Source organism: Pseudomonas sp. R45(2017) (assembly GCF_002112305.1).
GTDB lineage: Bacteria > Pseudomonadota > Gammaproteobacteria > Pseudomonadales > Pseudomonadaceae > Aquipseudomonas > Aquipseudomonas paraglycinae.
The window spans coordinates 456,608-564,268 of the sequence record NZ_NEHH01000004.1; the positions used below are offsets into that span (position 1 = coordinate 456,608).

General features: G+C 62.0%; 88 protein-coding genes (1 of these 88 running past the window's edge). 34 read left to right on the forward strand and 54 right to left on the reverse strand.

Translation table 11 applies throughout. From position 1 onward, the window contains the following. The 3 genes from CAF74_RS12120 to CAF74_RS12130 all read left to right on the forward strand — a co-directional run. Nucleotides 1-2,100, forward strand: partial view of a DUF2126 domain-containing protein gene (locus CAF74_RS12120; RefSeq protein WP_085746513.1) — the 3' portion only. 1,176 nt of this gene lie to the left of the window's left edge; only the last 2,100 of its 3,276 coding nucleotides appear in the window; the start codon falls outside the window, past its left edge; its stop codon occupies nt 2,098-2,100. A 103-nt stretch (nt 2,101-2,203) separates the two neighbouring features. Continuing rightward, a complete protein-coding gene (locus CAF74_RS12125) occupies nt 2,204-4,690 on the forward strand; it encodes a circularly permuted type 2 ATP-grasp protein (RefSeq protein WP_085746514.1) in 2,487 nt (828 codons plus the stop codon). Continuing rightward, nucleotides 4,690-5,580, forward strand: a complete 891-nt coding sequence (locus CAF74_RS12130) for a transglutaminase family protein (RefSeq protein WP_085746515.1) — start codon at nt 4,690-4,692, stop codon at nt 5,578-5,580. Before CAF74_RS12125 ends, CAF74_RS12130 begins: the two co-directional genes overlap by 1 nt. Nucleotides 5,581-5,644: 64 nt before the next feature. Here the strand turns inward: CAF74_RS12130 and CAF74_RS12135 are convergent, their stop codons facing one another. Both CAF74_RS12135 and CAF74_RS12140 read right to left on the reverse strand, forming a co-directional pair. Next, entirely contained in the window at nt 5,645-5,824 is a 180-nt protein-coding gene (locus CAF74_RS12135; protein WP_007950694.1) for a hypothetical protein, read from the reverse strand. A gap of 68 nt (nt 5,825-5,892) precedes the next feature. Continuing rightward, nucleotides 5,893-6,480, reverse strand: a complete 588-nt coding sequence (locus tag CAF74_RS12140; RefSeq protein WP_085746516.1) for a TIGR00730 family Rossman fold protein — start codon at nt 6,478-6,480, stop codon at nt 5,893-5,895. A 341-nt stretch (nt 6,481-6,821) separates the two neighbouring features. Between CAF74_RS12140 and azu the strand changes: the two genes are divergently transcribed. Next, the gene (azu, locus tag CAF74_RS12145; protein WP_007950684.1) at nt 6,822-7,268 is read left to right on the forward strand and encodes an azurin; all 447 of its coding nucleotides are present in this window, start codon (nt 6,822-6,824) and stop codon (nt 7,266-7,268) included. A gap of 56 nt (nt 7,269-7,324) precedes the next feature. On the opposite strand, the gene nadE is transcribed toward azu, so the two are convergent. The 3 genes from nadE to CAF74_RS12160 all read right to left on the reverse strand — a co-directional run bounded on the left by nadE (nt 7,325) and on the right by CAF74_RS12160 (nt 10,393). Beyond that, a complete protein-coding gene (gene nadE / locus CAF74_RS12150; RefSeq protein WP_007950678.1) occupies nt 7,325-8,152 on the reverse strand; it encodes an ammonia-dependent NAD(+) synthetase in 828 nt (275 codons plus the stop codon). A gap of 4 nt (nt 8,153-8,156) precedes the next feature. Next, nucleotides 8,157-9,380, reverse strand: coding sequence for a nicotinate phosphoribosyltransferase (gene pncB, locus CAF74_RS12155; protein ID WP_085685119.1), 1,224 nt, complete (start codon nt 9,378-9,380; stop codon nt 8,157-8,159). Nucleotides 9,381-9,487: 107 nt separating this feature from the next. Further along, on the reverse strand, nt 9,488-10,393 hold the full coding sequence (locus CAF74_RS12160; protein WP_085746517.1) for a LysR family transcriptional regulator: 906 nt from the start codon (nt 10,391-10,393) through the stop codon (nt 9,488-9,490). 161 nt (nt 10,394-10,554) lie between these two features. Between CAF74_RS12160 and CAF74_RS12165 the strand changes: the two genes are divergently transcribed. From CAF74_RS12165 to CAF74_RS12210, 10 genes are all read left to right on the forward strand, one after another. Then, nucleotides 10,555-12,045, forward strand: a complete 1,491-nt coding sequence (locus CAF74_RS12165; RefSeq protein ID WP_007950668.1) for an aldehyde dehydrogenase family protein — start codon at nt 10,555-10,557, stop codon at nt 12,043-12,045. Nucleotides 12,046-12,211: 166 nt separating this feature from the next. Beyond that, entirely contained in the window at nt 12,212-13,495 is a 1,284-nt protein-coding gene (locus tag CAF74_RS12170) for an FAD-binding oxidoreductase (protein ID WP_085746518.1), read from the forward strand. Nucleotides 13,496-13,859: 364 nt separating this feature from the next. Further along, a complete protein-coding gene (locus tag CAF74_RS12175) occupies nt 13,860-14,993 on the forward strand; it encodes an ABC transporter substrate-binding protein (RefSeq protein ID WP_011332206.1) in 1,134 nt (377 codons plus the stop codon). Between the two features lie 229 nt (nt 14,994-15,222). Continuing rightward, nucleotides 15,223-16,137, forward strand: a complete 915-nt coding sequence (locus CAF74_RS12180) for a branched-chain amino acid ABC transporter permease (RefSeq protein ID WP_007915894.1) — start codon at nt 15,223-15,225, stop codon at nt 16,135-16,137. 3 nt (nt 16,138-16,140) lie between these two features. After that, nucleotides 16,141-17,442, forward strand: coding sequence for a high-affinity branched-chain amino acid ABC transporter permease LivM (gene livM, locus CAF74_RS12185; RefSeq protein WP_085746519.1), 1,302 nt, complete (start codon nt 16,141-16,143; stop codon nt 17,440-17,442). Continuing rightward, nucleotides 17,439-18,311: an ATP-binding cassette domain-containing protein gene (locus tag CAF74_RS12190; RefSeq protein WP_007950657.1), complete on the forward strand. Its 873-nt coding sequence runs from the start codon at nt 17,439-17,441 to the stop codon at nt 18,309-18,311. Before livM ends, CAF74_RS12190 begins: the two co-directional genes overlap by 4 nt. Then, complete coding sequence (locus CAF74_RS12195; protein WP_085746520.1) at nt 18,308-19,024, forward strand: ABC transporter ATP-binding protein; 717 nt, start codon at nt 18,308-18,310, stop codon at nt 19,022-19,024. Before CAF74_RS12190 ends, CAF74_RS12195 begins: the two co-directional genes overlap by 4 nt. A gap of 194 nt (nt 19,025-19,218) precedes the next feature. Beyond that, nucleotides 19,219-19,653, forward strand: a complete 435-nt coding sequence (locus tag CAF74_RS29255; RefSeq protein ID WP_176240482.1) for a hypothetical protein — start codon at nt 19,219-19,221, stop codon at nt 19,651-19,653. A 110-nt stretch (nt 19,654-19,763) separates the two neighbouring features. Further along, a complete protein-coding gene (locus CAF74_RS12205) occupies nt 19,764-20,528 on the forward strand; it encodes an SDR family oxidoreductase (protein WP_007950653.1) in 765 nt (254 codons plus the stop codon). 129 nt (nt 20,529-20,657) lie between these two features. Further along, nucleotides 20,658-21,563, forward strand: a complete 906-nt coding sequence (locus CAF74_RS12210) for a cation diffusion facilitator family transporter (RefSeq protein ID WP_085746521.1) — start codon at nt 20,658-20,660, stop codon at nt 21,561-21,563. 30 nt (nt 21,564-21,593) lie between these two features. Here the strand turns inward: CAF74_RS12210 and CAF74_RS12215 are convergent, their stop codons facing one another. From CAF74_RS12215 to CAF74_RS12245, 7 genes are all read right to left on the reverse strand, one after another. Then, the gene (locus CAF74_RS12215; protein WP_085746522.1) at nt 21,594-22,721 is read right to left on the reverse strand and encodes an AGE family epimerase/isomerase; all 1,128 of its coding nucleotides are present in this window, start codon (nt 22,719-22,721) and stop codon (nt 21,594-21,596) included. Nucleotides 22,722-22,821: 100 nt separating this feature from the next. After that, nucleotides 22,822-23,394, reverse strand: coding sequence for a HupE/UreJ family protein (locus CAF74_RS12220; protein WP_064379124.1), 573 nt, complete (start codon nt 23,392-23,394; stop codon nt 22,822-22,824). Between the two features lie 27 nt (nt 23,395-23,421). Continuing rightward, on the reverse strand, nt 23,422-24,036 hold the full coding sequence (gene ureG, locus CAF74_RS12225; RefSeq protein ID WP_007950645.1) for an urease accessory protein UreG: 615 nt from the start codon (nt 24,034-24,036) through the stop codon (nt 23,422-23,424). A 22-nt stretch (nt 24,037-24,058) separates the two neighbouring features. After that, nucleotides 24,059-24,733: an urease accessory protein UreF gene (locus tag CAF74_RS12230; protein ID WP_039766717.1), complete on the reverse strand. Its 675-nt coding sequence runs from the start codon at nt 24,731-24,733 to the stop codon at nt 24,059-24,061. After that, nucleotides 24,730-25,230: an urease accessory protein UreE gene (ureE, locus tag CAF74_RS12235; protein WP_085746523.1), complete on the reverse strand. Its 501-nt coding sequence runs from the start codon at nt 25,228-25,230 to the stop codon at nt 24,730-24,732. The genes CAF74_RS12230 and ureE overlap by 4 nt, the downstream gene beginning before the upstream one ends. 203 nt (nt 25,231-25,433) lie before the next feature. Next, complete coding sequence (locus tag CAF74_RS12240; protein ID WP_007950628.1) at nt 25,434-26,066, reverse strand: TetR family transcriptional regulator; 633 nt, start codon at nt 26,064-26,066, stop codon at nt 25,434-25,436. 174 nt (nt 26,067-26,240) lie between these two features. Beyond that, nucleotides 26,241-26,747 carry a hypothetical protein gene (locus CAF74_RS12245; RefSeq protein ID WP_085746524.1) on the reverse strand — a complete coding sequence of 169 codons (507 nt, stop codon included), beginning with the start codon at nt 26,745-26,747 and terminating at the stop codon, nt 26,241-26,243. Between the two features lie 382 nt (nt 26,748-27,129). Here CAF74_RS12245 and CAF74_RS12250 point away from each other — a divergent pair, with 382 nt between their 5' ends. Beyond that, a complete protein-coding gene (locus tag CAF74_RS12250; RefSeq protein ID WP_085746525.1) occupies nt 27,130-29,205 on the forward strand; it encodes an AsmA family protein in 2,076 nt (691 codons plus the stop codon). Nucleotides 29,206-29,352: 147 nt separating this feature from the next. Here the strand turns inward: CAF74_RS12250 and CAF74_RS12260 are convergent, their stop codons facing one another. Continuing rightward, a complete protein-coding gene (locus CAF74_RS12260; RefSeq protein WP_085746527.1) occupies nt 29,353-29,883 on the reverse strand; it encodes a bacterioferritin in 531 nt (176 codons plus the stop codon). A gap of 98 nt (nt 29,884-29,981) precedes the next feature. After that, entirely contained in the window at nt 29,982-30,884 is a 903-nt protein-coding gene (locus CAF74_RS12265; protein ID WP_085746528.1) for a LysR substrate-binding domain-containing protein, read from the reverse strand. 119 nt (nt 30,885-31,003) lie between these two features. On the opposite strand from CAF74_RS12265, the gene CAF74_RS12270 reads away from it, so the two are divergent. From CAF74_RS12270 to CAF74_RS12280, 3 genes are all read left to right on the forward strand, one after another. Then, nucleotides 31,004-31,642, forward strand: a complete 639-nt coding sequence (locus CAF74_RS12270; RefSeq protein WP_085746529.1) for an FMN-dependent NADH-azoreductase — start codon at nt 31,004-31,006, stop codon at nt 31,640-31,642. After that, nucleotides 31,643-31,948: a multidrug efflux SMR transporter gene (locus CAF74_RS12275; protein WP_011332220.1), complete on the forward strand. Its 306-nt coding sequence runs from the start codon at nt 31,643-31,645 to the stop codon at nt 31,946-31,948. It abuts the gene before it with no gap. 91 nt (nt 31,949-32,039) lie between these two features. Then, the gene (locus CAF74_RS12280; RefSeq protein WP_085746530.1) at nt 32,040-32,930 is read left to right on the forward strand and encodes a triacylglycerol lipase; all 891 of its coding nucleotides are present in this window, start codon (nt 32,040-32,042) and stop codon (nt 32,928-32,930) included. Here CAF74_RS12280 and CAF74_RS12285 read toward each other — a convergent pair. Further along, entirely contained in the window at nt 32,927-33,820 is an 894-nt protein-coding gene (locus CAF74_RS12285) for a DMT family transporter (protein ID WP_085746531.1), read from the reverse strand. The genes CAF74_RS12280 and CAF74_RS12285 overlap by 4 nt on opposite strands. A gap of 98 nt (nt 33,821-33,918) precedes the next feature. On the opposite strand from CAF74_RS12285, the gene CAF74_RS12290 reads away from it, so the two are divergent. From CAF74_RS12290 to CAF74_RS12300, 3 genes are all read left to right on the forward strand, one after another. Further along, nucleotides 33,919-34,713, forward strand: a complete 795-nt coding sequence (locus CAF74_RS12290) for a helix-turn-helix transcriptional regulator (protein ID WP_085746532.1) — start codon at nt 33,919-33,921, stop codon at nt 34,711-34,713. Nucleotides 34,714-34,776: 63 nt separating this feature from the next. Continuing rightward, the gene (locus tag CAF74_RS12295) at nt 34,777-35,082 is read left to right on the forward strand and encodes a PsiF family protein (protein ID WP_085746533.1); all 306 of its coding nucleotides are present in this window, start codon (nt 34,777-34,779) and stop codon (nt 35,080-35,082) included. Between the two features lie 347 nt (nt 35,083-35,429). Beyond that, complete coding sequence (locus CAF74_RS12300; protein ID WP_085746534.1) at nt 35,430-36,443, forward strand: AI-2E family transporter; 1,014 nt, start codon at nt 35,430-35,432, stop codon at nt 36,441-36,443. 108 nt (nt 36,444-36,551) lie between these two features. Here the strand turns inward: CAF74_RS12300 and CAF74_RS12305 are convergent, their stop codons facing one another. Beyond that, entirely contained in the window at nt 36,552-37,820 is a 1,269-nt protein-coding gene (locus CAF74_RS12305; RefSeq protein WP_085746535.1) for an Hsp70 family protein, read from the reverse strand. A 293-nt stretch (nt 37,821-38,113) separates the two neighbouring features. Between CAF74_RS12305 and CAF74_RS12310 the strand changes: the two genes are divergently transcribed. Then, the gene (locus tag CAF74_RS12310) at nt 38,114-39,064 is read left to right on the forward strand and encodes a DnaJ C-terminal domain-containing protein (protein ID WP_085746571.1); all 951 of its coding nucleotides are present in this window, start codon (nt 38,114-38,116) and stop codon (nt 39,062-39,064) included. Between the two features lie 23 nt (nt 39,065-39,087). Continuing rightward, the gene (locus tag CAF74_RS12315) at nt 39,088-39,393 is read left to right on the forward strand and encodes a chaperone modulator CbpM (protein WP_085746536.1); all 306 of its coding nucleotides are present in this window, start codon (nt 39,088-39,090) and stop codon (nt 39,391-39,393) included. Between the two features lie 4 nt (nt 39,394-39,397). Here CAF74_RS12315 and CAF74_RS12320 read toward each other — a convergent pair whose 3' ends face one another. Continuing rightward, nucleotides 39,398-40,525: a sensor histidine kinase gene (locus CAF74_RS12320; protein ID WP_085746537.1), complete on the reverse strand. Its 1,128-nt coding sequence runs from the start codon at nt 40,523-40,525 to the stop codon at nt 39,398-39,400. A 178-nt stretch (nt 40,526-40,703) separates the two neighbouring features. Here CAF74_RS12320 and CAF74_RS12325 point away from each other — a divergent pair, with 178 nt between their 5' ends. Next, on the forward strand, nt 40,704-47,756 hold the full coding sequence (locus CAF74_RS12325) for an NEL-type E3 ubiquitin ligase domain-containing protein (RefSeq protein WP_176240483.1): 7,053 nt from the start codon (nt 40,704-40,706) through the stop codon (nt 47,754-47,756). Nucleotides 47,757-47,804: 48 nt separating this feature from the next. On the opposite strand, the gene ureC is transcribed toward CAF74_RS12325, so the two are convergent. From ureC to cbiE, 23 genes are all read right to left on the reverse strand, one after another. Beyond that, the gene (gene ureC / locus CAF74_RS12330) at nt 47,805-49,505 is read right to left on the reverse strand and encodes an urease subunit alpha (protein WP_085746539.1); all 1,701 of its coding nucleotides are present in this window, start codon (nt 49,503-49,505) and stop codon (nt 47,805-47,807) included. 161 nt (nt 49,506-49,666) lie between these two features. Next, nucleotides 49,667-49,972: an urease subunit beta gene (locus CAF74_RS12335; protein ID WP_007950605.1), complete on the reverse strand. Its 306-nt coding sequence runs from the start codon at nt 49,970-49,972 to the stop codon at nt 49,667-49,669. Then, complete coding sequence (locus CAF74_RS12340) at nt 49,972-50,505, reverse strand: GNAT family N-acetyltransferase (RefSeq protein ID WP_039766745.1); 534 nt, start codon at nt 50,503-50,505, stop codon at nt 49,972-49,974. Before CAF74_RS12340 ends, CAF74_RS12335 begins: the two co-directional genes overlap by 1 nt. 5 nt (nt 50,506-50,510) lie before the next feature. Beyond that, the gene (locus CAF74_RS12345) at nt 50,511-51,044 is read right to left on the reverse strand and encodes a GNAT family N-acetyltransferase (protein WP_007950603.1); all 534 of its coding nucleotides are present in this window, start codon (nt 51,042-51,044) and stop codon (nt 50,511-50,513) included. Between the two features lie 9 nt (nt 51,045-51,053). After that, nucleotides 51,054-51,356: an urease subunit gamma gene (gene ureA / locus CAF74_RS12350; RefSeq protein ID WP_039766748.1), complete on the reverse strand. Its 303-nt coding sequence runs from the start codon at nt 51,354-51,356 to the stop codon at nt 51,054-51,056. A gap of 226 nt (nt 51,357-51,582) precedes the next feature. After that, complete coding sequence (locus CAF74_RS12355) at nt 51,583-52,422, reverse strand: urease accessory protein UreD (RefSeq protein WP_085746540.1); 840 nt, start codon at nt 52,420-52,422, stop codon at nt 51,583-51,585. Between the two features lie 43 nt (nt 52,423-52,465). Further along, nucleotides 52,466-53,164 (reverse strand): urea ABC transporter ATP-binding subunit UrtE, encoded by a 699-nt coding sequence (urtE, locus tag CAF74_RS12360; RefSeq protein ID WP_007950600.1) that lies wholly within the window; start codon nt 53,162-53,164, stop codon nt 52,466-52,468. 154 nt (nt 53,165-53,318) lie between these two features. Further along, nucleotides 53,319-54,188, reverse strand: coding sequence for an urea ABC transporter ATP-binding protein UrtD (gene urtD, locus CAF74_RS12365; protein ID WP_085746541.1), 870 nt, complete (start codon nt 54,186-54,188; stop codon nt 53,319-53,321). Beyond that, nucleotides 54,185-55,264, reverse strand: coding sequence for an urea ABC transporter permease subunit UrtC (urtC, locus tag CAF74_RS12370; protein WP_085746542.1), 1,080 nt, complete (start codon nt 55,262-55,264; stop codon nt 54,185-54,187). The genes urtD and urtC overlap by 4 nt, the downstream gene beginning before the upstream one ends. Next, the gene (urtB, locus tag CAF74_RS12375; protein WP_085746543.1) at nt 55,264-56,766 is read right to left on the reverse strand and encodes an urea ABC transporter permease subunit UrtB; all 1,503 of its coding nucleotides are present in this window, start codon (nt 56,764-56,766) and stop codon (nt 55,264-55,266) included. Before urtB ends, urtC begins: the two co-directional genes overlap by 1 nt. A gap of 142 nt (nt 56,767-56,908) precedes the next feature. Continuing rightward, the gene (urtA, locus tag CAF74_RS12380; protein WP_085746544.1) at nt 56,909-58,174 is read right to left on the reverse strand and encodes an urea ABC transporter substrate-binding protein; all 1,266 of its coding nucleotides are present in this window, start codon (nt 58,172-58,174) and stop codon (nt 56,909-56,911) included. A gap of 205 nt (nt 58,175-58,379) precedes the next feature. Further along, complete coding sequence (locus tag CAF74_RS12385) at nt 58,380-59,390, reverse strand: iron ABC transporter permease (RefSeq protein ID WP_085746545.1); 1,011 nt, start codon at nt 59,388-59,390, stop codon at nt 58,380-58,382. Further along, entirely contained in the window at nt 59,387-60,334 is a 948-nt protein-coding gene (locus CAF74_RS12390; protein WP_085746546.1) for an ABC transporter substrate-binding protein, read from the reverse strand. The genes CAF74_RS12385 and CAF74_RS12390 overlap by 4 nt, the downstream gene beginning before the upstream one ends. Further along, complete coding sequence (locus CAF74_RS12395) at nt 60,331-61,119, reverse strand: ABC transporter ATP-binding protein (protein WP_085746547.1); 789 nt, start codon at nt 61,117-61,119, stop codon at nt 60,331-60,333. Before CAF74_RS12395 ends, CAF74_RS12390 begins: the two co-directional genes overlap by 4 nt. Nucleotides 61,120-61,647: 528 nt before the next feature. Continuing rightward, nucleotides 61,648-63,774, reverse strand: a complete 2,127-nt coding sequence (locus CAF74_RS12400; protein WP_085746548.1) for a TonB-dependent siderophore receptor — start codon at nt 63,772-63,774, stop codon at nt 61,648-61,650. 162 nt (nt 63,775-63,936) lie between these two features. After that, a complete protein-coding gene (locus CAF74_RS12405) occupies nt 63,937-65,316 on the reverse strand; it encodes a PepSY domain-containing protein (protein WP_085746549.1) in 1,380 nt (459 codons plus the stop codon). A gap of 79 nt (nt 65,317-65,395) precedes the next feature. Next, nucleotides 65,396-67,516 (reverse strand): TonB-dependent copper receptor, encoded by a 2,121-nt coding sequence (locus CAF74_RS12410; RefSeq protein WP_085746550.1) that lies wholly within the window; start codon nt 67,514-67,516, stop codon nt 65,396-65,398. A gap of 84 nt (nt 67,517-67,600) precedes the next feature. Next, a complete protein-coding gene (locus CAF74_RS12415; protein ID WP_085746551.1) occupies nt 67,601-68,047 on the reverse strand; it encodes a DUF2946 domain-containing protein in 447 nt (148 codons plus the stop codon). A gap of 21 nt (nt 68,048-68,068) precedes the next feature. Continuing rightward, a complete protein-coding gene (locus CAF74_RS12420; protein ID WP_085746552.1) occupies nt 68,069-68,548 on the reverse strand; it encodes a copper chaperone PCu(A)C in 480 nt (159 codons plus the stop codon). 48 nt (nt 68,549-68,596) lie between these two features. Further along, nucleotides 68,597-68,998 carry a DUF2946 domain-containing protein gene (locus CAF74_RS12425; RefSeq protein ID WP_085746553.1) on the reverse strand — a complete coding sequence of 134 codons (402 nt, stop codon included), beginning with the start codon at nt 68,996-68,998 and terminating at the stop codon, nt 68,597-68,599. A 186-nt stretch (nt 68,999-69,184) separates the two neighbouring features. Then, a complete protein-coding gene (locus CAF74_RS12430; RefSeq protein WP_085746554.1) occupies nt 69,185-69,904 on the reverse strand; it encodes a cobalt-precorrin-6A reductase in 720 nt (239 codons plus the stop codon). Further along, nucleotides 69,901-70,998 (reverse strand): cobalt-precorrin-5B (C(1))-methyltransferase, encoded by a 1,098-nt coding sequence (locus CAF74_RS12435; RefSeq protein ID WP_085746555.1) that lies wholly within the window; start codon nt 70,996-70,998, stop codon nt 69,901-69,903. Before CAF74_RS12435 ends, CAF74_RS12430 begins: the two co-directional genes overlap by 4 nt. After that, entirely contained in the window at nt 70,991-72,202 is a 1,212-nt protein-coding gene (gene cbiE, locus CAF74_RS12440) for a precorrin-6y C5,15-methyltransferase (decarboxylating) subunit CbiE (RefSeq protein ID WP_085746556.1), read from the reverse strand. Before cbiE ends, CAF74_RS12435 begins: the two co-directional genes overlap by 8 nt. A gap of 144 nt (nt 72,203-72,346) precedes the next feature. On the opposite strand from cbiE, the gene cobG reads away from it, so the two are divergent. The 6 genes from cobG to CAF74_RS12465 all read left to right on the forward strand — a co-directional run bounded on the left by cobG (nt 72,347) and on the right by CAF74_RS12465 (nt 84,163). Next, nucleotides 72,347-73,645: a precorrin-3B synthase gene (gene cobG, locus CAF74_RS12445; RefSeq protein ID WP_085746557.1), complete on the forward strand. Its 1,299-nt coding sequence runs from the start codon at nt 72,347-72,349 to the stop codon at nt 73,643-73,645. Next, nucleotides 73,638-74,264: a precorrin-8X methylmutase gene (locus tag CAF74_RS12450; protein WP_011332253.1), complete on the forward strand. Its 627-nt coding sequence runs from the start codon at nt 73,638-73,640 to the stop codon at nt 74,262-74,264. The genes cobG and CAF74_RS12450 overlap by 8 nt, the downstream gene beginning before the upstream one ends. Continuing rightward, nucleotides 74,261-74,995, forward strand: coding sequence for a precorrin-2 C(20)-methyltransferase (locus CAF74_RS12455; RefSeq protein ID WP_371857332.1), 735 nt, complete (start codon nt 74,261-74,263; stop codon nt 74,993-74,995). The genes CAF74_RS12450 and CAF74_RS12455 overlap by 4 nt, the downstream gene beginning before the upstream one ends. After that, complete coding sequence (gene cobJ / locus CAF74_RS12460) at nt 74,995-76,698, forward strand: precorrin-3B C(17)-methyltransferase (RefSeq protein ID WP_085746559.1); 1,704 nt, start codon at nt 74,995-74,997, stop codon at nt 76,696-76,698. Before CAF74_RS12455 ends, cobJ begins: the two co-directional genes overlap by 1 nt. Before the next feature lie 326 nt (nt 76,699-77,024). Then, nucleotides 77,025-77,354, forward strand: a complete 330-nt coding sequence (locus tag CAF74_RS29390; protein WP_256578372.1) for a hypothetical protein — start codon at nt 77,025-77,027, stop codon at nt 77,352-77,354. A gap of 17 nt (nt 77,355-77,371) precedes the next feature. Then, nucleotides 77,372-84,163, forward strand: coding sequence for a TcdA/TcdB pore-forming domain-containing protein (locus CAF74_RS12465; protein ID WP_256578373.1), 6,792 nt, complete (start codon nt 77,372-77,374; stop codon nt 84,161-84,163). 66 nt (nt 84,164-84,229) lie between these two features. On the opposite strand, the gene CAF74_RS12470 is transcribed toward CAF74_RS12465, so the two are convergent. From CAF74_RS12470 to gcbA, 14 genes are all read right to left on the reverse strand, one after another. Next, a complete protein-coding gene (locus CAF74_RS12470; RefSeq protein ID WP_007951032.1) occupies nt 84,230-84,826 on the reverse strand; it encodes a MarC family protein in 597 nt (198 codons plus the stop codon). A 63-nt stretch (nt 84,827-84,889) separates the two neighbouring features. Next, complete coding sequence (locus tag CAF74_RS12475; protein ID WP_007951031.1) at nt 84,890-87,667, reverse strand: hybrid sensor histidine kinase/response regulator; 2,778 nt, start codon at nt 87,665-87,667, stop codon at nt 84,890-84,892. 102 nt (nt 87,668-87,769) lie between these two features. Further along, nucleotides 87,770-89,062: a phosphoribosylamine--glycine ligase gene (gene purD / locus CAF74_RS12480; protein WP_007951030.1), complete on the reverse strand. Its 1,293-nt coding sequence runs from the start codon at nt 89,060-89,062 to the stop codon at nt 87,770-87,772. A gap of 165 nt (nt 89,063-89,227) precedes the next feature. Continuing rightward, nucleotides 89,228-90,835 carry a bifunctional phosphoribosylaminoimidazolecarboxamide formyltransferase/IMP cyclohydrolase gene (gene purH, locus CAF74_RS12485; RefSeq protein WP_039772035.1) on the reverse strand — a complete coding sequence of 536 codons (1,608 nt, stop codon included), beginning with the start codon at nt 90,833-90,835 and terminating at the stop codon, nt 89,228-89,230. 82 nt (nt 90,836-90,917) lie between these two features. Further along, nucleotides 90,918-91,238 (reverse strand): DNA-binding transcriptional regulator Fis, encoded by a 321-nt coding sequence (fis, locus tag CAF74_RS12490; protein WP_002555375.1) that lies wholly within the window; start codon nt 91,236-91,238, stop codon nt 90,918-90,920. After that, the gene (gene dusB / locus CAF74_RS12495; RefSeq protein ID WP_011332261.1) at nt 91,235-92,245 is read right to left on the reverse strand and encodes a tRNA dihydrouridine synthase DusB; all 1,011 of its coding nucleotides are present in this window, start codon (nt 92,243-92,245) and stop codon (nt 91,235-91,237) included. The genes fis and dusB overlap by 4 nt, the downstream gene beginning before the upstream one ends. Nucleotides 92,246-92,430: 185 nt before the next feature. Further along, nucleotides 92,431-93,696, reverse strand: coding sequence for a DUF3426 domain-containing protein (locus CAF74_RS12500; protein WP_085746560.1), 1,266 nt, complete (start codon nt 93,694-93,696; stop codon nt 92,431-92,433). Between the two features lie 30 nt (nt 93,697-93,726). Further along, nucleotides 93,727-94,605: a 50S ribosomal protein L11 methyltransferase gene (gene prmA, locus CAF74_RS12505; RefSeq protein WP_007951025.1), complete on the reverse strand. Its 879-nt coding sequence runs from the start codon at nt 94,603-94,605 to the stop codon at nt 93,727-93,729. A gap of 166 nt (nt 94,606-94,771) precedes the next feature. Further along, nucleotides 94,772-96,130 carry an acetyl-CoA carboxylase biotin carboxylase subunit gene (gene accC, locus CAF74_RS12510; protein WP_064593229.1) on the reverse strand — a complete coding sequence of 453 codons (1,359 nt, stop codon included), beginning with the start codon at nt 96,128-96,130 and terminating at the stop codon, nt 94,772-94,774. A gap of 17 nt (nt 96,131-96,147) precedes the next feature. Continuing rightward, nucleotides 96,148-96,615, reverse strand: a complete 468-nt coding sequence (gene accB / locus CAF74_RS12515) for an acetyl-CoA carboxylase biotin carboxyl carrier protein (protein ID WP_007951023.1) — start codon at nt 96,613-96,615, stop codon at nt 96,148-96,150. Nucleotides 96,616-96,639: 24 nt separating this feature from the next. Further along, complete coding sequence (gene aroQ / locus CAF74_RS12520) at nt 96,640-97,095, reverse strand: type II 3-dehydroquinate dehydratase (protein ID WP_007951022.1); 456 nt, start codon at nt 97,093-97,095, stop codon at nt 96,640-96,642. A gap of 132 nt (nt 97,096-97,227) precedes the next feature. Next, nucleotides 97,228-98,985 carry a protein-disulfide reductase DsbD gene (locus CAF74_RS12525; RefSeq protein WP_085746561.1) on the reverse strand — a complete coding sequence of 586 codons (1,758 nt, stop codon included), beginning with the start codon at nt 98,983-98,985 and terminating at the stop codon, nt 97,228-97,230. 58 nt (nt 98,986-99,043) lie between these two features. After that, nucleotides 99,044-100,990: a methyl-accepting chemotaxis protein gene (locus tag CAF74_RS12530; protein WP_085746562.1), complete on the reverse strand. Its 1,947-nt coding sequence runs from the start codon at nt 100,988-100,990 to the stop codon at nt 99,044-99,046. 50 nt (nt 100,991-101,040) lie between these two features. Then, complete coding sequence (gene gcbA / locus CAF74_RS12535) at nt 101,041-102,711, reverse strand: diguanylate cyclase GcbA (protein WP_085746563.1); 1,671 nt, start codon at nt 102,709-102,711, stop codon at nt 101,041-101,043. 428 nt (nt 102,712-103,139) lie between these two features. Here gcbA and CAF74_RS12540 point away from each other — a divergent pair, with 428 nt between their 5' ends. The 4 genes from CAF74_RS12540 to speA all read left to right on the forward strand — a co-directional run bounded on the left by CAF74_RS12540 (nt 103,140) and on the right by speA (nt 107,458). Continuing rightward, the gene (locus tag CAF74_RS12540; protein ID WP_085746564.1) at nt 103,140-104,207 is read left to right on the forward strand and encodes a DUF2333 family protein; all 1,068 of its coding nucleotides are present in this window, start codon (nt 103,140-103,142) and stop codon (nt 104,205-104,207) included. A gap of 3 nt (nt 104,208-104,210) precedes the next feature. Beyond that, entirely contained in the window at nt 104,211-104,768 is a 558-nt protein-coding gene (locus CAF74_RS12545; protein WP_085746565.1) for an NUDIX hydrolase, read from the forward strand. Nucleotides 104,769-104,954: 186 nt separating this feature from the next. Beyond that, complete coding sequence (locus tag CAF74_RS12550; protein ID WP_007951016.1) at nt 104,955-105,326, forward strand: translation initiation factor Sui1; 372 nt, start codon at nt 104,955-104,957, stop codon at nt 105,324-105,326. A 218-nt stretch (nt 105,327-105,544) separates the two neighbouring features. Next, nucleotides 105,545-107,458 carry an arginine decarboxylase gene (gene speA / locus CAF74_RS12555; protein WP_011332271.1) on the forward strand — a complete coding sequence of 638 codons (1,914 nt, stop codon included), beginning with the start codon at nt 105,545-105,547 and terminating at the stop codon, nt 107,456-107,458. Nucleotides 107,459-107,661 lie beyond the last annotated feature (203 nt).

Here is a 107,661-nt window from a genome sequence, read left to right on the forward strand (position 1 = left end):
TCGCTGAATTGCTACTGGCGCCGCGACGGTGTGCCGATCTGGCACAACAACGCGTTGATTGCCGATGAGCAGCAGGATTACGGCGCTGATGGCGCACTGGCCGGGCGCTTTCTGGCGAGCGTCGCCGAACGCCTGAAACTGCCGACACGCTTCGTCTTCCCGGCCTACGAAGACAATTTCTATTACCTCTGGCGCGAGGGCGCCTTGCCGAGCAACGTCAGCGCCGAAGACTCGCGCCTGGAGGAGCCGCTGGAACGTGCGCGACTGCGCAAGGTGTTCAGTCAGGGGTTGGACAAGATCATCGGCCAGGTGCTGCCGCTGGCGCGCACCGCCAAGGGCGATCAATGGCAGAGTGGGCGCTGGTATCTGCGCGATGAGCATTGCCGGTTGGTGCCGGGAGATTCGCCGCTCGGCTATCGCCTGCCATTGGGTTCGCAACCTTGGGTGAAGGCGGCAGAGTATCCGTTCATTCATCCGAACGATCCGAATCAGGACTTCCCCGGGCTGCCCGAAACATCGCAGCTCAACGATCACCGTGAGCCCGCTCCGGCGGACGAGCGTGTGCCGAAGATCGACGAGTCCGCCGACTGGCTGACCCGCACCGCGTTCTGCGCGGAGGCCCGGGAAGGCCGGTTGTATCTGTTCATGCCGCCGCTGGAACGGGTCGAGGATTATCTGGAGCTGGTGGCCGCCATTGAAGCCACCGCCGAGGAGCTGCATTGTCCGGTATTGCTGGAAGGCTACGAGCCGCCGAGCGATCCGCGCCTGAGCAATTTTCGCATCACCCCGGATCCCGGCGTGATCGAGGTTAACGTGCAGCCGTCGGCGACCTGGGACGAGTTGGTCGAACGCACCGAGTTTCTGTACGAAGAAGCGCGCCAGACCCGACTGTCCACCGAGAAATTCATGGTTGACGGGCGACATACCGGAACCGGCGGCGGCAACCATTTCGTCCTCGGCGGCGCGACACCGGGTGACTCACCGTTTCTGCGCCGCCCGGACCTGCTGCGTAGCCTGATCAGCTACTGGCACAACCATCCATCGCTGTCCTACCTGTTTTCCGGCCTGTTCATCGGCCCGACCTCTCAGGCGCCGCGGATCGACGAAGCGCGCAACGATGCGCTGTATGAACTGGAAATCGCTTTCGCGCAAATGCCGGCGCCGGGAGAAGACTGCCCGCCGTGGTTGGTCGACCGTTTGCTGCGCAATCTGCTGATCGACGTTACCGGCAACACCCATCGCGCCGAGTTCTGCATCGACAAGCTGTATTCACCGGATGGCTCCACCGGGCGCCTCGGGTTGCTGGAGTTGCGTGGTTTCGAGATGCCACCCCATGCGCGCATGAGCCTGGCGCAGCAGCTGTTGTTGCGAGCGCTGGTGGCGCGGTTCTGGCGCGAGCCCTATGCGCCGCCGAAACTGGCGCGCTGGGGTACGGAGCTGCACGACCGCTTCATGCTGCCGCACTTCATCGAGCAGGACTTCGCCGACGTCATCGTCGAGCTCAACAATGCCGGTTACCCCCTGCGTGCGGAATGGTTCGCGGCGCACCTTGAGTTCCGTTTTCCCAAGGTCGGCGATTACGCCGTCAACGGTATCGAGCTGGAATTGCGTCAGGCCCTTGAACCCTGGCACGTGCTGGGCGAGGAGGGCGCGGCGGGCGGTACGGTGCGCTACGTCGACTCATCGCTGGAGCGCTTGCAGGTCAAACTCACGGGGCTGCCGCCGCAGCGTTATCTGCTGACCTGCAATGGAATACCGGTGCCGCTGCAATCGACCGGCCGGGTGGGCGAGTTTGTCGCCGGTGTGCGTTTCCGCGCGTGGCAACCGGCCAACTGCCTGCAACCGACGATCCCGGTGCATGCGCCGCTGGTGTTCGACCTGCTCGATACCTGGATGCAGCGCTCGCTGGGCGGCTGCCAGTACCACGTCGCGCATCCGGGCGGGCGCAATTACGAAACGCTGCCGGTCAACGCCAACGAAGCGGAGAGCCGGCGCATGGCGCGTTTCTTCCGCATCGGACATACGCCGGGGAAACTTCCTATACCGAACCTGACAACCTCCGACGAACTACCGATGACACTCGATTTACGACGCTTCTAAATCGGCTGTTTTATTTAGGAGCGTGACGCCCGGATTTTTCGTATATCCGGGCGTCATGTGCCTGCGTTAGTCTGACCGTTCCTTGCCGGCTGCCGAGCTTTCCATGCCTGACCTGCTTGACCGCTACCCGCTGACGGCGGGCACCTATCACGAACTGCTCGACGACAGCGGGGCGGTGCGCCCGCACTGGCGGCGACTGGTCGACCAATTGCAGCGCAGCACCCCGGCGCAACTGGTGCAGCGTCAGGCGTTGCTGACCCGGCAGATTCAGGAAAACGGTGTCACCTACAACGTCTATGCCGACCCCAAGGGCGCGGATCGTCCGTGGGAACTGGATCTGCTGCCCCACGTAATCGCCGCCGACGAGTGGCAACAGCTGTCGGCCGGAATCGCCCAGCGCGCGCGGCTGCTCAATGCGGTGCTGGCGGATCTGTACGGCCCGCAGCGGCTGATCAGCGAAGGGCTGCTGCCGGCAGAACTGGTGTTCGGCCATAACAACTTCCTCTGGCCCTGTCAGGGCATTGTGCCGCCGGACGGGGCCTTTCTGCACCTGTATGCCGTCGATCTGGCGCGCACGCCGGACGGGCGCTGGTGGGTGACGGCGGATCGTACCCAGGCGCCATCCGGCGCCGGTTACGCGCTGGAAAATCGCACCATCGTGTCCCGCGCCTTTCCCGAGTTGTACCGGGATCTGAAAGTGCAGCATCTGGCCGGCTTCTTCCGCACCTTGCAGGAAACCCTGGCCCGTCAGGCCCCCTGCGACGATGACGCGCCGCTGGTGGTGTTGCTGACCCCGGGGCGTTTCAACGAAAGCTATTTCGAGCATCTCTATCTCGCCCGCCAGCTCGGTTATCCGCTGGTGGAGGGTGGAGACCTGACGGTGCGTGATGCCACGGTCTACCTGAAAACCCTCAGCGGCCTGCGCCGGGTGCACGCGATCATGCGTCGGCTCGACGATGACTTCTGCGATCCGCTGGAATTGCGCACGGATTCGGCGCTCGGCGTTCCGGGATTGCTGGAGGCGGTGCGTCAGGGCCGGGTGCTGGTGGCGAACGCGCTGGGCAGTGGCGTGCTGGAGTCGCCGGGGTTGCTGGGTTTCCTGCCGAAGATCAATCAGTACCTGTTCGGCGAAGAGCTGATTCTGCCGTCCATTGCCACGTGGTGGTGCGGCGAAGCGCCGGTGTTGGCCCAGGCCCTGGAAAAACTGCCGGAGCTGTTGATCAAACCGGCGTTTCCGTCGCAAAGTTTTGCGCCGGTATTTGGTCGGGATCTGAGCGAAAAACAGCGTGAAAGTCTCGACGCGCGCATGCAGGCCCGGCCTTATGCTTATGTCGCGCAAGAACTCGCCCAGTTGTCCCAGGCGCCGATCTGGCAGCCCGAGGACGGGCAACTGCAACCCCGGGCAATCGGCATGCGCATGTACGCAGTGGCCAGTCACGATGGTTATCGGGTGCTGCCCGGTGGCCTGACCCGGGTCGCGGCCGAAGCCGATGCCGAAGTGGTGTCGATGCAGCGCGGTGGCGCGAGCAAGGACACCTGGGTGCTGGGGGATCGACCGCCGAGCGGTGAGCAGTGGAAAGCCCAGCGCAACATCGGTGTGCCCGATCTGGTGCGCCGTGATCCGTACCTGCCGTCGCGGGTGGTGGAAAACCTGTTCTGGTTCGGCCGTTACTGCGAGCGTTGCGACGACAGCGCGCGGCTGCTGCGGATCATGCTCGCGCGTTACGTCGACGGCGATGATCCGCAAGCCCTGCAGGCTGCGGTGGATCTGGGCGAGCGACTGATGCTGCTGCCGGACGAAGGTGAACTGCCGGAGCGCTTGCTCGCGGCGCTGCTCGGCGAGGACTGGTCGTTCAGTTTGCGTTCCAACCTGCAACGCTTGCAGTGGGCGGCATCGCAAGTGCGTGGCAAGCTCTCGCGGGAAAACTGGCAGGCGCTGGTGGAGCTGCAGCGTGAGGCTTCAGAGCTGGACACTGACGAGCCGGATTTCGGCGAACTGCTGGATTTTCTCAACCGGTTGGTGATGTCGCTGGCGGCGCTGTCCGGGTTTGCCCTTGACGACATGACTCGCGACGAAGGCTGGCGCTTCCTGATGATCGGCCGGCGGATCGAGCGCCTGCAATTTCTCAGCAGCAGCCTCGCGGGTTTCTTGCGCGGCGCTGGCGCGTTCGATCAGGCCGGGCTTGAGTGGTTGCTTGAGCTGGGCAACAGCAGCATCACCTATCGCTCGCGTTATCTGGCGGTGGCGCAGTTGATTCCGGTGCTCGACCTGTTGCTGCTGGATGAGCAGAACCCCCATGCGGTGCTGTTCCAGTTGAAGCTGGTGACTCGCACCTTGAAGCGGCTGAATGATGACTTCGGTGTGCCGAGGGAGGCAGGATTGCCGCCGCTGGTCGAGCGTCTGGCGCGCTTCGACCTGAGCTGTCTGGAGAATCCGCTGTTCGGCGAATCCAGCGTGCGCGCGGCCCTCGACGGTCTGGCGGACCTGCTGCAGGAAATCGCCGACGCCAGCAGTCAGGTGTCGGATCGACTGGCCCTGCGCCATTTCGCCCATGTCGATGATGTCAGCCAGCGCACGGTGTCCGTCTGATGAGTGCCCATTACCAGATCCTTCACGACACCTGCTATCGCTACGACAGCCCGGTGTCCCTGGCCCAGCAACTGGCGCATCTGTGGCCGCGCGAATGCGAGTGGCAGCGCTGCAGCGAGCAGCAATTGCTGATCAGTCCGGAGCCGACCGCCCGCCGTGACGAGCAGGATGTGTTCGGCAATCCGCTGACTCGCCTCGCCTTCGAACGACCCCACGATGAATTGCAGGTCAACGCACGGCTGACGGTGGAAGTGCTGGCGCGACCCGTGGTGGATTTCCAGCAGTCACCGGCCTGGGAACTGACGCGCAACGCGCTGACCTACAGCAGTCAACCGCTGTCCGCCTCGTTGCTGGAAGCCTGTCGCTATCGATTCCAGTCGCCCTACGTGCATCTGAAGCGCAGTTTCGTCGAGTTCTCGGAGAGCTGTTTCCCGGCCGGCAGACCGTTGATGCTGGGCGTGCAGGCCCTGATGCAGAAGATCTTCAGCGAATTCACCTTCGATGCCGAAGCGACACAGGTCGCGACGCCGCTGGTGGAAGTGCTGGAGCGCCGGCGCGGGGTCTGTCAGGACTTCGCGCACCTGATGCTCGCCTGTGTGCGCTCACGCGGGTTGGCGGCGCGTTACGTCAGCGGCTACCTGCTGACCCAGCCGCCACCGGGGCAGCCACGGTTGATCGGCGCCGACGCGTCCCATGCCTGGGTTTCGGTGTTTTGCCCGGTGCTGGGCTGGGTGGACTTCGATCCGACAAACAATGTGCAGCCGGCACTGGAGCACATCACCCTGGCCTGGGGCCGGGATTTCTCCGATGTCTCGCCGTTGCGTGGGGTGATTCTGGGGGGAGGGAGTCATGATCCGGAGGTGCGGGTCACGGTGATGCCAATGGAGTAAGTGCGATCCATCGTGGGAGCCAGTCAGCTCCCACAATGGAGGGTGTTCAATTTCGCGATTCAGCTCAGGCGTCGGGTGCCTGGTCTTTCGGTGCCTCAACATCATCATCGGTCGCCACTTCACCGTCAGGGTTCAGTGCCGCTTCTTCAGCCATCTGTTTCTTGCGCTGAAGCTTTTCCTCTTTCTTCTGTTCCTTGGCCAGGTCACGTTGACGTTTGGCGAAGGAGTAATTGGGTTTGGCCATGGGCGATCCTCTGGGGTCGAAGGTGAGGTTGAGCGGCGCGTATTCTGCCCTGTATCGGTGCCCGGCGGTTAACCGGGTTTCTGGTCGACCCATTTTGGCGTGACGGTGGGCTTCCAGTTATCGAGGGCTTCGAGCAGCGTTTGCGGCGATTCGCTCACTTGCAGCATGTCACGGTGCGGCGCGCGAACGAAGCCTTCGCCGACGATGTGATCGAGAAATGCAGTGAGTTTGCTGTAGAAACCGTTCACTTCCAGCAGGCCCAGCGGCTTGCCGTGGTAGCCGAGCTGGCCCCAGGTCCAGACTTCGAACAACTCTTCCAGGGTGCCGAGGCCACCGGGCAGGGCGATGAACGCATCGCTGAGTTCGGCCATCCGCGCCTTGCGCGCGTGCATGCCGTCGACCACTTCCAGACGGGTCAGGCTCTTGTGACCTATTTCCTTGTCCATCAGGCTCTGCGGAATGATGCCGATCACTTCGCCACCGGCCGCCAGCGCGGCGTCAGCGACAATCCCCATCAGACCGACGGCGCCACCGCCGTAGACCAGCGTCAGCTTACGTTCTGCGAGAGCTGTGCCGAGGGCAATGGCGGCTTTGGTGTACGCCGGGGTGGTGCCGGCGTTGGCACCGCAAAATACACAAACGGATGTGAGAGACATGCCTTCCTCCTGGGTCAATCGGTCACAGGGTAATGGCTGGCACGCCTTGATCCAAGGGCTAGACTTCGCGTTTCGGGGTTTCATAGGTGCCGCTTGCACCACAGGCGTAGGCGGCGAGCAGACTGCACAACAGGCTGTTGAAGGACATGACGGATGCTCCAGATGAACGTTGAGCCCTGAAGATACGGCCCGGCCAAACGTCTGGCTGTTAGATTGTTTCGATGAGTGTCATAGCCTGAAAGTTGTATACAATTTTTGACTCAAGTCATAGGAACTTGCGAAGATTTCAGGCAGTCTTCCAACCATTCGTGTTTTTGTTAACCCTGCCTTGGAGATTCACCATGTTTTCCAAAGTTGTTGCGGTATCCCTGCTGGCGTTGGCCAGCAGCCAATTGATGGCTGCCGAGTGCAAAACCACCGTTGATTCCACCGACCAGATGTCCTTCAACACCAAGGCCATCGAAATCGACAAGAGCTGCAAAACCTTCACCGTCGAGCTGACCCACTCCGGCAGCCTGCCGAAGAACGTCATGGGCCATAACCTGGTGATCAGCAAAGAAGCCGACATGCAGCCGATCGCCACCGACGGCCTGGCCGCCGGCATCGACAAGAACTACCTGAAGGACGGTGACGAGCGCGTTATCGCTCACACCAAGATCATCGGCGCCAAGGAAACCGACTCGCTGACCATCGACGTGTCCAAGCTCAAGGCTGACGAGAAGTACGGCTTCTTCTGCTCGTTTCCGGGCCACATCTCGATGATGAAAGGCACCGTGACCCTGAAATAAGCAACACAAGGTCAAAAAAAAAGCGTCCTGAAGGACGCTTTTTTTATGCCCTGGATTCAAGGCGCAAACGGCATGACCCGCTTGTGATGGGTCTTTTTGTAGGTGTTGACGATGATGTCGAACGCTTCCTGACGCACCGGCTCGCCGTGCAGGAAGGCGTCGATCTCGGCGTAGGTCACACCGTGGGACGCCTCGTCCGGCTTGCCCGGCGACAGGTCCTCCAGATCCGCCGTCGGCACTTTTTCCACCAGCGATTCCGGTGCGCCGAAGCTGCGGGCGATGGCCCGGACCTGATTTTTCACCAGACCGCTGAGCGGGGCCAGGTCGCAGGCGCCGTCGCCGAACTTGGTGAAGAAACCCATCACCGCTTCCGCCGCGTGGTCGGTGCCGATCACCAGGCCATGGGCCGCGCCGGCGATGGTGTACTGGGCGACCATGCGCATCCGCGCCTTGGTGTTGCCGAGCACGAAATCCACCGACACCGCGTGCTTGCCTTCGAAGGCTGCGACTTCGCTGGCCAGGGATTTGACTGCCGGGCCGATGTTGACGGTGTGGCGCTCGTCCGGGGCGATGAAGTCCACCGAGGCCTGGGCATCGTGTTCATCGAACTGCACGTCGTACGGCAGGCGCACGGCGATGAACTTGTAAGCCTCGTCACCAGTGCGCTCGCGCAGTTCACGCATGGCGCGCTGGGCCAAAAGGCCTGCGGTCAGCGAATCGACGCCGCCACTGATGCCCAGCACCAGGGTCTTGAGTCCGGAACTGGTCAGGCAATCCTGGATGAAGGTGATGCGTCGGGCGACTTCCGCTTCGAGGGCCTGGTAATCGGCGAACGGCGGCTGAACGTTGAGCTGTTCAGCAATCTCACGCTGTACGGCTTGCATGAATTCACTCCTTGCTAGAAAGGCTGGAAACGGCAGGAACCTGGAAAACGTGTCGCAAATAGGCGACGAAATTCGGGTCTTTGCAGTGGGTCTTGCCCGGCTCGTCGGAGATCTTCGCCACCGGTTGGCCATTGCAGGCGGTCATTTTAAGCACGATGCTCATCGGTTCGACACCCGGAATGTCACAGGTCAGGTTGGTGCCGATGCCGAAGCTGACATTGATCCGGCCGCGCAGGGCCCGAAAGATCTCCAGCGACTTGGGCAGTGTCAGGCTGTCGGAGAACACCAGGGTCTTGCTCATCGGGTCGATGCCGAGCTTGTGATAGTGGGCGATGCATTTTTCGCCCCACTGCACCGGATCTCCGGAATCGTGACGCAAACCGTCGAACAGCTTGGCGAAGAACAGATCGAAATCGCCGAGGAAGGCATCGGTAGTGATGCAGTCTGTGAGGGCGATCCCCAGCAGGCCGCGGTACTCCCGGACCCAGCAATCGAGGGCGGCGATCTGGCTGTCGATCAGTCGCGGGCCGAGTTGCTGGTGGGCCATGATCCACTCGTGGGCCATGGTGCCCAGCGGTTTCATGTCCAGCTCGCGGGACAGGTGCACGTTGCTGGTGCCGACGAAACGCCCGGGGAAATCGTGCTTGAGCACGTTCACCACTTCCTCTTGCACGCGGTAGGAAAACCGCCGGCGTGTGCCGAAATCGGCGACCTGCAACTGCGACAATTCTTCCGCCGAGGCGTTGGCGGTCAGCCAGTCGAATTTGCGATACAGCTGTTCGCGGGCCTGTTCCAGCACCGTTTCACGGTAGCGATAGCGGTTGCGCACTTCGCTGACGATCGCCAGCAGCGGCACTTCAAACAGGATCACATGCAGCCACGGCCCGCGCAGTCGGATGAACAGCTCGCCGTTCTCGATGCCGGTGTGCAGATAGCGCAGGTTGAAACGGAACAGACCGAGGAAGCGCAGGAAATCCGGCTTGAGAAACGAGATGCGCTCGAGAAAACTCAACTGATCGGCGCTCAGGCTCAACTCGGCCAGACGCTCGACCTGGAAGCGGATCTCCGCCAGGTACGGGCGCAGATCTTCACTGTTACGGCAACGAAACTCCCATTCGACTTCGACGTTGGGGTAGTTGTGCAGCACCGCCTGCATCATCGTCAGTTTGTAGAAGTCGGTGTCGAGCAGGTTCTGCACGATGCGATCGGCAAACACACTCTCGCTCATAACGGGGTCTCCAGGCGGGCCGCGCGTTGGCGCGGTATCAATCAATGGCGCTAGTGGCGCATATCCGGGGTGGGGATTGCCAGCGATTTTTATCCCGGCACAGCGCCTCAGACCGCATCGGGACTGTCGATCTGCTCCAGCATCCACTTCACGAAATCACGCACCTTGGGCACTTCTGCCGCGTGTTCCGGGTAGGCCAGGTAATAGGCATCGGTGCTGGGCATTGCATGCTGCCAGGGAATGACCAGTTTGCCGTCGGCCAATTCCTCTTCCACCAGAAACCTCGGCAGCAGGGCGACGCCGCAGCCGACCTGCGCGGCGCGGATGCACATATAAAAGGTTTCGAAACGCGGGCCATGGTAGCTGTGTTCGGTCTGGTAGCCCTGGCTGTCGAACCAGTCGTGCCACGCTTGCGGGCGCGAAGCATTCTGCAGCAGGACCAGATCGGTGAGTTGCGTTGGATCAGACAACGGAGTGTCCGGCAGGCTGCTCGGTGCGCAGACCGGCACCAGCTCTTCGCCGAACAGCTTCAGGCATTCGGTGCCGGGACGTGAGCCCTGGCCGAAATAGAACGCCAGGTCGCTGCGCCCTTGCAGCAGGTCATCGGCCTCCTGCTCGTTGCACAGGTCCAGATGAATCGACGGATGGCGCAGTCGCCAGCCCTTGAGACGCGGCACCAGCCAGCGGGCGCCGAAGGTCGAGGGCGTAGAGACGCGCAGGACTTCGGTTTCGCCGCCGTAGGAACGCAGGTAATGGGTCGACATCTCGACCTGGATCAGGATTTTTCTGACTTCCACCAGGTACAGATCGCCGGCCGGGGTCATCTGCAAACGCCGGCGCACCCGGCGGAACAACAAGTGCTGCAGCAATTCTTCGAGCTGCGCCACCTGCTTGCTGACAGCGCTCTGGGTCAGGTTCAATTCCTCGGCGGCCCGGGTGAAACTCAGGTGCCGGGTCACGGCCTCGAAGCACTGCAACGCGGTGATCGACGGCAAGTGGCGTTTGTTCAGCATGGGCGATCCTTTTCTTGTCTTTCTGCGCAGCATGAATAAACGGAATGATATCTCGCGTAAAGGTCGTTTGTTGCACAGCCTTCCTGACGCTACAACTAAAGGTCTGCCCGGTCGTGAAAACGCGCCCGCACACATTCAGTTTTTTGCTCGAGGAGTGACCCATGGTTGCCGCATTGCTTGATCGTCTAGGTGTGAACCCGGCCCTGTACCAGAACGGCAAAGTGCCGGTGCATTCGCCCATCGACGGCAGCCGCATCGGCGCCGTGAACTGGGAAGGCCCGGCCGAAGTCGAGCAGCACATCAGTCGCGCAGATCATGCGTTCGAACAATGGCGCAAGGTACCGGCCCCGCGTCGCGGCGAGCTGGTGCGTCAGTTCGGCGAAGTGCTGCGTGAATACAAGACCGAACTCGGTGAACTGGTGTCCTGGGAAGCGGGCAAGATCACCCAGGAAGGCCTCGGTGAAGTGCAGGAGATGATCGACATCTGCGATTTCGCCGTCGGGCTGTCCCGCCAGTTGTACGGTTTGACCATCGCCTCCGAGCGCCCGGGCCACCACATGCGTGAAACCTGGCACCCGCTGGGCGTGGTCGGCGTGATCAGTGCGTTCAACTTCCCGGTCGCGGTGTGGGCGTGGAACACCACGCTGGCGCTGGTCTGCGGCAACCCGGTGGTATGGAAGCCGTCGGAGAAAACCCCGCTGACCGCGCTGGCCTGTCAGGCGCTGTTCGAACGCGTACTGAAGAATTTCAGCGATGCCCCGGCGCACCTGAGCCAGGTGATCATCGGTGGTCGTGATGCCGGCGAAGCGCTGGTGGATGACCCGCGTGTCGCGCTGATCAGCGCCACCGGCAGCACCCGCATGGGCCGCGAAGTGGCGCCGAAAGTCGCCGCGCGTTTCGCCCGCAGCATTCTCGAACTGGGTGGCAACAACGCAATGATCCTCGGCCCGAGCGCCGATCTGGACATGGCAGTGCGCGCCATTCTGTTCAGCGCCGTCGGCACCGCCGGCCAGCGTTGCACCACGTTGCGTCGCCTGATCGCCCATGAATCGGTGAAAGAAGAAATCGTCACCCGCCTGAAAGCCGCGTACTCCAAGGTCCGTATTGGCCATCCGCTGGAAGGTAACCTGATCGGCCCGCTGATCGACAAACACAGCTTCGAAAACATGCAGGACGCGCTGGAGCAGGCACTGAGCGAGGGGGGTCGGGTATTCGGCGGCAAGCGCCAACTGGAAGATCAATTCCCCAATGCTTACTACGTGGCGCCGGCCATTGTTGAAATGCCGGAGCAGAGCGACGTGGTGTGCAGCGAGACCTTCGCGCCGATCCTGTACGTGGTCGGTTACAGCGATTTCGAAGAGGCGCTGCGCCTGAACAACGCCGTGCCGCAAGGGTTGTCGTCGTGCATCTTCACCACCGATGTGCGCGAGGCCGAGAAATTCATGTCGGCGGTCGGCAGTGACTGCGGCATTGCCAACGTCAATATCGGCCCGAGCGGCGCGGAAATCGGCGGCGCGTTTGGCGGTGAAAAAGAAACCGGTGGTGGTCGTGAGTCGGGCTCGGATGCATGGCGTGCGTATATGCGTCGGCAGACCAATACCGTGAACTACTCGCTGGAGTTGCCGCTGGCGCAAGGCATTACTTTCGACTGACAGTTTTCTCAAAAGCTATTGATCGTTCCCACGCTCTGCGTGGGAATGCTGCACCGAACGCTCCGCGTTCGCTTTCGGGACGCAGAGCGTCCCTGACTGCGTTCCCACGCAGAGCATGGGAACGATCATTTTGGTGTGTTTGGCAGGTTTCTGTTGGAGTCTGGCAATGCCGTTACGCGAAGAATGTCTGTGGGAAAAACTCACGCCGCAACGACCGGATAACACGGCGCTCAGGGGCGAGGTCAAAGTCGATGTCTGCGTGATCGGCGCCGGGTTTACCGGGCTGTCGGCGGCGCTGCATCTGTTGGAGAAGGGCAAGAGCGTCTGCGTGCTCGAAGCCCATCGCGCCGGGCATGGCGGCTCCGGGCGCAACGTCGGGCTGGTCAACGCCGGGATGTGGATTCCGCCGGACGAGATCGAAGCCGGCTTCGGCGAGGCGGTCGGCAGTCAGCTCAACCGCATGCTCGGTGCGGCGCCGGCGCTGGTGTTCAGCCTTGTGGATAAATACAACATCGATTGCCAGTTGCGCCGCGAAGGCACCCTGCACATGGCGCACAACGCCAAGGGTGAGGCGGATCTGCGCAGTCGCGAAGAACAGTGGAAACGCCGCGGTGCGCCGGTCGAACTGCTGACCGGCAAGGCCTGTGAACAGGCGACCGGCACACAGAAGATTGCCGCCGCGCTTCTCGACCGGCGCGCCGGTACGCTCAATCCGATGGCCTACGTCACCGGGCTGGCCAACGCTGTCATCAGCCTTGGCGGGCAGATGTTCGATCACTCCCCGGTCGCGCGTCTTGAGCGTCAGGCTCAGAAATGGTCGGTGCAGACCGAGCAGGGTTCGGTGCTCGCCGAACAGGTAGTGATCGCCTCCAACGCCTACACCGAAGGCGACTGGACCGAACTCAAGCGCAATTTCTTTCCCGGTTACTACTATCAGGTCGCTTCGGTGCCGCTCACCGAAGACGCCGCCCAGGAAATTCTCCCGGGCGGGCAGGGCTCGTGGGATACCCGTCAGGTGCTGAGCAGTATCCGCCGTGACAAGGATGGTCGTCTGCTGCTGGGCAGTCTCGGCAACGGCAATCAGAAACCGACCTGGTTCCTCAAGGCCTGGGCCGACCGGGTGCAGCAGCATTACTTCCCCAACCTCAAACCCGTGGAGTGGGAATGCACCTGGACCGGGCGCATCGCTTTCACTCCCGATCACCTGATGCGCCTGTTCGAGCCGGCGCCGGGACTGGTGGCCGTCACCGGTTATAACGGCCGTGGCGTGACCACCGGCACCGTGGTCGGCAAGGCCTTCGCCGATTACCTGTGTAACGGAAATCCTCAGGCATTACCGATCCCCTTCGCACCGATGCAGCCCCTGGCGGGTGTGGGCTTGCGCAGTTGTCTGTACGAGGCGGGGTTCTCGCTGTATCACGCGGGCCAGTGCCTGCGGATCGTCATTTGAGTGTTGAAATATGTTGCCGGAAGCGGCGCTTTTCGATGTAGCGACTAGCCTGTAATGGTGCGGGTTGTAGCAGTCCCGCACCAGCAGTGTGCAGTTCGGTGACGCGGGCTGTTACAGGCTGGTTGCACGTCGTTTGGCGCCGCGGTTGCAATGATGGCGCGTGCGGGTTGCGCCTGAAAAAATAAATGGTTTCACCTTCCGCGGTTTAGACGGTTGCACGCCCAATGAAAATGGGAACGAAACAGTCGAAATAACAAGAAAGCAGCGACTTTTTGAAGAATAAAAAACCGATGGCACGGCCCTTGCTCTGAGCATTCAAGTGAAGTCGCAGTGCCAACTAAAAAAAACCTTGGAGCACCACCTCATGTCCCAGACGTTTTACAAGAAAGGCTTTCTGGCCCTCGCAGTGGCTACTGCGCTGGGTGTTTCTGCGTTTGCACAAGCTGATGTGAAAATCGGTGTGGCGGGTCCGATGACGGGCGCCAACGCGGCATTTGGCGAACAGTACATGAAAGGGGCACAAGCGGCGGCCGACGCGGTCAACGCGGCGGGCGGCGTCAACGGGGAGAAGATCGTCCTGGTCAAGGGCGATGACGCTTGCGAGCCGAAACAGGCGGTGACGGTCGCCAAGGACCTCACCAACCAGAAGGTCGCCGGTGTGGTCGGCCACTTCTGCTCGTCCTCCACCATTCCTGCGTCCGAGATCTACGACGAAGCCGGCATCATCGCGATCACCCCGGGTTCCACTAACCCGCAAGTGACCGAGCGCGGCCTGAGCGCCATGTTCCGGATGTGCGGCCGTGACGACCAGCAAGGCATCGTGGCCGGCGACTACATCGTCGACGTGCTCAAGGGCAAGAAAGTCGTCGTGCTGCACGACAAGGACACCTACGGTCAGGGCCTGGCCGATGCCACCAAGGCTCAGCTGGAAAAACGCGGCGTGAAGCCGGTGTTGTACGAAGGCCTGACCCGTGGCGAAAAAGACTTCAGCACCATCGTCACCAAGATCCGTGGCGCCGGCGCCGATGTTGTCTACTTCGGTGGCCTGCACCCGGAAGCCGGCCCGCTGGTTCGCCAACTGCGTGAGCAAGGCCTGAAAGACGTCAAGTTCATGTCCGATGACGGCATCGTGACCGACGAACTGGTGACCACCGCCGGTGGCCCGCAATTCGTCGACGGCGTGCTGATGACGTTTGGTGCCGACCCGCGCCTGCTGCCAGACAGCAAGACTGTGGTAGATGCGTTCCGCAAGGCTGGCACCGAGCCTGAAGGCTACACCCTGTACGCCTATGCATCGGTTCAGGCCCTGGCCGCCGCCTTCAACGGCGCCAAGTCGAACAAGGGCGAGGAGGCCGCTGCCTGGCTGAAGAAGAACCCGGTCAAGACCGTCATGGGTGAGAAGACCTGGGACTCCAAAGGCGACCTGAAGGTCTCCGACTACGTGGTCTACCAGTGGGACAAGGATGGCAAATATCACCAGCTGGAAAAACAGAAATAACGGCACCTGATCAACCGGACGCCACATTCACTGTGGGAGCGTGCTTGCCCGCGATGACGGCCTGACAGTCGACAACTTTGTTGAATGTTCTACCGCTATCGCTGGCAAGCCAGCTCCCACAAGGGGGCTGCGGTTTCCTGTCTGACATTGCTCCGACGTAAATCTGTATTTTTCCTAGAAGAACCGCGCGCCCCAGGGTGTGCAGGTTCTCACTGCGTGAGATTGCGTTATGGATGGTATTTTCCTGCAGCAACTGGTCAACGGCCTGACCCTCGGGTCGGTCTACGGCCTGATCGCCATCGGCTACACAATGGTCTACGGCATCATCGGCATGATCAACTTCGCCCACGGCGAGGTTTACATGATTTCTGCTTACCTGGCGGCAATCAGTCTGGCTCTGCTGGCTTACTTCGGTATTGAATCCTTCCCGCTGCTGATGCTTGGCACCCTGATATTCACCATCGTGATCACGGCGGTGTATGGCTGGGTCATCGAGCGAGTCGCTTACAAACCCCTGCGCAACTCCACCCGACTGGCACCGTTGATCAGCGCCATCGGCATCTCCCTGATTCTGCAAAACTACGCACAGATCGCCCAGGGCGCCAAACAACAGGGCGTACCCACGCTGCTGACCGGTGCATGGCGTGTCGAAGTCGGTACCGGCTTCGTGCAACTGACCTACACCAAAGTCTTCATCCTGGTGGCCGCATTCGTCGGCATGGGCCTGCTGACCTACGTCATCAAGTACACCAAACTCGGGCGCATGTGCCGTGCGACCCAGCAAGACCGCAAAATGGCTTCGATCCTCGGCATCAACACCGACCGGGTCATTTCCTACGTGTTCATCATCGGTGCGGCCATGGCGGCGTTGGCCGGCGTGCTGATCACCATGAACTACGGCACCTTCGACTTCTATGCCGGCTTCATCATCGGCATCAAGGCATTTACTGCGGCGGTACTGGGCGGGATCGGTTCGCTGCCTGGCGCCATGCTCGGCGGGATCATCCTCGGGATCTCCGAGTCGCTGTTCTCGGGCCTGGTCAACTCCGACTACAAAGACGTGTTCAGCTTCTCGCTGCTCGTACTTGTTCTGGTCTTCCGGCCTCAGGGCCTGCTGGGTCGTCCTCTTGTGTCGAAGGTGTAAGCGATGTCTTCAACCACTACAAAATCCATTGATGTCAAAAAAAGCCTGGTTGAGGCGATTCTCGCCGGTCTGATCGCCCTGATCGTGTTCGGGCCGATCGTCGGCGTGGTACTCGACGGCTACAGCTTCAACCTCGAACCGACCCGCGTGGCGTGGATCATTGCCATCGTCATGGCCGGCCGTTTTGCCCTCAGTCTGTTCCTGCAAACCCCGAAGGGCCTGCGCATTCTCGACGGATTCGAGAGCACCGGTTCCGGCGTGCATGTGCTGCCCCCGGACTACAAATCGCGCCTGCGCTGGATCATCCCGCTGATGATCGCCGTCGCCGTGGCGTTGCCGTTCTTCTCCAACTCCTACCTGCTGGGCGTGGTCATCCTCGGACTGATCTACGTGCTGCTGGGTCTGGGCCTGAACATCGTGGTCGGTCTGGCCGGCCTGCTCGACCTGGGTTACGTGGCGTTCTACGCCATCGGCGCCTACGGTCTGGCGCTCGGTTATCAGTACCTCGGCCTGGGCTTCTGGACCGTGCTGCCGCTGGCGGCGATCACTGCTGGCCTTGCCGGTTGCATCCTCGGTTTCCCGGTGCTGCGCCTGCACGGCGACTACCTGGCGATCGTGACCCTGGGCTTCGGTGAAATCATTCGTCTGGTGCTCAACAACTGGCTGTCCCTGACCGGCGGCCCGAACGGCATGCCGGCGCCACTGCCGACCTTCTTCGGTCTGGAATTCGGCAAGCGGGCGAAGGATGGAGGGGTACCGTTTCACGAGTTCTTCGGCATCGCCTACAACCCGGATGTGAAGTACTACTTCATTTATGCGGTGCTGTTCCTGGTGGTGCTGGCCGTGCTGTACATCAAGCATCGTCTGGTGAAGATGCCGGTTGGCCGCGCCTGGGAAGCCTTGCGTGAAGACGAGATCGCCTGCCGCTCGATGGGCCTCAATCACGTACTGGTCAAGCTCTCGGCGTTCACTATCGGTGCGTCGACGGCAGGTCTGGCGGGTGTGTTCTTCGCCACCTATCAAGGTTTCGTCAACCCGACCTCGTTCACCTTCTTCGAATCGGCATTGATCCTCGCCATCGTGGTACTCGGCGGTATGGGCTCGACCATCGGTGTGGTGATCGCAGCGTTCGTGCTGACCGTCGCTCCGGAACTGCTGCGCGGCTTCGCCGAATACCGCGTGCTGCTGTTCGGGATCCTGATGGTGTTGATGATGATCTGGCGACCTCGCGGGCTGATCCGCATCAGCCGCACCGGGGTCACTCCACGCAAAGGTGCCATTCACTATGAGAGGACTGCGCCATGAGTGAAGTCGTACTCTCTGTTGAAAAACTGATGATGCACTTCGGTGGCATCAAGGCCTTGAGCGATGTCAGCCTGAAGGTCAAGCGCAACTCGATCTTCGCCCTGATCGGCCCCAACGGCGCCGGCAAGACCACGGTGTTCAACTGCCTGACCGGTTTCTATAAAGCCTCCGGCGGCAAGATCGAACTCAACGTGCGCGGCCAGCAGACCAACGTCATCCAGCTGCTGGGCGAGTCGTTCAAACCGACCGACTTCGTCTCGCCGAAAAACTTTGCCAGCCGTCTGTATTACAAGATGTTCGGCGGCACCCACCTGGTGAACCGCGCGGGCCTGGCCCGGACGTTCCAGAACATTCGCCTGTTCAAGGAAATGTCGGTGCTGGAAAACCTGCTGGTGGCCCAGCACATGTGGGTCAACCGCAACATGCTGGCCGGCATCCTCAACACCAAGGGCTATCGCAAGGCCGAAAGTGATGCGCTGGACTGCGCGTTCTACTGGCTGGAAGTGGTGGATCTGGTGGACTGCGCCAACCGTCTGGCCGGTGAGCTTTCCTACGGCCAGCAACGCCGTCTGGAAATCGCCCGGGCCATGTGCACGCGGCCGCAGATCATCTGCCTCGACGAACCGGCCGCCGGCCTCAACCCTCAGGAAACCGAAGCGCTGAGCGCGATGATCCGGCTGCTGCGCGACGAGCACGATCTGACCGTGGTGCTGATCGAACACGACATGGGCATGGTAATGAGCATTTCCGATCACATTGTGGTGCTGGACCACGGCATCGTCATCGCCGAGGGCGGGCCGGACGCCATTCGTAACGATCCGAAAGTGATCGCGGCCTACCTGGGCGCCGACGAAGAGGAAGTCGTATGACGCAACCCATCCTCGAACTCAAGGATCTGGACGTGTTCTACGGTCCGATCCAGGCCCTCAAAGGCGTTTCGCTGCAGATCAACGAAGGGGAAACCGTCAGCCTGATCGGCTCCAACGGTGCCGGTAAATCCACCCTGCTGATGTCGATCTTCGGCCAGCCACGGGCGACGGGCGGGCAGATCCTCTATCAAGGCGTGGACATTACCCACAAGTCATCTCACTACATCGCTTCCAACGGCATTGCGCAATCGCCGGAAGGGCGGCGGGTGTTCCCCGACATGACCGTCGAGGAAAACCTGCTGATGGGCACCATTCCGATCGGCGACAAGTACGCCAAAGAAGACATGCAGCGCATGTTCGAGCTGTTCCCGCGGCTCGAAGAGCGCCGCACGCAGCGGGCGATGACCATGTCTGGCGGCGAGCAGCAGATGCTCGCCATCGCCCGGGCGCTGATGAGCCGGCCCAAGCTGTTGCTGCTGGATGAACCAAGCCTGGGGCTGGCGCCGATCGTGGTGAAACAGATCTTCGCCACCCTGCGGGAACTGGCGAAAACCGGGATGACCATTTTCCTCGTCGAGCAGAACGCCAACCATGCGTTGAAACTGTCCGACCGGGCGTACGTGATGGTCAACGGCGAGATCCGCCTGACGGGCACCGGCCAGGAATTGCTGGTGAACGAGGAAGTGCGCAACGCTTACCTCGGCGGTCACTGATCGTTTGAAGTTGTCCACAAGCCCCGATGCGTGAGTGTCGGGGCTTTTTTGCGTCTGCTCGTTCACTGGAAACCAGGACTTTCGGGAAATTGTGGAAAACAAAATCGCCAACCTGCCAAAGCGCGACATAAAGCCGCTGCAAATGGCTGTTTTTCCACAGTTTTGACTTGTCCCCGTTTGCTGTGGAGCTGGCTGTGAATAACGTGGGTGTAGCTGGCTGGAAGCCTTTGAATACGTGGCTTTCAGCGCTGTGGTTGTTTTTTGAGCAGTGTGTTTTTGCTGAGGGGAAGGCCTGTTTGTCAACCTTTTTATGGGGGCGCAAAACAGCGCTGATGGCTGTGGTCAATCCTGTGGATAAGTCTGTGATTAAACTCTGGAAAGACTCGGCTAAGGGCCGTAATTGCTGGCCTCGCGCAATCATGGCCATGACCGGTCGGTCGTGCAAAATGCCCTGCCCGGCACAACTGGTTGTTCAGGGTCAAGCAAAAAACTTTCCAGATGGCCCGCAAAGCCTTGTGTGGCGCGGCTTTGCGCTTTTCCACTTGCCCCCGAAAACTGTGGAAGGGCTTGTGGATAACGTGCGTGCACATGGCTACAGGCCACGGCGCGTATGGCGTAGCGGCCGCTGATCAATTAATGAGCAGGATTCGGTGGTTGCCGGTTAAAGCGGGGCCGGGCATGCTGCCCGCTGATTTTCTATTCCAATGGCTGCCCCGGTGGCCGAAGCAAGGAGAACACGATGTCCAACACCCTGTTTATCACCGGCGCGACCTCCGGTTTTGGTGAAGCCTGTGCCCGTCGTTTTGCCGAGGCCGGCTGGAAACTGGTGCTGACCGGTCGTCGTGAAGAACGCCTCAACGCGCTGTGCGCCGAGCTGTCGAAGCAGACCGAAGTGCATGGCCTGGTGCTGGACGTGCGTGATCGCAAGGCGATGGAGGAGGCGATTGCCAACCTGCCGCCATCGTTCGCCAAGCTGCGCGGCCTGATCAACAACGCCGGGCTGGCGCTGGGCGTGGACCCTGCACCGAAGTGCGACCTCGACGATTGGGACACCATGGTCGACACCAACGTCAAAGGCCTGATGTACAGCACCCGTCTGCTGCTGCCACGCCTGATCGCCCACGGTCGCGGCGCCGGCATCGTCAACCTCGGCTCCATCGCCGGTAACTACCCGTACCCGGGCAGCCATGTCTATGGCGCTACCAAGGCGTTCGTCAAACAGTTCTCGCTGAACCTGCGCTGCGACCTGCAGGGCACCGGCGTGCGGGTCAGCAACATCGAGCCGGGCCTGTGCGAGAGCGAGTTCTCGCTGGTGCGTTTCGCCGGTGATCAGGCGCGTTACGACGCCACCTACGCCGGTGCCGAGCCGATCCAGCCGCAGGACATCGCCGAGACCATCTTCTGGGTGCTGAATGCGCCGGCGCACATCAACATCAACAGCCTGGAGCTGATGCCGGTGAGCCAGACCTGGGCCGGTTTTGCCATCGAGCGTAACAAGGCTTGATACGGTTTTGCCCTCTTTGCCAGTCTGCTGGCGAAGAGGGCAAATCGGCCAAATTCTGGCAGTAAGGTAGACTCACTCCTCAACGACCCCACCGCACCCTGCGGTTTTCAAGGTTTTCGAGGAGTCAAAGTGAGTAACCGAGGTGAGCAGTCGCTGCTCAAACAATCGACCATCCTGATGTTGGCCGTGTCGATCGCCGGGATCGCCACCGGTTTTGTTTCGGGTTCCCAATCCATCCTGTTCGATGGCTTTTTTTCGCTGATCGCAACCTTCATCAAAGTTCTGATGCTGATCACCGCGAAGCTGATCGCCAAGCAAAGCAACCAGCGTTTCCAGTTCGGTTTCTGGCATCTGGAGCCGATGGTGCTGCTGATCGAGGGCAGTTTCCTGCTGCTGATCGCGATCTACGCGTTTCTCAACGGTGTGTTCGGCATCATCAACGGCGGTCGTGAGATCGAACTGGGGCTGGTGATCATCTACGCGGCGGTGTTCACCGTTGTCGAGTTCGCCTACTTCTTCTACGTGCGCCACCGCAATCGCAATCTGAAGTCGAGCCTGATCCAGTTCGACAACATCAGCTGGCTTGTAGACGCGATGCTGTCGGTGGGCCTGTTGATCAGTTTCCTCGCGGCGCTGCTGCTCAAGTCCCAGGGCTATGGCGAGTGGGCGAAGTTCGTCGACCCGCTGATCCTGATCGTGCTGGCCCTGACCATGCTGCCACCGGCCTTCAAGATTCTCGGCCCGGCGCTGCGGGACGTGCTCGGCATTGCGCCGGACACGCTGGACGATCAAGTGCGCCAGGTAATGGACGCGGCCAAGGTCGAGCATGGTTTCGACGACTACGTGTCCTACGTGCAGAAGCACGGGCGGGCGCGGTTCATCGAAATTCATGTGGTGTTGCCGGCGGATTACCGGCTGCAGAGCGTCGGCCAGCTGGATGAGATGCGCGAGGAGATTTCCGCGAAGCTGGGCAAGCCGGACGCGGCGCGCTGGCTGACCATCAGCTTCACTGGCGACAGGAAGTGGATTGCCTGACTTGTGCGAGCGCGCGGGCTCGCCACGACGTCAGCTCAGATAGTCGGCGAGGCCGCGATAGCAGGTCGCCAGGTGATACGGCGTGGTCGACGGCATGTCCTTGCGGCTGACCTCGCCCTGATCGTCACGGCATTCGTGCCAGCCGCCGGCATGCAGGAAGCGCTGTTGCAGCGCCTGCAACTGGCGCAGCACCGCGCTTTCACTGCCCGGACGCAAGGTCAGGGCGCGCAGGTATTCGGCCTGGGCCCAGATGCGCTGGGTCGAATCCTTCCCGTGTCCTTGCGGATCGAGCATGGCCAGCACCGCACCGGTGTCGGCTTCTACGCCCTGTTGTTCGGTGAAGGCAAACGCGCGATCCAGTGCCGCGTGCAGTTTCGATCCGCGCAACAGCGGTGAAGACTCCAGCAGGAAATACCATTCGAACTGATGCCCCGGTTCAAACCAGTTATCCACAGCCCCCAGCGGCTTTTCCATCAACACGCCTTGTTGCGGTTCGATGAAGCACCTGTGCATGGCTGTGCATAACTCGCTCAGCGCCTGCCGGGTCTGGGGATCTTCGCGCACGGCCAACGTGGCCAGGAAGGCTTCGGCCAGGTGCATCAGCGGGTTTTGCAACGGGCCGGTTTCCAGCGTGACCCAGTCGCGGTCGAGGCAGGCTTCGTAGAGGCCGTCACCGGTGGCGAAACGTCGGCCGATGACTTCCAGCGCGGCATTCAGGGTCGATTCGACCAAGGGCTCGCGGGACTTTTCCCAGTAATGCGCGCAGGCAAACAGGATGAAGGCGTGGGTGTAGAGATCCTTGCGCTTATCCAGCGGTTTGCCCTGCGGATCGATGCTGTAGAACCAGCCGCCGTGCTCGGCATCATGAAAGTGCCGTTGCAGGGAGCGAAACAGCGCAGCCGCGCGGGCTTCGGCGTTATCCACAACCCCGATCAGGCTGGAAAACAGGTACAGCTGCCGTGCGCAGGCCATTGCCCGGTAGCGCTGCGGTGGCAGCGGCTGATGCGCGGCGTCCAGCGCCTCATAAGGCAACGCCATGTCGGCGTTCCAGCCCGGCCCTTGCCAGAGGGGCACGATCACGTCGAGAAAGTGCTGTTGCACTTCACCGAACAGGGCGGTCAGTTCAGGCAGGGAGGTGGAGCGGGAGGCGTGGGGCATGGGCGGACGTCGTCACGGCAGAGGCGATTGCGCGACATGGTAGCAGAGAGTGGCGATCGATCGTTCCCGCGCCATACGCGGGAACGATCAGAGGTACAATTCAGCCGGCCAGCAACCACGCGCCCGTCACCGCCGAAGCGGCGCCGGCCAGTCGCACCAGCGGCGCGGCCGCCTGAGGCAGAAAACGCACGACCGCATAACCCGCCGCATGCAGCGCAGCCGTTGCGACCACGAAACCGGCGGCATACGCCCAAGGGCTCGACATGTCCGGCAACTCGAGGCCGTGGGCCACGCCGTGGAACAGCGCAAACAGCGCCGTCGCCGCCACTGCCATTACCAGCGGCGGACGCACCGCCAGCGCCACCGCCAGACCCAGCGCCAGCACCGAGGCGGCAATCCCGCTTTCCAGCGCCGGCAGCTCCAGCCCTTCAAAGCCGAGCAGACCGCCGATCAGCATGGTGCCGACAAAGGTGCACGGCAGCGCCCAGCGTGCGGCGCCTTGCTGCTGCGCCGCCCACAGACCGACGGCCACCATCGCCAGCAAATGGTCGAGACCGCCGATCGGGTGGCTGATGCCGGCCACCAGGCCAGAGTCGCCGTGGCCAGGGTGGGCGAAGGCCAGGGCCGGAGTCAGCAGCAGCGCGACGGCGCCGAGAATGCGTTTGAGTGTCATGGATAAGCTTCCTTGTTGATCAGTGAATCAGGCTGCAGTCAGCAGGCCCTGGCGTTCGATGAAGGCAATGATGTCTTCCAGGCCCTGACCGGTTTTCTGGTTGCTGAACACGAACGGCTTGCCGTTGCGCATGCGTTGGGTGTCGCTGTTCATCATCTCCAGCGAGGCGCCGACCAGCGGCGCGAGGTCGATCTTGTTGATTACCAGCAGGTCGGATTTGCAAATGCCGGGCCCGCCCTTGCGCGGCAGCTTGTCGCCGGCGGAAACGTCGATCACGTAGATGGTCAGGTCGGACAGTTCCGGGCTGAAGGTCGCGGAAAGATTGTCGCCACCGGACTCCACCAGAATCAGGTCCAGCCCCGGAAAACGCCGGTTCAGTTGATCCACCGCTTCGAGGTTGATCGAAGCGTCTTCGCGGATCGCGGTGTGCGGGCAGCCGCCGGTTTCCACGCCGATGATGCGTTCTGGCGCCAGCGCTTCGTTGCGCACCAGAAAGTCGGCGTCTTCGCGGGTGTAGATGTCGTTGGTGACTACGGCCAGGTTGTAGCGTTCGCGCAGCGCCAGGCACAGGGCCAGGGTCAACGCGGTTTTCCCGGAACCGACCGGGCCGCCGATGCCGACGCGCAGGGGTTGTGTGTTCATGTGATTCTCCAGATAAAAGGCCCTAGGAACGGAACAGGCGGCTGTACTGGCGCTCATGGGCCATGCACGCCAGGGACAGACCGAACGCGGCGCTGCCGAGGTGTTCGGGATTGATTCGGGTGGCGTCCTGCTGGGCCTGTTGCAGCAGCGGCAGCAGTTCGCTGGTCAGGCGCTGGGCGGCTTGCTGGCCCAGCGGCAAGGTTTTCATCAGCACCGCGAGCTGGTTTTCCAGCCAGCTCCACAGCCACGCGGCGAGGGCGTCCTGCGGGCTGATCTGCCAGGCGCGAGCCGCCAAGGCCCAGCACAGGGCCAGGTGCGGCTCGGCGCAATGTTCGAGAAAATCCCGCGCGGGCTGATCGAGTTCGGGCAAGCCGTTGAGCAATTGCTGCAACGAGTAGCCCATCTGCCGGCTCTCCAGATGCAGTTCGCGGGTTTCGCGGCTGGCGCGATGGCTTTCGCAGAGCTTGCGCAATTCATCCCAGTGTTCGTCCGCGGCGGCCTGGCAATGGGCGAGCAACATGGGCGCCTCGAACCGCGCGAGGTTGAGCAGCAATTGATCGCTGATCCAGCGGCGGGCGCTGTCCGGGCTGTCGACGCGGCCGTTATCCACAGCCATTTCCAGGCCCTGGGAATAGCTGTAGCCGCCAATCGGCAATTGCGGACTGGCCAGGCGCAGCAGCGCCCAGGCCGGGTTCACAAACGGACGCCGAACTGATGGAGTTTCGGCGCGTAGTTGAAGTCTTCGTCACCGTGCCGCGAATGGTGATGGCCGCCACCGTAGGCGCCGTGTTCCGGCTGGAACGGGGCTTCAATCGATTCCACGGCGGCGCCGAGCTGTTCGAGCATCGCCTTGAGCACGTAGTCGTCGAGCAGCCGCAGCCAGCCGTCACCGACTTGCAGCGCAACATGGCGGTTGCCCAGGTGATAGGCGGCGCGGGTCAGTTCGAAAGCGTTGGCGCAGGTGACGTGCAGCAGTTGTTCGGGGCGGGCGCAGACCCGGACGATCCGTCCATCTTCGGCTTGCAGGCATTCGCCGTCGAACAGCGGCGGCTGACCGCGCTCCAGAAACAGTCCGACGTCCTCGCCTTCGGCACTGAAACAGCGCAGGCGGCTTTTGCTCCTGGCTTCGAAGGTCAGGTGCAACTCGGCGGCCCAGACGGGTTGGGGGTCGATTCTGCGATGAATCACCAGCATCGGAAAGCTTCCAGCAATGGACAATGCTCAGGCTAGAGCAAGGGGCTTGCCAATCGGACGAAGCGTAGGAAAACCCTGTCGGAGCCTAGTGGATGTTTCAAGATGTTGCAGGATTGTGGGGTGTTTTGGTGCATGAAGTTTTTTTCATGCACCAATTTGCAGCGCAAAAAAATCGCAGCTCCAGGCTGCGATTTTTTGCTTTCTCACTCGGTACTGCCGAGCCCTTGCCAGTGCTTCAACCCGATAAAGATGAAGCGCAACTGCTGGGTGATCTTCGCCTGGGGCGTCAGATGCTCGGGCAGGGCTTCGGCGGGCGGGTCGATGATGTCCGGCAGGGTGGCGAACACCGATTTGACAATCAGGTCGGCCATTACGCTCAGGCCTTCGCGATTGAGGTGCTGGAGCTTGGGCATCAAGGCCAGATCCGCCGCCAGGTCGGAGCTGATGTCCTCCCGCAAACGGCCAATGGCCTGACGCACCGGCAACGATCCGCCGTACTGCTCGCGGGCCAGAAACAGGAATTGCGAACGGTTGGCGCTGACCACGTCGAGGAAAATCCGCACCGACGCATCGATGATGCCGCCCATGACGAATTCGTTGTGGCGTACCAGGCGGATGGTTTCGCGGAAGGTCTGGCCGACTTCGCTGACCAGTACCAGGCCGAGTTCGTCCATGTCGGCGAAATGCCGGTAGAAACCGGTGGGCACGATGCCGGCGGTTTTCGTCACTTCACGCAGGCTCAGGCTGCCGAATCCTCGGCCGCTTTCCATCAAGTGGCGGGCAGCGTCCATCAGGGCGTTGCGGGTCTGTTGTTTCTGTTCGGCGCGGGGCAGCATCGCAAGGGTGTGTTCTTAGGCAAGACAAGCGCCGCACTCTAGCAAATCGGCTTTGTCGGCGTCGAACGGCAGCGGGGGAGATGGAGCAGGGAAATCGCGACTTCTTTATACAGGCTGCTGAAAAGTCAAAAGCCCAATCCGGGGATTGGGCTTTTTTTCCAGGCCGCCATGGGCTTAGCTCAAAGCGCTGTTGCGTTCGATCACACGGTCACCACCGCTTTCGGCCAGAGTTTGACCTTGTGGGGTGCGATCGGAACCGTCGGCTGCCAGGGTTTGGCCCTGTGGAGTGCGATCGGAACCGTCAGATGCCAGGGTTTGGCCTTGTGGGGTGCGATCAGAACCGTCAGATGCCAGGGTTTGACCTTGTGGAGTGCGGTCCGAACCGTCTTGAACCAGACCTTTCTGTTCCAGACGATCACGGCCGCCTTCGGCTACGGTTTGACCTTGTGGGGTTTTGTCATAGCCATCTTGAACCAGACCTTTTTCTTCCAGACGGTTACGACCGTTTTCAGCCAGGGTCTGGCCTTGTGGAGTGCGGTCCGAGCCATCAGCGGCAACAGTCTGGCTGAACACCGAGTGGCTGGTTTTGACTTGCGGAGTCGCTTGATCGGCAGCTGGCAGGGCGAAAGCGGTGCTGGCCAGCATCGAGAGGGTAAGACTGAACAGAAGTTGGCGTTTCATGATGGGTTGCTCCTTGGGAGGGCGATAAAGTGGGTACGAGGGCAATGCTACTCTCGATAAGTCGATATAAAAGTTCATAAACACAATGGTAATAATCAACAGAATTGATTGTTCGCTTGAGAGGCTCTAGCTCGGGCGTTTCAGGCGGGCGGTTTTGCACTGCGGTGGGTATTTTCCACCCACTCGCGCCTCGCAAAAGTGCGGGTCCGGTAACGCCAATTCGACCGATCGGTCAGAATGGCGACCGTTTTTTCCCCTCGCTGGGGCTTTGGATTAAACCTGCGGGCTGTTTGTCAGTCACAGATTTCATGAGGGCCATCACGGCCCGTCGTTTCAGCTGCGTCGTGCCAATGGATGCAGTCGTCTTCAGGAGCTTTGTGCAATGACGCGCACGCGTAAAATCTTCGCCTGGACCTTCGCCACCCTCGTGCTGTTACTGGCAGTGCTGGTATTTATCATCGTGTTCTTCGACTGGAACCGCATCAAACCGCCGCTCAACGCCAAAGTCTCGGAAGAACTGCATCGACCGTTCGCCATCAACGGCAACCTGTCGGTGGTCTGGCGGCGTGAGCTCGACGAGGGCGGCTGGCGCGCCTGGGTGCCGTGGCCGCATGTGGTTGCCGAAGACCTGACGCTGGGCAATCCCGACTGGTCGAAGCAACCGCAGATGGTCACCCTCAAACGGGTCGAGCTGCGCATTTCGCCACTGGCCTTGCTGGCGCAACGGGTCGCGATCCCGCGCATCGACCTGACCGAACCCAACGCGCAACTGCAGCGTTTGGCCGACGGCCGCGCCAACTGGACCTTCAAGTTCGATCCCAAGGACCCGAATGCCGAGCCCTCGAACTGGGTGGTCGACATCGGCGCCATCGGTTTCGACAAGGGCCACGTCGCCCTCGATGATCAGACCCTCAAGACCAACCTCGACCTGTTGATCGATCCGCTGGGCAAGCCGATTCCGTTCAGCGACATCGTCGGCGACAAAGCCGCAAAAACCGCGCAGGACAAGGGCGGCGCACCGCAGGATTACGCCTTCGGCCTGAAAGTCACCGGCCAGTATCACGGCCAGAAACTCGCCGGCCAGGGCAAGATCGGTGGCTTGCTGGCTCTGCAGGACGCGAGCAAACCGTTCCCGTTGCAGGCCCAGGCGAAGATCGGCGATACCAGCGTCGAACTCGCCGGCACCCTGACCGATCCGCTGAATCTCGGCGCCCTCGATCTGCGCCTGAAACTGGCCGGCGCCAGCCTCGGCAACCTGTATCCGCTGACCGGCGTGACCCTGCCGGACACCCCGCCGTACGCCACCGACGGCCATTTGATCGCCAAGCTGCATGAGCCGGGCGGCGCGCAGTTCCGCTACGAACAGTTCAACGGCAAGATCGGCAGCAGCGACATCCATGGCGATCTGGCCTACGTCGCCAGTCAGCCACGGCCCAAGCTGAGTGGCGCGCTGCTGTCCAATCAATTGTTGTTTGCCGACCTCGCGCCGCTGATCGGTGCCGATTCCAATGCCAAGCAGAAGGCCCGTGGCGGCGAGAGCAAGCAGCCGGCGGACAAGGTGTTGCCGGTGGAAGAGTTCAAGACCGAGCGCTGGCGCGACATGGACGCCGACGTCGAATTCACCGGCAAACGCATCGTCCACAGCGAAGAACTGCCGTTCACCGACCTCTATACCCACCTCAAACTCAACGACGGCGAGCTGAGTCTGGAGCCGCTGCGCTTCGGCGTGGCCGGTGGCAACCTCGATGCGCAGATTCGCCTCAACGGTCGCACCGAACCGCTGGAGGGCCGGGCCAGACTGACCGCGCGCAAGTTCAAGCTCAAACAGCTGTTCCCGACCTTCGAACCGATGAAGACCAGTTTCGGCGAGCTCAACGGTGATGCCGATATCGCCGGTCGCGGCAACTCGGTGGCCAAACTGTTGGGCGGTGCCAACGGCAACCTGAAGATGCTGATCAACGACGGTGCGATCAGTCGCGAGTTGATGGAGCTGGCAGGCCTCAACGTCGGTAACTACGTGGTCGGCAAGATCTTTGGCGACAAGGAAGTGAAGATCAATTGCGCGGCGGCGGACTTCGATATCAAGACCGGTCTGGCGACGACAAGACTGTTTGTGTTCGATACCGAGAACGCAATTATCTACATCGACGGCACGGCGAACATGGCCACCGAGCAACTGGATCTGACGGTGACGCCGGAATCCAAGGGCTGGCGCCTGATTTCCCTGCGCTCGCCGTTGTATGTACGGGGCAAGTTCATCAAGCCGGATGCCGGGGTGAAAGCGGTGCCGCTGATGTTGCGCGGGGCGGGGATGGTGGCCTTGGGCGTGATCGCTGCGCCGGCGGCAGGGTTGCTGGCGCTGGTGGCGCCGAGTGGTGGCGAGCCTAACCAGTGCGCGCCGCTGCTGGAGCAGATGAAGGCGGGCAAGGCGCCGGTGACCGTCAAACCCACCAAGTAATTGCTGCAACCCGATCGTTCCCACGTCGAACCGTCTGCGTGGGAACGTCGCCATGGACGCTCTGCGTCCGCTCTTGGGACGCTGAGCGTCCCGGGATGCATTCCCACGCGGAGCGTGGGAACGATCGGTCAGCGGGGGGAGCGGGGATTAGAGGTCCTTCAGAATATCCGCCATGTCATCCGCATGCTCTTCTTCCTGAGCCAGGATGTCTTCAAAGATCCGGCGGGTGGTCGGATCCTTGTCACCGATGTACTGGATGATCTCGCGGTAGCTGTCGATGGCGATCCGCTCGGCCACCAGGTCTTCGTAGACCATTTCCTTCAAGGTGTTGCCGGCCACGTATTGCGCGTGGGACATCTTCGACAGCAGGTCAGGGTTGAACTCGGGCTCGCCGCCCAGTTGCACGATGCGCTCGGCCAGACGGTCGGCGTGTTCGGCTTCCTGAGTGGCGTGCTCGAGAAACTCGTCGGCGGCGACGTTGGCTTTCAAGCCGTTGGCCATGAAGTAGTGGCGCTTGTAGCGCAAGACGCAGACCAGTTCGGTGGCCAGCGATTCGTTGAGCAGGCGCAGCACTTCTTCACGGTTGGCGCTGTAGCTTTCGGTCACTGCGCCGTTTTCCACGTGCTGGCGTGCGCGCTCGCGCAGGGTTTGAACATCAGACAATTGCAGGTCACTCATTTCAGTCTCCTGGAGGCTAATCCGATTGGCGTCACGTTCTGCTGACGTGATCGTTACCTGGTTGTGAGTGATGAACGCTGCAAAAAGTTTTGTCGGATTCAGCGCGGGGCATGCACGGAGAGCTGCGCCTCTTCGCGCAGCCAGGCAAAAAACGCCTTTACCGGCGGATGCCGCTCGCGGCCCGGTACACAAAGCGCGCTGTAACCGGCGCCGTCGACCTGCACTTCGTCCTTGTACGGCACCAGCAGACCGCTGGCGACGCTCTCCGACACCAGAATATTGCTCGCCAGCACCAGCCCCTGTCCGGCAATGGCTGCTTGCAGCGCGTAGTGCTCTTCGTCGTATTCGCGGACGGCCGGTTGCTGATTGAGCCAGTTCTCGCCTGACTGCGCGCACCAGGCTTCCCAGCCGTGGGCGTAGAGCTTTGAGTTGTGCCAGCGCACGCTGATCAGCGCCGGGGTACGGCGGGCGGCCAGCGCCACCTGCTCCGGCGAGCCATACACGCCGAACGACTCATCGAACAGGCACAACCCGTAGAGGTTCGGGTAATCGTCGAGGCTGTAGCGCAGCACCAGATCGACGCTGGCGTCCTGATGCAGGTCGATGACTTCGCAATGGGTGTCCAGGCGCACATTGATGTTCGGATGCTTCGCATAAAACCGCCCCAGTCGCGGCACCAGCCACAGCGCGGCGAACGCGGCGGTGGTCGACAGCGTCAGGCTGCTGCCGCTGCGTTGCGGGCGCAGGGTGTCGACGCTTTGCGCCACCTCCAGAAATGCGCCGTGCAAGCTGCGAAACAGCCGCTCGCCACCCTCGGTCAGGCGCACCTGACGCGGCAGGCGTTCGAACAGCGCCACGCCGAGCCAGTCCTCCAGCGAGCGGATCTGATGGGAGATCGCCGTCGGCGTCACCGCCAGTTCTTCGGCGGCCGCCTTGAAGCTCAACAGGCGTGAAGCGGATTCGAACGCGCGCAGGGCGGTCAGCGGCAATGAAGCGAACATGGAAACTCCACGGATGAAATCAATTCATCCCGACTGATTTTTGCTCATTTGAGGCGATGACGTGGGTGCTGCAATCTGGCGCCACACCGTCACTCAAGTCTAGTCCCAAGGAGATTCAGATGAGCAAGATTCTTGTGATCCATGCCAGCCCTCGCGGTGAGCGTTCCCATTCGCGGCGTCTGGCAGAAACCTTTCTCAGTGCCTGGCAAGTCCGTCATCCACAGGCTCAGGTCACTCGCCGTGAAGTCGGCCGGGCGTTGATTCCGGCGGTGAACGAGGCGTTTGTCGCGGCGGCGTTTTATCCGGATCCCGAGGCTCGGCCGCTGACGATGCAGGCCGATCTGGCGCTCAGCGATCAACTGGTGGGCGAGTTGTTCGATCACGACCTGCTGCTGATTTCCACGCCGATGTACAACTTCAACGTGCCCAGCGGCCTCAAGGCCTGGGTCGATCAGATCGTGCGGTTGGGTCTGACGTTCGACCATACGCTGGACAACGGCATCGCCCAATACACGCCGCTGCTGCACGGCAAAAAGGCGCTGATCGTCACCAGTCGCGGCGGTTTCGGTTTCGGCCCGGGCGGTGAGCTGGAGGCGCTTAACCACGCCGACCCTTGGTTGCGCACCGCGCTTGGCTTCATCGGCATCAACGATGTCACGGTGGTCGCCGCCGAGGGCGAGGAATCCGCCGAGCGCACCTTCGCGGTGTCGGTGGCCGAGGCCGAGCAGCGCTTGCTCGACCTCGCCCGGGAGCTCTAGGTGGCCTGGCTGTTTCTGCTGATCGCAGCGGGGTTCGAGGTCACCTTCGCCATGGGCATGAAGTACGCCGAGGGTTTCACCCGGCTCTGGCCGTCGCTGATTACCGTGGTCGCGGCGGTGGGCGGGGTGTACTTCCTGACCTTGGCGATGCGCGAGTTGCCGGTGAGCATCGCCTACCCGATCTGGACCGCCATCGGTTCGCTTGGCACGGTGTTTCTCGGATTCGCCCTGCTGGGCGAGAGCCTGACGCTGGTGAAGTTGCTGTCCGTGGGGCTGATTGTGGCGGGGGTGGTGGGGCTGAAGTAGGCTGGTCGTGGAGTTGTCATCATCGAGGCGGATGCTTGGCGGGCGTTTTGCACGCCCTGCATCCACTCACCGACCACAAGGATGTTTGCCCATGTCGCAAGATTCGGCCACACGTTATCCACTGGTGCTGGTGCCGGGAATGCTCGGTTTCATCCGTCTGGTGCTGTACCCGTACTGGTACGGAATCATCAAGGCGTTGCGCCGGGGTGGTGCAACGGTGATTGCGGTGCAGGTGTCGCCGCTCAATTCCACCGAGGTGCGCGGCGAGCAGTTGCTGACGCGCATCGATGAAATCCTTCGTGAGACCGGCGCGGCCAAGGTCAATCTGTTCGGCCATAGCCAGGGTTCGCTGACGGCACGTTACGCGGCGGCCAAGCGACCGGATCTGGTGGCGTCGGTGACGTCGGTTGCCGGGCCCAATCACGGTTCGGAACTGGCCGACTATCTGGCGAAACACTATCCGGCGGACAGCGCCAAGGGCCGAATCCTCGAGGCGCTGTTGCGTTTTGTCGGCTGGCTGATGGCGCTGCTGGAGACCGGCTACCACGGGCCGAAACTGCCGGTGGATATCCACGCCTCGCACCATTCCCTGACCACCGAAGGCGTGGCGCTGTTCAACCAGCGTTATCCACAGGGCCTGCCGCAAACCTGGGGCGGGCAGGGGCCGGAAGAGGTCAACGGCGTGCGGTATTACTCGTGGTCCGGCACCTTGCAGCCGGGCAAGACCGATCGCGGTGGCAACCTGTTCGATGGCACCAACCGCAGCTGTCGGTTGTTCGCCAAAACCTTCGTGCGCGAGCCGGGGCAGTGCGATGGCATGGTCGGACGCTACAGCTCGCACCTGGGCACGGTCATCGGCGATGACTACCCGATGGATCACTTCGACATCGTCAACCAGTCGCTGGGACTGGTCGGCAAAGGCGCGGATCCGGTGCGGCTGTTCGTCGAGCACGCCGCGCGGTTGAAAGCCGCCGGGGTCTAGGCGGCGCTCGGGGTGCGGGAGCGACCGAGGACGGTGGTCCAGCGCTCGGAAAGAATCACCCCGCCCAGCGTCAGCAAGCCACCGACCAGGTGATACATCGCCAGTTGTTCCTTCAGCACCACTGCGGCAATCAGAGCGGTGATCAGCGGCAGCAGGTTGAAGAACAGCGTGGTCCGGCTCGGGCCCAGACGCTGCACGGCCTGCATCCACGCCAGCGGCGCAAGCATCGAGGCCAGCAGGCACGCGTACAGCACCAGCGGAATGTTCTGCAGGGTCAGGCCGGTTTTCGGTGAAGTCGCGTACAGCGGAAACAACACCACCACCGCCACCAGCACCTGCAAATACAGCAACACCAGCGGCGGCAGGCGCAGTTGCCATTTTTTCAGCAGGGTGCTGTAGATCGCGTAGGCGAGGGTGGCAATCAACATCATCGCGTCACCCAGGTTCACCCCGTGTTGCAGCAGTGCGCCGAGGCTGCCGGAGGACACCACCACCAATACACCCGCGAATGAAAGTACGGCTCCGACCAGTGCGCCGGCGGTCAGGCGCTGGCCGAGGCTGATGATCGCCATGGCCAGCGACATCAGCGGCATCAACGATAGGATGATGCCCATGTTGGTGGCGCTGGTCATGGTTGCGGCGAAGTAGGCCAGGCTCTGATAGACCGCCATGCCGAGCACGCCGAGGATGAAAATCTTGCCCAGATTCGGGCGGATCTGCGGCCAGTGCGCGATCACCTTTTTGAGCATGAACGGCGTGAACAGCAGGCCGGCGAGCAGCCAGCGGTAGAAGCCGATCTCGGCGGGAAAGATCGCACCGACCGCAAGCTTGTTGATCACGGTGTTGCCGGCCCAGATGAAAATCGCCAGCAGGGGAAACGCGTATTGCATGGGAGGAGAAACCAGTACGTTGATGAACGGTGATTATCCCCTGTCTGGATGCAGGCCTATACTGCGAACCGGACAACCCGCCCCTGATTCCGGACAGCATGAACAGTAAACACATCGATCTGCTGGATTTCAGCGAACTGCCGTCGGCGGTGTATTTCCGCTATGCCGACTTCAACGCCCACGAATACGCCGCGCCGCACCGCCATCCGTGGGGCACGCTGGAGTACGCGGCCCACGGCGTGCTGCACATGGATGTCGACGGCAGCCGCTTCATGTCGCCGCCGCAATACGCGGTGTGGGTGCCGCCGCAGGTCGAGCACAGTTTCTACAGTCATCAGCCGGTCAACTATCGGGCTGTGTGTCTGGCGCCGGATGTCTGTTCCGATTTGCCGACGCAGGCCTGCACTCTGGCGATCAGCGACATTCTCAAGGCGATCCTCAAGGACTTTGCCGCCCGTGATGTGAAGATCCCGGCGTTCGAAGCCGACCAGCGCCTGGCCCAGGTGCTGGTGGATCAATTGCGCCAGGCGCCGGTTCACCAATGCTATTTGCCTTACGCCAGCAGCCCCGGTTTGCTGACCATTCTCGAAACCCTGCAGGCCGAGCCCGGCAACAATCAGCCGCTGGCGCACTGGGCGGCGCAGGTGCATGTCAGCGAGCGCACTCTGGCCCGGCAATTCGTGCGGGAATTGGGGATGAGTTTTGGCGAATGGCGCCAGCGGCTGCGCTATCTCGCGGCCATTGAGGCGCTGGAGTCGGCGCGCAGCGTGCAGGAAATCGCTTTTGATCTCGGCTACAGCAGCGGCTCGGCCTTCATCGCCATGTTTGCCCGGCAGGCCGGATGTACCCCCGAACAATACCGGCGCAGCCATCTTGAGGGCAGGAAGGTGTAACAAGCTTTGACTACACTCAGCCGGAGGCCGCCTCCATCGAGGCGGCGCCAAGGAGAAAACTCCATGAAGATGCTGCGTGTCCCTTTGTTAATGATCGGTCTGCTGCTGTGCTCCCAGGGTTTCGCCGCCACGGCGCAACAGAACAAAATGACCACCTGCAACGCCGACGCCACGGCCAAGAGCCTCAAGGGCGATGAGCGCAAAGCCTTCATGAGCACCTGCCTCAAGGCAACCCCGGCAGCAAACGACGCCAAGGCCCTGACCCCGCAGCAACAGAAAATGAAAACCTGCAACGCCGATGCGGCCACCAAGGCGCTGACGGGTGATGCGCGCAAGACCTTCATGAGTGATTGCCTGAAGAAAAAATAAAGCGGGTTTGAGTGGTGACTGGCAGATGTGTCCGGCTTGGGATCCAGGCCCTCACCCTAACCCTCTCCCAGAGGGAGAGGGGACTGACCGCGTTGTTTCCAGGCATTCTTCGACCTGAAACATCCGGTCGATTATGGATTCGATACAGAGCTTTCAGGTCGCCGGATCACCCGAGCATCCCGCAATCAGTGCCCTCTCCCTACGGGCGGTCCGACGTTTCGGGAGGGCTAGGGTGAGGGGTGGTTCTCAAGCCGAGCCCCAAACCTACAAACACCGCATATCCCTAGTGCTCCCCAAGGATCGCTGGCAGACTGCCAATCCTTTTACGCCGTTCGTTTTGAGGCTGTATGCCAACGTTTTCTGAGCGTCATGTAGTGTTCTGGGTCAGTTGCATCATCATTTTCGGCGGTCTGTTGCTGGTGTTGCCATTGCGTCTGCTGCCCAGCCTGCTGGCCGGGTTGCTGGTGTTCGAACTGGTCAACATGCTCACCCCGCAACTGCAACGGCTGATCGAAGGTCGCCGTGCGCGGTGGCTGGCGGTGGCGCTGCTGGGCACGCTGGTAGTGAGTGTGCTGGCGTTGATCTTTGCCGGGGCCATCAGTTTCCTGTTGCACGAGGCGGAAAACCCCGGCGCTTCCCTCGATAAATTCATGGGCGTGGTCGACCGCGCGCGCGGGCAACTGCCGCCGTTTCTCGACAGCTACCTGCCGGCCAGTGCCGCCGAGTTCCGTGTGGCCATCGGTGAATGGGCGAGCAAACACCTGTCCGACCTGCAACTGGTGGGCAAGGACGCGGCGCACATGTTCGTGACGCTGCTGATCGGCATGGTGCTGGGCGCGATCATCGCCTTGCAGCGCGTGCCGGACGTCACCAAGCGCAAGCCGTTGGCGGCCGCACTGTTCGACCGTCTGCACTTGCTGGTTCAGGCGTTTCGCAACATCGTCTTCGCACAGATCAAGATTTCCCTGCTCAACACCTTCTTCACCGGGATCTTCCTGGCGGTGATCCTGCCGCTGTTCGGGATCAAGCTGCCGCTGACCAAGACCCTGATCGTGCTGACGTTCCTGCTCGGTCTGCTGCCGGTGATCGGCAATCTGATGTCGAACACCCTGATCACCATCGTCGGCCTGTCGCTGTCGATCTGGGTGGCCATTGCGGCGCTTGGGTACCTGATCTTTATCCACAAGCTCGAATACTTTCTCAACGCGCGCATCGTCGGCGGGCAGATCAGTGCCAAGTCCTGGGAGTTGCTGCTGGCAATGCTGGTGTTCGAGGCCGCGTTCGGCTTGCCGGGGGTAGTGGCGGGGCCGATTTATTACGCGTATCTGAAGAGTGAGCTGAAGCTGGGCGGGATGGTTTAAAAGCAGCTGCGAGTTTTGAGCTGCAAGCCGCAAGAAAAAGGCAAGAGCGGTGGTCGCTCTTGCCTTTGCTTTTACTTGTAGCTTGAAGCTTGCAACTTGAGGCTGGCGTTAAACGCCGTAGCGCTTCATGGCTTCAATCGCCAGGCCGCTGCCGATGCTGCCGAAGATATTGCCTTCCACATGCCGCGCGTTCGGCAGCATCGCCGAGACGCTGTTGCGCAGTGCCGGAATGCCGCTCGAGCCACCGGTAAAGAACACCGTATCAACCTGACCCACCGCCACATTGGCGTCCGCCAGCAACTGGGTGACGCTGCCGCGCACGCGCTCGAGCTGCGACTCGATGGCCGATTCGAACAACGCCCGGGTCAGTTCCACGCTCAGTCCCGACTCGATGCGATCCAGCGGCACATGACGGCTGTCGTTGTGGGTCAGGTGGATCTTGGTTTCTTCCACTTCCATCGCCAGCCAGTGCCCGGCGCGCTGTTCGATCAGCTTGAACAGACGGTCGATGCCGCCGGTGTCTTCGATGTCGTAGCGCATGCTGCCCAGGGCCAGGGTCGATTTCTGCGAGTACACCGAGTTGATGGTATGCCAGGTCGCCAGGTTCATGTGGTGACTGGTCGGCATGAACGCGCCGCTTTTCATGCGGCTGCCGTAGCCGAACAGCGGCATCAGGCCTTGCAGGCTCAATTGTTTGTCGAAGTCGGTCCCGCCGATGTGCACGCCGCCGGTGGCGAGGATGTCGTCGTGACGGTTATCCACACCACGACGCTCGGGCGACAGGCGCACCAGCGAGAAGTCTGACGTACCGCCGCCGATGTCGACGATCAGCACCAGTTCTTCCTTTTCGATGGTCGACTCGTAGTCGAAGGCTGCGGCAATCGGCTCGTACTGGAACGACACGTCCTTGAAACCGAGTTTGCGCGCCACTTCCACCAGGGTGTCTTCGGCTTCCTGGTCGGCCAGCGGATCGTCGTCGACGAAGAACACCGGGCGGCCCAGTACAACCTGCTCGAACTCCCGACCGGCGGCAGTTTCCGCGCGGCTCTTGAGCTGGCCGATGAACAGCCCGAGCAAGTCCTTGAACGGCATCGCGGTGCCGAGAACGCTGGTGTCGTGCTTGATCAGCTTGGAACCGAGCAGACTTTTGAGCGAGCGCATCAGCCGGCCTTCGTAGCCTTCCAGGTACTCGTGCAGCGCCAGACGGCCGTAAACCGGACGGCGCTCTTCGATATTGAAAAAGACCACCGACGGCAGGGTGATCTTGTCGTCTTCCAGCGCGATCATCGTTTCCATGCCGGGGCGCAGCCAGCCGACGGTGGAGTTGGACGTGCCGAAGTCGATGCCGCAGGCACGGGCTGGAGAGGCGTCTTTCATGGTCTTTCGGTTCCGGTCAAAAAAACGGCCGCGCAGTGTATGTCAGTGCGCGACAGATTCGAAGGCCGGTCATCTGCTATTTCACGACTAAGCTTGCTTGAAACTCGGCGCTTTGCCCCAAACTTGCTGGCATGGGCCGGCAGAAATACCGGCGGTCGCAAGAACCGCCGTCCACTGCCGATAAACTTCTGCTGCGCCACCCGGTCACAAACTTGAGATCGGTCAACCCGGCACGCGCGAATAGGCGCATGCTGGGATCGGCGCGAAATCGATAACGGATGGTGATTCCTTCGATGGACTTCAAAGACTATTACAAGATACTCGGCGTGGAGCCGACGGCTGACGACAAGGCAATCAAGGCGGCCTATCGCAAGCTGGCGCGCAAATACCACCCCGATGTCAGCAAGGAAAAGGACGCCGAGGCCAAGTTCAAGGACGCCTCGGAAGCCTATGAAGCGCTGAAAAGCGCCGACAAACGCGCCGAATACGACGACCTGCGCCGTTACGGCCAGCACGGTCAGCCGTTCCAGGGCCCACCGGGCTGGCAGAGCCGTGGCGGCTTTGGCGGCGGTGGTGGCGACACAGGTGACTTCTCGGACTTCTTCAGTTCGATCTTCGGCAATCGCGGCCCCGGTTTCGGTGGTGGCGCTGGCCGGCAATCCCGCAGCGCCGGACGGCGAGGGCAAGACGTGGAACTGGAACTGCCGATCTTTCTGGAAGAGACGCTTTCGAACGAATCGAAAAAGATCAGCTTTCAGGTGCCGCAATACAACGGTTCGGGCCAGCACGTCAGCAACACCAGCAAGAGCCTGAACGTGAAGATCCCGGCCGGCGTGGCCGACGGCGAGCGCATCCGCCTCAAGGGTCAGGGCGCACCGGGCATTGGTGGCGGCGCCAATGGCGATCTGTATCTGACCATCCGTTTCGCGCCGCACCCGAAATTCGACGTCGAAGGCGAAAACCTGATCATCACCTTGCCGCTGGCGCCGTGGGAGCTGGCGCTGGGCGCCGAAGTGGCCGTGCCGACCCTGACCGGCAAGATCAACCTCAAGGTCCCGGCCGGCAGCCAGAATGGCCAGCGCATGCGCGCCAAGGGCCACGGCCTGCAGAACAAGGCCGGCGAGCGCGGTTACCTGTTCGTCCAGCTCAAGGCCGTGATGCCGAAAGCCAACGGCGATGACGTCAAGGCGCTGTGGCAGGAACTGGCGAAGAAGGCCGCCTTCAATCCGCGAGAGAACTTCTGATACTGACGACGGAGTAGCCCATCATGAGCAGCCCCCTGATCGTTCAACTGGACATGGCAGAATTCTGTGAGGCGGCCGACCTGTCGGACGTCTACGTGATCGAAATCGTCGAGCACGGCATCCTCGAACCTCAGGGCACGCAGCCCCGGGAATGGCGCTTCACCGACTACGAACTGGCCCTGGCCAAACGCGCCGCCAAGCTGCGGCGCGACCTTGACCTGGAATGGGAAGGCGTCGCCCTGGCGCTGGACCTGCTGGAAGAAGTGCAGGAGTTGCGATCCGAGAACCGCATGCTCCGTCAGCGTCTGGCGCGGCTGGTGGTCGAGTAGCGCTTCAAACCTGTCTGGGCAGCGTCACGCTGAACAGCGTTCCGTCGGCTTCGCTTGAACTGACTTCGATCGTCCCGCCGTGGGCGGTCACCACTTCCTTGATAATGAACAGGCCCAGACCGAGGCTGGTCGACGGCTGGCCGAGTTCTTCGTCGGCACTGCGCACCAATGGATCGAAAATCGTACCGATGGCTTCTGCGGGAATGGGGTTGCCGCAGTTGTGCACGGTCAGAAGCACGTGCCCGGCTTCTCCCTTCAACGTCACGATCACTTCGCGCGGATCAGACCCATGCTGCAAGGCATTGCCGATCAGATTCTGCAGCAGTTGATCGATCCGTCCGGCATCCCAGTTGCCACGGGTGTCACCCTCGGTTTTCAGTGTCGGATCACTTTCCGGATTGCCGGCGCAGGCTTCGGCGATGGCCGCGCGCGCCGCGTCGGCCAGGTCCATCGGTGCCGGTTCGATCGGCAGGCTCTTGCCCAGGCGGCTGCGCACCAGTTCCAGCAGGTCGCTGACCATCGCCGCCATATGCCGCGCACCCTGTCTGATGTTCAGCGCGCAGGTCAGCGCATCGCCTTCCAGCGCCGTTTTGCGCATCAGCAACTCGGTGGACATGCTGACCGCTTGCAACGGTGCGCGCAGGTCATGGCCGAGGATGGCGAGAAAGATATCCCGTGAATGAGCAACCTGTTCGGCGTAGGCGGCCGTCGATTCGGCCAGGGCTTCATCAACGGCTTCGTTGAAACGGATCATGTCCTGAAAGTACGCGATGTCCGGTGATTCCAGACTGTTGACCCAGAGGCGGATCACACAGGCACGCAAATGACGGAACTCGGACGTCATCTGCACCAGGTCGAAGCCCACTGTATGGCGCAACTCACCGTGGCTGGCGCCGGCCTCGTCCAGGCTCGGGGTTTTCTCCGGGCCTTCGCCTTTGGCTTTGGCAATCTGCTCGCTGGCGGTCTGTGCGGTGTCCATGTCGCGGGCGGCGGCCAGCAGAATCTCTCTGGCATGATCGCGCAGCGCCGTTCTGTCCATGGTCTCGGCCGCCGGGGTGATGGTCCTGGCGAACTGTTCCCACTCCTCGACGATGTGATCCGCGTGTTGCCGGATAAATTCGGATAAACGCATGTCCGGGTTCCTGGAAATTCAAGTCGGGGCGTTCGAATATTAGCCCCTTTGGGCGGGAATGAAAGTGCCGCTCGGGCCTGAAATCTCCGCTGACAAGACGCCGTGCCGCGATACCTATGTACCGCCGCCGTTGAGGCTCGCCATGGTCTGCTTTCGCTCCATTTCAAGGAGTGAAACCATGCCCGAAATCCCTGTCTCCCTCTCTTCAACCGATAACGTCACCTCCTCGCCGGGGCCGCTCGCGACGCAAAGTCTGCACGCCGATTTCCTGCACAAGGCCAGCCCGGACTGGTTGGTCAACGCACCGGTTCGGCAGCAGGACGCGCTGAAAAATGCCAATGCCGCCACACCGGACTGGTACAGACGCGCATCGCGCGATCAACGCAAAGCCGTGGGCGATGCCGTGACCGCCAGCCTCGCCGCCCAGACCCGCCTGGACAACGCCATGTCAACCTTTCAGGACATCGACAGCTTCGCCGCGCCGTTGTTGACCAGGGCCCTCAAGGACCGCTTCAACGTGACGCTGGACGTCGACAAGACCTGGCTGGTGCTGAACAAACCGGTGGAGATGGGCATCTTCGCCATCGACATCGATTACTTTGAGGTATTGAAACTGCCTCTGCTACAGGCGGCGCTGCACAACTTCGAAGCCCGCGAATGCAAAAGCGGGGCTTTTCATGAAACATCGGGATTTCGCAGTGAAAGCCTGGAACCCGGCACCCTTGCGCCGTTGAGCACTTCCCTGACGGTCGAGCAGTTCACCGGCCTGTGCCGCTCGCTGGATATCGGGGCGAAATACCAGGCTTACCTCAAGGATTTCCTGCACCCCAGGGACGCGGTGGCCGAGCACGCGCTGCGCGATAAATTCATCGACGCCCATAAAACCGCATTGCGTGCGGCTGCCGAACTGGCATTGGTCAAAGGTGATATCGGGCGTGAAGACTACGCCTCGATTCGTTCAATCCTCGACGGTGAGCTGGCACCGGTTCAGGGCGATCGGCAGATATGGTTTCGCGATCTGAGCCTGATGGGCCGGCGCATGACTGGCTGCGTCATGTTCACGATCTGTGAGAAGTACCGTTACAGCGACGATTCGATTCTGTATATCCCGGGCGATCCCTATCACCCGCTCAAGCGCTACAGGGGCGGGGAGATGGCCGCGATGTTCAAGCGGCGGTTCACCGCACCCGATGCTACTCAGGCTCATCCAGCGGAACCCAACGGCTACCAACGGTTTTTCAGCCAGTTCGTCGCGTATGGCGACCGCTCGCGTTACTTCGGCCAGTTCACTGACGACCCGCCGAACCGTACGCTCGCCCAAAGGCTGGCGCCCTATGAAGCGCTGCTCAATGAGTTTTACAAAGCAGTCAATCCATTCAACGCCGCCCTGACCGGTATTCACGAACTGCCGCCTGCGCCGTCGATCGAGCAGGTGCCGAACACCGATCCCTATCTGAACCCGGTCGGCCTGCCGCGCAAAGGCCATGGCATCTGGGCGCAAAACGTTGACTTGTGGGATTACCTTTATCACCGGCATCGCGACCGGATGATGGACGATGCCCGCAGCCATGCAGTGCCGACGGCGGATGTCGATGCCAAAGTGCGTTCGGAAAAATTCGCCGGATTGTTGAACATCGGCATGCTGGTGCTGATGGGCGTCTCGATGTTCGTGCCGGTTTTGGGTGAAGTGATGATGGTGGTGATGGCCGGGCAACTGCTCGAAGAAACCCTTGAAGGCGCCATCGAGTGGAGCGAGGGTGATCGCAAGACCGCCAAGGCGCATCTGATCGATGTCGCGCAGAACCTGGCGTTGATTGCCTTGATGGCGGGTGCCGGCAAAGGGCTCGCCCGGCTGACCGCCGCCCGATCGACACCGGTCATCGAGAACCTGCATCAGGTGGAAATGCCCGACGGCACGGCCCGCTTGTGGAAGCCTGATCTGAGTGGCTACGAGAGTCCGGTCACACTGGACGCGAACGTTGGACCGAATGCGCTGGGGCAGTACGAGTCGGGAGGAAAAATCTGCATCCGCTTTGACGGCAAGACTTACCAGCAGACTTACGACGAGTCGCTCAAAGCCTGGCGCATCCAGCATCCGAGCGATTCGCAGGCCTATCAGCCGCCCCTGACGCATAACGGCGCCGGTGCATGGCGGCATACCCTGGAACGCCCGCAGGACTGGGACCGGTTGACGTTGTTGCGGCGTATCGGCCACAGCACTGACCCGTTTGCTGACGAGCAATTATTGACGATGGCCGATGTGGCCGGCGTCAGCGACAACGCCTTGCGCAAGATGCACCTGGACAACGCCTTGCCGCCGCCGGAACTGGCCGATGCCATGCAACTGTTCAACGCCGAGCGCGATGCTGGATCGATCGTCGAACAGGCAGCAGGAACACGGGTGGTCGACAGTCGCTTCATGCATCTGATGCCGCTGCTTCCCGACATGCCGCGCTGGCCGTTCGGGCGCAGGCTGCAGATTTACGACAGCCCTGATCTCTCGGGACGTGCACTCGGTTACGGGACGAAGCGCGGCGGCAAGGTGCCGATCCGGATCAGCCGGGCCGAGGTGCTGAACGGTGAGCTACCGACCCGGGTACTCGCAGCACTGGATGAGGCGGAGACAGTGCGTCTGTTGGGTGGCGAGCCCGCGCGCGTTCGCGCATCAAGGGCCCAGGAGTTCTCCAGGCAGATTGCCGACTACGCCGGCGCGCACCAGCCTGCGTTGTTCGACAGTCTTCTCAAGGCAACCGAGCCAGTCGATCCCCGGGCGGCAAAGCTGCAACGAGTCGTCCCCGGGCTGACCGGGCGGGCCGCAACAGCTGCGTTGGGCGAGTCCAACGCCGAGGAACTGGCCCGATTGGACAGCACTGCGAAGGTCCCTTCGCATTTGCAGGAGCTCGGTCGCTGGTATGGCCAGCAAGGACGCCTGGCCCGGGCGCTGGCCGGGTTGCGCAGTGAGACCATGGCCTCGCCGGACAGCCGCCATCTCGCGTTGCAGACGCTGGGCCGGCTGCCGGGCTGGTCGGATGACGTGCGTCTGGAACTCCGCGAAGGCAGTATCAGCGGCCCGCTGCTGGATGCCATCGGCAGCGAAACGGCCTCTGCGCACAAGTATCTGGTCAAGTACGCCGATGCCTTTCAAGCCGCCAACGAGCGTGGCGAGCCGCTCAATGGCATTCCCCACAGGGGGGATAACTTTTTCAGCTCGTTGATGCATGCCTTGCCCGATCCGGCACGGCAGGCGCTGGGGCTGCCGCATGTCGGACAGAGCGTCGAGCTGCAAGGTGCGATCGCTGAACGAGCGCTTGCCGAGCGCAGTCAGTCGGCCTGGCTTCTGCGTGCAGGCGCCGCAGAAAAACCATGGTTCAAGCCGCCGCAGCGTATTGCCTCCCGACTGCTTGGCTATCGCGCGAGTGGCGATGGGCCGGGGCCGGATCCGTCGTTGACCGGTCACGTCCAGAATGTCTACCCGGATCTTACCGATGTTCAGGCACGCGGTTTCATCCTTGAACAATGGCGTCTGGGCAAGAATGACCAGCAGATCTTTCATTTGCTCAATAATCGATTGAGCGAGTGGCGGAGTCTGGAAACAACGCTCGATCAATGGTTGATGTCGCAGAATTTGCGTTTGCGCGCTTCCCGGGACGAGTTCGTCAGTGTGGTGCAAAACATCAAGGACTGTTGGCGCAACGCACCGTTGGCCGGACACGATCCGCAAGCGGCCCGCCTGACGCTGATCAGTGACGCGTCGCTGCCTTCGTTGGCGGCGGACTTTTCCCATGTGCGCGAACTGATGTTGCGCGTTCCGGTCGTGGGCGACACGCTTGCGGCATTTCCCAATGTCGAAAAACTGACATTGACCGCCAGTGTTGCGGAGTTCGACAAAGTGCTCGCGACGTTGAGGACGCTGCGGCACATGACCCGCCTGAAACTCTCCACACCGATTACCGGGCAAGTGGCGACACGGCTTCGGGAACTGAACCGGCTTGAAGAGCTGGAGCTGCACTGTTCCTCTGGAGGCATGAACCCGGTGGTGCCCATGACGCTCGACGTCGGCGGCATGCGCCAATTGCGCAGGCTCGAAATCGGCAGCCCGCAAATGCACCAATGGCCGCGCGGTGTTCTGGACTTGCCACGACTGGAACGCCTGAATTTGCGATCAACCGCGATCAATAGCCTGCCGATGGAAATCTATGAAGGCCATCAGCGGCTGTTGTCCGGCCTGTCGTTGGACTGGTCGAAATTCCCGCGTCGGGTGTTCAAGCCGATCTACGAATTTATCCGCAGCCAGCCCCGGCATTTGATCGATCTGGACGAAATGGTCGCGGATTACTGCCGCGGTGAGCTCAAGCGTTTTGTCGGCATGGAGCCGAGCCTTTTCGATGTCCTGAGTACGGGGTTCAAGGCGCAATGGCCAGACATCGGCAGCCGCTTCGCCGCGATCGAAACCCTGAGCGAGCAGTTCAGCGAACTCAACCGGCTTCAGGAGTGGGTCGGTTCCGAGCCGACGGTCCTCAACGGCGGTGCAGTACGTTCGGCAGTGGCCGAGGCGCTGAAGACCAGCTGGCGCAGCGGGTTGTTCCAGCGTTATGGCGCGCGCACCGAGAGCCTGTTTTACAACCTGTATGTCAGCCTGCCCAATGATGCCTCGGTGCTGGATATTCTCGGCTCGCCGGTGGACAGTCTGCCGGCCCTGTCGCCTGAGGGGTTCGCTCATGTCAGAAGTCTGAATCTGGCCGGGTTGCAGGCCCCGGTCGAACAGTTGCGCGGTTTTATCCGCACGTTTCGCGGGGTCGATAACCTCGACCTGAGCCATTGTGGCTTGACCGAACTGCCGCTGGACTCAAGCGATCTGCCGGCACTCGAAACCCTGAACCTGCATGACAACCCGCTGAACAGCATCGATGTGCGCGGAATGAATCGCCTGATGGCACTGGACCTCAGCGCGACGACCCTGCGCGAATGGCCGGTCGGTGCGGAGTCTCTGCCGGAGCTGACCTGGCTGGATCTCAGCGACAGTCAGTTGACCGCGCTGCCGGAGGCGTTGCTGGCGCGTGATGCGTTGTTGCTTGATACCAGCCTGGTTGGCACACCGCTTACCGAGCAGGCCAAAGTGTCGCTGGGCAGTGCGCGCCAGCGCATCGAAGAGGCCAGAGGTCTGATGCCTGGATCGCTTCAGCGCTTTGCCCTGGAAGAACCGCGCCATCGCACGCCGCCTGCGGAAAGCGGCTCGGTGATCGCCCGGCGGTTGCTGCCGCTGCCTCCGCTCACGGCAACGGGCGAGGGGGCGGCCGGGTGGGCTGCTCGCGTCCGGCGTTTGCGTCCGCAGTACGACAGCGCGCAGGCGCAGCAGGCGATAGTACGGATGCAGGGCGCCGGGTTGACCGAGGTGCAGATCGGTGCGCGAATCGACGCATGGGAGCAGACATTCGAGTCGCTGACCCGGCGTCTGAACGATTGGCTGTTCACCCATGAAACCCGCGGCATGGATTGGGTCGTGTCATCGCGCACCCGCCAACTTGCGGCGCAGCGGATCATCGAATGCTGGCGTGAAGGTACGATTGACTGGAATGGCGTGACTGATCGAGAGCTGAACCTCGACGGTCTGCAAGTCGGCAATCTGCCCGAACTGTCAGAGGCGTTTCCTGCGGTGAGCACCCTGAATCTGGCGGGGGTCAAGCTTTCCACCGATGGCTCCAGTGCTTTCCTCAGGGCATTCACGCAGGTGCGAAAGCTCAACCTCAGCGGCAACCACTTGCCGGCAATCCCTGAGCCTGTCGGGCAAATGCGTCAGCTGGAACGACTGGAACTGTCACTCACCGGCCTCGCGGATTCCGCAGCGCTGGATCAAGCGCTCGAGGGGCTGTCGCAGTTGCAGTGGCTGGACCTGAGCCATAACGGCCTGCGCACATTCAGCGTCACTCGTCTCGAGCGACTGGAGCGGCTGGACCTGCGTGACAACCTGCTCACGGCATGGCCGGAAGGCGTGCTGCAAGCGCCCCGTCTGCGAGTGATCGACCTGAGCAACAACGAGATCTCGTCGATTCCTGTCGAGTTGTACGACCGCGACCATGCCATGTTGCTCGCCGGCAGCAATCTGTCGGAGAACTACGAGATATCGCAGCAAAGCCTGATGCGCCTGCGTGAGTACGCCGATGCCCATGGGCGTCGCGATGTGTTGGGTATGACGTATGCCGATATCGACCGGATGATCGATGACATGGAAAGTACGACCGAAAGCGACGACGAAGGCGCGGGTACAGAGAGTGATGCAGAACCGGATGAAGTGGTCCCGACACTCGCTGAAAGCATCCTCGAACAACAAGCCGCGCCCTGGATTGAAAACATCCCGCAAGAGGACGCCGCACGATATCGGGCCATGTGGCAGCGGTTGGCTGCCGAGCCTGACAACGGGGCGTTCTTCCATCTGTTGTCGCGGATGCCGGATACCGAAGAGTTTCGGGTATTTCGCGCCGACCTGACCCGGCGCGTGTGGGAAGTTGTCGAGGCGGCGGATGGCAGTCAGGAGCTGCGCGACACGCTGTTTTCGATGGCGACCACCCACACCACCTGTGTTGATGGCCGCACCCTGGCGCTCAGTGAAATCGAGGTCAAGGTCTTCGAGTACAACGCCTTGCGACACTTGCAGCCCGGCCTCGCGGCGAAGGGGCGCGCCTTGCTCGACTTGTCGCGGCAGCTGTTCCGCCTGGGCGAGGTGGAAAAACTGGCCGCACGCAGCATGGGCCGTCACGCCGATCCGGCGGAAGTGCGACTGCAATACCGGATCGGTCTGACTTCAGGCTGGGAGGACGGTCTGCAACTGCCGGGGCAACCCAGCCACATGCGATTTGCCCGGCCGATCAGGGGCGAGGAGCTGGTGACCGCGCGTGAGGCGGTGGTGAAAGCCGAAAAAGGCGAGCGGTTCTATGAAGAACTGATCAGCCGCGATTACTGGGTGCAGTACCTGACCGAGAAGTACCCGGATGAACTCGGTGCGCTCAAGCGCAGCGCGGATGAAAAGCTGCAACGACTTGAGGACGAATATGAGGGCGTGACCAGCACGGCATACCAAGAGGCGGTTCAGGCGCTCGAGATCGAGCGTGGTATCGAGCGCAACCAGCAACTGATTGCCCTGTCGCACCTCGAAACCGGCGAACCGGTGACGGTCGGGCTCGACGATGAGCAGCCTGGCACTTCAGGTTATCTGATGGACACCTCAACCCGCTGAGGCGCCGCCAGCCCCGATCGTCGAAAGCTCGACGACCGGGGCTTTGGCTCAGAACAGAAAGTAACGCTGGGCCATTGGCAGGGTTTCGGCCGGTTCACACCAGAGCAACACCCCGTCGGCCTTGACCTGATAGGTCTGCGGGTCGACGTCGATGTTGGGCAGGTAGTCGTTGTGGATCAGGTCGGTTTTCTGCACGTCGCGGCAACCTTTGACCACCGCGATTTTCTTCTTCAGGCCCAATGCTTCGGGCAATCCCGACGCCTGCGCCGCCTGACTGATGAAGGTCAGGCTGGTGGCGTGCAGCGAGCCGCCGTAACTGGCGAACATCGGGCGGTAGTGCACCGGTTGCGGGGTCGGGATCGACGCGTTGGCGTCGCCCATCAGGCTGGCGGCGATGGCGCCGCCCTTGAGGATCAGCGTCGGTTTCACGCCGAAGAATGCCGGGCGCCACAGCACCAGATCGGCCCATTTGCCGACTTCCACCGAACCCACTTCATGACTGATGCCATGGGTGATCGCCGGGTTGATCGTGTACTTGGCGATGTAGCGTTTGGCGCGGAAGTTATCGTTGCCTTCGCCGTCCTGCGCGAGCGGCCCGCGCTGTTTCTTCATCTTGTCGGCGGTCTGCCAGGTGCGCGTGATGACTTCGCCGACGCGGCCCATGGCCTGGCTGTCGGAGCTGATCATCGAGAACGCGCCGAGGTCGTGGAGGATGTCTTCGGCGGCAATCGTTTCGCGGCGGATGCGGCTTTCGGCGAACGCCACGTCTTCGGCAATGCTCGGGTCGAGGTGGTGGCAGACCATCAGCATGTCGAGGTGTTCGTCGATGGTGTTGCGGGTGAACGGCCGGGTCGGGTTGGTCGAACTCGGCAGTACGTTGGCGAAACCGCAGGCCTTGATGATGTCCGGCGCGTGGCCGCCACCGGCACCTTCGGTGTGATAGGTGTGGATGGTCCGGCCCTTGAACGCGCCGAGGGTGGTTTCGACGAAACCGGACTCGTTGAGGGTGTCGGTGTGGATCGCTACCTGCACGTCGTACTGGTCGGCGACGCTCAGGCAGTTGTCGATGCTCGCCGGGGTGGTGCCCCAGTCTTCGTGCAGCTTGAGGCCGATGGCGCCGGCCTTGACCTGTTCGATCAACGGCTCCGGCAGGCTGGCGTTGCCCTTGCCGGTGAGGCCGATGTTCATCGGGAATGCGTCCGCTGCCTGGAGCATCCGCGCCAGGTGCCACGGCCCTGAAGTGCAGGTGGTGGCGTTGGTGCCGGTGGCTGGTCCCGTGCCGCCGCCGATCATGGTGGTGACGCCGCTCATCAGCGCCTCTTCGATCTGCTGCGGGCAGATGAAGTGGATGTGGGTGTCGATGCCGCCGGCGGTGAGGATCATGCCCTCGCCGGCAATCACTTCGGTGCTGGCGCCGATGGCGATGGTCACGCCGGGCTGCACGTCGGGGTTGCCGGCCTTGCCGATGGCGGCGATGCGCCCGTCCTTGAGGCCCACGTCAGCCTTGACGATGCCCCAGTGGTCGATGATCAGGGCGTTGGTGATGACGGTGTCGACCACTTCGGCCGCCAGCAACTGGCTCTGACCCTGGCCGTCGCGGATCACTTTGCCGCCGCCGAACTTCACTTCTTCGCCGTAGGTGGTGAAGTCCTGTTCGACCTCGATCCACAGCTCGGTGTCGGCCAGGCGCACCTTGTCGCCGACGGTGGGGCCGAACATGTCGGCGTAGGCTTGTCTGGAAATCTTCATCTGGCGTCCTTCAGGAAAATAGCGGTGAGCCATCGACCCTCACCCTAACCCTAACCCTCTCCCAGAGGGAGAGGGGACTGATCGCGGTGAGGCGGCTATCGGTGATCGGCTCCCTCTCCCTCCGGGAGAGGGTTGGGGTGAGGGCTGCGGTACACGCGGACTCAGAGGTCACCCATGACCCGCCCGGCAAACCCGAACACCCGCCGGTGCCCGGCATAGTCCACCAGTTCCACCTCGCGGCTCTGCCCAGGCTCGAAGCGCACGGCGGTGCCCGCCGGAATGTTCAGGCGCATGCCACGGCTGGCCGCGCGGTCGAAGGTCAGGGCATCGTTGGTTTCGAAAAAGTGATAGTGCGAGCCGACCTGGATCGGCCGGTCGCCGCTGTTCGCCACTTTCAGGCTGACAGTGCGGCGACCGACGTTGAGTTCGATGTCGCCGGGCTGGATTTTGTATTCGCCGGGAATCATCAGTTCGCTCCTTGCAGGACTTTGTAATAGAGGGCCGTCGGGCGATAGGTGCCGTTCGGGTCGCAAGCGTAATCGGGGATTTCCCCGGCCCGGGTGTAACCCAGGGCCTTGTAGAAATCTTCGGCGGGGGAGCCGGCCTCGGTGTCGAGGTAAAGCATGCCGCGCTTGTACTGACGCGCGGTCTGTTCCAGTGCTTGCATCAACTGCTGGCCGAGGCCGCGTCGCCGGGCGTGTTCGCGCACCAGCAGTTTCTGCACCTCGGCGCGGTTCAGGCCGTTGGCCTTCTGGCACAGGCTCAACTGGACGCTGGCCTGCACCTGTTCGTCCTTGACCACCACCCACAGCAAGACGTTGCCCTTGTTCAGGTTGTCCTGCACGTCGTCGAAATAGGCGCGGGCCTGCGTGGCATCGAGGTCGGCCATGAAGCCGACGCTGGCGCCATAACCCACGGCGTCGAGCAACAGGTCAATCAGGCCCTGACGATAGTGCGCAAAACTTTCAGCATTGACGCGTCGCAGTTGGGCGGGGTTCATCGGTGTCACTCCTTGTGGGCGGGCGGCGGCTCCGCGCCAGGATTGAGGGTCAGTTGCATGAAGGTCAGGTCGAGCCAGCGGCCGAACTTGGTGCCGACTTGCGGCATCTGCCCGGTGGTGATGAAACCGGCGCGCTCGTGCAGGCGGATAGACGCAGCGTTGCCGCTCTCGATAGCGGCGACCATGACGTGCTTGTCGCAGGTTTTCGCGCGTTCGATCAGCGCGGTCATCAGTTGCGGGCCGAGGCCGTTGCCGCGCTGGTCGCTGCGCACGTAGACCGAGTGCTCGACGGTGTGGCGGAAACCGTCGAACGGCCGCCAGTCACCGAACGAAGCGTAGCCAAGGGTGGTGTTGTCGGCGTCGACGATCACCAGGATCGGATAACCCTGAGCCTGACGGGCGCTGAACCACGCCTGACGGTTGCCGAGGTCGACGGCGGATTCATTCCAGATCGCCGTGGTGTTGAGCACGGCGTCGTTGTAGATGTCACGGATCGCCGGCAGGTCGGCGTGCAGTGCATCGCGGATGGTGTAAGTCATGGCGCGGCCTCAGACGATCGGTTGGTGGACGGTGACCAGTTTGGTGCCGTCGGGAAACGTCGCTTCGACCTGGATCTCCGGGATCATTTCCGGGATGCCTTCCATCACCTGATCGCGGGTCAGCAGGGTGGTGCCGTAGTGCATCAGTTCGGCCACGGTCTGGCCGTCACGAGCGCCTTCGAGCAGCGCCGCCGAGATGTAGGCCATGGCTTCCGGGTAGTTGAGCTTCACGCCACGGGCCAGTCGCCGCTCGGCAACGAGGCCGGCGGTGAAGATCAGCAGCTTGTCTTTTTCGCGTGGGGTCAGGTCCATCGTTTTAAATCCATTTGGGCAGATTTGTGTGGTTCTTGTGGTGAGTGGGGTGCCAGTCAGACCCAGCCCTCACCCTAACCCTCTCCCGGAGGGAGAGGGGACTGATCTCGGTCGTTTTCAGTGGCCAGTTCAGTCAGTTGAATTCTCGTGTCTGAAACATTTCCAGCGGTCACCTCGGTCAGGCCCCCTCTCCCTCCGGGAGAGGGCGGGGGGTGAGGGCTGGTTTTCAGGTGTTCCATATTCTTGGCGGTACAGCCTCGCGTCCCATCAATTTCGGCCGCAACAAGCGCCACAATTCAATAAGCCACGCCCGCGCCAGCAACGCTTCACCGGCCAGACAACGGGCGACCAAAAGTCCGGGAAGTTGCGTCAGATCCCCGCGCACGTCGTGGTTTAGCGAGCGGCAGCGCTCCAGCAATTCAGCATCAATCTCACCGGTGACCAGCAACGTCGCAAACACCGGATGGCCATCCAGCCCGATCGGCGAATCGAGCAAACCGTCATCGCCGACGATGCGCTGGCGCTCATGCCACAACAACCGCCCATCACGGCGAATATCCAGATGCGCCTGGAAATGCCCGAGGTCGAAACGCTCGCCACTGGCCGGACGCCCGAGGGCCACCACGTCCCAGTAAAACAGTCGCGCATCGCCTTCAAGCTCGATCGAGGTCGTGAGTTCAGCCTGGGCGGCGCTGTAGACGATGGTTTCCTGGGGCAGCCATTCCAGTGTCGCGCCATCGGCGACATGCAGGTTCAGCGACTGATAAGCGGGCCCCGCCGCGCGATACCACTTGGCCGCGCCGGGGCTGGTGATCTGCGCCCAGGCGCCTTGTTCGACGCGGGCGCTGATGTCCAGCCGGTCACCCCCGGCAATCCCGCCCGGCGGGTGGACGATGATGTGCTGACAGACCTCGGGCCCTTCGGCGTACAGATGCTTTTGCACCCGCAACGGGCCGAGGTGCCGGCGTCGGGTCGGCCGCGTGCAATCGCCGAAGCGGGCGTAGGCCAGCTCCAGCTCGGCATGCCAGCTCGGGGTAAACAGGGCAGTCGCAACAGGTAAGTTCATGTTTTCTGATTATCGTTAGGACGCTACAGATTAGACCGTAACCTCAAATAGTCACCAGCCCGCGTACACCTTCGGCTTCCATATTTTCGCCACGGCCCTGCTGCACGATCTCGCCCCGGGACATCACCAGGTACTGATCGGCCAGTTCGGCGGCGAAATCGTAGAACTGCTCCACCAGCAGAATCGCCATGTCGCCCCGGGCCGCGAGCTTCTTGATCACCGCGCCGATTTCCTTGATCACCGACGGCTGGATGCCTTCGGTGGGTTCGTCGAGAATCAGCAAACGCGGACGGCTGGCCAGTGCGCGGCCGATGGCGAGCTGCTGTTGCTGACCACCGGACAAGTCGCCGCCGCGCCGCTGTTTCATTTGCAACAGCACCGGGAACAGCTCGTAGATGAACGCCGGAACCTCTTTGGCTTCGCTGCCGGGGAAACGCGACAGACCCATCAGCAGGTTTTCTTCCACGGTCAGCCGGCCGAAAATCTCCCGTCCCTGCGGGACGTAGGCGATCCCGGCGTGCACCCGCTGATGCGGCTTGAACGTGGTGATCGGTTTGCCTTCCCAGTTCACCGCGCCTTCCTTGGCCGGCAACAGGCCCATCAGGCATTTGAGCAGCGTGGTCTTGCCCACACCGTTACGCCCGAGCAGGCAGGTCACTTCGCCGACCTTCACGTCAAAGCTCAGGCCGCGCAGGATGTGGCTTCCGCCGTAGTACTGATGCAGCTTGTCGACTTGCAGCATGTTCAAACTCTCCCCGGTGATCGTTCCCACGCTCTGCGTGGGAATGAATCCCGTGACGCTCCGCGTCACATAACGGCGGACGCGGAGCGTCCATGGCGGCATTCCCACGCGGACGGTTCGACGCCTCGACGTGGGAACGATCTGAATCGCAGGGCTAACGACCGAGGTAAACCTCGATCACGCGCTCGTTGTCCTGCACCTGTTCCAGTGATCCTTCGGCCAGCACGCTGCCCTGATGCAACACGGTGACGTGGTCGGCAATCGAACCGACGAAGCCCATGTCGTGTTCCACCACCATCAGCGAGTGCTTGCCCGCGAGCGACTTGAACAGCTCGGCGGTGAATTCGGTTTCGGCGTCGGTCATGCCCGCCACCGGTTCATCGAGCAGCAGCAATTGCGGGTCCTGCATCAGCAACATGCCGATTTCCAGAAACTGCTTCTGCCCATGAGACAGCAGCCCGGCGGGGCGATTGACCGAAGTGGTCAGGCGAATCGTGTCGAGCACTTCGCTGATCCGGTCTTTCTGCTCGCCGCTCAACCTCGCCCGCAGGCTGGCCCACACCGACTTGTCGGTTTTCTGCGCCAGCTCCAGGTTCTCGAACACGCTCAATGCTTCGAACACCGTCGGTTTCTGGAACTTGCGACCGATGCCGGCCTGGGCGATCTGCACTTCGCTCATCTGCGTCAGGTCGAGGGTTTCACCGAACCACGCTTTGCCGTGGCTTGGTCGGGTCTTGCCGGTGATCACGTCCATCAGCGTGGTCTTGCCCGCGCCGTTGGGGCCGATGATGCAGCGCAGTTCGCCGACGCCGATGTACAGGTTCAGATTGTTCAGCGCCCGGAAACCGTCGAAGCTGACGCTGATGTCTTCCAGGGTCAGGATCGTGCCGTGGCGGGTGTCGAGGCCCGGACCGACGCGTTGCCCGAGGCCGATCGAGTCGCGGCTGGTGCCTTCGTCCTTGTTCGGTTCCACCGGGAAAAAGGCCGGTTCCAGCATGAATTCAGCGCTCGCCGTGACTCTCATGATTCACCTCGTTTCTTCAGCAGACCGATCACACCCTTGGGCAGGTACAACGTCACGACGATGAACAGCGCGCCGAGGAAGAACAGCCAGTATTCGGGGAAGGCCACGGTGAACCAGCTCTTCATGCCGTTGACCACACCGGCGCCGAGCAGCGGGCCGATCAGGGTGCCGCGCCCGCCAAGGGCCACCCACACGGCGGCTTCGATCGAGTTGGTTGGCGACATTTCGCTCGGGTTGATGATCCCAACCTGTGGCACGTACAACGCACCGGCCAGGCCGCACAACACTGCGCTCAAGACCCAGACGAACAGCTTGAAGCCGCGCGGGTCGTAGCCGCAGAACATCAGGCGATTTTCCGCGTCACGCAACGCGGTCAGCACCCGGCCGAACTTGCTGCGCGCCAGCCGCCAGCCGATGAACAGACTCGCCACCAGCAGCAACACCGTCGCCAGAAACAGCACCGCGCGCGTGCCGGGTTCGGTGATGCCGAAACCGAGGATCGTGCGGAAATTGGTGAAACCGTTGTTGCCGCCGAACCCGGTCTCGTTGCGGAAAAACAGCAGCATCCCGGCGAAGGTCAGGGCCTGGGTCATGATCGAGAAATACACGCCCTTGATCCTTGAGCGGAAGGCGAAAAAACCGAACACCAGCGCCAGCAACCCCGGCGCCAACACCACCAGGCACATCGCCCAGAGGAAGTTACCGGTGCCGCTCCAGTACCACGGCAATTCCGTCCAAGACAGAAAGGTCATGAACGCCGGCAAGCCATCACCGGCAGCCTGGCGCATCAGGTACATGCCCATCGCATAACCGCCGAGGGCGAAGAACAGACCGTGGCCCAGCGACAAGAGACCGGCGTAACCCCAGACCAGATCCAGTGCCAGGGCGACGATGGCGTAGCAGAGAATCTTGCCGACCAGCGTCAGGGTGTAAGCAGAAACGTGCAGTGCACTGTCCGCCGGCAACAGCGACAGCAGCGGCAGAGCGATCAGCAAGGCGAGCACCACCGCGCCGATGGCGAGGGTGACTTTCGGGCCGGCCTTTTGTGTGGCCGTGACTACTAGAGGCTGGTTCATCAGTCGATCACCCGTCCTTTCAGTGCGAAGAGGCCTTGCGGACGTTTCTGGATGAACAGAATGATCAGCGCGAGGATCAGGATCTTGCCGAGCACCGCACCGATCTGCGGTTCGAGAATCTTGTTGGCGATGCCCAGGCCAAATGCGGCGAACACGCTGCCGGCCAGTTGCCCGACGCCGCCGAGCACCACCACCAGGAACGAGTCGATGATGTAGCTCTGGCCGAGGTCCGGGCCGACATTGCCGATCTGGCTCAGGGCCACGCCACCGAGCCCGGCGATGCCCGAGCCGAGGCCGAAGGCGAACATGTCGACGCGCCCGGTGGGCACGCCGCAGCAGGCGGCCATGTTGCGGTTCTGGGTGACGGCGCGCACGTTCAGGCCGAGGCGGGTCTTGTTCAGCAGCAGCCAGGTCAGCACCACCACGAACAACGCAAAGGCGATGATCACGATGCGGTTGTACGGCAGCACCAGATTCGGCAGCACCTGAATCCCGCCGGACAGCCACGCCGGGTTCGCCACTTCAACGTTCTGCGCACCGAACACCAGTCGCACCAGCTGAATCAGCATCAGGCTGATGCCCCAGGTGGCGAGCAGGGTTTCCAGTGGGCGGCCGTAGAGGTGACGGATCACCGTGCGCTCCAGGGCCATGCCGATGGCGGCCGTGACGAAGAACGCCACCGGCAGCGCGATCAGCGGATAGAACTCGATGGCATTCGGCGCGTAGCGCTGGAACATCAGCTGCACGACGTAGGTCGAGTAGGCGCCGAGCATCAGCATTTCGCCGTGGGCCATGTTGATCACGCCGAGCAGGCCGAAGGTGATCGCCAGGCCAAGTGCCGCGAGCAACAGAATCGAACCGAGGGACATGCCGCTGAAGGCCTGGCCGAGCAGTTCGCCGACCAGCAGTTTGCGCTTGACCTGGGCGAGGCTGGTTTCGGCGGCGGTGCGCACGTTGGCATCGGTTTCGACGCCGAGTTCGAGCAGGCCTTCGAGGCGGGTGCGGGCCAGTGGATCGCCGGTTTCACCGAGCAGACGCACGGCTGCGAGGCGTACCGCCGGGTCAGTGTCGACCAGTTGCAGGTTGGCCAGCGCCAGGCTCAGGGCGGCGTGGACGCTTTCATCGGTTTCGCCAGCCAGTTGCTGGTCGAGAAATTTCAGCTGCGCCGGTTTGGCGCTTTTCTGCAATTGCTGCGCGGCAGTCAGACGGGTTTTGGCGTCGGCGGCGAGCAATTGGTGGCTGGCCAGCGCGGTGTCGATCAGACCCCGCAGGCGGTTGTTCAGGCGCAGGGTTTTGGGTTGGCCGTCGACGGTCAGTTCGCCTTGTTGCAGGGCATTGATCAGTTCGACACGCGCCGGATCGGGCTGCGCGGCCCAGGCTTCCAGCAGTTTGGCCTGTTGCGTCGGGTTGGCGGCGACGAAGTCTTCCGCATCTCCGGCATGGACGGCCATCGGCAGCAAAAGTGCGACGGCCAGGATCAAGCGGTAAAGGGCAGTGGGCATAACGGGCATTCCTGTATTGATCGTTCCCACGCTCTGCGTGGGAATGCCTCAACGGACGCTCCGCGTCCGCTCTTGGGACGCAGAGCGTCCCCGGCTGCATTCCCACGCAGAGCGTGGGAACGATCAGGTTGAGCGGGTTAACTCAGTTGCTCTTCACCGCATACTCCGGCTTCTTGTCATTACCCGGAATGAACGGGCTCCACGGCTGCGCCCGAATCGGCCCCTCGGTCTGCCACACCACGTTGAACTGACCGTCGCTCTGGATCTCGCCGATCATCACCGGTTTGTGCAGGTGGTGATTGGTCTTGTCCATGGTCAGGGTGTAGCCGGACGGCGCGGCAAAGGTCTGGCCGCCGAGGGCTTCGCGGACCTTGTCGACGTCGGTCGATTTGGCTTTCTCCGCCGCCTGCGCCCACATGTGGATGCCGACGTAAGTGGCTTCCATCGGGTCGTTGGTCACCGCTTTGTCGGCGCCCGGCAGGTTGTGTTTCTTCGCGTAGGCTTTCCAGTCGGCGACGAACTTCTTGTTCACCGGGTTATCCACCGACTCGAAGTAGTTCCACGCCGCGAGGTTGCCCACCAGCGGCTTGGTGTCGATGCCGCGCAGTTCTTCTTCGCCCACCGAGAATGCCACCACCGGTACGTCGGTGGCCTTCAGGCCCTGGTTGGCCAGCTCTTTGTAGAACGGCACGTTGGAGTCGCCATTCACGGTCGAGATCACAGCGGTCTTGCCGCCGGCCGAGAATTTTTTGATGTTGGCGACGATGGTTTGATAGTCGCTGTGGCCGAACGGGGTGTAGACCTCTTCGATGTCCTTGTCGGCCACGCCTTTGGAGTGCAGGAACGAGCGCAGGATCTTGTTGGTGGTGCGCGGGTAGACGTAGTCGGTGCCGAGCAGGAAGTAGCGCTTGGCACTGCCACCTTCTTCACTCATCAGGTATTCAACCGCCGGGATCGCTTGCTGGTTCGGCGCGGCGCCGGTGTAGAACACGTTCGGCGACATCTCTTCACCTTCGTACTGCACCGGGTAGAACAGCAGGCCGTTGAGTTCTTCGAACACCGGCAGCACCGATTTGCGCGACACCGAGGTCCAGCAACCGAACACCACCGCGACCTTGTCCTGGGTCAGCAACTGCCGGCCCTTTTCCGCGAACAGCGGCCAGTTCGACGCCGGGTCGACCACCACCGGTTCGAGCATCTTGCCGTTCACCCCGCCCTTGGCGTTGATCTCGTCGATGGTCATCAACGCCATGTCCTTGAGCGACGTTTCGGAGATCGCCATGGTGCCGGACAACGAATGCAGAATCCCGACCTTGATGGTCTCGGCGGCCTGTACGGTCCAGGTCATGCCCATCGCGGCAATGGATGCCGTGAGTGTGAAAGCCTTGATCAAACTGCGACGCTTCATTGTGCGATCTCCATGAACGTTAAAGTTTTTTATGGTTGGCAGATGCGAACGACTGAAGGCTGTTTTGCAAGGGCTGTGCCCGGTCGGGTTTGGGCAGGGAAATGTCGGTTTAGAGCGGTTGCGCACGAAGTCGGCGCACCATGAGGGGACGTGTTGCATGCAAAGGTGCAACGGGGTGCGCCAGATTGGGGCGCACCCGGAGGATTCAGCGGCGGCGCATCAGGCCGATGAAGAACAGCCCGCCGAGGGCAGCGGTGGCAACACCGATGGGCAGGTCTTCGGGGGCGATCAGCGTCCGCGCCGCGACGTCGACCCAGACGAGGAAAACGCTGCCGAGCAACACGCACACCGGCAGCAGACGCCGATGCTCGGCACCGATCAGGCGCCGGGCAATGTGCGGCACCATCAGCCCGACAAAACCGATGGAGCCGCTGATCGACACCAGCACCCCGGTCATCAATGAAGCAATCACGAACACCCGCAGACGCACCGCCCGCGCATTCAGGCCGAGGGTGACGGCGGTCTGTTCGCCGGCCATCAAGGCGTTCAGCGGACGGGCCATGCCGATCAGCAGAATCAAGCCAAGCAACACGCTCAGCGCCGGCACCGCCAACAACTCCCAGCGCGCCAGACCAAGGCCACCGAGCATCCAGAACATCACCGCCGAACTGGCGCGGTGATCGCCCATGAACAACAGCAGGTTGGCGATCGCCATCATCACGAACGAAACGGCCACGCCACACAGCAGCAGACGATCACTGTCCAGCCGACCCTGCCGATTGGCGATGCCCAGCACCAGAAACATGCTCAACAACGCGCCGATGAACGCGGCGATCGGCAAGGTCAGCAGGCCGACGATTTCGCCGATGTGCAGTACCACGATCACTGCGCCGAGGGTGGCACCGGAGGTGACGCCAAGCAGGTGCGGATCGGCCAGCGGATTTCGCGTGACCGCTTGCAGCACCGCGCCGATCAACGCCAGCCCGGCGCCCACCAATGCACCGAGCAGCATGCGCGGCACGCGGATCAGCCAGACGATGTGTTCCTGGCCGGCGCTCCAGTCCGGCACACCGAGGCCGAACAGTTTGTGCAGCAGAATCCGCCACACCACGTCCACCGGCACCCGCGCCGGGCCGAAACCCAGCGATACCACGCAGGACACCAGCAATACGGCACCGAGGGCGATCAGCAGCAGCGCATAGCGACGGTCGATCATTCGCCGTGGAAACCTTTGGCCAGGGTTTCCACCGCCAGCACGTTGTCGATCCCCGGCGTGGCCTGCACGTAAGGGATGACGATGAAGCGCTGGTTCTTGATCGCGTCCACCGATTGCAGCGCCTTGTTCTTCAGCAGGAATTCAATCTTTTGCTCGGCGGTGATTTCGCTGTAGTCGACGATCACGATCACCTGCGGATTGCGCTCGACCACGGTCTCCCAGTTGACCCGGGTCCAGCTCGCTTCGACGTCATCGAGAACGTTGCGCCCACCGGCCGCGTCGATCAGCGCTTGCGGCATGCCGAGGCGGCCGGAGGTCATGGCGCGGTCTTCGCCGCTGTCGTACAGGAACACCCGTGGTTTTTCAGCGGGCAGGTCTTTGCGGATTTCGGCGACCTGACTTTGCATGTCAGCGATCAGCGCGTTGGCGCGATCCTGCACGTCGAAAATCTTTCCGAGGTTGCGCAGGTCGTTGTAGGTGTCGTCCAGCGTCGCGGCCGGGCGCTTCATCACGAAGGCGCAGGACTCGGTCAGTTCATACACATTGATGCCCAGCGGTTGCAGGGTCTGCGGCGTGAGATCGCCGCCGACGCGCATGCCGTAATCCCAGCCGGCGAAGAAGAAATCGACGTTGGCGTTGAGTAACGTTTCCACCGACGGGTACTTGGCTGCCAGCTCCGGCAGACCGTCGAGAAGACTCTGCATTTCAGGCGTCACCGACTTCCAGCCACTGACGCCGCTGTAGCCGGCCATTTTCGGCTTGAGGCCGAGGGCGAGCATCATCTGGGTCATGTTGATGTCGTGACTGACCGCGTGTTTCGGTGCTTGCTTGAAGGTCACTTCGCGGTTGCAGCTCTGGATCGTCAGCGGGTACTTCGTGGCCTCGGCAAAGGCTTGGGTGGTGCCCAGCAGCAGAGCGAGGCAAAGCAGGGAGCGCACAGTCATGGTCGGGTTATCCAGGTGATTCGCGGGTAGCCGTGAAGGGGGTGAGGATCGATCAATGCTTCGACGCCGAACACGTCGCGCAGCAATTCAACAGTGAGGACTTCTTGCGGGGTGCCGCTGGCGACGATGCGACCGTGGTTGATCACGTACAAGCGGTCGCAGAACGCGGCAGCCAGGTTCAGGTCGTGGATGCTCGCCAGCGTGCCGATCTGCAAACGCTTGACCAGTTGCAGCAGTTCCAGCTGATAGCGCGGATCGAGGTGGTTGGTCGGCTCGTCGAGGATCAGCAGTTGCGGTTGCTGGGTCAGGGCCCGGGCGAGGATCACGCGTTGTTTTTCACCGCCGGACAGCGTGGCGAATGCGTGGTCTTCGAAGCCGTCGAGGCCCACGGATTTGAGGGCCTGGGTGGCGAGGTGGCGGTCTTCCAGCGTGTCGCCGTCGAACAGGCCTTTGTGCGGCGTGCGGCCCATGGCGACCACTTCTTCGACGGTCAGGCCGAAGGCGTCGGGGAATTCCTGCAGCACCACGGCGATGCGTTGCGCGCACCAGCGCGAGGATTGCTTCCACACGTTGTGGTGATCGAGTCTGACCTCACCGGTTTCCGGCTGACTGAAGCGGTAGGCGCAACGCAACAGGCTGGTCTTGCCGCTGCCATTGGGCCCGATCAGCCCGACGAACTCACCGGCGGCCACTTGCAGCGAGGCGTCACGCAGCTGGAACTGGTGATGACAGTGGCCGTGGCCCAAGGGGGACCAAGCGAGATTAGTGAGGGACAGTGAGGTCATGTGAGGTTCAGTGTGATTTCCAAGGTTATGTCTGTCTGGTAGATCCATCCCCCTCACCCCAGCCCTCTCCCCCAAGGGGGCGAGGGGGAAAGGGAGCCGATCTTCGTGCTCTTCAAATCCTGAGTTCGACTCGGTATTTCAGGTCGGTGTAACTTGCCCAAACACCTCGGTCAGCCCCGTCCATAGGGGAAATGGGAGCCGATCTTCGTGCTCTTCAAATCCTGAGTTCGACTCGGTATTTCAGGTCGGTGTAACTTGCCCAAACACCTCGGTCAGCCCCGTCCATAGGGGAAATGGGAGCCGATCTTCGTGCTCTTCAAATCCTGAGTTCGACTCGGTATTTCAGGTCGGTGTAACTTGCCCAAACACCTCGGTCAGCCCCGTCCATAGGGGAAATGGGAGCCGATCTTCGTGCTCTTCAAATCCTGAGTTCGACCCGGTATTTCAGGTCGGTGTAACTTGCCCAAACACCTCGGTCAGTCCCCTCTCCCTCCGGGAGAGGGTTAGGGTGAGGGCGGGGCCAGTGAGTCAAAAGGTGTAGTCAGCCGTGACAAAGAACGAACGAGGTTCACCCAGAATCCACTGCTGGCCCTCATTGTATTGGCTTTGCGCATATGTCCGGTCAAACAGATTGTTCACCTGCAACCCCAGCGTGGTGTTGCGCAGGGCTTTCCACGACAGCGTCGCATCGATCACGGTGTAGCTCGGCAGCTCGTTATGGTTGGCCATGTCGGCGTAGCGCGCATCGACATAACGCACGCCGGCGCCGGCTTTCAGGTCATCGGTCAGCGCCTTGCTCAGCCACAGATTGGCGGTGCGCCGTGGTACGTCCACCGGACGATTGCCATTGCGCGACACCGGCACGCCGCCGACCACTTCTTCAAAATCGTCGTACTTGGCCTTGACGATCGCCGCGTTGGCTTGCAGTTGCCAGGCGTGTGGCAATTGCAGATCGAGGCTGGCTTCCAGGCCGTTCGACGATTGCTGGCCGACCTGCTGCTTGAGCGTCGGGTTACCGGGATCGTCGGTCAGCAGCTTCTTCTTCACGATGCGATACGCCGCCAGCGTGAATTCGCCACGCTGATCCCAGAACAGCTGCTTCAGGCCGATCTCGGTTTGCCGCGCGGTGGACAGGTCATATTGCTGCTGGCTCGGGCTCAGGGAAATCAGACCGCCGATGCCATCGGTGCTGGTGGCGACCTGGCCATAGAACGAAGTGTCCTGCGTCAGCGCGAACACCAGGCCGGCCTTCCAGTTGTTGCCGGTCAGGGTCTTGTCACTCTGGCTGCCGTCGACCAGGTTGTTGCGATCCACATGCACGTAGTCGCGGCGCACACCGGTTACCAACGACCAGCGTTCGCTCAGTTGCGTGCGGTTTTCGGCGAACACCGACATCTGTTTGGTGGTGCTGTCGAATTGATCGCGATACGGGTCGGCGCTCTCGAAATAACCGGTTTGCGGGTGATAGCGATCCAGCGGCTGACCGTTCGGCAATACGTCATTGAATGGCGAGTTGCTGTCGAGCTGGAAGCGTATGCGGTTGTAGTCGACGCCGGTCACGGTCTGGCTGTCGAGGCCGAACAGCGAATGCTTGAAGGTGAAGGTCTGGCGGTCGCCGACCTGTTCCTGTTTGTGGCCGATGCCGAAGTAACCGCTGCGGCTGAGTTGTTGGCTGCCAGCGTCGAAGTTGTAGTTCTCGGCGTTCTGCCAGCGGCGTTGGGCCTTCAGGTAGTACAGCTCGTTGCTGGCGCTGACCGTATCGTTGATCTGCCAGTCGGTGGTCAGGCGCGTCCATTGATCGTTGTAGTGCTGCTTGTCGTCGCGCACGTTGTAGTTTTTGTTGCGCAGGCCGTCTTTCAACTGGCCGTTGATCAGCGGCGTGCCGAAGTAGTTCTGCGGGCGCTGGTCGCCGTAATCGTGAGCGAGGGTGAAGGTCAGGTCGTCATTGGCCTGCCAGCGCAGGGCGGCGCAGATGAAGTCGCTGAATGAATCACCGCGATCGACCCAGCCATTGCTGCGCAGGCGGTTGAGGTTGAGGCGATAGCTCAGGGTGTCGGTCAGCGAACCGCCGCTGTCGAACGCCTGTTGCTGGCGGTCGAACGAGCCGTAGCCGACGCGCACGTGGTTTTCGATTTCGCCTTCGAACGGTTTCTTCGGGATCACGTTGACCACCGCACCGGTCGCGCCTTCGCCGTACAGCACCGAGGCCGGGCCGCGCAGGACATCGACGCGCTCCACCGACCAAGTGTCGACCGGGAACGTCACGGTGCCCATGCCGGTGTACATGCGGTTACCGTCATACAACTGCATCACCGAACTCTGCCCAGTAAAACCCCGAGCCTGCAACGAGGTGCCGCCATCGCCCGGCGTGCCGGTGCGGCTGATGCCGGTGCTGCGCGACACCGCGTCCTGCACGCTGCGATCGCCACGGGCGCGGACTTGCTCGCCGCTGAGGCTTTCGACGCTGGCCGGGGTTTCCATCGCGCTGAGGTTCAGACGCGAGCCGGCACTGGTCGGCGTGGTCAGGCTGACGGTCTGGTCGTCATTGGCCGGGGCGGTGATGGTGCCGGTGGGCAGCGTCAGCGGGGCATTGTCGGCGTGGGCGCTGTTGTTCAAGGCGAACAGACAGAGGCTGGACAAGAGGTACTTGTTCATCGGGGCGGTGAATCACTTCTTCAAAAGAAAAGCCCGCAGGCTCATGACAGTGCATGGCTGCGGGCAGAGCAGCAAATTTGCGTTATACAGTAACACTAAAAATTGCCGGAGTTTAAGCCCCGGCAGTTTAAAGATCTGTCTAAATCGCGCATCTCGCCTGTTTCATGATGAAGTTGAGGCAGATTCAGCTTGTCGGCCCAGACGCGACACCAGCAGCCGATCCAGCAACCACACCACCACCAGCGAAGCCCCCACCAGCGGAAACACCACCGCCAGCACCAGCATGATCGCCACCCCGGTTTTCCACTTCGGCAGGTCGTGGCGCAGCGGCGGCACGCCGAACTTGCCCTGTGGCCGGCGCTTCCACCAGATCACCACGCCGCTGACAGCGCTGAGCAGGATCATCATGCAGATCAGCAACACGATGATCTGGTTGAAGGTGCCGAACATCTTACCTTCGTGGAGCATCACGCCGATCTCGGTAGCCCGGGCAACAGCGCCGTACTGCTCGAAGCGCACGTCGGCCAAAACTTTGCCGGTGTACTGATCGACGTGCAGGGTCGCATCGTTACGCGGGTCGTCGGCGAATACCGCGATGGTGAACACGCCGGTGGCAGTGGTCGGCAGGGTGATGCTGTAGCCCGGCTCGACCTTGCGCTCGATGGCGATGTTTTGCACATCCTGCAGGCGGATGGTCGGTGCAGCGGGGCCGTGTTGCATGCCGCCGTGGGCCATGTGTTCGGCGTGGTCGCCGGACATCGGCATCGGGGTGTTTTCCATCGCCCACGGTACGGTCTGGCGGGCGGCGTTGTTGAGGCTGCCAGCCTCGACGTCGGAGGTCGGCACGTTGTTCCACATCGCCGCCGGGAACACGTTCCACACCTGCGCGTATTGCTTGCCCCAGAAGCCGGTCCAGGTCATGCCGCTGAGCAGCATCACCAGCAGCAATGCGGCGCCCCAGAATCCGGTCACGGCATGCAGGTCACGCCACAGCACGCGGCCGCGACTGCTCAGGCGTGGCCACAAAATTCCCGCTGCCTGACCTCGCGGCCACCACAGGAAAACCCCGGACACCACCAGCACCACGCCCCAGCCGGCGGCCATTTCGATCAGTCGGTCACCGACGGTGCCGATCATCAGTTCGCCGTGAATCGCCCGGGCGATGGCTTGCAGGTTCTGCTTGGCATCCTGCTCGCCGAGGATGTCGCCGTGGTACGGATCGACGAATACGTTCAGTTCATGGCCGGCATTGGCCACGACAAACTGCGCGCTGCGCTCGGCATTCGCCGGTGGCAGGTACTGGGTGACCTGGCCCTGTGGATAAGCGCTTTTGACCTTTTGCAGCAAGTCATCGGCCGGCACGGTGTGATGCCCGGCGGGGACGTTCAGCAGGCTGCTGTACATCAGCGAATCGAGCTGCGGCTTGAACAGGTAAATGATGCCGGTCAGGGCCAGCATCACCATGAATGGCGCGACGAACAATCCGGCATAGAAATGCCAACGCCAGGCCAGGTTGTAGAAATTCGGTTTGGGCTGTTTCATCACGTGTGCTCCGCTTGGCTTGGATCTTCTCGTTGTCTGTTGCCGCCCGCTCCCTCAAGGGAGCGAGCGCCCTTGAGGGTTAGAAACTCATGTCCACCTTGGTCCAGAGCGTGCGCCCCGGTTCATTGATCGCTTGCGGGTCGTTGGCCGGGTAGCCGAACCCGGCGTTGCCCGCCAGGTTCAGGTGTTCGGCGTAAGCCTTGCCGAACAGGTTGTCGACGCCGGTACTGACCTTCCAGTGTTTGTTGATCCGGTAGGCGCCGTTGAGCGAGAACACGCCGAAGCCCGAACTCTTGTCGTAATCCTTGCCGACCACGTTGCCCTTGTTCTGGTCGATACGGTTTTGCGCGGCAACCACCCTCCACAGTGCGCCGGCGCTCCAGTTGTCTTCGGTATAGGTCAGACCGAAGCGCGCATCCAGCGGCGGCATCTGCGGCAGAGCCTTGCCGTCGCTGCTGTTCTTGCCCCAGGCGTAGGCCAGGGTCGCATCGGCTTTCCAGTTGTCGGTGAGTTTGTAGGCGGCACCGAGTTCACCGCCCATGATCCGCGCGTCGATGTTCTCGGCGCGGGAGGTGCTCATGCCCATCATCGTCGGGGTGTAATCGAACAGGATGTAGTCGCGCACCACGCCGATGTAGCCCGAGGCCCAGGCTTCGAGGTCGGCGTCCTTGTAGTTCACGCCGAAGTCGAGCTGAGTGGTCTTTTCCGGTTTGATCGAATCGAACGCATTGACCGAACCCGCCGGGCCGGACTTGGGCGAAAACAGCTCCCAGTAATCCGGAAAACGTTGGGCGTGGCCGAGGCCGGCGTAGAGCGTGGTCGGGCTGTCGGCCAGGTCATGCTCGTAACGGATGAAACCGCTCGGCAGGGTGTCGGCACGGGTATCGCCGGCAGTCGGATTCGGCCGGGACATCATTCCCGAGCCGGTGGTCTGCCGGAAATCCCTGGCCGAGGCGCGGTCGACCCGGGCGCCGGTAATCAGCCGGTCGCGGTCGGCGGCGTACCAGGTCATTTCGCTGAACACCCCGTAGTTATGGAAGTCGGCGTCCTTGGTGTACGGCTGATCCTTGTAGGTATCGATGCCCATGCCGCTGCGCTGCCGGTGTTCGTTGGTCTGCGCGTCGAGGCCGGTGATCAGCTGGATATCGGCCCAGCGCCAGGTGGCCTTGATCCGCGCGCCGAGGGTGCGGCGGTCGACGTTGGACGCCATGGGACCGGCCATCATCCCCGTGCCGGACGGCGTGCGCAGGGTGTAGTTGTCCATCACGTGGTCGGCGTAGTTGTAGTAGACCTGGGCTTCGAGCTTCTCCAGCACATCGGTGATGTTGGATTTCTCGACGCGCAGACCGAGGCTTTCGCGCAGGAATTGCGAGCCGTCCATGCCGCGTCCTGCGTAGCGTGCTTCGCCGTCGCCCTTGCCGGCGGTGAGTTCGATCAGGGTGTCGGCATCCGGGGTCCAGCCCAGCGCCACGTCGCCGTTCCACTTGTCGTAGCGTGAGGCAACGATATCGTTGTTGCCGTCGCGGTAGTCGTCGGAATGCGCGGTGTTGCCGATCACCCGAACGTAACCCAGCGAACCGCCGGCTGCCGCATCGACGACCTTGTCGAAGCGTCCGTGAGAGCCGGCCAGCACGCTGGCGTTCACCCGGGTGCCGAGTTCGCCGAAGCTTTCCGGTTCGCGGTCGAACAGGATCGTGCCGGCCGAGGCGCCAGGTCCGTAGAGCACGGTTTGCGGGCCTTTGATCACGGTGAGTTTGTCGTAGGTCTCGGGCGAGATGTACGAGGTCGGCGCGTCCATCCGGCCGGGGCAGGCGCCGAGCATCATGCTGCCGTTGGTGAGGATGTTCAGGCGCGAACCGAACATGCCGCGCAGCACCGGGTCACCGTTGGTGCCGCCGTTGCGCACCAGGGCGAAGCCTGGAATGGTCTTCAGGTAGTCGCCGCCATCGCTGGCCGGTACTGGCTGGCGCGGGTCCTTCGGGTTGGTGACGATGGTCAGCGGCGAGCTCGGGGCGATGGCGGTGATCACCGTGGGGCTCAGTTCGTCAGCGTGGCCGGCGTGTTCGTCGGCGTGGACCAGCGGGGACAGCAGGACGCCGCAAAGGACGGCGGTAGCGTGCCTGAAACGAACGCGGGATTCGTTCAGGGCAAAGGACGCCGGGGCAGAAGCCGGGCGCGGGACAGCAGAAAACCTGGACATGACAATTTCCATCAAACAGTCGTAAACGACACGGCCGGCAGCCTGAGGCTGTCTTCTCAACCGTGTGCAATCAGAGTTGGGTGTTTACGCTGCGACGGGTGGGGCGCGGGTGCGGGCGCCGGGGAAGAAGGTCTGCCGGGCATGGCCCAGACGCGGGGAGGGTGGGGTGAAGGTGTTGACCAGAGGAATGCTGAAAGTGGCGAAGCTGCCGCCACCGGTCAGCGCCGGGCAGTTGAACAGCAGGCTGCAATAACCGCATTTTTCCCACAGCACGTGGTGCGAGGATTGCGGCGGGCAGTGTTCCGCCGAGGGTTTCGCTTCATGCGCGGAATGATCCATTCCCGGCATGTCCATCGACATGTCCATGCTCATCGGCATGGAGGTCGAGGCGTGCTGATCCATCGGCATCGACTGAGAAATCAGCGGGCCGATGAAGATCATCAACATGGCGAACAGGGCGATCCAGCTGCCGCGGGTCAGGTGTTCAGTCTGACGGCGTTGCAGGGAGGGCCTGGCGCTCAGGGGGCGCATGGGCGGAGTCTGCCGGAACGGTTACTGGGCGTGCGCGTGGGCTTGCGTGGCTTGCGGCGGCTTCTTCTGCACCGCGACTTCGACGGTCACGTCACCGGCCTTTTCGAAGTGCAGGGTCAGCGGGAAGCGCTTGCCGTCGGTCAGCAGACTGCGGTCGGTCGGATTCATCAGCATCACGTGATAGGCCATCGGCGCGAAGGTCACGTTTCCACCGGCCGGGATGGCCACGTTCGGCACCTGTTGCATCTTCATCAGATCACCCTGCATCACGTGCTCGTGCAGTTCCGCTGTCGGGGCGATCGGCGAGTCGACGCTGAGCAGGCGGTCAGCCGTCTTGCCGGCGTTGTGAATGATGAAATACGCGGCAACCGTCGGCGCGTTCGGCGGCAGTTCCTGTGACCACGGGTGGGCGATTTCCAGCTCGCCGGCCTTGTATTCGTGGGCATGGGCGAAGCACGCAGGCAGCAACAGCGCAGCGATGACGATGAATTTGTTCAACATGGCAGTTCTCCAGAACGATTTGAAACGCAGGTCAAATGCGGGAACAAATCAAACCAGAGGGGAAGCGCGGGGATTGAGGCTCGGCCATTGCTGACGCGGTGTCGGAGTTTGCAGCACGGCGGGCGCCACGCTGCGTTTGCTTTCGTATCGGGCGAAATACAGCTGCGGCGAATGCCCCGGCAACGCCACCACCGGCGCCGATCCGGAACAGCACCAGCAATGCTGCATGGTCGAATGATTGTCACCGCTCTGCGGCGCTTTCTGATCGAGGCTGCCGATGTCGATCGCCACCATCTTCGTCCCGCTGCCGGTGCAGAAACTGCTCCACAGCAACTGCTCGGCCGGCGTCTGCGCCGCCTGCGCCATCGCTCCCGTCAACGGCATGGCGAGCATGTTGAACAGCACTGCAAAGCAGGCGATCCAGGCAAATGCGAGCCGGTGTCGGTTCATGGGACAGATCCGTAGGGTGGGCGATCAGGCGCGGCTATTTAGCCTGATCAGGGCCGATAAGTAAAAAAGCGTCGTGCGGTTTGGTGTCGCAGCGATCTTTCAAGAGAGTGTAGCGGCTCGAATTTGCATTGCATGGGACTTGCATCAACAACTGAAGCTATCGCGAGAGGAAAAGCTCCGTCCTGATCAAGGTTTTTCAAGAGCCGAGATGACGTCATCAACCGTCGCAAACTCCCGATCAACCCCCGCCAACACCGGCCGCTTCAACACCAGCACCGGCACCCCAAGCTCCCGCGCCACGTCCAGTTTCGGCTCGGTTGCGGTGCTGCCGCTGTTCTTGCTGATCAGCACGTCGATCTGCCGGCGTTCGAACAGCGCCCGCTCATCTTCCAGCAGAAACGGCCCACGGGCGCCGATGACTTCGCAGCGTTCGTTGCCGGGGTAGACGTCGAGGGCGCGCAGGGTCCAGAACTGGTGCGCGGGGATTTCGTCGAGGTGTTGCAGCGGTTCGCGGCCAAGGGTGAACAGTGGGCGGCGGAAGGGTTCGAGGGCGGTGATCAGTTCGGCCCAGTCGGCGACTTCGCGCCAGTCATCGCCGGGTTGCGGTTGCCACGCGGGGCGGCGCAGGGCCCAGCAGGGGATGCCGGTGAGTTGCGCAGCGGTGGCGGCGTTCTGGCTGATCTGTGCGGCGTAGGGGTGGGTCGCGTCGAGCAAAAGTGTGATGCCTTCGTCGCGAATGAACTGCGCCAGACCTTCGTCGCCACCGTAGCCGCCGACGCGCACCTGACACGTCAGATCGGTCGGCACCCGGCCGACCCCGGCCAGGCTGTAAATGTGTTCCGGCCCCAACGTGCGCGCGATGGCCAGCGCTTCAGTCACGCCGCCGAGCAACAAGATTCGCTTCATACAAAGGCTCCCGCATGGCCGACGATGCCGCCCTGACGATCAATCGCAAACACTTCGACCTGCACCTGCGCCGGTACCACGCTACGGGCGAATTCCAAAGCATGGCGACAGACCTCATCACCGAGGGCAACGCCCGCCGCACTGGCCATCGCCAATGCCTGCTGACTGGTGTTCGCCCCGCAAATGGCTTGCTGCAAATCGTCGTCGGCACCAATCGCCGCCGCCCATTCGGCCAGTTGCGGCAAGTCGATGCTCGAATGGCGCGAGTGCAGATCCATGTGCCCGGCCGCCAGTTTGCTGATCTTGCCGAAGCCGCCGCACAGGCTGAGTTTATCCACAGGCACTTTGCGCAGGTGCTTGAGTACCGCGCCGACAAAGTCGCCCATTTCGATCAGGGCGATTTCCGGCAGGTTGTAGACTCGGCGCATGGTGTCCTCGCTGGCGTTGCCGGTGCAGGCGGCGATGTGCAGGTAGCCGTTGGTTTTCGCCACATCGATGCCTTGATGGATCGAGGCGATGTACGCCGCGCAGGAAAACGGCCTGACGATGCCGCTGGTGCCGAGGATCGACAGGCCGCCGAGAATGCCCAGACGCGGGTTCATGGTTTTCAGCGCCAGGGCTTCGCCACCCTCGACATTGACCGTCACCTCGAAGCCGCCGCGATAGCCGGTTTCTTCGGCCAGCAAAGTCAGGTGATCGCTGATCATCTTGCGTGGCACCGGGTTGATCGCCGGTTCGCCGACGCCCAGCACCAGCCCCGGGCGAGTGACGGTGCCGACACCTTTACCGGCAATGAAGCGGATTCCCGGCTCGGCCATCAGTTGCACCCGTGAATAGAGTAGAGCGCCGTGAGTCACGTCCGGGTCGTCGCCGGCATCCTTGATGGTTCCAGCTTCGGCGCCGTTCTCAGTCAGCCGACAGAACTCCAGACGCATCTGCACCTGCTTGCCCTTGGGCAACACGATCTGCACGGCGTCCGCCACCACGCCGCCGAGCAGCAGGCGGGCAGCGGCGAGGCTGGTGGCCGTGGCGCAGCTGCCGGTGGTCAGGCCGCTGCGCAAGGGCGCGGGTTTTTCGGCGGTTTCGTCACGCATTGAGGGGTTTGACCAGATCGAGCAGGGTGATCGGCAGGGCCTGGCGCCAGGTGTCGAACTCGCCCAGCGGTTGCGCCTGGGCGATGTGGATGCGGGTCAGTTCGCCGCCGTGGCGTTCGCGCCAGCTCATCAAGGTCATTTCGCTTTGCAGGGTCACGGCGTTGGCGACCAGTCGGCCGCCGGGTTTGAGTTGTTCCCAGCAGGTGTCGAGCACGCCTTCGCGCGTCACGCCGCCGCCGATGAAAATCGCGTCCGGACATTCCAGCCCGGCGAGAGCCTGCGGGGCACTGCCGCGAATCAGTTGCAGACCGGGAACGCCCAAAGCGTCGCGGTTGTGTTCGATCAACTGTTGTCGGCCATCATCGGCCTCGATGGCCAGAGCGCGGCAGCTCGGGTGAGCGCGCATCCACTCGATGCCGATCGAACCGCTGCCGGCGCCGACGTCCCACAGCAGTTCGCCCGGTGTCGGGGCGAGGCGGGCGAGGGTGATTGCGCGCACGTCGCGTTTGGTCAGTTGGCCGTCATGCTGGAAAGCCGAGTCCGGGAGGCCGGCGAGGCGCGACAGACGTGGTGTATCTGGATCGCCCAGGCACTCGATGGCGATCACGTTGAGGTCGGCAATGAGCGGATCATTCCAGTCGTTGGCGGTGCCGTCGATGCGGCGCTCGTCGCTGCCGCCCAGATGTTCCAGGATGCTCAGGCGACTGGCGCCGAATCCGCGCTCACGCAGTAACGCGGCAACAGCCGCCGGACTTTGTCCGTCATTGCTCAGCAACAACAGGCGCACGCCGCTGAATAGTTGTGCGTTGAGGGCCGCAAGCGGGCGAGCCACCAGCGACAGCACACTGACATCCTGCAACGGCCAGCCCAGTCGGGCCGCCGCCAGCGAGCAGGACGACGGCGCTGGCAGAACCAGCATCTCGGCCCCCGGCACCTGACGCGCCAGACTCGCGCCAATGCCGTAGAACATCGGATCACCGCTGGCCAGCACGCACACCGCTTCACCGCGATGCTCGAGCACCGGGGCCAGGGAAAACGGGCTCGGCCACAACTGGCGCTCGCCACGGATGCACACCGGCAACAGATCCAGCTGACGCTGACCGCCGATGATCCGCGAAGCACCCATCAAGGCACGCCGGGCATTCTTGCCCAGGCCCTTGAAGCCGTCTTCACCGATTCCTACTACTGTCAGCCAGGGTGACATCTGTAGCCCCTCAAAAAAGTGTCCGCAAACGCGCCGTTCCGACGGGCAGACTTTTCATGCCGTCGGACAAAGCAGGCATAATACCGCGCCTTCGCCCGCGAAGCGCCTTTCCCACAGAGCTGCCAGCCCTTGAACGAACGCCCGATGTCCAACGCCATACGCCCCTCGGCCTGTCCGGGGTTGCTGCGTATCGTCCAGGCGCTGGACGGCGGGATCTGCCGGATCAAGCTCGATGGCGGGTCGATCACGGCCGATCAGGCCGATGCGGTGGCCAATGCCGCCGAGCGGTTTGCCGGCGGGGCGATCGAGGCGACCAATCGCGGCAATCTGCAGATTCGCGGGATCGGCGAGCAGTCTGCCACGCTGATCGAGAGCCTGTTGGCCGCCGGTCTCGGGCCGCGAACCGCAGCGGGCGACGATGTGCGCAACCTGATGCTCAGCCCCGCCGCCGGCATCGACCCGCAGATGCGCTTCGATACTCGTCCACTGGCCGGGCAGATCCTCGAGACCCTGCAAAGCCATCCGCGCTTCCACGAGCTCAGCGCCAAGTTCGCCGTGCAACTGGACGGCGGTGAAGCGCTGGCGATGCTCGAACATCCCCATGACCTGTGGTTGTCGGCATTCGAAGATCGCGGCGACACGCTGCTGGCGTTCGGCCTGGCGGGTTGTCCGACGGACCGACCGCTGGCCGCTGTGGCGCTTGCGGACGGACATGCGCTGGTGGTCGCGGTGCTGGAGTTGTTCCTCGATCTGGCCCGGCCGGAGCAGACGCGAATGCGCCATCTGCTGGATGAATGCCCGGCGCCGGTGTTCCTGGAAAAACTCGGTCAGCGGATCAGCCTGAAAGCCGCTGCTGATTGGCAGCGCGAAGCCGGACCGGAGGGTTTGCACCTCGGCATCCACCCTCAGCAATCGTCCGGTCAGGTCTATGTCGGTGCCGCACCGACGCTCGGTCGCCTTGATCCGGACATGCTGCGTGGCGCCGCACACCTGGCCAGAACCTTTGGTGACGGCAGCCTGCGTTTCACCCCTTGGCAGAGTCTGTTGCTGCCCAATGTGCAGGAAACCGATGCGGTTCAAGTGCTCGACAAATTGAGCAAGCTGAACCTGCTGACCCGCATCGAAGACCCCCTGTCACACCTGATCGCCTGCACCGGCGCCAACGGCTGCGGCAAAGGCCTGGCCGACACCAAACACGATGCCCGTCTGCTGGCTACGCTGTTGCCACACGCCGTGGATGTGCACCTGTCCGGTTGCCCGCGTTCCTGCGCCGCCGCACATCGGGCAGCGGTGACTTTGCTGGCGGTCGGCCCCGGTCGCTACGATCTCTATTTTCGCGATGCAGCCCTGCCGGGTTTCGGCGCGCTGCACGCTCACAACCTTACTATCGAAGCGGCCGCGACCCTGCTCGCCGCCCGCTCACGGAGCCCCCTTGATGCTTGATTACATCCGCGACGGTCAGGAGATCTATCGCAACTCCTTCGCGATCATTCGCAGCGAGGCCAACCTGGCTCGCATCCCGGCCGACCTGGAAAAACTCGCGGTGCGGGTGATCCACGCCTGCGGCATGGTCGAGGCCATCGACGGGCTGCAATTCTCCGAAGGCGCCGGCAAGGCCGGGCGCGATGCGCTGGCTGCCGGTGCGCCGATCCTGTGCGATGCGCGGATGGTTTCCGAGGGCGTGACCCGTGCGCGCCTGCCGGCCAACAACCAAGTGATCTGCACCCTGCGCGATGACAGCGTGCCGGAGCTGGCGCGCGAGCTGGGCAACACTCGCTCGGCAGCGGCACTGGAACTGTGGCGTCCGCATCTGGAAGGCAGCGTGGTGGTGATCGGCAACGCGCCGACCGCGCTGTTTTATCTGCTGGAAATGCTCGACGCCGGCGCCCCGAAACCGGCGCTGATCCTCGGCTTCCCGGTGGGCTTCGTCGGCGCCGCCGAATCCAAGGCCGAACTGGCCGCCAACAGCCGTGGCGTGCCGTTCGTGATCATGCAGGGCCGCCTCGGCGGCAGCGCCATGGCCGCCGCTGCGGTCAATGCTCTCGCCACGGAGATCGAATGATGCAGGCTCAAGGACGTTTGATTGGCCTGGGCGTCGGCCCCGGTGATCCGGAACTGATTACCGTCAAGGCCTTGCGCCTGCTGCGCGAATCGCCGGTGGTGGCGTACTTCGTGGCCAAGGGCAAGAAGGGCAACGCGTTCGGCATCATCGAAGCGCACCTGCAGGACGCCCAGAATCTACTGCCGCTGGTGTACCCGGTGACCACCGAAGTGCTGCCGGCGCCGCTGTCCTACGAGCAAGTGATCAGCGATTTCTACGATGACGCGGCAGAAGAAGTGGCCGCGCATCTGGACGCCGGTCGCGACGTGGCGGTGATCTGCGAAGGTGACCCGTTCTTCTACGGCTCCTACATGTACCTGCACGATCGTCTCGCCGGCCGTTACGAAGCCGAAGTGGTGCCGGGCGTTTGCTCGATGCTCGGCGGCGCTTCTGTACTGGGCGCGCCGCTGGTGTATCGCAATCAGAGCCTGTCGGTGCTGTCCGGCGTGCTGCCTCACGATGAACTCAAGCGTCGCCTGGCGGATGCCGATGCGGCTGTGATCATGAAACTGGGGCGCAACTTCCCGAAGGTGCGCGACGTGTTGGCAGAGCTGGGTCTGGCCGAGCGTGCGCTGTACGTCGAGCGCGCGACCATGGCCAACCAGAAGATCGTACCGCTGGATGAGGTCGAGCCGATGTCGTCGCCGTACTTCTCGCTGATCATTGTGCCCGGCGAACGGTGGCAAGGCTGATGACCCATTCCACACCGGCCATCGTCATTCTCGGCCAGGGCGCACTGGGCACGGCCCGTCGTCTTCAGCAGGTCTATCCGGCCGCGCAGATTCATGGACTAAAAGGGCGCGTCGAAGGCGCGGACCTGACTTACAGCGACTTCGGCGCAACCCTGCGCGAGCTGTATCAACAGGACACGCCGATCATTGCCCTGTGCGCGGCCGGCATTGTCATTCGCACCCTGGCGCCGCTGTTGCTGGAAAAAGGCGTCGAGCCAGCGGTGCTCGCCGTGGCTGAAGACGGCAGCGCCGTGGTGCCGCTGCTCGGTGGCCTCGGCGGGGTGAATGTCATGGCCCGCGAGATCGCGGCTGCGCTTGAAGTGGCAGCGGCGATCACCACCAGTGGTGAGTTGCGCTTCGGCACTTGCCTGCTCAACCCGCCCGGCGGTTATGCCCTTGGCGATCTGGAGCAAGGCAAGCGTTTTGTCTCCGACTTGCTCGCCGGCCACAGCGTACGCATCGACGGTGCTGCGCCGTGGCTTGAGCAGGTGCAACTGCCGGAAGATCCACAGGCGCAGCGCTCGATTCATGTGGGCAGCGATGCCCGCGCGGCGAACGCCAGTGAGTTGCTGATTTATCCGCGTAGCGTGGCGGTGGCGGTCGATACAGATGTGGCCGATCTACCGGATGTAATTCGCGATGCGTTACTTCAGGCCGGTGTGGCAATTCAATCGCTGGCCTGTCTGGTGGCGGCTGACGTTCAGATGGCCAGCCCGGCATTGCGTGAAGCCGCGCTTGAACTGGCTGTGCCGTTGCGTTTTGCCGCGCCGGCGAGTGACATCGGTGAACTGGCCCGCGATGCAGTCCCCGGCGCCCGAATCATCACAACATCCCGCGACCTTGCCATCGCCGTGGCCGAAAAGCCGCTGGATGTTTCGCAGATCGGTCGTCCGCGTGGTCGCCTTGCTGTCATTGGCCTTGGCCCGGGTGCGGCAGAGTTGATGGTGCCGGCGGTGAAAGCCGAACTGGCCCGCGCCACTGACGTGCTGGGTTACGAAACCTATGTGCGCATGGCCGGCCCGTTCCGCGACGATCAGGTGCAGCATTGCACCGACAACCGCGAAGAAATGCAGCGTGCCCGTCACGCCTTCCGGTTGGCCGCTGAGGGTCGTTCGGTGATCGTGGTTTCGTCCGGCGATCCGGGCGTGTTCGCCATGGCGGCGGCGGTGCTTGAAGCATTGCACGAGTCGACGGATCCGGCGTGGCACAGCGTCGATCTGGAAATCCTGCCGGGTGTTTCGGCGTCGCTCGCCACCGCCGCTCAGGCCGGTGCGCCGCTGGGCCATGACTTCTGCGTGATGTCGCTGTCGGACAACCTCAAACCGTGGTCGATCATCGAGAAGCGTCTGGATCTGGCCGCCGAGGCGGATCTGGCATTGGCCTTCTACAACCCGATCTCCCGTGCCCGTCCGTGGCAACTGGGGCGAGCACTGGAAATCGTCGCGCAACACCGCACACCGCAAACACCGGTGGTGCTGGGCCGCGATATCGGTCGTCCGGGGCAGACGCTGCGCGTCACGACACTGGGCGCGCTGACTCCGGAGCAAGTGGACATGCGCACCATGGTGCTGATCGGTTCTTCCACTACCTGCACTTTCCCTCGAGCCGAGGGCGGGGAGTGGGTTTATACGCCGCGCTGGTACGGGGAAAAACCGGCCGGCTGATATCCCCGCACTGTCGAGTGGCAATGATCGATAAAACAAACAAGGCCGCGAATTCGCCATTCGCGGCCTTGTTTTTTTTATGTGTTTTTTTAATGGCTTGTTTATTTCGATAGTTGGCTCGATGTTATTGAATATTTCCCTGGACATTGTTTGAAGTGTTTTGTGTGTGTTGTTGGTTTTTGTTTTGTACTAGTTTCAATTTTGTGAAGCTTGCTCAAGTTTTTATATTGATGATTTTTAAGTGTTGCAAGTCTTGTTACTTGCAGTGCAGACGTGTGCCAGCCGATTGGCAGTGCACATGATTCACCACTCAGGGAAGTATTAAAATGCAGGATGCTAATGTTGATGTTGTCGATGGCGGCTATGTGAAGTTCGTCAATCTGTTCAAGTTATCTGATCTTGAACAGGCGCTGTTGCCCTACAAGAATACTGTTCGTCATGACGAAGTGATCCGTTACTACTTTGCTTGTGTCGGTTTGCTTGATTCGCCAAGGCTTCTGCAACCGCTCGCGCTATTCAAGCGGGCCTTGCAGAGTTCGATGGCCTGCGGGTACGACGTGAAGTGGAACAGGCGCCTGCTCCGGGCCTGGACAGCAAGAAGACACCTGATCTTTCAGAAATCGGCGCCAGGGTCGCCGATTTTGAGTCGCGTCTGAGTTACAGCGTCGAACTGATGAAAACGCCCGCTACGCAAGTGCCGAAGATCCTGCACTTCATCTGGCTGGGTGGCGGAATCGGCGAGATTCAGCGCGACTACATCAATGTCTGGAAGCAGGTATTGGCTGGTCAGGGTTATCAGATCAACGTCTGGTATGACAGTGATGCGCTGCTGGCCTGGCAGGCCAATCGCTTGATGGTCGATGCGGCGAAGGCGGACGCCATGGAGCACGGGGGCGTCGATAGCACTTCCGATAAGGTATTGGGCGAAATGTATGTGGCCCGCGCTATTGCGTTGAAGCAACAAATGAGCGAACACATTGATGCGGCAGTTGCGAAGGGCGAATCAGCCGATGAAGCAAGGGTGCAGTTGTTGAGCCGTGCTTATGGTCAGAGTTCTCAGGACTTACGGGTGTTGAAGGCAAAGAACCGGGAAAGTATTGATGCGCTGGTCGGAGGTGACGTTCGCGTGCGCGATCTGGCGGGTTCGGAAATACCTTTGAAGTTGCGGGATATTTACCAGCGGGAAATGCGCATGCGGGGCAACCTGGCGGCGGCATCGGATATCGTAAGAGCAGAGGTCTTGTACTTTGAGGGCGGCAGTTACACCGATGTCGATAACTTGCCGCCGTTGCTGAAGGAAATTGCAGGTGTCGATATAAGCGACTTTGGTGAGGATGCTCGACTCGGTGTTTTGCAGTTGATGCTGGATCAGAACCCTGACTGGATGCCAGGTCGACAAGCGTTGCGGGGGCAATACAGAGACAAGCTGTTGCAAATACCCGAAGAGCATCGCACGGTACTGCAAGCGTTTGCCAAAAGCCGGCCGCCTTTGACCCAGGTGTTTCAGCCTCCACAGGATCTGCTTGTCCGTCCCTACGCATTGCGCGCGGTGGCAAAGGGAAACACGATCAGCAATGCCTACATGATGGCGCATGCCGGCTCGGCGGTACTTGAGTCCGTGCTCCAGCGCTTCAGGTTCAACTATGAATTGATCGATGACACCGCACGGTTGGCCACTGACAGAGGTATCAGTCTTCAAGAGCATGAAGCCATGGATACACTGGCTGGTGAAGTGCTGGAAAAGTCTTACGGGCCTTTGTTTGATTTGCCCGGAATGGAAGCCATCTTTGCGTCTTATCTGGCAAATGCCGCAGCCGGATACCACAACGAAGGTATCCGACCAAAAAATGAGGGGACCATTTATTTGACCGGACCGGTCGGGATCAAGGATGGCACCGGCGATTTCGAAAAGGCATTTTTAACGCCCGAGGGCGCGCAGGCGTCACGGCGGGAAATGGCCATCGCACCTCTGCAGACGGTCAATCAACTCACTGAAGAGGAACTGGATCACTCCTGGAAGGAAAACGAAACCGATACTCAGAAGTGGCTCGAGACTGAGCAGCAACGCTGGCGCGATGGCCAATTCAAGACCCGCTACGCCGGGAACATCGCTGAGTTGTTGAAACAGACGACCGTCGAATTCGAACTCGGCTGGCCGCTCATCGAAGGACGTCATGTCCTGAATACCGAGCTGTTGCAGCGGATGGCTGATCACCTCGGCGAGCCGTTCACCAAGGCGATGACGAACGGTCACGATGGCACCCTTGTGTTCGCTGAAAGATTGCCGCTGAGCTTCGATGATCGTCAGGCCATCCGCAATCAGGACACTCGCCTGCGGCCACCGGCATTCCCGAAAAATCCGGTTGCCCAGAGCCTCGCACTGGATGAGCTGTTGATCGGGTTGGGCGCCGGTTCCTGGCAACTCGAACAGCTCACCCCGTTGCAGCGTTTGACCATCGGAGCATTGCTGGGCGCTGATTCACTGGACGCTCAAAGCTTTTCCGCCTTGCGCAGTACGCTGGACAATCTGATCAACAGCCTCAGTGAGCGCGGTACGGCAGGGCGCTATGCGGCGATTGAACAGCATCTCTATCAGCACCGCGCACCTGCGTTCATGGCAGGCATGTCCAGTGTGGGTGATGAATTGCCCGCGCATCCGATCACCGCACTTGGCCTGAAAAAGAATGCCTTGGCCAACACTGCGACACTGTTTGACTGGGGGCGTCAGGTGGCGCAGATCCAGCGGCTCGCTACTCAGGAACACCGCGAACAGGTTCTGGAGCGGCTGGAACAGGTGCTCAGTCAGTTCGAGGCCGGCACTGTCAAAATGGTGCCTCAGGATTTGTTGATGCACGGGCCGGGTGACACTGCGGCCGGCCGCTGTTTTCCGCTGGCGCTGGCGATGGGGGCCGCCCTCACACAGGGCGAGGGAGCGACCCGGCAATTGCGCGAGCGATTCTTTCTGGCGGTGCTTGAGCCGGAGCACCCGGACTCGAAGGCGTTTCTGGCCGCGCTGGAGGAAATGCGTGGCGTGAACGCAGCCGATGTGGGCACGGCGCTGGGGCGGGGCGATCTGGACAAGATGGTCGCGACACTCGAGGCGTCCGTGGGGCCGCGAACCCTGATGCTCAACTCGGATAACCACTCGATGCTGGTGGCTCGGACTGTACACGGGAGTACGGTCATTTATCACTTCTACGATCCGAACTTCGGCCTGTTCCAGTTCGACAGCTCCGTAACCTTCAGAATGGCCCTTGGGCAATTTTTCAAGCAGGCACAGATCGCCCGTCATTACGCCGTGTACGGCAAACCTGGCCGGCCACAGTTCGATCTGATCGATGTGCATGGGGAAAAAGTCGCCGATCTGAACCTGTCGAACGGCAGCAAGGTAAGTCAATTGCTCAGGGACGAGCCGCTGCCGGACAAACCGTTCAGGTCGGTTCGCCAGAGGATGAACAGTGCTCACGGACGAACGCTGATGGAGAACTCGCGGCTGGGCAAGGCACTGTTGTCTTCAGACAATGACTGGTGGGGCGGGGAGATTGCCGACATGACGGCGCGGTTGCAGGAGGGCCATGACTCGGTGACGCCTCTTGTGCCGTTGTTCGACTCGCTGGAAGTGACGCCCGAGGGCAGTTATCGGGTGGGCATGATCGATCCACAGACCGGCGAGTTGGTCGCCACGGTCGTCAGCCGGGATGATCGCCTGCTGCGAATCAAAAATTACCTGACTGACCTGTTTTCAATCCTCGGGCGCAAGCGTCCGGTCGGTGATGCTGTGGATCCGACCGAGGCAGCGGCAGTGCATACGCTCAATGCCGGTTTCGCGGTGCAGGCCTTGATGAATGCTTTGCGTGGTCGCGAAGGCGAAGACCGCACACTGACAACGGCGGTGCAGTGGCATGCCTACGTCAATTACGCACAACTGGTGCATGGCAATGTGGTCGATGTGGCGGGACTGATCGGTCTGGTGCAGGCCGCGCTGCGCGATGAAAAACTGATCGCCCGCACCACTGCGAAGGTGGTCGGCGAAGCGCTCGAGCCGTTGATCGGCAGATCCCTCGGCACTGTGGCCGGGCATTTGGGCAACGAAGGCGTCGGCGCGGTGTTGGGTCTGGCCAATGTCGGTTTCGATATCTATCAGTTGGCGACGGCACGTAATGATGTGGAGACAGCCACCTACGCCACCCAGCTGACCTTCGATGCCAGCAGTCTGGCCCTCACCGGCGCGGGACTTGGCGCAGCGTTTGCCGGTGCGGGTACGGCAGCAGCGGTGCTGGGAGGCGCCGGGGTGATTCTGGGTGGCCTTGCGGTCGGCGTGACTGCGCTGGCGCAGAGCTTTGCCACCATCGCTGAAGAAGCGAAGGCGGTCGGGCTGTTTTTTGCGGAACTGGAGCAGGCGCATCACGGGGACGGATTTCACTACAGCGGCGAGCAAGGTGCCTGGTTGCCGCGACCCTCGCTGATCATCAACGATCTGGACCTTAGTACGGGCAAGCTGCTGCTCGACAGCACCCGTCTTTACCCGCTGCGCGATCATTTCGGCGTGCCGGATTTCGAGGTCGATTACCCGCGAGCGATCCACCTCAGCAAAGAACTGGGCTATCCAGCCGAGATGAAGTTCTCACCGTCCGCCGAGCAGGCCATTGTCTTGCCGTGCACGCCGCTTACCTGCTATCGCTACGAGTACCAGATCCTGCCGTTCGCATCACAGCGCCACGACAAGGGTTTCGACATCGCCCGGCGTCTGGAGAAGAAAAAAGCGGACGGTCAGTGGCTGTTCCTGTTTTCGTTCTACTCGTTCCCCAGCCATTACATTGTCCATCGGATGTACCCCGATTATCGCCCGACCGAGATCCGGGTCACGCTGGATGCGCAGGCGCGCAAACTGGTTGTGCCGGTGATCCCCGAGCCTTGGCGCGAGCAGATCAGCTATCGGATTCAGGGTGGTGGAGGCACATGCACACTCGTGCTCAACCCCGGCGTCAATGTCGGACTGACGTCAGTGGGCAAACAAAAGGACCGCTGGATCATTGTCGCGCCGTGGGCCGTCGAGAAGGACATCGTGCTGGGCAGCAACGGGCAGTTCGGTATCAAAGGTTGCGAGTTCAAGGTGACGGCGGACATTGCCCCGGAGATTTCCCTGCTGATCGAAAATGGCCGGCTCTTCCGGATTGCCGGCAATAAACGGACTGAACTGGATCTTCTGGAAGAACAGGCGCCCAGAGGCCTGGACGGCCAGGTCCTGCAGGATCATCTGCAAGACCTGGCGCGAGCCCATCGATTGGCGCTGCGCTATACGCCGATCCACGACTACCTGATTCCGTTCGAGAACATCAAGGCGCCGCGTTACACCAATGGCTGGTATGACGCTGTGCAGGACCGGATCCTCTATATCCGCAACGACGAGGTGTTCGACGATGAAGGGCTGTTGTCGGTGGTGGCCGGCGATTCGGCATTTTTCCATGATCCGATTGGCTACGAAATCTGTCAGGTCGATGCCGGCACCGGCCTGCTCAGTCATCGCTTTCGTTTGATGTTTCGACGCACCGGCGTCAGCACGATTCTTAGCGTCGAAGCCGATGGGCAGGGTGTCGTCCATGTGGTGCAGGAATACGCGTATGAGGACGGTACGCGTGAGCGCCTCAACTACCTGATTCATGAAGGTGAACTGTGGCTGAGCTCGGTTACCCGTGGACTTGAGCCGGGTTTCCAGATGTTGCTCGATGACGGCACGCCGTTGCCTGCCTGGACATCGGTACTGGGTGATTGGGTATCGCTCAAACCGGTCGATGCAGACAAAGGCTACGCCACGGTCGACTGGCAGTTCGCTGCTTACGTTTCGGTCTGCTGGAAGATCGAAGACAACGCTCGGGACATGGCCTGGGTCCGTACTCGTGACAACCTGATCGTGCGCCCGGTACCGCGCCGCCACCATGCCCGCGCCTGGCCCGACTCGATCCAGAACCTGAACGAGCTGATGCTGCTGACGCCCAGTGATGACGGCGACGTGTTTGTCATCTACGACCGGCAGTTCCAGAGCCTGTGCCGGGTGCAGCGCACCGTGACGCTGGAACAGATTCAGTGGTCGCACCGCTGGGTGCAGCCCGAGCGCCTGAAGCAGGTGACGGCTGAACACAATGGCTATCAGGCCCGCACCGGGGACGGATTGTCATTCGAAATCGGCGCTGACGGTGAAGTGCGTTTTGCGGGTCTGACCGAGTCCTGGCTCAAGGGGCGCAAACAATGGTGGCTGGCGCTCGACGCCATCGCCCGACAATATGCAGTGGAGCAGTTCCCGATTGTCGGCATTGCCAATACTGCCGGGGATGCGCGCTTGCACGCCTGGTACGTGGACAACCGCTTGTTGTTGTGTGACGCGCAACCAACACAGCTCCGGTTGCTGGGCATGACACCGGACAATCAATCGGCGTGGCTGTTCGAGCCCGAAAGTGGCGAGGTCTGGCGCCAGACGTTTATCGATCCGCATCAACTGCAGGCGGCATTCGGAGACGGCTCGCAGTTGTTGCAAAGCCGGATGCTGCCAAAACCAGAGCGGCAGTGGACGGCGTGGCGCTTTGCCGATGTACGGGTCGACGGTGCCGGTCTCTTGGGCACGACGCGCGAAGGCGTGGTGCTGCAACTGGAGCATCAGGAACCACCGCAGATCATTGGCGTGCAACACGATTGGCTGGCGGCCCATGGCGAGCATCTGATCAGAGACTTGCAAGCCTTGCTGGCGAACGCAGCGCATCGTCCATTCATCTCTATCGCTTCTCAGGAGGCCAGTGTGCAGTGGTATATCGCTGACAGTGCACGGCTGATCCAGATTCCCGCTGTCGACCTGCCGGAGGATTACGAGCTGCTTGGAACCCGAAAGTACGCTGAAGTCTTGTTGCATGAATCGCGCGAGCGGGTCGTTCAGGGTTATCCGAGCATGCGCCAGATCAAGCCGCTGGATTACGTCCAGCGCACGGGTGACGTGCTGGTGCTCGAGGGACGGGTGGATGTCTACGATCTTCTGCCGGTGATCCCGGACGATGTGCGCACGCTGGTTCTGCGGGTAGGGCGCGGTTGGATGAAGTGGCATCTGTCCGAGGCGCTGATGCGCAAGCTCGATTCGTTGGTGGTTGATTGCCGTTATCCGCTGGTGGGGTTTCCCGCGGTCATGAGTCGCTTGATCCTGACCATGGCTGATCCACACAAGCTCGAAGTGGGGATGGTCGACGATCACCTGGTGGTGATCGATCCCGACAGTGAGCACTGTGTGCTGATACGCAATGCGGATGCATCAGATCCCTCGCTGCGGGGCGATGCCATGCTTGAGGTCAAGGGCCTGCGTCCGTGCCAGGTGTCGACGCTGGTGCGCTGGCTGAAGGCGCGCAAGGAGGGCGCCGAGGGCGTGACGCTGAAAGCGCTGATCGATCAGGCGGATGCGAAGAAAACCGTCGAGTCTGCGGGTTGACGGTGCGCGGGCGCTGACGAAAAAAGACCGCCGACGTTGCCGTCGGCGGTCTTTTCGTTTCAGGGTTCAAGGCACCAGATAGCCTTTGACCCCGGTGAAGATGATCTGCGCCGCCAGTGCGCACACGAACAGCCCCATCAGGCGGCTGACGATCTGCAAACCCTGATCGCCGAGAATGCGTTCGATGCGGTTCGACAGGTACAGCACCACGCCAACCGTGAAACTGGCGAGGGCGATGCTCATGATCGCGAACAGCTTGTCGTCCCAGTGCGGCTGGCTGACGCCCATCACCAGCAACGCACCGATGGTGCCGGGGCCGACGGTCAGTGGAATGGTCAGCGGAACGATCGTCACGTCCTGCTGCACGTTGTCGGTCTGCACGGCCGACTTGCCCTGCGCCATGCCCAGAGCGGAAATGAACAGCACGCTGCCGGCGCCGATGCGGAAGGCGTCCACCGTGATGCCGAACACATCGAAAATCACCCGCCCGAACAGGTAGAGCAACACGCTCGAAACCAGGGTGGCGACCGCCACTTTCCAGGCCAGACGGCGTTGCTCCTTGCGCGAGTAACCGCGGGTCAGGCTGATGAAGCAGGACAACACGAAGAACGGGCTGTAGAGCACCAGCATCTTCAGGTAAACACTGAATAACACGTGGAGCATGGCGCGGGCTCGCTGGCGGGGAAAGTCGGGGGGAGTCTAACAGGCGCTATCGTGTCTGTCGGCTCACGACGGTTGTGTCGTCGCACGGTTCTGCTGATCACGCTGGGCCACCCAGTGCTCGATCAGCTCACGCAGTTGCGACAGCTCCACCGGTTTGGCCATGTGCCCGTCCATCCCGGCCTGGCGCGCACGCTCCTTGTGTTCGGCGAGGATGTGCGCGGTCAGCGCCACGATCGGCGTGCGGATGCGCTGATTGCCGACTTCCCAGGCCCGCAGTTGCTGGGTGGCGGAGAACCCGTCGAGGATCGGCATTTCGCAGTCCATCAGCACCAGGTCGTAGCGTTGGGCTTTCATCGCTTGCAAGGCTTCCTCGCCGTTGCTGGCGGTGTCTGGCTGCAGGTTGAGTTTACCGAGCATGCCCCGGATCACCTTGGTCGAAATGGTGTTGTCTTCGGCCACTAGGATGCGGAAGTCACTCGGTACCTTGACCGGTGCTGCGGGGCTCGCAACCTGTGGCTGGAACACCACCTGGCCACGATTGCGCTGGTTCAGTTCGTCAGCCAGCGTGGTCTTGAGGGTGTAGCCGGCCACCGGTTTGGCCAGGATGCGCTTGATCCCCGAGTTGCGCGCGATGATCTTGCTCGGCGCATTGCTGATGCCGGTGAGCATGATCAGCAGGATGTCGTGGTTCAGACTCGGGTCTTCCTTGATCTTGGCGGCCAGTTGCATGCCGGTCATGCCGGGCATGTTCTGGTCGAGCAGGACCACGTCGAAGTAATCACGCAAATGCGCCTTGGTGCGTAGCAGGGCCAGCGCTTCCTTGCCCGACGGCACGGCGCTGACGTTCAGGCCCCAGGCGCTGCATTGTTGCACCAGCACCTTGCGGCAGGTGTCGTTGTCGTCGACCACCAGCACGCGTGCGCCTTGCAGCGGGCTGTCGAGGTCCGAGGTCGGATGCTCCAGACGATCAGGGTCCAGCGGCAGGGTCAGCCACAGCGTGCTGCCCTGGCTGGCGCCGCTCTTGATGCCGAACTCGCCCTGCATCAGACGGATCAATTGGCGGGCGATCACCAGACCGAGGTTGCCGCCCAGGCGGTTGGCCGACAGGAAGTGCTTGCTGTGCAACTCGGCGTGCATCAGCGCGTCGCGTTCTTCCTGATCCATCGGCTGGCCGCTGTCCTGCACGGCAATACGCAGGCGGGGGCCGGCGCTACGCTCGTCGAGGGCGACGACCACCAGCACTTCGCCTTCTTCGGTTTTCTTCAGCGCGTTTTCCAGCAGGCTCAGCAACGTCTGGCGCAGGCGCGTCGGATCACCACTGATGACCCGTGGCACTTGCGGCTGGATAAAGCTGATCAGCTCGACGTTCTGTTGTTCGGCCTTGGCGCGGTAGATGCTCAGGCAATCGTCGATCAGCGCGTTGAGGTCGAACTGCACGTCGTCGAGTTCGATCTGCCCGGACTCGAGCCGCGAGATGTCGAGGATCTCGTTGATCAGCGTCAGCAGTTCGTTACCGGCGCTGTGGATGGTTTGCACGTAATCGCGCTGTTTCACCGACAGCGGCGTGCCAAGCAGCAGTTCGGTCATGCCCAGTACGCCGTTCATCGGCGTGCGGATCTCGTGGCTGATCTTGGCCAGGAACTCGGCCTTGGCGTTGATCTCGGCGTTGCTCGCGGCCAGGTCGCGGCTGATGCTGAAACGGCTTTCGGTGATGCTGCGCTGACGCTCGCCGAGGGCGATGCTCATCAGCAGGCCACTGATGCAGATGAAACCCATCAGGGTCATGATCAGGCCTTGCGGCGCGACCAGGGTCAGCCCCAGCAAGGCCGGGAGGATGATCAGCGTGCCGATGTTGAACACCACCATCGCGGCGACGAACAAGCGGGCAGGGCGGTAGCCTTTCTGCCAGTGATAGAACGCCACCAGCAACATGCTCAGCCCGGCCAGGGCCACCAGCGCATAGGTGATGATGTTCAGCGGCAGGGTGTTGACGAACAACAGCAACAGGCTGCAGATCACGATGAACAGGATGTCGCCGATCAGCAGCTTGTTCAGCGGATGCGGGCCGAGCGGGGCGAAGAAACGGTAGGCGAACATCAGGCCCGCCGGAGCGGTCAGCAGCAGGGCCAGATAGGCGCCGGGGGTCTGGATCGCATGCCAGTTCGGCAGCCACGGACCGGCGAGGTTGAGCAACAGCAACAGGCTCAGGCTCAACAGGCCTTCACACACTGCGAGCCACAGGCTGCTGCGCGAGCGGGTGTAGGCGTAGCGGATCAGGTTATGCAGGATCAGCATCGCCAGACAGCCGAACAGCAGGCCGTAGATCAGCGTCTGGTTGTGATTGGCCGCGGCCATCACCGCCGATTGCAAGGTGATGTAAGGGCGCAACTGGTGATCGGAAACCAGTCGCAGGTAGACGTCGAGGGGTTTGTCGCTCTGCGGCAACGGCAGCATGAAGTCGCTGCTGGGCAGCGGCCGCTCCACCTGGGGCTGGGTGGTGCCGGTGTCGCGTTGCTCGATCAGGCGATCGCCGTCGAGGACATACAGATTGAGGTGCGACAGGTCGGGGGCGAAGATCCGCAGCACTTGTTCGTGCTTGCCGGGCGCCAGCCTGAAGCGCAGCCACAGGGCGCCATCGGGTTCGGCCGCGGTCAGGCGGTCAAGTTCGATAGGGCTGAATTGATTGGTGTAGCGGGCGGAGCGGATGTCGCTCAGCTGGAGGTTGCCCTGATCGTCAAGCAATACCGACCAGCCACTGCCTTGCGCGGCCTGGGCCGGGAGCATGCAGAGCAAGGTCAACAGCGTGACGGTGAAGCCTATGGCAATCCTGAGCCAGCGCACGGCGAAATCCCTTCGTAGGTTGATGCCAGAATATAACGATGCGCAGCGTCGGAACAGTCCGGCAAGGGCGATGAGCCCCTGCCGGAAACACAGCGTAGCTTATTACTGAGACTCACCGCGTTCACGGGCAATGGCGCGGTAGCCAATGTCGGTGCGGTAGAAGCAGCCTTCCCAGTCGATGGCCTTGGCCAGTTTGTAGGCCTGCTCCTGGGCGGCGCCGACGCTGGCGCCCATGGCGGTGGCGCACAGCACCCGACCACCGGCCGTCACGACGTTGCCGTCCTTGAGCGCGGTACCGGCGTGGAAGACCTTGCCTTCCAGTGCGGCGGCGGCGTCCAGACCGTTGATCGGCGCGCCCTTGGCGTAGTCGCCCGGGTAACCGCCGGCGGCCAGCACGATGCCGACGCTCGGGCGTGGATCCCACTGCGCTTCAACCTTGTCCAGTGCCTGGGCCAGTGCGGCTTCGACCAGCAGTACCAGGCTCGATTGCAGACGCAGCATCACCGGTTGGGTTTCCGGATCGCCGAAACGGCAGTTGAACTCGATGACCTTCGGATTGCCGGCCTTGTCGATCATCAGACCGGCGTACAGGAAACCGGTGTAGACGTTGCCTTCGTCGGCCATGCCGCGCACGGTCGGCCAGATCACCTGGTCCATGACGCGCTGGTGCACGTCGGCGGTGACAACCGGAGCCGGGGAGTAAGCACCCATGCCGCCGGTGTTCGGGCCGCTGTCGCCGTCGCCGACGCGTTTGTGGTCCTGGCTGGTGGCCATCGGCAGAACGTTCTTGCCGTCGACCATGACGATGAAGCTGGCTTCTTCGCCGTCGAGGAATTCTTCGATGACAACGCGCGAACCGGCGTCGCCAAAGGAATTGCCGGCGAGCATGTCGCGCACGGCGTCTTCGGCTTCGGCCAGGGTCATGGCAACGATCACGCCTTTACCGGCGGCCAGGCCGTCGGCCTTGATCACGATCGGTGCGCCTTTTTCACGCAGATAAGCCAGGGCCGGCTCGATCTCGGTGAAGTTCTGGTAGTCGGCAGTCGGGATCTTGTGACGTGCCAGGAAATCCTTGGTGAAGGCTTTCGAGCCTTCCAGCTGCGCGGCGCCGGCGGTCGGACCGAAGCAGTCCAGGCCACGGGAGCGGAACAGGTCGACGACGCCGGCCACCAATGGCACTTCCGGACCGACGATGGTCAGGGAAACGTTTTTCTCGGCGAAGTCAGCGAGCTGCTCGAGGGCCAGCACGTCGATGGCGACGTTTTCGCACTTGGCCTCAATCGCGGTGCCGGCGTTGCCCGGTGCCACGAAAACTTTCTGCACACGCGGATCCTGAGCCACTTTCCAGGCCAGGGCGTGTTCGCGGCCACCGCTGCCAATGATCAAAACGTTCAAAGAGAGACTCCTTCGGAGAAAGCTGCAAGCTGCAAGCAAGAGCGAGTGTGTGACTCTCGATTACAGCTTATGGCTCTGAATTAATGAGGCTGCAACTGCAAGAAGGAGCGATACCTGACTGCTCTTTCTTGCAGCTTGCAGCTTGAGGCTTGTAGCTGCCGTGTATCAGTGACGGAAATGACGCATTCCCGTGAACACCATCGCGATGCCGGCTTCATCAGCAGCAGCAATCACTTCAGCATCACGCATCGAGCCACCTGGCTGGATCACCGCCGTGATACCGACCTTGGCCGCATTGTCCAGACCGTCGCGGAACGGGAAGAACGCGTCCGATGCCATTACCGAACCCGCCACTTGCAGACCGGCGTGCTCAGCCTTGATCGCGGCGATACGCGCCGAGTTCACGCGGCTCATCTGGCCGGCGCCGACACCGATGGTCTGACGGTTCTTGGCGTAGACGATGGCGTTGGATTTGACGAACTTGGCCACTTTCCAGGCGAAGATCAGGTCGTGGACTTCCTGTTCGGTCGGGGCGCGCTTGGTCACCACTTTCAGGTCGTCGGCGCCGATCATGCCGATGTCGCGGCTCTGTACCAGCAGCCCGCCGTTGACGCGCTTGTAGTCCCAGGCCGGAACGCGATCGGCCGACCACTCGCCGCAGGCCAGCAGGCGTACGTTGGCCTTGGCTGCAACAATGGCGCGGGCTTCTTCGCTGACGCTTGGGGCGATGATCACTTCAACGAACTGACGCTCGACGATCGCCTTGGCGGTCTCGGCATCCAGTTCACGGTTGAAGGCGATGATGCCGCCGAACGCGGATTCGGTGTCGGTGGCGTAGGCCAGTTCGTAGGCCTGACGGATGCCGCCTTCGGCGTCCGGGCTCACGGCCACGCCGCACGGGTTGGCGTGCTTGACGATCACGCAGGCCGGTTTGACGAAGCTCTTCACGCATTCCAGCGCGGCGTCGGTGTCGGCCACGTTGTTGTACGACAGTTCCTTGCCTTGCAACTGGGTGGCGGTGGCGATGCCGACTTCGGCAGGCTTGGCCTCAACGTAGAACGCCGCGCTCTGGTGCGGGTTCTCGCCGTAGCGCATTTCCTGTGCCTTGATGAACTGGCTGTTGAAGGTGCGCGGGAATTCGCTGCGACCTTCGGTGCTGAGGGTTTCGGCGGCCTGGTTCACGGTGCCCATGTAGTTGGCGATCATGCCGTCGTAGGCGGCAGTGTGTTCGAACGCCTTGAGCATCAGGTCGAAACGCTGAGCGTAGGTCAGGCCGCCGGCCTTGAGGTTTTCCAGAACATTGGCGTAGTCGCTGGCATTCACCACGATGGCCACGTCTTTGTGGTTTTTCGCCGCCGAACGGACCATGGTCGGGCCGCCGATGTCGATGTTCTCGATGGCGGTCGGCAGGTCGCAGCCTGGCTTGCTGATGGTGGCTTCGAACGGGTACAGGTTGACGGCTACCAGATCGATCGGCTTGATGCCGTGCTCGTTCATGATCGCGTCGTCGATACCGCGACGACCGAGGATCCCGCCGTGGATTTTCGGGTGCAGGGTTTTCACCCGACCGTCCATCATCTCTGCGAAACCGGTGTAATCCGCGACTTCCACTGCGGCCACGCCGTTGTCCTGCAGCAGTTTGAAGGTCCCGCCGGTGGAAAGGATTTCCACGCCCAGGGCTTCCAGCTCCCTGGCGAATTCGAGGATCCCGGTCTTGTCGGAAACACTGATCAAGGCGCGGCGGATCGGCAGGCGGGTAGTCTGGTCGGTCATCTCAATTTCCATCAAAAGCAAGGGAAGTCAGCAAAAAAGGCGACCGGTTTTACGCGGGCGCCTTTCTGGTTTGATTGAATGCTTACAGCAGATCGTACTGTTTGAGTTTCTTGCGCAGCGTGCCGCGGTTCAGTCCGAGCAGCTCGCTGGCCTTGGTCTGGTTGCCCTTGACGTAGTTCATCACGCTTTCGAGCAGGGGAGCCTCGACTTCGGAGAGCACCAGGTTGTACACGTCCGTGACGGACGCGCCCTCAAGGTGGGCGAAATAATTGTGCAGCGCCTTCTCGACACTCCCGCGAAGGGTCTGGCCTTCTTCGCTCGGGGTATTGAGGTGCTGTTTCAAATTCACGTTGTCGCTCACGGGTGTTGTTCCACTCACTAAAGTCTCGGTCATCATCGTCATGCGGCCACCCCTTCTCCGTCCCCTGTCAGGCTCTTGTAACGTTCGGCGAAGAACTCCCGAACGTTGGCGCATTGTGTTTCCGTACCATCCAAACGATTGAAGTGGGCGCGAAATTCCCTGGCGCCCGGCAAGGTTGCGAGATACCAGCCCACATGCTTGCGGGCAATTCGCACGCCCATCACGTCCCCATAGAAGGCGTGGAGGGCGGCCAGATGCTCAAGCAGAATGCGTTCCACCTCGATCAGCTCCGGCGCCGGCAGTTTTTCGCCGGTACGCAGGAAGTGTTCGATCTCGCGAAAAATCCATGGCCGCCCCTGGGCGGCCCGGCCGATCAACAGGCCATCGGCACCGGTCGCGTCGAGCACGTAGCGGGCCTTTTCCGGCGATACGATGTCGCCGTTGGCAAAGACCGGAATCGACACCGCCTGCTTGATCGCGGCAATGGTGTCGTACTCGGCTTCGCCGGTGTACAGGTCGGCGCGGGTGCGGCCATGCACCGCCAGCGCCGTGATCCCGGCCTGCTCGGCGATCTTCGCCACGGTCAGGCCGTTCTTGTTGTCGCGATCCCATCCGGTGCGGATCTTCAAGGTCACCGGCACATCAACTGCCGCCACGACGGCGTTCAGGATCTCGGTAACCAGTGCCTCATCCTTCAACAACGCGGAGCCGGCGGCCTTGTTGCAGACCTTCTTCGCCGGGCAACCCATGTTGATATCAATAATCTGTGCGCCCAGTTCGACGTTGGCCCGGGCCGCATCCGCCAGCATCTGCGCATCGCCACCGGCGATCTGCACCGAGCGTGGCTCGGGATCGCCTTCGTGGATCATGCGCATGCGCGACTTGCGGGTGTTCCACAGGCTCATGTCACTGGTGACCATTTCCGAGACTACAAGCCCTGCGCCCAAACGCTTGCACAGCTGACGAAAGGGCTGGTCGGTGACACCCGCCATCGGGGCGAGGATCAAGCCGTTCTGCAATGTATATGGGCCGATGCGTACCGCCGACATAGGACTTCCCTGAAGTGGGGCCGGATCATGAGAGTTCGAAAAAGGGTTGGCATGATACCCGCTCTCGATGACTGGATAAAGGCTGAATTGAACAAAATCTGAACAGTTATTCTGTTATTACCGGCGGTTTGGTCGCGCGCTGCGCAGTCAGAAAACTGCCGTCAATCCGGGAGCGGTGAAGCGTTTCACTCGGGCGAGTGGAAACTCAGGCTGTAGTTCACGGCTTTCGGGCCTGGATCGAGGATGTCCAGGGCGATGTGGATCGGCGTCTGCGGCGGCATTTCCGCCATGCCTTCGAGGTCGCCGTTGAGGTATTCGCCGGGCTTGAAGCGACGACTGGCGATCAGGTGACCGTTAAGGTCGGCGAAGCGCAGCTCCAGCAGCGGAAACGGCTGCGAGAACGGCGCGCGGTTGTAAATGATCGCGTCCACCACCAGCGCACCGCTGAATTCCGGGTGGCTGCGCACTACCAGGTTGCTGCTCTTGATCTTGGCGATATCCACCTTGGACGGCACCGTGCAGCCGACTTGCGGGCAGAGTTGCTGGAACCACGGCCGGTATTGATCCTGGCGCGCCAGTTCATCGAAGTGATAGGCGATGTACTGTCCGCCCAGACTGGCGGCGGCCAGCACGATCAGCAACAGCCAGAGCAGACGACGGCCCCAGGGCGAGCGGCGTTTCTGCCAGTCCAGTTGCAGCGGGTCGTCGGTCAGGTCCTGCAAGGCTTCGGCGCGAACACTGGATTCGACGCGTTCGCGCTTTTTGCGCGGGGCTTCGATCAGTGGCAGTTCGTCATCGACGTCGTCGCTGGCCGACAGGCGTTCGCGGCGGGCATTCGGGTCGATCGGATCGTGCAGGCGCAGTTGCGGAATCGGCGGTTCGTCGTCGAGATCCACCGGCTCCAGCGACAGCGAAGGTTCGGTGCGCTCCGGTCGGACCGGTTCGGGCTCGATGGCTTCGGGTTCATCTTCGACTTCGGGGGCGCGCTCATCTGCCGGTTCGCTGAACAGGCTGTCCGGCCACGTCGTGTCTTCCGGTTCGTGGCTATCGCGGCGAGCGCTCAGGGAGTCTTCGCGCGGGCGACCGAACTCGGTGGTCGGCTGGATTTCCCGTTGTTCGAGGCGGGCCAGTTCTTCGTCCAGATCCAGGCTGTCCAGATCCAGCTCGGCGGCGCTCCATTGCTTCTGGCTGATGGCGCGCGGCTCGGGCGCTTCGACGATGGCCGGTGGCTCGACGGGCTCAGGCTCGCTGATCGGCGGCTCGCTGATTAGCGGCGCCACCGGTGTGACCGCTTCCTTGCTTGCGTGTTGCTCCAGCAATTGCTTGGCGGCATTGAACACTTGCAGGCAGGAGCCGCAACGAACCACCCCGCGGGCCACGCTCAACTGAGCGTGGCTGACACGGAAACTGGTTTGGCAATGCGGGCACTGGGTGACGAAGCTGTCGGTCATGCGGCGATCCGGATTGAGCAGGCGGTCATTCTAGCGCCGACGGCCGGTGATGCGCACCCAGCCATCACGATTGGCGATCGGGTCGAGATCGAAGTCCTGCGCGTAGGCGGCAGCGACTTCGTCACCTTGTTCGGCAAGAATCCCTGACAGCGCCAGACGCCCGCCGGACTTGACCAGGCCGGACAGTTGCGGCGCCAGGGAAACCAGCGGGCCGGCCAGAATGTTGGCCACCAGCACGTCGGCTTTGACCTGCGGCAGGTCTTCCGGCAGGTACAGCGGGAACAATTCGTCAGCGATGTTGTTGCGCCCGGCGTTGTCGCGGGAGGCTTCAAGTGCCTGCACGTCGATGTCGGTGCCCACGGCTTCTTTCGCGCCGAGCAGCAGGGCGGCAATCGCCAGAATCCCCGAGCCGCAGCCGAAGTCCAGCACGTTGCAGTCTTTCAGATCCTGGCCGTCCAGCCATTCCAGGCACAGGGCGGTGGTCGGGTGAGTGCCGGTGCCGAACGCCAGGCCCGGATCCAGCAGCAGGTTGACCGCGTCCGGCTCCGGTGCGGCGTGCCAGCTCGGCACGATCCACAGGCGCTGACCGAAACGCATTGGCTGGAAACCGTCCATCCAGCTGCGTTCCCAGTCCTGGTCTTCGATCACTTCGCTGTGGTGCTCGGGCAGCGGGCTGCCAGTCAGCAGTTCCAGATGGGCCAGTACCGGAGCGGCTTCGGTGCCGCCCTCGAACAGGGCCAGCAGGTGGGTGTGCGCCCACAGCGGGGTGGTATTGAGTTCCGGTTCGAAGATCGGCTGATCTTCGGCGTCCATGAAGGTCACCGAAACGGCGCCCACTTCAAGGAAAGCGTCTTCGTAGGTTTCGGCTTGTTCTGGGCTGATGGCGAGTCTTACTTGCAGCCAAGGCATGGCGGGCACCTGTGAAAAAGATTGATTGCAGCCTAGCGGCCAGCGAGAAGCGCGCAAGTTTACGCGAGCGCGACGGTTTTGTGGGAGCGGGGAATGTGTGAGCAGATGAAACCTTCGGAAACAACAAAGCCGCCCGAAGGCGGCCTTGTCTGGTGCGGGCTGAAGCTTAGTGCTTCTCGCCAGCCAGCTTGTGCTCGAGGTAGTGAATGTTCACGCCCCCTTTGCAGAAGCCTTCGTCACGGGTCAGATCACGGTGCAGCGGGATGTTGGTCTTGATCCCGTCGACCACGATTTCGTCCAGGGCATTGCGCATGCGGGCCATGGCTTCGTCGCGGGTCGCGCCGTAAGTGATCAGCTTGCCGATCAGCGAGTCGTAGTTCGGCGGAACGGCATAACCGCTGTACAGGTGCGAATCGACGCGAACGCCGTTGCCGCCTGGAGCGTGGAAATGCTTGACCGTACCCGGGCTCGGCATGAAGGTTTTCGGGTCTTCGGCGTTGATCCGGCATTCCAGCGAGTGACCGCGGATCACCACATCATCCTGGGTATACGACAGCTTGTTGCCAGCGGCGATGCTGAGCATCTCCTTGACGATGTCGATACCGGTGACCATCTCCGAAACCGGGTGCTCCACCTGAACACGGGTGTTCATTTCGATGAAGTAGAAACGACCGTTCTCGTACAGGAACTCGAAGGTGCCGGCGCCACGGTAGCCGATGTCGATGCACGCCTTGACGCAGCGGGCCAGGACTTCCTTGCGCGCGTTCTCGTCGATGCCCGGTGCCGGCGCTTCTTCGAGAACCTTCTGGTGACGGCGTTGCAGCGAGCAATCGCGGTCACCCAGATGGATGGCGTTGCCCTGGCCGTCGGACAGAACCTGCACTTCGACGTGACGCGGGTTGGTCAGGAATTTTTCCAGATAGACCATCGGGTTGCCGAACGCCGCGCCTGCTTCGGAGCGGGTCAGTTTCGCCGAGGCGATCAGGTCTTCTTCCTTGTGCACCACGCGCATGCCGCGACCACCACCGCCGCCGGCGGCCTTGATGATCACCGGGTAGCCGACTTCACGACCGATGCGCAGTGCCGTTTCCTCGTCTTCCGGCAGCGGGCCGTCGGAACCTGGAACGGTTGGCACGCCCGCTTCGATCATCGCGTGCTTGGCCGATACCTTGTCGCCCATCAGGCGAATGGTTTCGGCTTTCGGGCCGATGAAGGCGAAGCCGGAGTTCTCGACCTGCTCGGCGAAATCAGCGTTTTCCGCGAGGAAACCGTAGCCTGGGTGAATGGCGGTAGCGCCAGTCACTTCAGCGGCCGCAATGATTGCCGGGATGTGCAGGTAGGACTGAGCGGCAGAAGCCGGGCCGATGCAGACGGATTCGTCTGCCAGACCCAGGTGCATCAGCTCTTTGTCGGCCTTGGAGTAAACGGCGACGGTCTTGATGCCCATCTCTTTGCAGGCACGCAGAATCCGCAGGGCGATCTCACCGCGGTTAGCGATCAGAACTTTTTCCAACTTCGCAGTCATCAAAGGCTCTCCGCAGTTCAAACGATGGTGAACAGCGGTTGGTCGTACTCAACCGGCTGGCCGTCTTCGACGAGGATGGACTCGATCACACCGCTGGTTTCAGCTTCGATGTGGTTCATCATCTTCATGGCTTCGACGATGCACAGGGTGTCGCCTTTCTTCACGGTCTGGCCGACTTCAACGAAGGACGGCGAGGTTGGCGAAGATTTGCGATAGAAGGTGCCGACCATCGGCGAACGGGCAACGGTGCCGTTCAGCGCTGGAGCAGCAGCGGCAGCTGGAGCTGCGGCAGCAGCAACCGGAGCGGCAGCGGCGGCAGGTGCAGCGGCCGGAGCCTGCATCGGAGCCGGAGCGTAGTACTGCTGCGCCGGGGTCTTGCTGTGACGGCTGATGCGTACGGACTCTTCGCCTTCCTTGATCTCGAGCTCGTCGATGCCGGACTCTTCCAGCAATTCGATCAGTTTCTTAACTTTACGGATATCCATGAATCATCAACTCCCAAGGGTCGGTCAGGGGCGTATAGCTTGTTGTTCAAGCTGCTCTAGTGCAGCCTCCAGGGCCAGTCGATAACCGCTGGCGCCAAGGCCGCAGATCACTCCTACCGCTACATCGGAGAAGTAAGAGTGATGGCGGAAAGGTTCGCGTTTGTGCACGTTGGACAAATGCACTTCGATGAATGGGATGCTCACTCCCAGCAGCGCGTCACGTAATGCGACACTTGTGTGTGTAAATGCTGCCGGGTTGATCAGAATGAAGTCCACGCCCTCGCCGCGTGCGGCGTGGATGCGGTCGATCAATTCGTACTCGGCGTTGCTTTGCAGATACAGCAGATGATGGCCGGCTTCACGGGCGCGGCGTTCCAGATCCTGATTGATCTGCGCCAGGGTGGTCGACCCGTAGGTCCCGGGTTCCCGGGTGCCGAGCAGGTTCAGGTTGGGGCCGTGCAGCACCAGTAGCGTTGCCATCTGCGTGTTCCTTGTTATGGGTGAGCCTTCGTCAGAACCCGGCGACTATGCCGCAAAGACTTTGTGACTGTCCAGTTCTCTGCAATAGCCAGCACGATGACCGATGTTTGCGCAAAATATGTGACTGACTGATTAAATCCGGTCATTCGCTTTGGCAACACGTTCGGCGAAGTCGCTGGCGTTGATCTCGCCGATCACCCGCACATCGCGACGTTCCGCCCCGTCCTTGCCGAAGAACATCAGCGCCGGTGGGCCAAACAGGCTGTAGCGGTCGAGCAGGGTGCGCTGTTCGGCATTGCTTGCGGTGATATCGAAGCGTATCAGCCGATAGCCCTTGAGCCGATCGACGACCGTGGCGTCATTGAGTACTTCGTGTTCGATGACTTTGCAGCTGATGCACCAGTCGGCGTACCAGTCGAGCAGCATCGGGGTGCCGGCGGTTTTCGCTTCGAGGAGCACTCGATCCAGTTCCGCCGGGGTGCTGACGGTCTGCCACGAACCACTGTTTTGTGCAGTCGAGCCGCTGTCGGCAAGGCGTGCCGGGGCTATCGGATTCAAAGGATCGGTCTGCCCGCTGAACGCGCCGTACCAGCAGGCCAGCGCATAAAACAGCAGGAACAGGCCCAGCAGTTGGCCGAGGCGTTTGCGCGGCGGTTTGTAGACGAATTCCAGAGCGCCGAGGAACAGGCCGACGCCACCGGCCAGCAGGCCGATCAGCAGCAACGTGATCTGCCCCGGCAACACCCGGCTGAGCAAACCGATCGCCAGCCCGAGCAGCAACACGCCGATGCCGTTCTTCACGTACATCATCCACGGCCCGCTTTTCGGCAGCCACGCTGCGCCGCCGGTGGCCACCAACAGCAGCGGCGCGCCCATGCCGAGGCCGAGCATGAACAGCTTCAGGCCGCCGCCCAGCGCATCGCCGCTGGCGCTTATATAAAGCAGCGCGCCGGCCAGCGGGGCGGAAACGCATGGCGATACCAGCAGACTCGACACCACACCCAATACCGCGGCACCCCACAGCGAGCCGCCTTCAGTGCGGCCGGCGATCCGGTCGAGACGGCTGCTGATGAAGTGCGGCAGTTTCAGCTCGAATACGCCGAACATCGCCAGCGCGAACACCGCAAAGAACATCGCGAACGGCACAAGCACCCACGCTGATTGCAGCCGCGCCTGCAAATTCAGTTGCGCGCCGAACAGCCCCATCAGCGCCCCAAGCAGCGCGAAGCACGCAGCCATCGGCAGCACATAAGCGAGGGACAGATTGAAGCCACGCAAACCACCGACCTGACCGCGTAACACCACGCCGGACAGGATCGGCAGCATCGGCAATACACAAGGCGTGAAGGTCAAGCCCAGGCCAGCCAGAAAAAACAGCGCCAGATCACGCCAGTCCCAACCCTTCACCGGAGCGGGCGCGTCATTCGCCGCTGCGTTGCCCTCGATGCTCAGGCGTTCGGTTTCCGGTGGGTAGCACAAACCCTTGTCGGCACAGCCCTGATAGGTGACGGCCAGCGTGAAGGCTCTGGAATCATTGCGCGGCAGTTCCACATCGAGAATGCCGTGGTAGACCTCGACGTCGCCGAAATACTCGTCGTGTTTCTGTTCGCCTTGGGGCAGTTGTGCGGCGCCAAGTTTTACCTCGGCAGGCTCGGCACGAAACTGGAAACGATGGCGGTAGAGGTAATAGCCTTCGGTGGCGACGAAGCGCAGTTTGACCGATTGCGGCGTGCTCTCGACCAGGCTCAGTTGAAAGGCTTCACGCACCGGCAGGAAATCGGCGCTGTTGTTGACCGAGCCCAGTGTGGCGCTGGGTTTGCTGTCGAACAGGCCGGCGGCGCCGGCCGGCAGGGCGAAGACGAAAAACAGCAGGCAGAGCAGACGGCGCATGACAATCTCGCGAATCAAAGGTGCGGGAATGATAGCGGACTTGGCCCTGCGCTGTGTGTCACACGCGGAACGCTTGCACGGCAGTGTGCAGCTGACCGCCCAGCAACAGCAGGTTCTCGCCTTGCTCGCGGCCCTGGCCGATGCGCAGCAGATTGTCCCCGCCCAACTGGTGAATCCGTTCGCTGTGATCGCGGATCTCGCTGACCGCACCGCTCTGTTGCGCGGTGATGTCGGCGATGCGGATCGCGGTGTCGGAGATGGTCTGGATCGCGCCGACAATCTTGTCCAGCGCACCGTCCGCCGATTGCGCCTGATTGGCCGTGGCCTCGGCGTGTTCGACCTGCGCGCGCATGCCCTCGACCGATTGCCGGGCGGCGGTTTGCAGGCCGGCGATCAGGGTCTGGATTTCGGCGGTGGCGCCGGCGGTGCGTTGCGCCAGCGAGCGCACTTCCTCGGCCACCACGGCAAACCCACGGCCCATTTCCCCGGCCCGAGCGGCTTCGATCGCCGCGTTGAGCGCCAGCAGGTTGGTCTGGTCGGCAATCGAGCGGATCACCGTCAGCACGCCGCCGATGGTTGCCGATTCTTCGGCCAGGTGTTCGATCATCTGCGCGTTGCCTTGCACTTCGCCGACCAGCGCGTGCAAGCCGGTGAGGCTCTGGCCGATCACTTGTTGCCCGTGTTCGACGGCCAGCCCGGCATGGCGACTGGCGTCGGCGGCCTGGCGCGCATCGCCGGCCACTTGCTGGATGGTCGCTTCCAGTTCGCCGAGGGAGTCACGGATCAGCGCGGTATCGCCGGCCTGATGTTCGGCGCCGCTGTGCAAGTCATTGCTCAGCTCGGCGAGGGTGCGGCTGCTGCCGGCCACTTGCTCGGCATTGCCGCGAATCGTCCCGACCAGATCCACCAGATAGGCGCGCAGGCGATTGAGCGAGGCTTCGATGTCGTGCAGTTCGCGGTTGGTCTTGCCCAGATGAATGTCGCGGCTGAAATCGCCTTCGGCCCAGGTCGACAGCGCCGGCGCGAGGTTGGTCAGGGTGCGGGCCAGGCGTCGCTGCAGGGTGTCGATCAGCAGCGCGATCAGCAGAATCAGGCCGATCATCACGCCTTGCATCAGCCGCACTTCACCCTGGATCTGCCCGTGCTGGGCGCGCACCACCGGTTCGAGACCGGCGATGGCTTGCTGCACGGCGGCGATTTTCTGGTGGGTCGCGGTGCTCAGGTCGGTGCGTTTCTGGATCTGCTCGCGGGTGCGCGCCAGCTCCGCCGGGTAACGCCCCAGCAGGCTGTTGAGCTCGCGTTTGAGGCCGACACCAGCATCTTCGGCAGCGGCTTTTTCCGTGCTTTCGATGCCCATCATCGCGGCGAAATCGTCGCTGCCGGATTCACTGCTGGCGACCACGCCGAGCAAGGGCAGGGCATCGATCGTCTGGGCCTGGGCGCGGATGTTGCTGACTTCGCGTTCGACATCGGCGGCCAGTTCACTGCGCCCGCTGCTGACCAGTTTGTCTCGGGCCAGCGACAGTTTGCCCAGATGTTGAGAGGCAACGAGCAGAGGCGTGAGATAGGTCGCGTTGCCGCCTGCATACGTGCTGAGCTGATCGAGGCTGGCGCTCAATTCGCGCTCGGCCTGCAACAGCAGGGCCTGCGGATCGCCGGCCAGTTTGCCGGCGGCCAGCAGGTCGGTCTTGCTGAATTCATCGAGGCCGGTGAGGCTCGGGCGCAAGGTGTCGGCCAGCGCCGGCGGCAGCTCGTCGAGCTCCTTCTGCAACTGATCGATGGCCTGGCTGGCGCTGCTCAGGCGCAGGGCGTCGCCGCTGGCGAGGTAATCCTCGACGTTGCGTGCCACGTCATTCTGAAATTGCTGCGACAGCCCCAGGTATCGCTCCATCAACAGATACGGGCGCTCCAGGGCTTTCTGCGACCACCACAGCGTGGCGCCGAGGGCCACGCAGACGGCGACCAGCAACAGAGTATTGAGATTGGTGAGCAACTTCAGGCGCATGACGGCTACCAACGGCAGAATGGTAAGCGCCTGAATTTATTGCGGTTCTGTTACAGGGTTATGACCGATTGGGTCGAATCCGATGAAAAAGTGGCACTTTGCTTTGAGTCGCGCGCGGTCTGCACCCGATTGCGTCCTTCGCCCTTGGCACGGTACAGCGCCTCGTCGGCCTGGCTGGCCATCATCAGACTGTCGGAGTCGTCGTGCATTTCTACCACGCCGGCGCTGAAGGTGCACCACAGATCCTGCGGCTGGGCCGGATAGTGGATCTCGGCAAAGCGCTGGCGGATTTCGTCGAGCACTTTGTGCGCGGCTTCTATATCGGTGTCGGGCATGACGATGGCGAATTCCTCGCCGCCGTAACGGCCGATGAAGTCGGTCTTGCGCAGACGCTGCTTGAGAAACAGCGCCAGGCTCTTGATCACCCGGTCGCCCATGGGATGGCCGTGGCTGTCATTGACCCGCTTGAAGTGGTCGATGTCGAGCATCGCAAAGCTCAACGGCTTGTTCTCGCGGCGGGCGCGGAACGAGCAGTCTTCGAGCAATTGCAGAATGTGCGTGTGGTTGTACAGGCCGGTGAGGCTGTCGCGGACCATCCGTGCTTTCAGGTTACGCGCACGGGCGGCGCGGTTGCGCACGGTGGTGATCAGGTGGCGCGGCTTGATCGGCTTGGTCAGGAAGTCATCGCCGCCTTCGCTCATGGCGTCGAGCTGTTTGTCCAGATCGTCCTCGGCCGACAGATAAATGATCGGCACGCTGACATAGCGGTCGTTGTGACGGATGACCTTGGCCAGCTCGGTGCCGGTGCAGGCCGGCATGTACATGTCGAGGATGATCAGGTCCGGCTGGAAGTCCGCCAGCTCGGCCATGGCCTGGATCGGTTCGATCAGGGTGCGGGTGACGATCCCGGCGCTGTTGAGCAGGCGTTCGGTGTGCAGGGCCTGGGCGCGGGAGTCGTCGATGATCAGCACTTTATAGGGTTCGTACTGGGCGACGCAGGTCAGGACCTCGATCTTCTCCAGCAGGCTCGAGGCTTCGAGGGTGCCGGTGAGGAATTCCTGGCCACCGGCGCGCACTGCCGCGAGGCGGGTCGGGGTGTCGGTTTCGTGCAGGCTGAAGAACAGCAGCGGCAGCGGTTCTTCCAGGCCTTGCTGGGCTTCGGCGGCGAGTTTCAGGCCGACGCCGACGCCGCTGAAATCCACGTCCATGACGATCGCGGCCGGCAGGCGCTCGACCATCGACGAGCGAAACGCCGACACGCTGTCCAGTGCCTGGGCGCTCAGACCGAAAAACTCCAGCTGTTTGGCCAGCCGCTCGGCACGGTCGTGGTCCTGCAGCATCACGTAGATCGGTTTGCGCAGGGGCGGCAGGAAGGTCTGATCGAGCTGATCGCCATGGCGCAGGCCGGTGCGCGACAGACGCTGCATCAAACGGTTGAGATCGGTGATCAGGCCGCTGCTCAGGCGTCCGCGATTGGCGTCCACCGCTTCCAGCGACTGGCTGATGTGGCGGGCCAGCTGCGTGTGTTCGGGCTGTTCGAAACGCTCGGCAAAACGCAGCAGGCGCAGATTGGCCTCGCTCAGTTCGGCGAGATCGGCAGTGGACCACTCACTGCGTTGCAGGCGCTGCCATATCTCAAGAATCTGACGTGCCTGATGAATTACCCGCTGGGCAAAGTGGTGCTTGAGGCGCTCACGGCTGGGGTCTTCTGGCTCGGTCATATCCTGACTACTAGTTAGGGTGCATGCTGAGATCGACTGGTGGCTCTATGCTAGCACCTCTTTTCCCTTACATGAGTGTCGTACGTCAATAATCTGCGGTACGACATCATTCAGTTTCTGACTCCCGGGTTTCAATTTGACCCTGATCGTCGGGGAAGTCCCCATCTACCGGACATTTGCCGATCTGTACGCCGGTGAATTTATCGGAGTATGAGAAAGGTGGGGCAGGGTGTTTGTGCTGTCGCGTTGCGGGTATCGGAATCGAATTGGTGGTGAATTGGATATCGGGGAATCCCTTAGGGCGGTCTGTACAGGCCTCGTGTCGGGTAGCGAGATAACGCCTGTCAATATTGACGGGTGCCCGGTCGAGGCACGTTGTTGTATGGTTGTGGTCGAACCGTTGAACCCAAGATTGAAAGGATATCGCCATGCTGGACTGGAAGAACCGCGCGGGCAGCGCGCCTGAACGTGCCGCCGAGCCCAAGTCGGCCACCCGCAGCTATGTCGGCGGGCTGTTGTTCAGCCGGGCGCTGGCCACGCTGGTCGCCATTTACCTGTTGGTGACTATTGCCCTTGGCTGGTACTGGAGCCAGGAGCCGGCGCTGTTTCCCGTGGCGCAGAACGCTCAGGTTGCCGCCGAGAAAGAGGGCAAGCAGATGGTGGTCGGCTACACCACCGTCGAAACCCTGAAAACCGTTGCCGGCACGTTGCTCGACAAGCCGGGCGGCTACATTTCCAACGACCGTTTCCCGCCGGGCCTGTGGATGGACAACATGCCGAGCTGGGAATACGGCGTGCTGGTGCAGGTTCGCGATTTGACCCGTGCCCTGCGCAAGGACTTCGCCCGCTCGCAGTCGCAATCGGCTGAAGACGCCGACCTGGCCAAGGCCGAGCCGCGCTTCAACTTCGACAACAAGAGTTGGATCCTGCCGTCCAGCGAGTCGGAATATCAGGAAGGCATCAATTCCCTGAGCCGTTATCAGGCGCGCCTGTCCGACCCGACCCAGAAAAACGCGCTGTTCTACGCCCGCGCCGACAACCTGAACAACTGGCTGGGCGATGTTGGCACCCGTCTCGGTTCGCTGTCGCAACGGCTGTCGGCCAGCGTTGGCCGGGTCAAGCTCAACACCGCGCTGAAAACCGAAGTGCCGGCGGTGGGTGAAGTGCCGCAGGTCGACGAGGAAGTCGTCGAGACTCCGTGGATGCAGATCGACAACGTGTTCTACGAAGCCCGCGGCCAGGCCTGGGCGCTGTCGCACCTGCTGCGCGCAATCGAGGTCGATTTCGCCGACGTGCTGGCGAAGAAGAACGCGACCGTCAGCGTGCGTCAGATCATTCGTGAGCTGGAGGCGTCGCAGGAGCCGATCTGGAGCCCGATGATCCTAAATGGCAGCGGCTTCGGTGTGCTGGCCAACCACTCGCTGGTGATGGCCAACTACATTTCCCGGGCCAACGCCGCCGTGATCGATTTGCGTCAACTGCTCAATCAGGGCTGAGTCATGGACGAGAGCGCCAGAGAGGCGGCCCACCGCGCCGCCTCGGATGCCGAGCAGATTGCGTGGGTCGACGAGCAGGACAACCTGCTCGGTTCCCTGGTGCGCGCCGACCTGCGCGAGCGCGGGCTGATCGGCCGTGGCACCTACATCATGCTGTTCAACTCCGCCGGTGAACTTTGCGTGCATCGGCGCACGTTGAGCAAAGCCATTTATCCCGGTTACTGGGACGTGGCGGCAGGCGGCATGGTGCAGGCGAACGAGACGTACGCCGAGTCGGCGGCCCGTGAACTGGAGGAAGAGTTGGGGGTGAGCGGCGTCGAGCTGACGGCCCACGACCATTTCTACTTCGAAGACACCGGCAATCGCCTGTGGTGTTCGGCGTTTTCGGCGGTGTGGGACGGGCCGCTGATCCTGCAGCCCGAAGAAGTGCTCGAAGCGCGCTTCATTCCGGTCGCGCAGGTCATGCTGGAAATCCAGCAAAAGCCTTATTGCCCGGACTCTCTGGCCGCGTTGAAACGCTATCTGAAGGCTCAGCAAAGCGACGTCGCAAAGAACACATAAATTGGCGCCGATTGGCACTTAGCAATCGGCGTTTTTGCCGTTACACTGCGCGACCTTTTCAAGCTGTGCCGGCCCGCTTTCACGAGCCGATGGCACAGTAGCGCTGCCCCTGCCTGAGTGGGGCTTCGCGGTCGATAGCCTTGCCCAAGGCTGCGATCAGTCTTTGTCCTCCCGAGAGGATTGCCGGTGGCCAAAAAAGCCGCATCCTTCGCCGCCCTGGGCGGCCTGGTATTTTCCACCGACGCAGGTCGTCATTGCCCGGAATGCAGCAAGCCGGTGGACGCCTGTATCTGCAAACAAACCGTGATCCCGGCCGGCGACGGCATTGCCCGCGTGCGCCGCGAGAGCAAGGGCCGTGGCGGCAAGACGGTGACCACCATCACCGGCGTGCCCCTGGCCGAAGACGCACTCAAGGAGCTGGCGACAACGTTGAAGAAACGTTGCGGCACCGGCGGCGCGTTGAAAGACGGGATCATCGAGATTCAGGGCGACCATGTCGAGCTGCTCCTGGCCGAGTTGGTCAAGCACGGTTTCAAGGCGAAGAAGTCCGGCGGCTAGCAGCCTCTGTGAAACCCACCGGCGGCTTGATTCAGCTCCAGCGTTTCTGGGCCTGACGTCGTTTCCATGGTTTTCACAGAGCCTGTTCATGACCGGTTTCTAAACTCAACGCTGTCAGCGCGGTCTACCGCCCCGCTGACGAACCGTCATTTTCATTCTTTAGACTGCGCCGGCCTGAGATCAGGCGACGCACTATGACTTCTTTATAGGGGACTTCGATGTCCGTACGACGCACACGCAAAGACGATGGCAGCCAATGGACAGTTGCGGACAGCCGCAGTGTTTACGGGATTCGCCATTGGGGGGCCGGGTATTTCGCGATCAATGACGCCGGTCGCGTCGAAGTTCGTCCGAACGGCCCGAGCAGCTCGCCTATCGATCTGTTCGAACAAGTCGACCAGTTGCGCAAGAGTGGCTTGTCCCTGCCGCTGCTGGTGCGTTTCCCCGACATCCTGCAAGACCGCGTCCGTCAGCTGACCGGCGCTTTCGATGCGAACATCGAGCGTCTGGAATACCAGAGCAAATACACCGCGCTGTACCCGATCAAGGTCAACCAGCAGGAAGCGGTGATCGAGAACATCATCGCCACCCAGAACGTTTCCATCGGTCTGGAAGCCGGCTCCAAGCCTGAGCTGCTGGCGGTGCTGGCGCTGGCGCCGAAGGGCGGCACCATCGTCTGCAACGGTTACAAGGACCGCGAGTTCATCCGTCTGGCGCTGATGGGCCAGAAGCTCGGCCACAACGTGTTCATCGTGATCGAGAAAGAATCCGAAGTCGGACTGGTGATCGAAGAAGCCGCCTCGCTGAAGGTCAAGCCACAGGTCGGCCTGCGCGTGCGTCTGTCGTCGCTGGCGTCGTCGAAGTGGGCGGACACCGGTGGTGAGAAATCCAAGTTCGGTCTGTCGGCGGCGCAACTGCTGTCGGTGGTCGAGCGCTTCCGCGCCGCCGGTCTGGATCAGGGCATCCGCCTGCTGCACTTCCATATGGGTTCGCAGATCGCCAACCTCGCTGACTACCAGCACGGCTTCAAGGAAGCGATCCGTTACTACGGCGAGCTGCGCAACCTCGGTCTGCCGGTCGATCACATTGACGTCGGTGGCGGTCTGGGCGTCGACTACGACGGCACCCACTCGCGCAACGCCAGTTCGATCAACTACGACATGGACGACTACGCCGGTGTCGTGGTCGGCATGCTCAAAGAGTTCTGCGACGCGCAGGCCCTGCCGCATCCGCACATTTTCTCCGAAAGCGGCCGCTCGCTGACCGCCCACCACGCGATGTTGGTGGTGCAGGTGACCGACGTCGAGAAGCACAACGACGACGTGCCACAGATCGAGAACAAGGAAGCGCTGCCGGAAACCGTGCAGTGGCTGGTTGACCTGCTCGGCCCGACCGACATCGAAATGGTCACCGAAACCTACTGGCGCGCCACCCACTACATGAGCGACGTGGCCGCCCAGTACGCCGACGGCAAACTGACCCTGGCCGAGAAAGCCCTGGCCGAGCAGTGCTACTTCGCCGTGTGCCGTCGCCTGCACAACTCGCTGAAAGCGCGTCAGCGTTCGCACCGTCAGGTGCTGGACGAACTCAACGACAAGCTGGCCGACAAGTACATCTGCAATTTCTCGGTGTTCCAGAGCCTGCCGGACACCTGGGCGATCGATCAGGTCCTGCCGATCATCCCGCTGCACCGTCTCGACGAAGAGCCGCTGCGTCGTGCCGTTCTGCAAGACCTGACCTGCGACTCCGACGGCAAGATCAATCAGTACGTCGACGAGCAGAGCATCGAGACCAGCCTGCCGGTGCACGCGCTGAACGAAGGTGAAGATTACTTGCTGGGCGTATTCCTGGTCGGCGCCTATCAGGAAATCCTCGGCGACATGCACAACCTGTTCGGTGACACCGACTCGGTGAACATTTACCAGAACGCCGACGGCAGCGTGTACCACGCCGGTATTGAAACCCACGACACCATCGAAGACATGCTGCGCTACGTGCACCTGTCGCCGGAAGAGCTGATGACCCACTACCGCGACAAGTGCGCCAGTGCCCGCATCAGCGCCAGCGAGCGCACTCAGTTTCTCGATGCATTGCGTCTGGGTCTGACCCGCTCCTCTTACCTGTCTTCCTGAGGCCAGGTTCCGCTTTCATCTGGTTGTCTGAAATTGTTCCGCTTACTGCGGACGTTTCAGACAACCAGGTGAGACGCTTCTTTTTCTCTTCGCGAAAATGCTTTCGTCCAGACGAGCAAAGTGATGTCGTCTGCTTTTCGCGTAGGTCATTTCCGAATTTGTACTTCGGCTCTCTACTCGGCCATGGCTCTCGGCGAGAATCC

Coding starts and splice junctions, on each gene's coding strand:
- CAF74_RS12180 (WP_007915894.1), top strand. CDS start 15,223: ATGGATGGTATTTTCCTGCAGCAACTGGTCAACGGCCTGACCCTCGGG.
- pncB (WP_085685119.1), bottom strand. CDS start 9,380: ATGAGCGAGAGTGTGTTTGCCGATCGCATCGTGCAGAACCTGCTCGAC.
- CAF74_RS12135 (WP_007950694.1), bottom strand. CDS start 5,824: ATGGCCAAACCCAATTACTCCTTCGCCAAACGTCAACGTGACCTGGCC.
- CAF74_RS12405 (WP_085746549.1), bottom strand. CDS start 65,316: ATGAAACAGCCCAAACCGAATTTCTACAACCTGGCCTGGCGTTGGCAT.
- CAF74_RS12345 (WP_007950603.1), bottom strand. CDS start 51,044: ATGACTTACACCATCCGCGATGCACTGCACGCCGACCTGCCGGCGATC.
- fis (WP_002555375.1), bottom strand. CDS start 91,238: ATGACGATGATGACCGAGACTTTAGTGAGTGGAACAACACCCGTGAGC.
- CAF74_RS12425 (WP_085746553.1), bottom strand. CDS start 68,998: ATGAACCGACACCGGCTCGCATTTGCCTGGATCGCCTGCTTTGCAGTG.
- CAF74_RS12335 (WP_007950605.1), bottom strand. CDS start 49,972: ATGATTCCCGGCGAATACAAAATCCAGCCCGGCGACATCGAACTCAAC.
- gcbA (WP_085746563.1), bottom strand. CDS start 102,711: ATGACCGAGCCAGAAGACCCCAGCCGTGAGCGCCTCAAGCACCACTTT.
- aroQ (WP_007951022.1), bottom strand. CDS start 97,095: ATGGCAACGCTACTGGTGCTGCACGGCCCCAACCTGAACCTGCTCGGC.
- accB (WP_007951023.1), bottom strand. CDS start 96,615: ATGGATATCCGTAAAGTTAAGAAACTGATCGAATTGCTGGAAGAGTCC.
- cbiE (WP_085746556.1), bottom strand. CDS start 72,202: ATGTCACCCTGGCTGACAGTAGTAGGAATCGGTGAAGACGGCTTCAAG.
- azu (WP_007950684.1), top strand. CDS start 6,822: ATGTTTTCCAAAGTTGTTGCGGTATCCCTGCTGGCGTTGGCCAGCAGC.
- purH (WP_039772035.1), bottom strand. CDS start 90,835: ATGACCGACCAGACTACCCGCCTGCCGATCCGCCGCGCCTTGATCAGT.
- ureG (WP_007950645.1), bottom strand. CDS start 24,036: ATGAACACACAACCCCTGCGCGTCGGCATCGGCGGCCCGGTCGGTTCC.
- CAF74_RS12215 (WP_085746522.1), bottom strand. CDS start 22,721: ATGCCCCACGCCTCCCGCTCCACCTCCCTGCCTGAACTGACCGCCCTG.
- CAF74_RS12320 (WP_085746537.1), bottom strand. CDS start 40,525: ATGCGTTTATCCGAATTTATCCGGCAACACGCGGATCACATCGTCGAG.
- nadE (WP_007950678.1), bottom strand. CDS start 8,152: ATGCAAGCCGTACAGCGTGAGATTGCTGAACAGCTCAACGTTCAGCCG.
- CAF74_RS12340 (WP_039766745.1), bottom strand. CDS start 50,505: ATGAACCCCGCCCAACTGCGACGCGTCAATGCTGAAAGTTTTGCGCAC.
- CAF74_RS12310 (WP_085746571.1), top strand. CDS start 38,114: ATGGACTTCAAAGACTATTACAAGATACTCGGCGTGGAGCCGACGGCT.
- CAF74_RS12390 (WP_085746546.1), bottom strand. CDS start 60,334: ATGACTGTGCGCTCCCTGCTTTGCCTCGCTCTGCTGCTGGGCACCACC.
- CAF74_RS12315 (WP_085746536.1), top strand. CDS start 39,088: ATGAGCAGCCCCCTGATCGTTCAACTGGACATGGCAGAATTCTGTGAG.
- speA (WP_011332271.1), top strand. CDS start 105,545: ATGTCCGTACGACGCACACGCAAAGACGATGGCAGCCAATGGACAGTT.
- CAF74_RS12435 (WP_085746555.1), bottom strand. CDS start 70,998: ATGCGTGACGAAACCGCCGAAAAACCCGCGCCCTTGCGCAGCGGCCTG.
- urtE (WP_007950600.1), bottom strand. CDS start 53,164: ATGCTGCAAGTCGACAAGCTGCATCAGTACTACGGCGGAAGCCACATC.
- CAF74_RS12265 (WP_085746528.1), bottom strand. CDS start 30,884: ATGTTCGCTTCATTGCCGCTGACCGCCCTGCGCGCGTTCGAATCCGCT.
- CAF74_RS12220 (WP_064379124.1), bottom strand. CDS start 23,394: ATGACACTCAAACGCATTCTCGGCGCCGTCGCGCTGCTGCTGACTCCG.
- CAF74_RS12325 (WP_176240483.1), top strand. CDS start 40,704: ATGCCCGAAATCCCTGTCTCCCTCTCTTCAACCGATAACGTCACCTCC.
- CAF74_RS12160 (WP_085746517.1), bottom strand. CDS start 10,393: ATGCTGAACAAACGCCACTTGCCGTCGATCACCGCGTTGCAGTGCTTC.
- CAF74_RS12245 (WP_085746524.1), bottom strand. CDS start 26,747: ATGAAACGCCAACTTCTGTTCAGTCTTACCCTCTCGATGCTGGCCAGC.
- CAF74_RS12355 (WP_085746540.1), bottom strand. CDS start 52,422: ATGAACTTACCTGTTGCGACTGCCCTGTTTACCCCGAGCTGGCATGCC.
- CAF74_RS12500 (WP_085746560.1), bottom strand. CDS start 93,696: ATGACCGACAGCTTCGTCACCCAGTGCCCGCATTGCCAAACCAGTTTC.
- CAF74_RS12455 (WP_371857332.1), top strand. CDS start 74,261: ATGATGCAGGCTCAAGGACGTTTGATTGGCCTGGGCGTCGGCCCCGGT.
- CAF74_RS12175 (WP_011332206.1), top strand. CDS start 13,860: ATGTCCCAGACGTTTTACAAGAAAGGCTTTCTGGCCCTCGCAGTGGCT.
- CAF74_RS12240 (WP_007950628.1), bottom strand. CDS start 26,066: ATGCTGCCCCGCGCCGAACAGAAACAACAGACCCGCAACGCCCTGATG.
- urtB (WP_085746543.1), bottom strand. CDS start 56,766: ATGCCCACTGCCCTTTACCGCTTGATCCTGGCCGTCGCACTTTTGCTG.
- CAF74_RS12250 (WP_085746525.1), top strand. CDS start 27,130: ATGACGCGCACGCGTAAAATCTTCGCCTGGACCTTCGCCACCCTCGTG.
- CAF74_RS12295 (WP_085746533.1), top strand. CDS start 34,777: ATGAAGATGCTGCGTGTCCCTTTGTTAATGATCGGTCTGCTGCTGTGC.
- CAF74_RS12300 (WP_085746534.1), top strand. CDS start 35,430: ATGCCAACGTTTTCTGAGCGTCATGTAGTGTTCTGGGTCAGTTGCATC.
- CAF74_RS12465 (WP_256578373.1), top strand. CDS start 77,372: ATGAAAACGCCCGCTACGCAAGTGCCGAAGATCCTGCACTTCATCTGG.
- CAF74_RS12410 (WP_085746550.1), bottom strand. CDS start 67,516: ATGTCCAGGTTTTCTGCTGTCCCGCGCCCGGCTTCTGCCCCGGCGTCC.
- CAF74_RS12170 (WP_085746518.1), top strand. CDS start 12,212: ATGCCGTTACGCGAAGAATGTCTGTGGGAAAAACTCACGCCGCAACGA.
- CAF74_RS12420 (WP_085746552.1), bottom strand. CDS start 68,548: ATGTTGAACAAATTCATCGTCATCGCTGCGCTGTTGCTGCCTGCGTGC.
- prmA (WP_007951025.1), bottom strand. CDS start 94,605: ATGCCTTGGCTGCAAGTAAGACTCGCCATCAGCCCAGAACAAGCCGAA.
- urtA (WP_085746544.1), bottom strand. CDS start 58,174: ATGAAGCGTCGCAGTTTGATCAAGGCTTTCACACTCACGGCATCCATT.
- CAF74_RS12165 (WP_007950668.1), top strand. CDS start 10,555: ATGGTTGCCGCATTGCTTGATCGTCTAGGTGTGAACCCGGCCCTGTAC.
- CAF74_RS12305 (WP_085746535.1), bottom strand. CDS start 37,820: ATGAAAGACGCCTCTCCAGCCCGTGCCTGCGGCATCGACTTCGGCACG.
- dusB (WP_011332261.1), bottom strand. CDS start 92,245: ATGTCGGCGGTACGCATCGGCCCATATACATTGCAGAACGGCTTGATC.
- CAF74_RS12450 (WP_011332253.1), top strand. CDS start 73,638: ATGCTTGATTACATCCGCGACGGTCAGGAGATCTATCGCAACTCCTTC.
- CAF74_RS29390 (WP_256578372.1), top strand. CDS start 77,025: ATGCAGGATGCTAATGTTGATGTTGTCGATGGCGGCTATGTGAAGTTC.
- urtD (WP_085746541.1), bottom strand. CDS start 54,188: ATGAGAGTCACGGCGAGCGCTGAATTCATGCTGGAACCGGCCTTTTTC.
- ureC (WP_085746539.1), bottom strand. CDS start 49,505: ATGAAGATTTCCAGACAAGCCTACGCCGACATGTTCGGCCCCACCGTC.
- ureE (WP_085746523.1), bottom strand. CDS start 25,230: ATGCTGGTGATTCATCGCAGAATCGACCCCCAACCCGTCTGGGCCGCC.
- CAF74_RS12430 (WP_085746554.1), bottom strand. CDS start 69,904: ATGAAGCGAATCTTGTTGCTCGGCGGCGTGACTGAAGCGCTGGCCATC.
- CAF74_RS12285 (WP_085746531.1), bottom strand. CDS start 33,820: ATGCAATACGCGTTTCCCCTGCTGGCGATTTTCATCTGGGCCGGCAAC.
- livM (WP_085746519.1), top strand. CDS start 16,141: ATGTCTTCAACCACTACAAAATCCATTGATGTCAAAAAAAGCCTGGTT.
- cobG (WP_085746557.1), top strand. CDS start 72,347: ATGTCCAACGCCATACGCCCCTCGGCCTGTCCGGGGTTGCTGCGTATC.
- CAF74_RS12270 (WP_085746529.1), top strand. CDS start 31,004: ATGAGCAAGATTCTTGTGATCCATGCCAGCCCTCGCGGTGAGCGTTCC.
- CAF74_RS12385 (WP_085746545.1), bottom strand. CDS start 59,390: ATGATCGACCGTCGCTATGCGCTGCTGCTGATCGCCCTCGGTGCCGTA.
- CAF74_RS12140 (WP_085746516.1), bottom strand. CDS start 6,480: ATGTCTCTCACATCCGTTTGTGTATTTTGCGGTGCCAACGCCGGCACC.
- cobJ (WP_085746559.1), top strand. CDS start 74,995: ATGACCCATTCCACACCGGCCATCGTCATTCTCGGCCAGGGCGCACTG.
- CAF74_RS12130 (WP_085746515.1), top strand. CDS start 4,690: ATGAGTGCCCATTACCAGATCCTTCACGACACCTGCTATCGCTACGAC.
- CAF74_RS12290 (WP_085746532.1), top strand. CDS start 33,919: ATGAACAGTAAACACATCGATCTGCTGGATTTCAGCGAACTGCCGTCG.
- CAF74_RS12125 (WP_085746514.1), top strand. CDS start 2,204: ATGCCTGACCTGCTTGACCGCTACCCGCTGACGGCGGGCACCTATCAC.
- CAF74_RS12260 (WP_085746527.1), bottom strand. CDS start 29,883: ATGAGTGACCTGCAATTGTCTGATGTTCAAACCCTGCGCGAGCGCGCA.
- CAF74_RS12470 (WP_007951032.1), bottom strand. CDS start 84,826: ATGCTCCACGTGTTATTCAGTGTTTACCTGAAGATGCTGGTGCTCTAC.
- CAF74_RS12530 (WP_085746562.1), bottom strand. CDS start 100,990: ATGCGCCTGAAGTTGCTCACCAATCTCAATACTCTGTTGCTGGTCGCC.
- CAF74_RS12280 (WP_085746530.1), top strand. CDS start 32,040: ATGTCGCAAGATTCGGCCACACGTTATCCACTGGTGCTGGTGCCGGGA.
- CAF74_RS12205 (WP_007950653.1), top strand. CDS start 19,764: ATGTCCAACACCCTGTTTATCACCGGCGCGACCTCCGGTTTTGGTGAA.
- CAF74_RS12415 (WP_085746551.1), bottom strand. CDS start 68,047: ATGCGCCCCCTGAGCGCCAGGCCCTCCCTGCAACGCCGTCAGACTGAA.
- CAF74_RS12190 (WP_007950657.1), top strand. CDS start 17,439: ATGAGTGAAGTCGTACTCTCTGTTGAAAAACTGATGATGCACTTCGGT.
- CAF74_RS12395 (WP_085746547.1), bottom strand. CDS start 61,119: ATGACCTCACTGTCCCTCACTAATCTCGCTTGGTCCCCCTTGGGCCAC.
- CAF74_RS12195 (WP_085746520.1), top strand. CDS start 18,308: ATGACGCAACCCATCCTCGAACTCAAGGATCTGGACGTGTTCTACGGT.
- CAF74_RS12540 (WP_085746564.1), top strand. CDS start 103,140: ATGCTGGACTGGAAGAACCGCGCGGGCAGCGCGCCTGAACGTGCCGCC.
- urtC (WP_085746542.1), bottom strand. CDS start 55,264: ATGAACCAGCCTCTAGTAGTCACGGCCACACAAAAGGCCGGCCCGAAA.
- ureA (WP_039766748.1), bottom strand. CDS start 51,356: ATGGACCTGACCCCACGCGAAAAAGACAAGCTGCTGATCTTCACCGCC.
- CAF74_RS12400 (WP_085746548.1), bottom strand. CDS start 63,774: ATGAACAAGTACCTCTTGTCCAGCCTCTGTCTGTTCGCCTTGAACAAC.
- accC (WP_064593229.1), bottom strand. CDS start 96,130: ATGACTGCGAAGTTGGAAAAAGTTCTGATCGCTAACCGCGGTGAGATC.
- CAF74_RS12525 (WP_085746561.1), bottom strand. CDS start 98,985: ATGCGCCGTCTGCTCTGCCTGCTGTTTTTCGTCTTCGCCCTGCCGGCC.
- CAF74_RS12545 (WP_085746565.1), top strand. CDS start 104,211: ATGGACGAGAGCGCCAGAGAGGCGGCCCACCGCGCCGCCTCGGATGCC.